Origin of the sequence: Nocardia sp. NPDC050710 (assembly GCF_040654375.1) — a bacterium.
GTDB lineage: Bacteria > Actinomycetota > Actinomycetes > Mycobacteriales > Mycobacteriaceae > Nocardia.
Genome location: NZ_JBFAHV010000001.1, coordinates 114,625 through 229,967, shown reverse-complemented (window position 1 = coordinate 229,967; position 115,343 = coordinate 114,625). Strand labels below are relative to the sequence as shown.

The 115,343-nt window shown below is 67.8% G+C and carries 78 protein-coding genes and 2 pseudogenes (1 of these 80 running past the window's edge); 44 read left to right on the top strand and 36 right to left on the bottom strand.

All coding sequences use genetic code 11. The features are described from left to right. A protein-coding gene (locus tag AB0H61_RS00965) for a GDSL-type esterase/lipase family protein (protein ID WP_357297631.1) crosses the window boundary here: on the bottom strand, nucleotides 1–389 show its 5' end (the start). The gene continues 955 nt to the left of window position 1, outside the view; the window shows 389 of its 1,344 coding nt (coding positions 1–389); its start codon is at nucleotides 387–389; its stop codon lies off the left edge, out of view. Between the two features lie 243 nt (nucleotides 390–632). On the opposite strand from AB0H61_RS00965, the gene AB0H61_RS00960 reads away from it, so the two are divergent. The 6 genes from AB0H61_RS00960 to AB0H61_RS00935 all read left to right on the top strand — a co-directional run bounded on the left by AB0H61_RS00960 (nucleotide 633) and on the right by AB0H61_RS00935 (nucleotide 13,327). Beyond that, nucleotides 633–7,163, top strand: a complete 6,531-nt coding sequence (locus AB0H61_RS00960; protein WP_357297630.1) for a type I polyketide synthase — start codon at nucleotides 633–635, stop codon at nucleotides 7,161–7,163. Nucleotides 7,164–7,182: 19 nt separating this feature from the next. Continuing rightward, nucleotides 7,183–8,085, top strand: coding sequence for a hypothetical protein (locus AB0H61_RS00955; protein WP_357297629.1), 903 nt, complete (start codon nucleotides 7,183–7,185; stop codon nucleotides 8,083–8,085). A 26-nt stretch (nucleotides 8,086–8,111) separates the two neighbouring features. Further along, on the top strand, nucleotides 8,112–9,869 hold the full coding sequence (locus tag AB0H61_RS00950; protein ID WP_357297626.1) for an FAD-dependent monooxygenase: 1,758 nt from the start codon (nucleotides 8,112–8,114) through the stop codon (nucleotides 9,867–9,869). A gap of 42 nt (nucleotides 9,870–9,911) precedes the next feature. Then, a complete protein-coding gene (locus AB0H61_RS00945) occupies nucleotides 9,912–11,189 on the top strand; it encodes an NAD(P)/FAD-dependent oxidoreductase (RefSeq protein WP_357297625.1) in 1,278 nt (425 codons plus the stop codon). Between the two features lie 48 nt (nucleotides 11,190–11,237). Next, nucleotides 11,238–12,590 (top strand): cation:proton antiporter, encoded by a 1,353-nt coding sequence (locus AB0H61_RS00940; RefSeq protein WP_357297623.1) that lies wholly within the window; start codon nucleotides 11,238–11,240, stop codon nucleotides 12,588–12,590. 194 nt (nucleotides 12,591–12,784) lie between these two features. Then, a complete protein-coding gene (locus tag AB0H61_RS00935) occupies nucleotides 12,785–13,327 on the top strand; it encodes a hypothetical protein (protein ID WP_357297621.1) in 543 nt (180 codons plus the stop codon). 91 nt (nucleotides 13,328–13,418) lie between these two features. Here AB0H61_RS00935 and AB0H61_RS00930 read toward each other — a convergent pair whose 3' ends face one another. Next, nucleotides 13,419–13,619 (bottom strand): hypothetical protein, encoded by a 201-nt coding sequence (locus AB0H61_RS00930; protein WP_357297618.1) that lies wholly within the window; start codon nucleotides 13,617–13,619, stop codon nucleotides 13,419–13,421. Nucleotides 13,620–13,918: 299 nt separating this feature from the next. Then, nucleotides 13,919–14,497 carry a TetR/AcrR family transcriptional regulator gene (locus AB0H61_RS00925; RefSeq protein ID WP_357297615.1) on the bottom strand — a complete coding sequence of 193 codons (579 nt, stop codon included), beginning with the start codon at nucleotides 14,495–14,497 and terminating at the stop codon, nucleotides 13,919–13,921. A 109-nt stretch (nucleotides 14,498–14,606) separates the two neighbouring features. Here AB0H61_RS00925 and AB0H61_RS00920 point away from each other — a divergent pair, with 109 nt between their 5' ends. Continuing rightward, nucleotides 14,607–15,443, top strand: a complete 837-nt coding sequence (locus AB0H61_RS00920) for an alpha/beta hydrolase (RefSeq protein WP_357297613.1) — start codon at nucleotides 14,607–14,609, stop codon at nucleotides 15,441–15,443. 46 nt (nucleotides 15,444–15,489) lie between these two features. Then, nucleotides 15,490–15,756, top strand: a complete 267-nt coding sequence (locus tag AB0H61_RS00915; RefSeq protein ID WP_357297611.1) for a hypothetical protein — start codon at nucleotides 15,490–15,492, stop codon at nucleotides 15,754–15,756. Between the two features lie 138 nt (nucleotides 15,757–15,894). Here AB0H61_RS00915 and AB0H61_RS00910 read toward each other — a convergent pair whose 3' ends face one another. The 6 genes from AB0H61_RS00910 to AB0H61_RS00885 form a co-directional block, all read right to left on the bottom strand. Beyond that, nucleotides 15,895–17,196 (bottom strand): FAD-dependent oxidoreductase, encoded by a 1,302-nt coding sequence (locus AB0H61_RS00910; RefSeq protein ID WP_357297609.1) that lies wholly within the window; start codon nucleotides 17,194–17,196, stop codon nucleotides 15,895–15,897. Then, nucleotides 17,193–23,627 carry an SDR family NAD(P)-dependent oxidoreductase gene (locus AB0H61_RS00905; protein ID WP_357297607.1) on the bottom strand — a complete coding sequence of 2,145 codons (6,435 nt, stop codon included), beginning with the start codon at nucleotides 23,625–23,627 and terminating at the stop codon, nucleotides 17,193–17,195. The genes AB0H61_RS00910 and AB0H61_RS00905 overlap by 4 nt, the downstream gene beginning before the upstream one ends. Continuing rightward, nucleotides 23,624–29,053 carry a type I polyketide synthase gene (locus tag AB0H61_RS00900; protein ID WP_357297604.1) on the bottom strand — a complete coding sequence of 1,810 codons (5,430 nt, stop codon included), beginning with the start codon at nucleotides 29,051–29,053 and terminating at the stop codon, nucleotides 23,624–23,626. Before AB0H61_RS00900 ends, AB0H61_RS00905 begins: the two co-directional genes overlap by 4 nt. Further along, complete coding sequence (locus AB0H61_RS00895; protein WP_357297602.1) at nucleotides 29,046–31,301, bottom strand: AMP-binding protein; 2,256 nt, start codon at nucleotides 31,299–31,301, stop codon at nucleotides 29,046–29,048. The genes AB0H61_RS00900 and AB0H61_RS00895 overlap by 8 nt, the downstream gene beginning before the upstream one ends. Nucleotides 31,302–31,346: 45 nt before the next feature. After that, the gene (locus AB0H61_RS00890; RefSeq protein WP_357297600.1) at nucleotides 31,347–32,177 is read right to left on the bottom strand and encodes a menaquinone biosynthesis protein; all 831 of its coding nucleotides are present in this window, start codon (nucleotides 32,175–32,177) and stop codon (nucleotides 31,347–31,349) included. Nucleotides 32,178–32,317: 140 nt separating this feature from the next. Beyond that, nucleotides 32,318–32,956, bottom strand: a complete 639-nt coding sequence (locus AB0H61_RS00885; RefSeq protein ID WP_357297598.1) for a TetR/AcrR family transcriptional regulator — start codon at nucleotides 32,954–32,956, stop codon at nucleotides 32,318–32,320. Between the two features lie 240 nt (nucleotides 32,957–33,196). On the opposite strand from AB0H61_RS00885, the gene AB0H61_RS00880 reads away from it, so the two are divergent. The 3 genes from AB0H61_RS00880 (at nucleotide 33,197) to AB0H61_RS00870 (ending at nucleotide 37,932) form a co-directional block, all read left to right on the top strand. Then, a complete protein-coding gene (locus tag AB0H61_RS00880) occupies nucleotides 33,197–34,645 on the top strand; it encodes a DHA2 family efflux MFS transporter permease subunit (RefSeq protein ID WP_357297596.1) in 1,449 nt (482 codons plus the stop codon). Between the two features lie 555 nt (nucleotides 34,646–35,200). After that, entirely contained in the window at nucleotides 35,201–37,159 is a 1,959-nt protein-coding gene (locus tag AB0H61_RS00875; protein ID WP_357299772.1) for a LuxR C-terminal-related transcriptional regulator, read from the top strand. A gap of 17 nt (nucleotides 37,160–37,176) precedes the next feature. Beyond that, nucleotides 37,177–37,932: an alpha/beta fold hydrolase gene (locus AB0H61_RS00870; protein WP_357297594.1), complete on the top strand. Its 756-nt coding sequence runs from the start codon at nucleotides 37,177–37,179 to the stop codon at nucleotides 37,930–37,932. Here AB0H61_RS00870 and AB0H61_RS00865 read toward each other — a convergent pair. The 7 genes and pseudogenes from AB0H61_RS00865 to AB0H61_RS00835 all read right to left on the bottom strand — a co-directional run bounded on the left by AB0H61_RS00865 (nucleotide 37,876) and on the right by AB0H61_RS00835 (nucleotide 51,162). Then, nucleotides 37,876–38,139: a hypothetical protein gene (locus AB0H61_RS00865; RefSeq protein ID WP_357297592.1), complete on the bottom strand. Its 264-nt coding sequence runs from the start codon at nucleotides 38,137–38,139 to the stop codon at nucleotides 37,876–37,878. The two genes, AB0H61_RS00870 and AB0H61_RS00865, sit on opposite strands and share 57 nt — an antisense overlap. Before the next feature lie 17 nt (nucleotides 38,140–38,156). Beyond that, complete coding sequence (locus AB0H61_RS00860; RefSeq protein ID WP_357297589.1) at nucleotides 38,157–42,395, bottom strand: TIGR02680 family protein; 4,239 nt, start codon at nucleotides 42,393–42,395, stop codon at nucleotides 38,157–38,159. Nucleotides 42,396–42,398: 3 nt separating this feature from the next. Further along, nucleotides 42,399–43,772, bottom strand: coding sequence for a TIGR02678 family protein (locus AB0H61_RS00855; RefSeq protein WP_357299770.1), 1,374 nt, complete (start codon nucleotides 43,770–43,772; stop codon nucleotides 42,399–42,401). A gap of 134 nt (nucleotides 43,773–43,906) precedes the next feature. Continuing rightward, nucleotides 43,907–45,577, bottom strand: a pseudogene (locus tag AB0H61_RS00850) (TIGR02677 family protein); the annotation flags it as partial. 235 nt (nucleotides 45,578–45,812) lie between these two features. Beyond that, nucleotides 45,813–46,952: an XRE family transcriptional regulator gene (locus AB0H61_RS00845; protein WP_357297588.1), complete on the bottom strand. Its 1,140-nt coding sequence runs from the start codon at nucleotides 46,950–46,952 to the stop codon at nucleotides 45,813–45,815. Between the two features lie 605 nt (nucleotides 46,953–47,557). Next, complete coding sequence (locus AB0H61_RS00840) at nucleotides 47,558–50,176, bottom strand: AMP-binding protein (protein WP_357297585.1); 2,619 nt, start codon at nucleotides 50,174–50,176, stop codon at nucleotides 47,558–47,560. Nucleotides 50,177–50,277: 101 nt separating this feature from the next. Further along, the gene (locus AB0H61_RS00835) at nucleotides 50,278–51,162 is read right to left on the bottom strand and encodes a PAC2 family protein (RefSeq protein ID WP_357297583.1); all 885 of its coding nucleotides are present in this window, start codon (nucleotides 51,160–51,162) and stop codon (nucleotides 50,278–50,280) included. A gap of 203 nt (nucleotides 51,163–51,365) precedes the next feature. Between AB0H61_RS00835 and metH the strand changes: the two genes are divergently transcribed. The 6 genes from metH (at nucleotide 51,366) to AB0H61_RS00805 (ending at nucleotide 62,300) form a co-directional block, all read left to right on the top strand. Further along, nucleotides 51,366–54,962 carry a methionine synthase gene (gene metH, locus AB0H61_RS00830; protein ID WP_357297580.1) on the top strand — a complete coding sequence of 1,199 codons (3,597 nt, stop codon included), beginning with the start codon at nucleotides 51,366–51,368 and terminating at the stop codon, nucleotides 54,960–54,962. Nucleotides 54,963–55,483: 521 nt separating this feature from the next. Further along, nucleotides 55,484–57,235, top strand: coding sequence for a serine/threonine-protein kinase (locus AB0H61_RS00825; RefSeq protein ID WP_357297578.1), 1,752 nt, complete (start codon nucleotides 55,484–55,486; stop codon nucleotides 57,233–57,235). Between the two features lie 363 nt (nucleotides 57,236–57,598). Further along, nucleotides 57,599–58,270, top strand: coding sequence for an HAD family phosphatase (locus AB0H61_RS00820; RefSeq protein WP_357297577.1), 672 nt, complete (start codon nucleotides 57,599–57,601; stop codon nucleotides 58,268–58,270). A 280-nt stretch (nucleotides 58,271–58,550) separates the two neighbouring features. Further along, nucleotides 58,551–59,411, top strand: coding sequence for an arpA protein (locus tag AB0H61_RS00815; RefSeq protein WP_357297576.1), 861 nt, complete (start codon nucleotides 58,551–58,553; stop codon nucleotides 59,409–59,411). A 38-nt stretch (nucleotides 59,412–59,449) separates the two neighbouring features. Further along, nucleotides 59,450–60,289: a class I SAM-dependent methyltransferase gene (locus AB0H61_RS00810; RefSeq protein WP_357297574.1), complete on the top strand. Its 840-nt coding sequence runs from the start codon at nucleotides 59,450–59,452 to the stop codon at nucleotides 60,287–60,289. 196 nt (nucleotides 60,290–60,485) lie between these two features. Then, complete coding sequence (locus AB0H61_RS00805; protein ID WP_357297572.1) at nucleotides 60,486–62,300, top strand: choline/carnitine O-acyltransferase; 1,815 nt, start codon at nucleotides 60,486–60,488, stop codon at nucleotides 62,298–62,300. 71 nt (nucleotides 62,301–62,371) lie between these two features. Here AB0H61_RS00805 and AB0H61_RS00800 read toward each other — a convergent pair whose 3' ends face one another. After that, nucleotides 62,372–62,614: a hypothetical protein gene (locus tag AB0H61_RS00800; protein WP_357297570.1), complete on the bottom strand. Its 243-nt coding sequence runs from the start codon at nucleotides 62,612–62,614 to the stop codon at nucleotides 62,372–62,374. Nucleotides 62,615–62,843: 229 nt separating this feature from the next. On the opposite strand from AB0H61_RS00800, the gene AB0H61_RS00795 reads away from it, so the two are divergent. From AB0H61_RS00795 to AB0H61_RS00770, 6 genes and pseudogenes are all read left to right on the top strand, one after another. Beyond that, a complete protein-coding gene (locus AB0H61_RS00795) occupies nucleotides 62,844–63,107 on the top strand; it encodes a phosphoribosyl-ATP diphosphatase (RefSeq protein WP_357297567.1) in 264 nt (87 codons plus the stop codon). A 70-nt stretch (nucleotides 63,108–63,177) separates the two neighbouring features. Beyond that, nucleotides 63,178–64,029 (top strand): ATP phosphoribosyltransferase, encoded by an 852-nt coding sequence (hisG, locus tag AB0H61_RS00790; RefSeq protein ID WP_357297565.1) that lies wholly within the window; start codon nucleotides 63,178–63,180, stop codon nucleotides 64,027–64,029. Between the two features lie 707 nt (nucleotides 64,030–64,736). After that, entirely contained in the window at nucleotides 64,737–64,880 is a 144-nt protein-coding gene (locus AB0H61_RS00785; RefSeq protein WP_357297563.1) for a hypothetical protein, read from the top strand. Continuing rightward, entirely contained in the window at nucleotides 64,877–67,540 is a 2,664-nt protein-coding gene (locus tag AB0H61_RS00780; protein WP_357297560.1) for a hypothetical protein, read from the top strand. Before AB0H61_RS00785 ends, AB0H61_RS00780 begins: the two co-directional genes overlap by 4 nt. Nucleotides 67,541–68,433: 893 nt before the next feature. Further along, the gene (locus tag AB0H61_RS00775; RefSeq protein WP_357297557.1) at nucleotides 68,434–68,784 is read left to right on the top strand and encodes a hypothetical protein; all 351 of its coding nucleotides are present in this window, start codon (nucleotides 68,434–68,436) and stop codon (nucleotides 68,782–68,784) included. A gap of 198 nt (nucleotides 68,785–68,982) precedes the next feature. Beyond that, nucleotides 68,983–69,768, top strand: a pseudogene (locus AB0H61_RS00770) (putative sulfate exporter family transporter); the annotation flags it as partial. A 91-nt stretch (nucleotides 69,769–69,859) separates the two neighbouring features. Here the strand turns inward: AB0H61_RS00770 and AB0H61_RS00765 are convergent. After that, nucleotides 69,860–70,771, bottom strand: a complete 912-nt coding sequence (locus AB0H61_RS00765) for a RecB family exonuclease (protein ID WP_357297555.1) — start codon at nucleotides 70,769–70,771, stop codon at nucleotides 69,860–69,862. A gap of 158 nt (nucleotides 70,772–70,929) precedes the next feature. Between AB0H61_RS00765 and AB0H61_RS00760 the strand changes: the two genes are divergently transcribed. Then, nucleotides 70,930–71,763 carry a tRNA (adenine-N1)-methyltransferase gene (locus AB0H61_RS00760; protein ID WP_357297552.1) on the top strand — a complete coding sequence of 278 codons (834 nt, stop codon included), beginning with the start codon at nucleotides 70,930–70,932 and terminating at the stop codon, nucleotides 71,761–71,763. Between the two features lie 54 nt (nucleotides 71,764–71,817). Here the strand turns inward: AB0H61_RS00760 and AB0H61_RS00755 are convergent, their stop codons facing one another. Beyond that, nucleotides 71,818–72,336, bottom strand: a complete 519-nt coding sequence (locus tag AB0H61_RS00755; protein WP_357297550.1) for a hypothetical protein — start codon at nucleotides 72,334–72,336, stop codon at nucleotides 71,818–71,820. 179 nt (nucleotides 72,337–72,515) lie between these two features. Between AB0H61_RS00755 and arc the strand changes: the two genes are divergently transcribed. The 4 genes from arc (at nucleotide 72,516) to AB0H61_RS00735 (ending at nucleotide 77,918) form a co-directional block, all read left to right on the top strand. After that, nucleotides 72,516–74,276 (top strand): proteasome ATPase, encoded by a 1,761-nt coding sequence (gene arc / locus AB0H61_RS00750; protein WP_357297547.1) that lies wholly within the window; start codon nucleotides 72,516–72,518, stop codon nucleotides 74,274–74,276. Between the two features lie 428 nt (nucleotides 74,277–74,704). Next, entirely contained in the window at nucleotides 74,705–75,340 is a 636-nt protein-coding gene (locus AB0H61_RS00745) for a TetR/AcrR family transcriptional regulator (protein ID WP_357297545.1), read from the top strand. Continuing rightward, a complete protein-coding gene (locus AB0H61_RS00740) occupies nucleotides 75,337–76,857 on the top strand; it encodes a glycosyltransferase family 39 protein (RefSeq protein ID WP_357297543.1) in 1,521 nt (506 codons plus the stop codon). Before AB0H61_RS00745 ends, AB0H61_RS00740 begins: the two co-directional genes overlap by 4 nt. 173 nt (nucleotides 76,858–77,030) lie before the next feature. Beyond that, on the top strand, nucleotides 77,031–77,918 hold the full coding sequence (locus AB0H61_RS00735) for a bile acid:sodium symporter family protein (protein ID WP_357297541.1): 888 nt from the start codon (nucleotides 77,031–77,033) through the stop codon (nucleotides 77,916–77,918). 94 nt (nucleotides 77,919–78,012) lie between these two features. Here the strand turns inward: AB0H61_RS00735 and AB0H61_RS00730 are convergent, their stop codons facing one another. Next, a complete protein-coding gene (locus tag AB0H61_RS00730) occupies nucleotides 78,013–79,419 on the bottom strand; it encodes a hypothetical protein (protein WP_357297540.1) in 1,407 nt (468 codons plus the stop codon). Nucleotides 79,420–80,032: 613 nt separating this feature from the next. Between AB0H61_RS00730 and AB0H61_RS00725 the strand changes: the two genes are divergently transcribed. Continuing rightward, nucleotides 80,033–80,194, top strand: coding sequence for a hypothetical protein (locus AB0H61_RS00725; protein WP_357297538.1), 162 nt, complete (start codon nucleotides 80,033–80,035; stop codon nucleotides 80,192–80,194). Nucleotides 80,195–80,292: 98 nt separating this feature from the next. Here AB0H61_RS00725 and AB0H61_RS00720 read toward each other — a convergent pair whose 3' ends face one another. The 4 genes from AB0H61_RS00720 to AB0H61_RS00705 form a co-directional block, all read right to left on the bottom strand. Next, nucleotides 80,293–81,030, bottom strand: a complete 738-nt coding sequence (locus AB0H61_RS00720; protein WP_357297536.1) for a serine/threonine protein phosphatase — start codon at nucleotides 81,028–81,030, stop codon at nucleotides 80,293–80,295. A gap of 225 nt (nucleotides 81,031–81,255) precedes the next feature. After that, nucleotides 81,256–81,990, bottom strand: a complete 735-nt coding sequence (locus AB0H61_RS00715; RefSeq protein ID WP_357297533.1) for a peptidylprolyl isomerase — start codon at nucleotides 81,988–81,990, stop codon at nucleotides 81,256–81,258. A gap of 351 nt (nucleotides 81,991–82,341) precedes the next feature. Continuing rightward, nucleotides 82,342–83,961 (bottom strand): FAD-dependent monooxygenase, encoded by a 1,620-nt coding sequence (locus AB0H61_RS00710; protein WP_357297530.1) that lies wholly within the window; start codon nucleotides 83,959–83,961, stop codon nucleotides 82,342–82,344. 310 nt (nucleotides 83,962–84,271) lie between these two features. Beyond that, complete coding sequence (locus tag AB0H61_RS00705; RefSeq protein WP_357297528.1) at nucleotides 84,272–85,723, bottom strand: aminotransferase class I/II-fold pyridoxal phosphate-dependent enzyme; 1,452 nt, start codon at nucleotides 85,721–85,723, stop codon at nucleotides 84,272–84,274. Between the two features lie 121 nt (nucleotides 85,724–85,844). On the opposite strand from AB0H61_RS00705, the gene AB0H61_RS00700 reads away from it, so the two are divergent. The 11 genes from AB0H61_RS00700 (at nucleotide 85,845) to AB0H61_RS00650 (ending at nucleotide 95,751) form a co-directional block, all read left to right on the top strand. Continuing rightward, nucleotides 85,845–86,684, top strand: a complete 840-nt coding sequence (locus AB0H61_RS00700) for a nitrilase-related carbon-nitrogen hydrolase (protein WP_357297525.1) — start codon at nucleotides 85,845–85,847, stop codon at nucleotides 86,682–86,684. Continuing rightward, nucleotides 86,681–88,159, top strand: coding sequence for a dihydropyrimidinase (gene hydA / locus AB0H61_RS00695; protein ID WP_357297522.1), 1,479 nt, complete (start codon nucleotides 86,681–86,683; stop codon nucleotides 88,157–88,159). The genes AB0H61_RS00700 and hydA overlap by 4 nt, the downstream gene beginning before the upstream one ends. A 30-nt stretch (nucleotides 88,160–88,189) precedes the next feature. Continuing rightward, nucleotides 88,190–89,227 (top strand): TIGR03842 family LLM class F420-dependent oxidoreductase, encoded by a 1,038-nt coding sequence (locus tag AB0H61_RS00690; RefSeq protein ID WP_357297520.1) that lies wholly within the window; start codon nucleotides 88,190–88,192, stop codon nucleotides 89,225–89,227. After that, nucleotides 89,224–89,400 (top strand): hypothetical protein, encoded by a 177-nt coding sequence (locus AB0H61_RS00685; RefSeq protein WP_357297517.1) that lies wholly within the window; start codon nucleotides 89,224–89,226, stop codon nucleotides 89,398–89,400. The genes AB0H61_RS00690 and AB0H61_RS00685 overlap by 4 nt, the downstream gene beginning before the upstream one ends. After that, on the top strand, nucleotides 89,393–90,274 hold the full coding sequence (locus AB0H61_RS00680) for an ABC transporter permease subunit (RefSeq protein WP_357297514.1): 882 nt from the start codon (nucleotides 89,393–89,395) through the stop codon (nucleotides 90,272–90,274). Before AB0H61_RS00685 ends, AB0H61_RS00680 begins: the two co-directional genes overlap by 8 nt. Before the next feature lie 166 nt (nucleotides 90,275–90,440). Beyond that, nucleotides 90,441–91,322, top strand: a complete 882-nt coding sequence (locus tag AB0H61_RS00675; RefSeq protein ID WP_357297511.1) for an ABC transporter ATP-binding protein — start codon at nucleotides 90,441–90,443, stop codon at nucleotides 91,320–91,322. Next, complete coding sequence (locus tag AB0H61_RS00670) at nucleotides 91,319–92,095, top strand: ABC transporter permease subunit (RefSeq protein ID WP_357297509.1); 777 nt, start codon at nucleotides 91,319–91,321, stop codon at nucleotides 92,093–92,095. The genes AB0H61_RS00675 and AB0H61_RS00670 overlap by 4 nt, the downstream gene beginning before the upstream one ends. Next, nucleotides 92,092–93,234, top strand: coding sequence for an ABC transporter substrate-binding protein (locus AB0H61_RS00665; RefSeq protein ID WP_357297505.1), 1,143 nt, complete (start codon nucleotides 92,092–92,094; stop codon nucleotides 93,232–93,234). Before AB0H61_RS00670 ends, AB0H61_RS00665 begins: the two co-directional genes overlap by 4 nt. Then, complete coding sequence (locus tag AB0H61_RS00660; protein ID WP_357297503.1) at nucleotides 93,235–94,554, top strand: aspartate aminotransferase family protein; 1,320 nt, start codon at nucleotides 93,235–93,237, stop codon at nucleotides 94,552–94,554. A 65-nt stretch (nucleotides 94,555–94,619) separates the two neighbouring features. Next, the gene (locus tag AB0H61_RS00655) at nucleotides 94,620–94,988 is read left to right on the top strand and encodes an arsenate reductase family protein (protein ID WP_357297501.1); all 369 of its coding nucleotides are present in this window, start codon (nucleotides 94,620–94,622) and stop codon (nucleotides 94,986–94,988) included. A gap of 82 nt (nucleotides 94,989–95,070) precedes the next feature. Further along, on the top strand, nucleotides 95,071–95,751 hold the full coding sequence (locus AB0H61_RS00650) for a TIGR00266 family protein (protein WP_357297500.1): 681 nt from the start codon (nucleotides 95,071–95,073) through the stop codon (nucleotides 95,749–95,751). A 225-nt stretch (nucleotides 95,752–95,976) separates the two neighbouring features. Here the strand turns inward: AB0H61_RS00650 and AB0H61_RS00645 are convergent, their stop codons facing one another. Beyond that, entirely contained in the window at nucleotides 95,977–96,486 is a 510-nt protein-coding gene (locus AB0H61_RS00645) for an NUDIX domain-containing protein (RefSeq protein WP_357299768.1), read from the bottom strand. Between the two features lie 123 nt (nucleotides 96,487–96,609). Next, entirely contained in the window at nucleotides 96,610–97,209 is a 600-nt protein-coding gene (locus tag AB0H61_RS00640) for a helix-turn-helix domain-containing protein (RefSeq protein ID WP_357297497.1), read from the bottom strand. An 83-nt stretch (nucleotides 97,210–97,292) separates the two neighbouring features. Between AB0H61_RS00640 and AB0H61_RS00635 the strand changes: the two genes are divergently transcribed. Next, on the top strand, nucleotides 97,293–98,501 hold the full coding sequence (locus tag AB0H61_RS00635) for an alpha/beta hydrolase (RefSeq protein WP_357297495.1): 1,209 nt from the start codon (nucleotides 97,293–97,295) through the stop codon (nucleotides 98,499–98,501). Between the two features lie 41 nt (nucleotides 98,502–98,542). Here the strand turns inward: AB0H61_RS00635 and AB0H61_RS00630 are convergent, their stop codons facing one another. From AB0H61_RS00630 to AB0H61_RS00610, 5 genes are all read right to left on the bottom strand, one after another. Further along, complete coding sequence (locus AB0H61_RS00630) at nucleotides 98,543–99,199, bottom strand: class I SAM-dependent methyltransferase (protein ID WP_357297493.1); 657 nt, start codon at nucleotides 99,197–99,199, stop codon at nucleotides 98,543–98,545. 71 nt (nucleotides 99,200–99,270) lie between these two features. Continuing rightward, nucleotides 99,271–99,594 carry a hypothetical protein gene (locus tag AB0H61_RS00625; RefSeq protein ID WP_357297491.1) on the bottom strand — a complete coding sequence of 108 codons (324 nt, stop codon included), beginning with the start codon at nucleotides 99,592–99,594 and terminating at the stop codon, nucleotides 99,271–99,273. Between the two features lie 17 nt (nucleotides 99,595–99,611). After that, nucleotides 99,612–101,780 (bottom strand): hypothetical protein, encoded by a 2,169-nt coding sequence (locus AB0H61_RS00620; protein ID WP_357297489.1) that lies wholly within the window; start codon nucleotides 101,778–101,780, stop codon nucleotides 99,612–99,614. A 759-nt stretch (nucleotides 101,781–102,539) separates the two neighbouring features. After that, a complete protein-coding gene (locus AB0H61_RS00615) occupies nucleotides 102,540–104,624 on the bottom strand; it encodes a hypothetical protein (protein ID WP_357297487.1) in 2,085 nt (694 codons plus the stop codon). 714 nt (nucleotides 104,625–105,338) lie between these two features. Continuing rightward, nucleotides 105,339–106,661, bottom strand: coding sequence for a hypothetical protein (locus tag AB0H61_RS00610; RefSeq protein WP_357297484.1), 1,323 nt, complete (start codon nucleotides 106,659–106,661; stop codon nucleotides 105,339–105,341). Between the two features lie 254 nt (nucleotides 106,662–106,915). On the opposite strand from AB0H61_RS00610, the gene purN reads away from it, so the two are divergent. The 3 genes from purN (at nucleotide 106,916) to AB0H61_RS00595 (ending at nucleotide 110,051) form a co-directional block, all read left to right on the top strand. Continuing rightward, entirely contained in the window at nucleotides 106,916–107,518 is a 603-nt protein-coding gene (gene purN, locus AB0H61_RS00605) for a phosphoribosylglycinamide formyltransferase (protein WP_357297482.1), read from the top strand. A gap of 209 nt (nucleotides 107,519–107,727) precedes the next feature. Beyond that, on the top strand, nucleotides 107,728–108,144 hold the full coding sequence (locus AB0H61_RS00600; RefSeq protein ID WP_357297481.1) for a hypothetical protein: 417 nt from the start codon (nucleotides 107,728–107,730) through the stop codon (nucleotides 108,142–108,144). 92 nt (nucleotides 108,145–108,236) lie between these two features. Next, nucleotides 108,237–110,051 (top strand): ATP-binding cassette domain-containing protein, encoded by a 1,815-nt coding sequence (locus AB0H61_RS00595; RefSeq protein ID WP_357297479.1) that lies wholly within the window; start codon nucleotides 108,237–108,239, stop codon nucleotides 110,049–110,051. Nucleotides 110,052–110,143: 92 nt separating this feature from the next. Here the strand turns inward: AB0H61_RS00595 and AB0H61_RS00590 are convergent, their stop codons facing one another. The 5 genes from AB0H61_RS00590 to AB0H61_RS00570 all read right to left on the bottom strand — a co-directional run bounded on the left by AB0H61_RS00590 (nucleotide 110,144) and on the right by AB0H61_RS00570 (nucleotide 114,799). Continuing rightward, nucleotides 110,144–111,736 (bottom strand): HD domain-containing phosphohydrolase, encoded by a 1,593-nt coding sequence (locus AB0H61_RS00590; protein ID WP_357297477.1) that lies wholly within the window; start codon nucleotides 111,734–111,736, stop codon nucleotides 110,144–110,146. Between the two features lie 234 nt (nucleotides 111,737–111,970). Further along, nucleotides 111,971–113,005 (bottom strand): membrane protein insertase YidC, encoded by a 1,035-nt coding sequence (yidC, locus tag AB0H61_RS00585; RefSeq protein ID WP_357297474.1) that lies wholly within the window; start codon nucleotides 113,003–113,005, stop codon nucleotides 111,971–111,973. A 140-nt stretch (nucleotides 113,006–113,145) separates the two neighbouring features. Then, nucleotides 113,146–113,445, bottom strand: coding sequence for a DUF6412 domain-containing protein (locus AB0H61_RS00580; protein ID WP_357297472.1), 300 nt, complete (start codon nucleotides 113,443–113,445; stop codon nucleotides 113,146–113,148). Nucleotides 113,446–113,501: 56 nt separating this feature from the next. Continuing rightward, nucleotides 113,502–114,335: a helix-turn-helix domain-containing protein gene (locus AB0H61_RS00575; protein ID WP_357297469.1), complete on the bottom strand. Its 834-nt coding sequence runs from the start codon at nucleotides 114,333–114,335 to the stop codon at nucleotides 113,502–113,504. A gap of 161 nt (nucleotides 114,336–114,496) precedes the next feature. Next, nucleotides 114,497–114,799, bottom strand: a complete 303-nt coding sequence (locus tag AB0H61_RS00570) for a hypothetical protein (RefSeq protein WP_357297466.1) — start codon at nucleotides 114,797–114,799, stop codon at nucleotides 114,497–114,499. Nucleotides 114,800–115,343 lie beyond the last annotated feature (544 nt).

Below are 115,343 nucleotides of genomic sequence, written 5' to 3'. Positions count from 1 at the left end.
TTCCTGATCGTGTCCGGCTGGATCGCCGGTCCGTCCTGCTGCTTGGCCACGGTAACCGAGGCGAAGGTGAACGGCAGCGGGCTTTGCCGGGCGGACAGGTGCAGCCGCAGTGTCGAACCGCCCAGATGCGGTGTCAGCACAATCCGGTAGGTCTGGTTGTACACCGCCGCGGTGGGGGTGAACGCGAGGTCCCCGAGCGGTAAGGAATCCGAGGGCGCCATCAGCCAACTGCCCACCCAGCGCGATGCGCCGCACCCCGAATCCGGCGGTGCGGCAATTGTGGTCGCCGACCCCGCCACCATTCCCGCGGCCACCGCGATCGCGGACAGTGCGATACGCGATTTGTGTATCGACGTCCGCAGGCCACGTGAATTGAACCAGTACTTCATCTTTGGCACCTAACTGCTGATGAATGCTCGCGACGGAGCTCCGAAAATCGCGAATGATGCTGTGGGGGAGTATAAGCCGGTCTGCGCGGAACTGTCCGTACCCATTGTCGGGATAGGGGCCAGCTAGGGGTTACCGCCGATCGGGCCCACTGGTGACCATGGAAGCCGGTCAACGGTAACGGTTTTCGTCGCTGCGAGGCAGCACGGCGATTTGCCGATCCAGCGCTAGTTCGGGAGACGTGCATGGCGACTGAGGAAGAACTCCGCAGCTATCTGAAGCGGGCGGCGATAGATCTGCATCGGACGCGTCAGCGTCTGCAGGAGGTCGAGGCCAAGGCTTCGGAGCCGATCGCGATAGTCGGCATGGCATGCCGCTACCCAGGCGGCGTGCGCTCGGCGGAGGATCTGTGGGCGATGGTGGCCGAGGGGCGGGATGCCATTACGGAGTTCCCGGAAGACCGCGGCTGGGATGTCGAGAATCTGTACAACCCGGATCCGGATCACGAGGGTACCTCGTACTCCCGATCGGGCGGATTCCTCGAGGGCGCAGCGGATTTCGATGCCGCCTTCTTCGGGATCAGCCCCAAGGAGGCGCTGGCCATGGAACCCCAGCAGCGTCAGCTGCTCGAGGTTTCCTGGGAGGCGCTGGAGCGGGCGGGCATCGACCCGACGACGCTGCGCGGCACCCAGACCGGTGTCTTCGCGGGCATCATCGAGGTGATGTACGGCCCGACCATCGCCGAGGATCGTAGCGGTCTGGCGGGCCTACTGATGACGGGCCGCACTTCCAGCGTCGCGTCCGGCCGGGTGGCCTACGCGCTCGGGCTGGAGGGTCCCGCCGTCTCGATCGATACCGCCTGTTCGTCCTCGCTGGTGGCGATGCACGATGCCGCACGCGCGCTGCGTCTCGGCGAGTGCTCGCTGGCCCTGGCCGGTGGTGTGACGGTGATGCCGACGCCCGAGGCGTTCATCGCCTTCTCCCGCCAGCGCGTCATCTCCCCGGACGGCCGGGCCAAGCCCTTCTCCGCCGCCGCCAATGGCACCACCTGGGCCGAGGGCGTGGGAATGCTGGTGCTGGAAAGGCTTTCGGACGCCAAGCGGAACGGCCACCGCGTGCTGGCCACGCTGCGCGGTTCCGCGGTGAACCAGGACGGTGCGTCCAACGGACTGACCGCCCCCAATGGTCCCTCCCAACGCCGGGTGATCGAACAGGCGCTGAACAATGCGCGGGTCACCGCCGATCAGGTCGATGTGGTGGAGGCGCACGGTACCGGAACCTCGCTCGGCGACCCGATCGAGGCGCAGGCGCTGCTCGCGACCTACGGCCGCGGGCGTGAGGTGCCGCTGTGGCTGGGTTCGGTGAAGTCGAATATGGGTCATACCAGCGCCGCCGCCGGCGTGGCGGGCGTCATCAAGATGGTGATGGCGATGCAGCACGAGCTGGTGCCGCCGACCCTGCACGTGGATGAGCCGTCGCCGCACGTGGATTGGACCACGGGTGCGGTGCGGCTGGCGACCGAGGCGCAGCCGTGGCCGCGTAACGGCAGGCCGCGCCGGGCCGGGGTCTCCGCATTCGGCATCAGCGGAACGAATGCGCACGTGATCCTCGAGCAGGCCGACGACAGCGATGCGCCCGCCGATGAGTCGGGCGAGGAAATGCCCACGGAGACAATGCCTTCGGTTGTTCCGTCGGTCGTTCCGTGGGTGCTGTCGGGCACCAGCGAGGCGGCGGTGACCGAACAGGCGCAACGGCTGGTGGACTTCCTGCGCGAATATCCGGAGGCCGGGGCCACCGATGTGAGTCACACCCTGGCCGTCGGCCGGGCGCGGTTCTCCCACCGCGCGGTGCTACTCGGCGCCGATCGGGATGAGCTGCTGACCGCGCTCGATGTGCTGGCCGCGGACCGCACCTCGCCCACCGTTATTCGGGGCAGTGCCGTTCCCGGCGTCAAGACGGCGGTGCTGTTCCCGGGACAGGGCGCGCAGCGGACCGGCATGGGCCGTGAGCTGTACGCGCGGTACCCGGCATTCGCGACCGCGTTCGACGAGGTGTGCGCCGAGCTGGACCGGCATTTCGGCGCCTCGATCCGTGATGTCGTTTTCGCCGAACCGGATTCGCCGCAGGCCGCGCAGCTGGGGCAGACCGCCTACACCCAGGCCTCGCTGTTCGCGATCGAGGTTGCCCTCTACCGGTTGGCCGAATCCTATGGTGTGCGGGCGGATCTGCTGATGGGTCACTCCATCGGCGAGCTGACCGCCGCCTACTTGGCCGGGGTCTGGTCGCTCGCCGATGCGGCGAAACTCGTTGCCGCGCGCGGCCTGCTGATGCAGGCGCTGCCGGAGGGCGGCGCGATGCTCTCGGTACCCGCGGGTGAGGACGAGGTGCTCCCGCTGCTCGAGGGCAGAGCGGGCCGGATCGCGATCGCCGCGATCAACGGTCCGGCGACTGTGGTGGTCTCCGGTGACGAGGATGCGGTGGACGAGGTAGCGGCCGAATTGGCCGCGCGCGGGCACGCCACCAAGCGGCTGCGGGTCAGCCATGCCTTCCACTCGCCGCGGATGGACCCGATCCTGGCCGACTTCGAGGGTGTGTGCGCGGGCCTGACCTACCACCCGCCGACCATCCCGATCGTGTCGAATCTGACCGGCGAGCTGGCCGATCCGGCGCAGCTGTGCACGCCTGGCTACTGGGTGCGTCATGTGCGCGAACCGGTCCGGTATCTGGCGGGAGTTCGGGCGGCGCGCAAACATGGCGCGAGCGTATTCCTGGAGGCTGGTCCCGGTACCACGCTGACCGCACTCACCCGGGACAGCATCGCCGAGGACGACCTCGACACCGTCACCGCCGCACCCGCGTTGCACCCGAAACTCGAAGAGCCCCTGGCCTTCCTGACCGCATTGGCGACCGTGCACGCGGCGGGTACCCCGGTCGATTGGAGCGCGGCCCTGGCCGGGGTCGCGGTGACGCCGGTGGATCTGCCCACCTACGCCTTCCAGCGCAGGCGGTTCTGGTTGGACAAGCCCGAGGGCCTGGGCAATCTCGGTGCCGTCGGCCTGCGCAGCGCGGGGCACCCGTTGCTCGGCGCGACGATCGCGCTGGCCGAGGGGGACGGGATCTTGCTGACCGGCCGGTTGGCGCTGTCCTCGCACCCCTGGCTGGCCGATCACGTGGTCGGTGACAGCGTGCTGGTGCCGGGTACCGCGCTGGTCGAACTGGCGGTGCACGCCGGGGAGGTGGCGGACTGCCCGCGGGTCGCGGAGCTGGTGTTGCAGGCTCCGCTGGTATTGCCCGCCCAGGGCGGGGTGACGGTGCAATTGGTGGTCGGCGGACCGAGTGGTGAGACCGCGGACCGTTCGTTCGCCATCTACTCGCGCCCGCTCGGCGGCGAGGAACTCGACGAGTCCGTCACGTGGACCTGCCACGCCACCGGTGTGCTCACCGCCGCTACCGATTCCGGATCCGACGAGCAGTTCGCGGCTTGGCCGCCGCAGGGTGCGGTCGCCGTCGACGTGAGCGATGCCTACGAGCAGTTGGCCGAGGCCGGATACGGCTACGGCCCGACCTTCCGCGGTCTGACCGCGCTGTGGCGGCGTGATGCGGATCTGTTCGCCGAGGTGGAATTGCCGGAACAGGCCAGGGCCGCGGCGGCGGAATTCGGGGTGCATCCGGCGCTGCTGGATGCCGCGTTGCACGCGATGGCGGTGGACGCGGGCACCGGCGGTGACACCTCACAGGTCAAACTGCCCTTCGCCTGGGAGGGCGTATCGGTCTTCGCCGTGGGCGCCACGGCATTGCGCGTTCGGCTGACACCGGCGGGGCCGGACCGGCTCGCGGTGACGGTGGCCGACGGCACCGGGTCGCTGGTGGCCAGGGTGGACGCGCTGTCGCTGCGCGCGATCAGCATGGACCAGCTCGGTGCGGCGGCCAAGTCCGCGGGCGCGGAGGGGCTGTATGCGCTGAACTGGGTGGCCCAGCCGCGCGTCGAGGACGGCGGATCCTGGGAGGCTCTGGATTACGGTGTGGGGCAGGCGGATTCGCTGGAACGCTACCGGGCCGCCGGTGGCGCGGAAGCGATCGTGCTGCGCAGCTTCGGTGCGTCCGAGGCCGATGCCACGGCGGCGAGCGCCCGGCTGACCAGCGTGCTCACCACCATCGGTGAGCTGTGGGCCGATGAACGCACCGCGGCCGCGACGACCGTGGTGGTCACCAGCGGCGCGGTCGCGCTGGACGGCGGCGAGGACGTGTCGGATCTCGCGTCGGCACCGCTGTGGGGCCTGCTGCGCAGCGCCCAGGCGGAGAATCCGGAACGGCTCGTCGTGGTCGATGTGGACGATCCGGCCGAGTACCGGGCCGCGGTGGTCGCGGCGCTGGTCTCGGAGACCGAACCGCAGGTCGTGGTGCGACGCGGGGTGGCGCATGTGCCGCGGCTCGGGCGCGCCGGCGTCGATTCGGTCGGTTCGGCCGAGTCGATCGGGGTCAAGCCGTGGCGGCTGGGCTCGCTCGGCAAGGGCACGCTCAACGGCGACAACATCGTGCTGCACGATGATCCGGAGCCGGGCCCGCTGGAGCCGGGGCAGGTGCGGGTGCAACTGCGCGCCTCCGGCATGAACTTCCGCGATGTGCTGATCGTGCTCGGCATGTACCCCGATCCGAGCGCGCCGATCGGCGGCGAGGGCGCGGGCGTCGTGGTCGACGTGGCTTCGGACGTCACCGATTTCGCACCCGGCGACCGGGTGATGGGTCTGTTCGCCGGCATCGGTTCGACGGTGGTCTCCGATCAGTCCATGGTGGTGCCGATGCCGACGGGCTGGACCTTCGCCCAGGCCGCCGCGGTGCCCGCGGTCTTCGCCACCGCGTACTACTCGCTGGTCGACCTGGCCGGGGTGCGGGAGGGCGAGTCGCTGCTGTTGCACGCGGCCACCGGTGGTGTCGGTATGGCGACCGCGCAGTTGGCCCGCCACTTCGGCCTGGAGGTCTACGCGACGGCGAGCCTGCCGAAGTGGGACACGCTGCGGCAGATGGGTTTCGACGATAAGCACATCGCCAACTCGCGCACCCTCGACTTCGAGGAGCAGTTCAGGGCCGCCACCGACGGCCGCGGCGTGGACGTCGTACTCGATTCGCTCGCAGGCGATTTCGTGGACGCGTCGCTGCGACTGCTACCGCGCGGCGGCCGGTTCATCGAAATGGGCCAGACCGACATCCGCGACCCGGAGAAGGTGGCTGCCGACCATCCCGGCGTCATGTACCGCGGCTTCGTGCTGATGGAGGCGGGTCCGCAACGTCTGCACGAGATCCTGGTCGAACTGCTGGCGCTGTTCGAGTCGGGGGTGCTGGAACCGCTGCCGGTGACGCCGTGGGATCTGCGGCGCGCGCCGGAGGCCTTCCGCTACCTCAGCCAGGCCCGGCACGTCGGCAAGAACGTACTGACCATCCCCGATCCGATCGATCCGGCCGGGACGGTGCTGATCACCGGTGGCACCGGTGTACTCGGCGCGGCTGCCGCACGGCATCTGGTGACCGCACACGGCGCCCGAAACCTGTTGCTGCTCAGCCGGAGCGGCCGCACGGCAGCGGGCGCCGAGGAACTCGCCGCGGAATTGGCCGGACTCGGCGCCGAGGTGGAGATCGCCGCCTGCGACGCCGCGGATGCCACGGCGCTGGCCGCCGTGCTCGCCGCGATTCCGGCCGCCCATCCGCTGACGGCGGTGGTGCATGCCGCGGGCGTCATCGACGACGCGGTCTTCACCGAACTCACCCCGGAGCGGATCGAGAAGGTCTTCCGCGCCAAGGCGACCGCGGCCTGGAATCTGCATCGGGCCACCGCGGAGCTGGAGTTGTCGGCATTCGTCCTGTACTCCTCGGTGGCCGGCGTGCTCGGTGGCCCCGGGCAGGCGAATTACGCGGCCGCCAACGTATTCCTGGACGCGCTGGCCGCGCACCGCCAGCGCCTCGGCCTGGCGGCGACCTCCATCGCCTGGGGCATCTGGGAACAGGCGAGCGGGATCACCGGCCACCTGGACGAGCAGGACTTCGCCAGGATGCGCCGCGACGGCCTGCAGCCGATAGGCACCGAGGACGGCCTCGCGATGCTGGACGCCGCGCTGGTCTACGGTCAATCGCTCACGGTGGCGGCGCGTTTGGATGTGGCCACCATCCGGGCGGCGGGTGCGCAGGCCGCCGATGCGCTGCCACCCGCGTTGCGCGGGTTGCTGCGCGGCACCCGGCGGGCCGCGGAATCCGAAGGCGCCGGCGAATCCGGCAAGTTAGCGACGAGTCTGGCCGGATTGGCGCAAGCCGATCAGGACACCTTGGTGCTCAATGTGATTCGGGCACACGCCGCGGCGGTGCTCGGGCACGATTCCCCGGATGCGATCGGCGCCGAGGCGGCATTCACCGATCTCGGATTCGATTCGCTCGGCGCGGTGGAGTTCCGCAACCGGCTCAAGGGGGCGACGGGGCTGAAGCTGACCACCACCGTGGTCTTCGACTATCCGACGCCGCTGGCGCTGGCCCGCCATATCCGTGACGAGATCGTGCCCGCCGAGGACACCGCGGGCCTGATCCGGTCCCGCATCCAGTCGCTGGCGGAGGTCTGCGATAACGCCGATCTCGATCGAAACGACCTGGCCGACATCACCACTCGCCTCGACGAACTCTTGCGGCAGTTGCGCGGCGGTGAGATCGACGAGGTGCTGGACACCCTCGACGCCGCCGGGGACGACGAACTGTTCGAGTTCATCGACCAGCCCATGCCGCCCACTCACCGCTGAGACCGAACGGGAGATCGACATGACACAGCTCAGGGGCTCCTCGCGGGTCCGCCACGCAATCAAAAGGGGCGCGGTCGCCGTCGCCGCCGTGGCCGCGGTCGCCGTACCGCCGGTCGCCACCGCCGACCCCGCGGTCCAACCGCCCGCCGTGGCGCCGGTGACCGGTCGGCAGTGCGGCGCCGATGAGCGGGCCGCACTGCTCGCCGCCGACCAGCAGCGGGTGCTGGATCGGCTCGGGCCCTTGCGAGTTCTGAACGGTCCCGCCGACGTCGTCGCGCTGGCGATGCTCGGCGGCTGGGGCCCGGATTCGCACGGCTGGGTGCAGTACGAGAACGTCGGCGTCGGCCTGCTCGACCTGCCGCGTTCGCTCGACATCATCGCGCGCTCGCTGGACGGGATCACCGCGGGCACCGTCATCCGCGACGCCGTCACCAGCGGGCAGCCGACCGGGCTGTTCTACCGGTCGCTCAACCCGAATCCCAATTTCACCAACCCCTACACGCCGACCTTCCCGTATGAGCTCGTCGGCTGGTTCTACGGCGCGGTGTACACCCCGGGCATCACCCCGATCGAGAACGGCCTGTGCCTGTACCCGACCGACTGGGCGTTCCACGAACGGGGTGTGCACGCTTTCCCGAACTTCGACATGATTCATCAACCGCCGGAAGAGGAGTGGCTCGGCCAGAATCCGGGCAGCATTCCACTGGCCTTGCCGAAACCGGCGGGATTGGTCCATCCGCGGGCCTGGGACGCGCATATCTGGTTGACACCCGGCGGCGATACGCCGATCACCGGCTCGCTGAACACCGCGCAGTACGTCCCCGGCCACGACGGCGGCATCCCGAGTTCCTTCCCATACCCGGACGGGCCGACCTCCGTCGGACCCCGCCTGCCCGAACACCAGGACGGGCACGGGCACTGACCCGGTCCGGCGACGGAGGTGAAGATATGGCGGAAATGAATGTGACGGTATTGATCGTCGGGGCGGGCGGCTGTGGCCTGTCGGCGTCGATCTTCCTGTCCAACCTCGGTGTCGACCATCTGCTGATCGAACAGCGGCCCGATACCGCGCGACTTCCCAAGGCGCACTATCTGAATCAGCGCACCATGGAAGTCTTCCGGCAGCACGGGATCGCCGATCTGTTCGAGGCGGTCGGCGCGCCGCTGGAGAAGTTCGGCAAGGTGTGCTGGCAGACTTCGCTGGCGGGCAAGGGGCCCTTCGACGGGCGCGTCCTCTACGAAATGGACGCCTTCGGCGGCGGGGAACTGCACGACCGCTACGCGAACGCCAGCCCGGTGGCGGCGACCAATCTGCCCCAGATCCGATCGGAACCGTTGCTGCGCAAGGCCGCCGAGGATCGCGCGCCGGGCAGGCTGCGCTACGGGGTCGAGCTGATGGACTGGACCGAGGATGCCGACGGCATCCTCGCCACGGTGCGCGATACCGCGGGGGAGACCTCGACGGTGCGGGCCCGCTACCTGATCGCCGCGGACGGCGGGCGCACCATCGGCCCAAAACTCAAGATGCGGATGGAGGGCTGGCCGAAGTTCCATCAGGTCACCACGGTGCATTTCTCGGCGGACCTGTCGCGCTGGCAGCGCGATGGCGCGCTGCTCACCTATTTCATCAACCCCACCAGGCCCGAGCTGTCCGGCGCCACGCTGGTCGAGATGGGTCCCACCTGGGGCCGCTTCTCGGAGGAGTGGGGCCTGCATTTCACCACGACCGAGGATGATCCGGCGCGCCACGACCGCGAGGCCGTGCTCGCCCGGATCCGCGACACCCTGCAGACCCCGGACCTGCGGATCCGCCTGCACAAGGTCAGCAACTGGAATGTCGACGCGGTGATCGCGCAGCAGTACCGGGTCGGCCGGGTCTTCCTGGCCGGAGATGCCGCGCACAAGCTGCCGCCCGCGGCGGGTCTCGGGCTCAATACCGCCATCCAGGACGCGCACAATCTGGCGTGGAAGATCGCCGCGGTCGAATCCGGCGAGGCGGGCCCGGAACTGCTGGACAGCTACGAACCCGAGCGCAGGCCGGTCGGCAGGCGGAATCTGGATTGGGCGGTGGGCATCATCGCCAATTCCGAGCTCGTCTCGGAGAATGCCCTGGGTCTGAGCCCGCAGGTGCCCCGGTGGATGCGGCCGACACTGCTGAACACCTACTTCGAGGATTCGCCGCGCGGGGCGACGGCGCGTGCGCGGGCGGCGGAGGTGTTCCGAACCCACCGAATCGACTGTCAGGCCCACGATTTGGAGCTCGGTCTGGTCTATCCCGACGGTGCGCTGGTGCCGGACGGCACCCCCGCGCCCCCGGTGGAACCGATGGGTGACGTCTACGTTCCGACCACCCGACCCGGACATCGGCTGCCGCACGCCTGGGTCGGCGGCGCCGGGGCGCGTCGCTCCACCCTGGATCTGGTCGGCGTCGGCACGTTCACGCTGATCGCGGGTCCGGGCGGCGTCGGCTGGGCGGAGGCCGCCGCCGCGGTCGCCGCCGAACTCGATCTGCGAATCCACATCGTGCGGATCGGCGCCGGCGCGGAATGGGCCGATCCGGGCGAGTGGGCCGCTGCCCGCGAAATCGCCGACGACGGGGCGATTCTGGTCCGACCCGATCAGCACGTGGCCTGGCGCAGCACGGGCGCGGTCGCGGACCCGACCGCGGAACTGTCCCGTGCGCTACATCGAATCCTCAGCCGCTGAGCGGTTTTTCCCGATAACCGGATCGACCAAGGAGTAACCACAATGGAGAGTCCCGACTACGACGCGATCGTCATCGGTGGCGGCCCGGCGGGCTGCGGCTATGCGCTGACCTTGGCGCGGCGCGGATACCAGGTGCTGCTGTTGGAGAAGGTCGCCTTCCCCCGCTTCCACATCGGGGAGTCGTTCCTGCCCTACACGACCGAGATCCTCGAGCAGATGGGTCTGCTGGATGCGGTCATGGCCAAGCCGTACGCCTTCAAGCCCGGCGTCGAGCTCACCGGCATCGGCGGTGCCGTGCGGCGCATCGACTTCGGCGAGATCGGTGACGGCAGGCGGCCGTGGGCCATCCAGGTGGAGCGGGCCGAATTCGACAAGACGCTGCTCGACGCCGCCACGGTGGAGCCCGGGGTCACCGTCCTCGAAGAAGCTGTCGTCACCGACGTCGATATCGTCGACGGCCGCGCCGAGGGTGTGTCCTACACCCACAACGACGAAAACCACCACGTCAGTGCGCGATACATCGTGGATGCGTCCGGGCGGGCCGGCGTGCTCGTCAAGAAGCTGAATCTGCGGGTCTCCGACAGCAGGCTCAAGATGGCCGCGGTCTTCAAGCACTTCGGCAACCTCGACGAGAGCATGAATCCGGGCGTCGAGGGTGACACCCAGCTCGGCGTGCACGAGGACGGGTGGCTGTGGGGGATCCCGCTGAAGTCCGATGTGATCAGCATCGGTGCGGTGGCGCGGATGTCGATCCTGCAGTCCGATCGGCCGGAGAAGGTCTTCGACGAGCACCTGGCGCGGATCCCGCGGATCGTGGATCGGCTGCGCGGCACCACGGTGGTGCGTGAGCTGAAGGGCGAGCGCAACTTCGAATACCACACCGACACGCTGGCCGGGCCCGGCTATTTCGTGATCGGTGACGCGGGCAGCTTCACCGACCCGGTGTTCTCCGGCGGCGTGCTGCTGGCGCTGGCCACCGCACGCAAGGCGGCCGAGATGACGGCCGACACGCTGGACGGACTCAAGAAGGAGACCGAGGCCATCGACCTCTACAGCGCCTTCTTCAAGACAGGATACGAGACCTACTACCGCCTGATCTGCGCCGTCTACGACGACCGGCAGCCGGTGATGGGCCAGGTCATCCTGGACATGTCCGCGGATCTGGACCCGAAATACCATGTGCGCCTGGTCAGCGGCGACTTCTGGACGGGCGACAACCCGCTGGTCAACCGGCTGCGAGCGGAGAAGAACTGGAACCTCTTCGCGCCGTTCGACCTGCTGGAGGAATGCCCCATCTATCCCCCGTCGCCCGCAGCGTAGCGGCATGAAATACCGAGCGGCGTAGCCGTTTCAACAGGAGGTGGCGTCGTGCCGTCTTATCTCGACCTGTCCATGCGCTTTTTTGTGCAGATGCTGGTGATCCTGGCCGTATACCGGCTGCTGTGGCTGGTTTTCAAACGGTTGGGGCAGGTACAGGTCGTCGCCATCATGGTGGCCGGATTCGTGCTCGGCCCTTCGGTTTTGGGTGCCGTATGGCCGAGCGCGCAGCACTGGTTGTTTCCCTCCACCGTGCAGGTGAACGGTGGCACGGTGCCACACCCCTCGCTCGCCGTGATCTATGTGGTGGGCCAGTTGGGCATAGTCCTCTACATGTTCCTGGTCGGATCCTCGTTCAAGGTCGACATCCTCACCGAACATGTGCGAGTGGCGGGTTCGACGGCCGTGACCGGTGTCGGGGTGCCGATCCTGCTCGGTGGCGGCCTCGGCGTGCTATTGGTCTCGCAGGGCGACTATTTCACCGATAAGGTAGCGACCTGGCAAGGCGCGCTGTTCCTGGCGGCCGCGCTGTCGGTCACCGCATTTCCCGTGCTGGCCTGGATCATTCACGATTCGGGCTTGCAGAACACCAGGGTCGGCACCATGGCGCTGTCGTTGGCCGCCTTCGACGACGCTTGCGCCTGGCTGCTGCTGGCGACAGTGGTGGCGAGTGCGAAGGGCGACATGAGCGGATCGCTGATCGCATTCGGCGGTGGTCTGGGATTCGTGCTGTTCATGATCATCGTCGGACGACGGCTATTGCGTCCGTTGAACACCTGGACCTCCGGGGAACGCGTGGGCGGCATCCCGGTGCTGCCGCTCGTCGTCGTGCTGCTCGTGCTGCTCACCTCCGCGTGGCTCACCGACTGGGCCGGGATCCATTCGGTGCTCGGCGCATTCGTCGTCGGTCTGGTGATGCCGCGCGGTGAGTTGCTGGATGCCATGCGGGAACGGATCGAGCCGATCGTCTCCTACCTGCTGCTGCCCGCATTCTTCATCTTCGCCGGGCTCAACACCCATCTCGATCTGGTGTTCCAGCCGTCGGTCATGGTGATGCTGCTGGTGATCCTGGTTGTCTCCTACGTGGGCAAGTTCGGTGCGGTGGGCCTGGCCGCGCGGTGGCAAGGAATGAGCTGGCGGGAGGCGGGATCGCTGGGAGCACTGGCGAACGCGCGCGGCCTGATGGAGCTGATCCTGCTGAATGTGGGTCTCACCTCGGGCCTGATCACCCCGGCGCTCTACACGGTCCTGGCCATCATGACGATGGTGACCACCATGGCCGCCACCCCGGTCTTCGGGCTCATGGAACGCAGCGCCTGGAAGAACGGGTTGGTGTTCGGCGCGAGCGGTGAGGCGCCCCCGGCGAATGAGCCGAATTCCGAAGCGGTTCCGGTGCGGCCGTAGCCGAGTAGACGATCTACCCGTGGCAGCCGTACCGCCGCGGCTCCACGGGCAGATCGGCTGTCTCGCAACCCTTTCGCGCGATGTGAGGGAAAACCGACCGCGGGGATCGGTGGCTGAGTGAGAATGGAATGGCCGAGATCCGGCTTCAGGGGAAGTGTCGGGGCGGGATACCCCGACGGAATGTGGGGAAAGCAATGAGAGCCAACAAGTTCGCCGCCACTGCTCTACTCGCCATCGGCGCCACCGGCATCGCGGCTGGTGCCGTCCAAGCCCAGCCGGTGCCCGACGCCGGCATTCAAGGGGTCGAGCACGGCATCGGCTATGTCGTCGCGCCGACCGCCGACCGCACCGCGGTGACCGCCACCGTGGCGTCCGGGCGGTTCACATTGAGCCCCGACGCCCGCTCGGTCGCGCTCACCGACTCCGCGGGCAATGTCGTATTCACTCTTCCGCTGGGTATGCAGGCCGCGGGCAACACGATCGGGCTCAGCCCGCTGATCGGGAATTACGGCCGAACCCTCACGCTCGCACCGCAATCCGACACCGCGCGGAGCGCACAGGCGATCGATGAGGCCTCCGACACCATTGCGCGCAAGCAGTACAACGCCGGAATCGGCGCCCTCATCGGCGCGGGTATCGGCGCCGTGATCGGTTTCTTCCTCGGCGGCGTCGGCGCCCTCGTCACCATCCCGATCGGCGCCGGAATCGGAGCCCTGATCGGTTACTCCACACCGTAATTCACCAATCGAACGTTCCTTTGCGCCGCCGATGACTTCGCATCGGCGGCGTGTCCGCTCGGGTTCCGAGCCATCGGCGGGCCGGACAGCTTCACCATTGCTCGTCGAGCACGGCGAGGGTCGCACGGAAGCGGCGGGCATCGCGGCCACCCAACTGGTGGGCGACCACCTCCAGAATTTCGCGGGCCAGGTGGAAATCCGGACAGCATTCCCATGCGGCGCAGGTGTACACCCACAGCCGACGTCCGCGCATCCGGACGAATCTGCGCCAGTAGTACAGAGCCTCCTGCACACGGCCGGGCGGAAAGCGAGTGCGCTCCAGGCGACGTATTACCCCGTGACCATGGGGTGAGAGATCGGGTATTCGCGAAAATCGTTCGGACTTGTCACTTCTGAGCTTGCTCCGAGTCAGCGTGTCCGCGCGGAGCTGGGCGGGCCGCTTACGCGGCATTGCCCTTTCGAAGTTCGGAGCCTTCTCGCAGTTCGGGCATGCCGCAATCATTCCATTCCCGCGCGTGCCCGTCCAGCACTTCAGTTGCCGTACGCCCCTCGCTGCGCGGCTCACGGGGATCCGGTGAGCCCGACCCAGACCTACCCCGTCGTGAGGACGTCTCGGATTGTCTGTCGCACAGCGGGCAAGGTGGTTTCGGGGTCGTCGAGGTAGCTGCCGATCAGGATGCCGTCGCGCAGGAACACCAGCTGGCGGGCAGCGGTGGTAGGGGAGGGGTGGTCGAGGGTGGTGAGGACGGTATGGAGGGCCGTACGGAACCAGGTTCGGTGGGTGGTGACGAACTGGCGGACGGGGTGCGCGGGGTCCGGGTATTCGGCGGCGGCATTGATGAACGGGCAGCCGCGGAAGCCCGGGCCGCAGGAGTGGGCGACCATGCCGGTGAAGAAGTGCTCGATGGCCGCGTCGGGTGAGCGGTCAGCGGTGCTGGCGCCGAATACCTTGTGCAACACCAGATCCTCGTGTTCGAGATAGGCGAGCACCAGGTCGTCCTTGGACGGGAAGTGGCGGTAGAAGGTGGCCTTGGTGACCCCTGCTTCGGCGATGAGCCGATCCACGCCGATGGCCTGGATACCGTCGGCATAGAAGAGCCGCACGGCAGCGGCGACGAGCCTGTCCCGCGGTGATCGATCGGGCTCGGCGGCCGCGTCGGAAACTCCCATGTCACGCAGCATAAACGGCACGGTCGTTGACACGTGCGGACCGGTCTGGGTACCGTGCGGTGAACCGGTAGAACGACCGGTCTTTCTATTCGAATGGGGGATTCGACTCATGCCCAAAACCCTTATCCGCCGGTATCTTTCCGCTGCCTGCGCCGCACTCGCCGGCAGCGTTGTGTTCACCGCAAGCGCCTGTGCCGCCGATCCGGAACCGCCCGCTCCGCCGGATTCCAGCGCTAAGCCGACCGTGGTCCTGGTGCACGGTGCCTTCGCCGATGCCAGCAGTTGGAATGGGGTGATCGCCGCCCTTCAGCGCGAGGGGTATCCCACGATCGCACCGGCCGACCCACTGCGTGACGTGGCCGGAGATGCCGCATATATCGCGAGCGTGGTTCGCTCGATTCCGGGCCCGGTTCTCTTGGTCGGCCATTCCTATGGCGGAGCGATCATCACCAACGCGGCCCGGGACGCCGCGAATGCGCGGGGTCTGGTCTACCTCGCCGCCTTCGCCCCGGACACCGGTGAAAGCGCACTGGGAATCAGCCAGCGCTTCCCCGAAACGTTGATCGGAAAGTCATTGAGCCCGCGCATATTCCCGCTTCCCGATGGTGCGGCAGGTACCGATCTCTACGTCGATCCCGCGCGGTTCCGGGAGGTCTTCGCCCAAGACGTTCCGGCCGACCGCGCGGCCACCATGGCCGCGACCCAGCGGCCGATCACCGAAACGGCGTTCGGCGGTCCTTCCGGGGACCCCGCGTGGAAGTCGCTGCCGTCCTGGTATCTGGTTTCCACCGAAGACCACGCGATCCACCCCGACGCGCAGCGCTTCATGGCACAGCGTCTCGGCGCCAAGGAAATTCGCGAGGTGAACAGCTCACACGCGGTCGCGGTCTCCAACCCCGATATCGCGGCGGACCTGATCCGCACGGCCGCTCGATCGATCGCCTGATCGGTCGGGCCCGCGGCTCGGTCGGTGCGGTTACGGCATATCGGCGATGGCGAAATTCACGATTCTCGTCAGCATCGGAGAACTGGCCCGCACCGCGGCGACCAGCTCGCAGGAGGCCCGGCGCGAGCAGATGCGATCCCTGGTCGGTTCATCCGGCTGGCCGCACGGCGGATTGCTGATCACCAGCGTCGACGCCGAATCCGGGGAATCAAGGGTCTGGACCGCCGCCGACGGAATTCCCGCTTATCTGGCGGTGGCGGCCAGCACCGCTGTTCCCGGACAGTGGTACCCGAAACCTCCACGCGCACTGTGACAATCAGCCGTGACCCCGACACCGTCGCGGTATTCGGTCCGAACCTCGAGGACGCGGCCGGTGGAAAACCTGTTTCGATGCCGGGCTCCGGCAAGCAGGTGAAGTCGCCGACACCGTCGGTGCCGCCTGGTCCGACATTCAGCGGTCGGGGACGTAGGCACCTTGTCTGCGGAGCTCGTCCTGGACGATTTTCGGGTCGGGTACCTCACGATGTTCGGTGTAGAGGGCGGCGCCGATGCCCGCGGCCTGGCCGGTGGCGAAGGCGGTGCCCATGACGCGGAGGGAGGCCCCGGCGAGGCGGTCGCCGTCCAGGGTGCGGCCCGCGGCGAAGAGGTTGGGGGTGTCGATGCTGCACAGGGTGCGCCAGGGGATGTCGTAATGGCCGTTGTCGGCAATGAATTGCCATTGGGGGGTGATGCCGGGGCCCGGGTGATACTCGACCGGCCACGCTCCGAGACCGATGACGTCCTCGCAGTGGGCGCCGGTGAGAGCCTCCACACCCGAGAGTTGGTAGCGGCCGATGATGTGGCGGGACTCCCGGGTGCCGATTTCCGGCCCGGTGGTGACGATGTAGGCGTCGGCGCAGCCGGGGATGGTCCGCAATGCGAGCAGATAATCGCGGGCGCGTGTACGCGAATCAGCTTGGGCCCTGGTCATTTGGGCGGCATCGCGGGCGTCGTAACCGGCGTCGACGACATAGGTGATGACGTCGCCGGAGATCGGGAGGCGGGCGACGAGGCCGCGTTCGGCGAGCAGGGGCGCGCCCTGCTGTTTGGCGGTGACGATGGCGGCGGCGAGGGTATCCCTGGTGACTTCCGCATGCGGGGAGATTCCGCCGAACCGGACGCCGAGGGTGCCGTTCTGGATCTGGCCGTCATTGCCGTAGCGCACGGCGGCGCCGGCGAAGGTCGCGAGGTCGGCTTCGCCGGTGGCGTCGACGAAGGCGCGGGCGCGAATCTCGTGCAGGCCTTGATGATCGGCGACGCGCAGTGATTCGATGACGCCATCCGGGCGGTACGCGCCGACCAGTTGGCTGTCGAGCCGGACCGCGACGCCCGCGTCGAGGCAGACCTCGTCCAAGACGTGTTTGACCGCCTCGGGATCGAAAACCACTGCCACCGAGGTGAATCGGATCGGTTCGGTGACCGCGCCGAGGGCACGTAGCCGCGCGAGAACGTCCTCGGCGACCCCGTAGACGACCTGGCGCGGCGGGTCCTCACGGGTGTATATCCCGCAATAGGTCAGCACATTGCGGAGGGTGGCGGCTCCGCCGAGGCAGGGACCCCGCTCGATCAGGAGGGTTTCGGCGCCCGCCCGGCGGGCGCCGACGGCAGCGGCGACACCCGCCGAACCTCCGCCGACGACTACGACGTCGTACTGCGAAGTGCTGGTCACGGCCGCGATGTCGCCGGTGTGCGGCCGGTTTCCGTTGCCCGTCATGCGGGCAGTCCGTCTGATCGGCGGTCGATGAGGTCGAATATCTCGTCGTCCCCGGCGATTTCGATGAGATCGACGGTGGTGTCGGAACGGTGGTCGTTACCGTCCAGGCGATGCAGCGCGGCGGTGAGGCGTGCGCGCAGTTCGTCGCGTTCGGTGCGGGACGGGCCCGCCGCGAGCACGGCGTCGAGTGCGCGTTCCATGCCGGTCACGAGTTCGGCGGCGCTCTGTTCGGGCGGGCTCAGTGTGTCCCGCAGGTGATCGGCGAGTGCGGCCGGGGTCGGGTAGTCGAAGATCACGGTGGGGGACAGGGTGACTCCGGTAGATCGTTTCAGATGGTTGCGCAGTTCCACGATGGTGAGCGAGTCGAAACCCATATCGGCGAAGCGTTTGTCGTGGTCGAAGGCGCCGTCGCCGGTGTCGAGTACCGCGGCGACGTGTTGGGCGAGCAGATCGAGCAGCAGCCGTCGCTGCTCGGTGGCGGTCTGACCGGTGAGCGTGGTGGTCAGGGTCGCGGGCTCGGCCCCGGTGCCCGCGGCGGCGGTGCGCCGGGCACGGACCAGCGCGCGCATCAGGGCGGGCGGGTCAGCGGCCCCCGCCGCGGCGAGATCGATGCGTACCGGTACCAGGTACGGGGCGCTCGTGGCGAGCGCGCTGTCGAACATGGCCAGGGCCCGTTCCGGTTCCAGGGCAAGGAATCCACTGCGGTTCATGCGGGCGGTGTCGCGGGCGCTGAGTTTGCCGCTGACCGCGCTGGCCGGAGCCCACAGGCCCCAGGCCAGCGCGGTGGCGGGCAATGCGTGTGCCCGGCGATGCTGGGCGAGCGCGTCCAGGAACGCGTTGGCCGCCGCGTAATTCGCCTGTCCGGGGGTGCCGAGGGTGCCCGCCGCGGAGGAAAACAACACGAACGCGGCGAGATCCAGATCCGCGGTGAGTTCGTGCAGATGCCAGGCGGCGTCCACCTTCGCGGGGAGGACCCGCTCGAGGTGGCCGGTGGTCTGTGCCTCGAAGACGGCGTCGTCCGCGATGCCCGCCGCGTGCATGACCGCGGTGAGCGGGTGTTCGGGATCGATACCGCCCAGCAGTCCGGTCAGCGCGTCCCGGTCGGCGGTATCGCAGGATTCGATCCGCACCTGCGCGCCGAGTTCGGTGAGCTCGCCTGCCAACTCGAGGGCCCCGGGTGCGTCCGGACCCTGTCTGCTCGTGAGCAGGAGGTGACGGACGCCGTGCTCGGTGACGAGGTGCCGGGCCAGCAGGCCACCGATCATGCCGGAACCGCCGGTGATCAGGACCGTGCCGTCGAGCGCGGGTGGGACGGTCAGCACCACCTTGCCGATATGGCGGGCCTGGCTCACATATCGGAGCGCGGGTACCGCTTCGCGCACATCCCAGGTCGTCACCGGCGGTGGGATGAGGACACCGTCGGCGAAGAGCCGCACCAGTTCGGTGAGCATCTCCCGGATTCGTTCCGGATCCAGATCGGTCAGGAGGAAGCCGTCGTAGGTGACACCCGGATAGCGCGCGGCGATCTCGCCCGGATCGCGCACATCGGTCAGCCCCATCTCCACGAACCGGCCACCCCTGGGCAGCAGGCGCAGTGAGGCGTCCACGAAATCACCTGCGAGCGAGTCCAATACGACATCCATGCCACGACCGTCGGTGGCCAGCGCGAACTCCGATTCGAACTCCAGTGTGCGGGAGTTCGCGATGTGGACCTCGTCCAACCCGAATTCCCGCAGCACCGGCCATTTCGCCGGGCTGGCCGTCGCGTAGATTTCGGCGCCCCAGTGCCGAGCCAATTGCAATGCGGCGGTGCCGACACCGCCCGTGGCGGCGTGGATCAGCACCGATTCACCGGACCGCAGACCGACCAGATCGGCGAGCGCGTAGTAGGCGGTGAGGAACACCACGGGGACCGCGGCGGCCTGCGCGAAGGACCAGCCGATCGGGATGGGGGCGACCAGTCGGTGATCGGTCACCACGGTCGAGCCGATGCCGTCGAACAGACCCATCACCCGGTCACCCGGCGCGAAGTCGTCGACCCCTGGCCCTACCTCGAGTACGACGCCCGCACCTTCGCCGCCGAGGACGGCGTCCGGGTTGGGGTACATGCCGAGACCGATGAGCACATCGCGGAAGTTCACGCCCGCCGCGCGCATGCGCACGCGAATCTCGCCGGGCCGCAACGTGATCGGTGCGGGGCCGTCCTGTAGAGCGATGGTATCCAAGGTGCCCTTGTCCCGTACGACCAGACGCCAGGTGGCGCCACGGAGCGGATCGGGTGCCGCGGTAGGTATTTCGGTTCGAACCAGCCGAGGCGCGTGGAACTGTCCGTCGCGCAGCGCGAGCTGCGGTTCGTCGATTTCCAGTGCGCGGATCACGCTGTCGGACAAGATATCCGGAGCATTATCGATGGCCTTCGGGTCGAGATCGAGTAGGACGAGCCGCCCCGGGTTCTCGGCCTGGGCACTGCGCAGGAGTCCCCATACCGCCGCTCCCACCGGATCCGGTGCCTGTGTGGCCGCGTCCACCGTGACGGCGCCCCGCGTGAGCACCACGATCGGAGCGGTGGATGCGCCGCCGAGCAGACGTTGAGTACCGCGCAGGACGCGGTCGAGCTCCGCGCGCACCACGGCGGGCAGAGCGTCGATCTCCGTGGAATCGTCGGTAGCGGCGGACCCGGGAAAGAATGCTCCAGCGGCGGGGAGGACGACCACGTCGGGCGTGTCCGAGCCGTCCACCCCGTCCCACCCGATCAGCGGCACGGGATTCGGCGCGCTGTCGGGCACCGGCACCCCGATCCAGTGCACCGCGTAGAGCGGCTCGGATCGATGGGCCACCGGTCCGAGGGTCCCCTCCGGAAGATCGCGCAACTCCAGCGCCTCGACGGCGGCGACCGGCGCACCTGTCGGGTCGGTGATTGTCAGGGCCGGTCGTCCGCCTGCCGCATCGGTGATCCGCACCCGCAATTCGGTGGCGCCGATCGCGGACAGCGAGACACCGTGCCATGCGAAAGGCAGTCGCGGTGGGCTGGAGGCCGCGGCGTCGGCCGCCATCGCGTGCAACGCCGCATCGAATAGCGCCGGATGGACACGGTAACCGGTGACGTCGAGATCCTCGGGTAGCCGGACCCGGGCGAGCAGGTCGGTGCCATGCCGCCAGACCTCGCGCAGGCCGCGGAAGGCGGGACCGTAGTGGAAGCCGAGTTCGTCCAACTGCCGGTAGATTTCATCGGCGTCGAGCGGTGTGGCGCCCGCGGGCGGCCACAACTGCGACGGTTCGGCGTCGACCGGCCGCCCGGGGCCCAAGGTTCCGGTGGCGTGCCTGGTCCACGGCCCGTGTTCCGGTCGCGAATGGATGGCTATCGAGCAGCCGCCGTCCGGATCGCGCGCACCGAGGGTGACCCGGACATCCACCGCATCGTCGACCAGCACCAGCGGCGCGGTCAGGGTGAGCTCCTCGATACGCTCGCAGCCGAGTTCCTCACCCGCTCGCAATGCGAACTCGATGAAAACCGTCGCGGGCACCAGTACCCGGTCGCCGATCGCGTGGTCGGCCAGCCAGGAGTGGGCGTGCCGGGACAGCCGCCCGGTGAGCAGGGTGGCGCCGTCCTCGGCCGATTCGATCACCGCACCCAGCAGCGGATGGTCCGCGTCGCGCAGACCCGCGCCCCGGACATCGCTGCGCTCGGCCGAGGCATCCAGCCAGAAGCGTTGCCGGGCGAACGGATATGTCGGCAGGTCGATCTGCTGGGTGTCGGTGAATATCGACGCCCAGTTCACCGCCGAACCCGCGGCGAAGGCCGTACTCGCGGCGGCGAGCACCGCCTCCGGCTCGTCCCGCTTCGGCCGCAGTGCCGGGACGACGGTGACCGCGTCGTCGTCGAGACCGTCGGTGGCCAATGCCGTCAGCGTGGCGCCCGGACCGGCCTCGAGGAATACGCTGACCCGCCCCTCGGTGCGCAGCCACCGCACGCCGTCGGCGAACCGCACCGGTTCGGCCACATGCCGCACCCAGTAGTCGGGAGAGCGCAATTCGTCGGGGTCGGCGAGGCGGCCGGAGAGATTGGACACGATCGCAATGGTCGGCCGCTGATAGCGCAATCCCCGGCAGACGGCGGCGAATTCGTCGAGCATCGGCCGCATGAGCGGGGAGTGGAAGGCATGGCTCACCCGCAACCGTCGCGCGGCGTAGCCACGGGCGAGGGCGGCATCGGCGATCTCGTCGATATCGGCCTCGGCGCCGGAGACCACCACCGCGGCCGGACCGTTCACCGCCGCGATGGCGACCCGTCCGTTACGCCCCGCGAGCAGCGCGGCGACGGCATTCTCGTCCGCGCTGACCGCGACCATCGCGCCACCGGGCGGTAGCGCCTGCATGAGCTTGCCGCGCGCCGCGACCAAGGTGGTCGCGTCGGCCAGTGACCACACCCCGGCCAGATATGCGGCCGTGACTTCGCCGATGGAATGGCCGATCAGGAAATCCGGTGCCATACCCCAGGATTCGAGCAGCCGATAGACGGCCACCTCGAGCGCGAACAGTGCGGCCTGGGTCCACGCGGTCCGGTCGAGCAGCGTCGATTCCGGGGAACCGGGTTCGGCGAAGGCGATCTCGCGCAATGGCCGTTCGAGTCGGCGGTCCAGCTGCGCGCAGACTTCGTCGAAGGCGGCGGCGAAGGCCGGGTAGGTCCGGTACAGGGTGGCGCCGACACCCGCGTACTGGGCGCCCTGCCCGGGAAAGAGGAAAGCGGTCCTGGTGCGCGCACCGGCGACACCGCGACAGACACCCGACGCGGAGCCGTTATCGGCGAGCACCTTCAGCTGTGCCAGCAGTTCGTCCCGATCGCGGCCGAAAACCACGGCCCGATGCGCGAATCGAGCGCGCGACGTGGCGAGCGTACCGCCGACATCCACCGCCGAATCCGTCTCCCGCGTGGTGAGATGCTCCGCCAGGCGCGCGGCCTGCTCGGTCAGCGCCGCATCGGTGGTGGCCGAGAGCACCCACGGAATGATCGGCGGTGCAGTTGATTTCCGTACCTGCGGCGCGGGGGCCTCGGGCAGTTCCAGGATGATGTGCGCATTCGTCCCGCTGATGCCGAACGAGGATACGGCGGCCCGGCGCGGTCCACCGGTGCGCGGCCACGGCTGTGCCTCGGTCACCAGCCGAATCGGACCCGCGGACCAATCCACATGCGGCGAGGGTTCCTCGGCGTACAGCGTCGGCGGCACCAGCCCGTGCTCCATGGCGAGTACGGTCTTGATCACACCGGCCACCCCGGCCGCCGCCTGGGTATGCCCCACATTGGATTTCACCGAACCGAGCCACAGCGGGCGCTCGCGCCCCTGGCCGTAGGTGTCGAGCAGCGCCTGGATCTCCACCGGATCACCGAGCCGGGTTCCGGTGCCGTGCCCCTCGACCACGTCGATATCGCCGGGCCGCAGACCCGCGGCCGCCAGCGCCTGCCGGATCACCCGCTGCTGGGCCGGACCGTTCGGCGCGGTCAATCCGTTCGACGCGCCGTCCTGATTCACCGCCGACCCGCGCAGCACCGCCAGCACCCGCCGTCCGAGTCGGCGTGCCTCCGAAAGCCGTTGCACCACAAGTACGCCGACGCCCTCGGACCAGCCGGTGCCGTCGGCGCCCGCGCCGAACGCCTTGCAGCGGCCGTCCGGGGCCAGCCCACCCTGTCGCGCGAACTCCGCGAAGACCTTCGGCGTCGACATCACCGTGACGCCACCGACCAGCGCCAGCGAACATTCACCCTGACGCAGTGCCTGTGCGGCCAAATGCAATGCCACCAGCGAGGAGGAGCACGCGGTGTCGATTGTGACGGCGGGCCCTTGCAATCCGAGCGCGTAGGCGACCCGGCCGGAGACCACACTGGCCAAGCTGCCGGTGCGCAGGTGCCCCTCCACCCGCTTCGGCACCGTGGGCAGCCGATCGGCGTAATCGTGGTACATCACGCCCGCGTAGACGGCGGTGTCGGTGCCGCGCAGCGTAACCGGGTCGATATTGGCCCGCTCCAGTGCCTCCCAGGACGCCTCGAGTAGCACCCGCTGCTGCGGATCCATCGCGAGCGCCTCGCGCGGCGAGATGCCGAAGAACTCCGGGTCGAATTCCAGTGCGCCGCGCAGGAATCCGCCGCGACGCGGATAGTCCCCCTGGTGGGCGCGATCGTCGGGGTCCCAGCCGCGGTCCGCAGGGAAATCGGAGATGCCCTCGCCGCCCGCGGCGAGGAACTCCCACCACTGCTCGGGGTTCTCGACGCCACCGGGGAATCGGCAGCTCATGCCGACGATCGCCACCGGTTCATCGAGCCGGGCGGTGAGCCGGGCGTTCTCCTCGCGCAACCGTTTCCGGTCCTGGCGCAGCTGTTCCTGTTCGAGCAGCGAGCGCCGCAGCGCCTCGACGAGCTCGTCGTTCGGGTTCGTCACGCCTGCCCCTGGTCGCCGTTTTTCCAGAAGTCGTGTCCGTCGGTCCAGAATTCGGTGTCGTCCTCACGCCCGCCACCGCTGGCCATCCGGATCAGTTCGTCCGCGCTCATGGACCGGATGGCATCGGAACCCGATGCCGCGGCGCCATTTCCGTTCGCCCCCGGTGCGGCCGTACCGACCAGCACGTCGGTGGCCTCCGGGTCCTGTGCCAGCCGCAGCAGCGCATCGAGCACTCCGCTGTCGCGCAGGCGGTGGATCGGGATGGCGGCCACCGCCGCCCGTGCGGCCGCGGCTTCGGTTTCCGAGGCGCTGTTCGCCAGCAACTGCGCGTGCAGGTGGGCGGCGAGCGCACCGGGTGTCGGATGGTCGAAGACGAGGGTCGCGGGCAGACGCAGATCGGTTGCGGCGGTGAGTTTGCCGCGCAATTCCATACCGGTCAGCGAATCGAAGCCGAGCTCACGGAAGGTGCGGTCGGTATCGAGCGTTTCTTCGGTGTGACCGAGGACGGAGGCGACCTGGGTGTTGACCAGATCGTGCACCAGTTCGCGCCGACCGGCCGCGTCGAGCGTGGCGAAACGAGCCAGCAACGACGAGGTTTCGTTCCCGGTGTCCGACACTTCGGTGGCGCGGGCGCGGGCCGGACGGCTGAGCCCGCGCAGCGGGGCGGGGGAGTCGGTGGCGCTGAGCCGGGACCGGTCCAGCGACACCAGGCTCAGCAGCGCGGCATCGGTGGCGCAGGCCGCGTCGAACAGGGCGAGCCCCGCGTCCGCGCTCAGCGGAAGGATTCCGCTGCGCGCGATGCGAGCGTGATCGGCCGCGTCCAGGTGTCCGCTGACGCCTGTCGCGGGCTCCCACATACCCCAGGCCAATGCGACCGCCGGGCGTCCCTGGGCGCGACGCAGCTGTGCCAGCGCATCCAGCGTCGCGTTGGCCGCCGCGTAATTCGCCTGTCCCGCCGCGCCGAAAACCCCGGCGACCGAGGAGAACAGCACGAACGCCGTGAGATCCAGCTCCGCGGTCAGCTCGTGCAGATTCCACGCGCCGTCCAGCTTGGGCCGCAGCACCCGTTCGAACTGTTCCTCGGTCAGCTTTTCCACCAGTCCGTCGTCCACCACACCCGCGGCATGGATCACCGCGGTGAGCGGATGCTCGGCCGGAACCGTTGTCAGGGCGAGGGCCAGCGCGTCCCGATCGGCGATATCGCAGGCCGCGGTGGTGACCCGCGCACCGAGTTCGGTGAGTTCGGCTGTCTCGATCGGTCCTCGGCTCAGCAGCAGCAGATGCCGGACCCCGTGCTGGGTGACCAGATGCCGGGCCAGTAGCCCGGCCAGGACTCCACCCGCACCGGTGATGAGCACCGTCCCGTTCGGATCCCACTGCGGTGGGTTCGGATTCGGCTCGGCAGGCACCAGTCGCGGCACGCTCGCGGTGCCGGCCCGCACCGCGACCTGGGGTTCGCCCGGCGGCAGCACACCGTGCGGGCTGCCGTCGGTATCCAGCAGCAGCAGACGGCCGGGGTGCTCGGCCTGGGCGGAACGCACCAGGCCCCAGACCGCGGCGGCCGCCGGATCGATGCCTGGGTCGGCGGCGGTGACGGCGAGTGCGCGCCGGGTCCGCACCATGAGGGTGCCCGCATCCTCGTCGGCGAGCCACTCCCGTATCCGATTCACTGTCGCGGCCAGTGCGGTCCGTACGCCGGCCGGGGTCGGCTCGACCACCGGCACGTCGAATCGGATGGGGTCGGCCGCGAACCGGTCGGCCGGACGGTGTTCGGCGGCGGGTCGCAGCCAGTCGAGCCGATACATACCGTCCGGACCGCCGCCGGCGGCCCGCAGTGCCGCGGCCTCGACCGGGCGCAGGATCAGCGACGATACGGTCAGCACCGGTCGCCCCGCGGTATCCACCAGACTGATGGCGGCCTCGTCGGGGCCGGTCGGAGTCAGCTGCGCGCGGACCGGACCCAGCGCCGGGCCGTACAGGGTGACGCCCCGCCAGGCGAACGGCAGCCGCGCCGGGCCGGAACCCAACGGCGCCAACGGGTGCAGCGCGGCATCGAGCAGCGCGGGGTGGACGCCGAATCCGGAGGCGTCGACGCCCTGCGGCAGCGCCACCTCGACGAAGAACTCGTCGTCGCGATGCGCGAGGGCCCGCATGCCGCGGAAGGCGGGTCCGTAGCCGTAGCCCGCCGCGTCGAGCAGTCGATAGCGTTCGTCGACGTCCACCCCGGTGGCATCCGAAGGCGCCACGCCCGCGGGCACGGCGGCCGAATCGTCGGCGGGCACCTCGGTGACGACGGCCTCCGCGTGCCGTGTCCACGCCGCGGTGTCGTGGCCGTCGACGCGGGAGTGGATGACGAGCGCTCGGGCCCCGTTCGCGTCGGCCGGTTCGAGCATCACCTGTAGCGTCACCGCGCTATCGGCCGGGAGGACCAGCGGTGCCAGCAGGGTCAGCTCGGCCAGGTGGCGCAACCCCGCGTGCGCACCCGCCGCCAGCGCGAGTTCCAGGAACGCGGTACCGGGCAGCAGCGTGGTGCCGTGCACCACGTGGTCGGAGGCCCACCCGCCGGTGTGACGGGATAGCCTGCCGGAGAACAGGATTGCCCCGTCGGCGGTCTCCAGCGCGGTATCGAACAGCGGATGTCCGGTGTGGCCGGTGCTCGGCGCGGTGGCGGCGGCGGTACCCGCGTCGAGCCAGTAGCGGCGGCGTTGGAAGGCATAGGTCGGCAGCGGGACGTGTCGCGCGGCCGGTGCCGGATACCAGTCGATGGGCGTGCCCGCCGTATGCGCGGTCGCCAGGGCGGCGACCACCGCGGTCGGCTCGTCCAGGCGCTTCGGCAGCGCCGTCGCGGTGGTGACGTTATCGCTGTCGGACAGCGCCTCGCGGGTCAGCGCGGTGAGCGTGCTGCCCGGTCCGAGCTCGAGGAAGACCCCGACCCCGTGCCGGTCGTGCAGCGCGCGGACCCCGGCGTGGAACCGCACCGTCTCCCGCACATGGCGCACCCAGTACTCCGGCGTGCGGAGTTGGTCCGGATCCGCCAGTTCCCCGGTCAGATTCGACACGATCGGCAGCGTCGGAGCGTGATATTCCAGACCCGCGCACACCTCGGCGAAATCGGAGAGCATCGGCGTCATCAGCGGCGAATGGAACGCGTGCCCGACGCGGAGTCGAATGGTTTTGCGCCCGAGCCGATCCAAGGTGGCGGCGAGTTCGGTCACCGCGGCGTCGGCGCCCGAGACCACCACCGCGGCAGCCCCGTTCACCGCGGCGACCGCCGCGACCTGCTCGCGGCCGACCAGCAGCGGCGTCACCTTGTGCTCGGCCGCCGCGACCGCGATCATCGCACCCTGTCCCGGCAGGGCGCCCATGAGCTGTCCCCGGGCCGCGACCAGGGTTGCCGCATCGGCCAGACTCCACACCCCGGCCAGATAGGCCGCGGTGATCTCACCGAGCGAATGACCGATGAGGAAATCGGGCCGCAGCCCGAAGGATTCGGCAAGCCGGTACAGCGCGACCTCGACCGCGAACAGCGCGGCCTGGGTATAGGCGGTGTGCTCGAGCAATTCCGCGTTCGCTGTGCCCGCCTCGGCGAAGATCACCTCGGCCAGCGGCGGCCCGTCGAGCCGGACGTCGAGTTCAGCGCAGACCTCGTCGAAGGCGCCGGCGTACACCGGGTACGCGGCGTGCAGTTCCCGGCCCATCGCCAGCCGTTGTGCGCCCTGACCGGGGAACAGCACCGCGGTGCGGGTGTCCGCCGCCCGCGCATGGCCGCGCACGGCGGTGCCCGATGCCTCGCCCTCGGCGAGAAGATCAAGCGCGGCAAGCAGTTCGAAACGATCCCGCCCGAATACCACGGCGCGGTGCGGGAACAGCGCCCTGGTCGACGCCAGCGCCGCGCCGACCGGTATCGGCGCGAGATCCGGTGTCGCGCGGACATGCCGGGCCAGCGCCGTGGCCTGCGCGGTGAGCGCGGCGTCGGTCCGGGCCGACAGAGTCCAAGCCGTCACGGGGAACGCCGGCGGCGGCGTATCACGCTCGGGTCCGGGCATATCCGGCGCCTGCTCCAGGATGACGTGCGCATTGGTGCCGCTGATGCCGAACGACGAGACACCCGCGCGGCGCGGGCGGCCGGTGGCGGGCCACTCGTGGGACTCGGTGGCGACCCGGACCGCGCCCGAGGACCAATCCACGTGCGGCGTCGGCGCGTCGACATGCACGGTCGGCGGCACCGTCGCGTGCCGCAGCGCCATCACGGCCTTGATGACGCCCGCGACGCCCGCCGCGCCCTGGGTATGGCCGAGATTGGATTTCACCGAACCGAGCCACACCGGATCGCCGGTGCGGCCCGCGAACACCTCGAGCAGCGCGCGTGCCTCGATCGGGTCGCCGAGAGTGGTTCCGGTGCCGTGGCCGTCGACCATATCGATCTCGTCCGGATGCAGTCCGGCGGTGGCGAGCGCATGGCGGATCACCCGCTGCTGCGCCGCCCCGTCCGGCACGGTGAGCCCGGCCGACGCGCCGTCGGAGTTGACCGCCGACCCGCGCAGCAGCGCGAGCACCCGGTGGCCGTGGCGTTGGGCCTGCGAAAGCCGTTCCAGTACAAGCACTCCGACACCCTCGGAGAACCCGGTCCCGTCCGCGGCGGCCGCGTAGGACTTACAGCGACCGTCCGTGGCCAGTCCGCGCTGCCTGCTGAATTCGATGAACGAGGCGGGCGTCGACATCACCGTCACCCCGCCCGCCACGGCCAGCCCGCAGTCGCCGGCGCGCAGGCCCTGCACCGCCTGGTGCAGGGCGACCAGGGAAGACGAGCAGGCGGTATCCACGGTGAGCACCGGACCCGTGAAGCCGAAGCTGTAGGCGATCCGGCCGGAGAGCACCCCGGCCGCACTGCCGGTGCCTAGGTGCGCCTCCAACTCGCCGGGCACGCTGCGCAGCCGGGCCGCGTAGTCGTGGTACATGGCGCCGACGAAGACGCCGGAATCGCTGTCGCGCAGGGTGTTCGGGTCGATACCCGCATCCTCGAAGGCTGCCCAGGTCACCTCGAGGAGCAGGCGCTGCTGCGGATCCATGGCCAGCGCCTCGCGCGGTGAGACACCGAAGAAGTCCGCGTCGAAATCGAAGGCGTCACGCAGGAATCCGCCCGATTCGGCGGTAATCGTGCCAGGGGCATCGGGATCGGTGTCGAGCAGCGTCTCCGGATGCCAGCCGCGGTCGTCGGGGAATCCGGAGACGACGTCACCGCCCGCGGCGACGAGGTCCCAGAGTTGTTGCGGCGACGCGATACCGCCGGGAAAGCGGCAGCCGATGCCGACGATGGCGATGGGCTCGGTGCGCGCGGATTCGAGCTCGCGCAATTGCGCGCGGGTGTCGAGCAGCGCCGCGGTGGCCCGCTTGAGGTAGCTGCGGAACTTGGTCTCATCAGTCACGGGTGTACTCCTGCCAGGCCGGAGCGGTGCGGACGCGGGCCGGATCCAATTCCGCGTCGAGCAGTTCGAACAGTTCGTCATCGGTGGTGCTGTCGACCGAGTGCGGTACGACCGGTGCGGTATCGGCACCCTCCGCGGCCAGCCGGTTGAGCGAGCCGCGCAGGCGCGCCTGCAGTTCGGCGCGGGTGGCACCCTGCGGGGGGTCGGCGACCAGCGCCCGCTCCAGTTCGGCGAGCCGGTCCAGCGCCAGGGCCTCGACCGGTTCGGTGAGCACCCGGGTGCGCAGGTGATGCACCAGGGCGCCGACGGTCGCGTGATCGAAGAGCATGGTGCTGGGCAGATTTCGGCGCAGCGCCGCGCCGAGCTGTTTGGCCAGCTCGACCGCTGCCAGTGAGCCGAGACCGAGATCGCTGAGCCGGTCGTCGGGATTGAGCACGGCGGGCGCGCCCCGGATGGTCCGGGCGATGGCCGTGGACACCATCTCGAAGACAATGCGGTGCTGGGCATCCGGCGCGAGTGTGGGCAGTTCGCGTAACCAGTCGGGGATCGGCTCCGCCTGCACCGTGGATTCGGTGGGCGGGACATATGCGGTCCGCTCGATGATCGGGGCGGCCACGGTGTTCACGGTGGCCGGATCCGTTGCGGCGGTATCGGATCGGAAGTAGTCCTCGGCGCCCGCGGCGAGTGCGCCGCGGATGCCGACCTTGTCGATCTTGCCCATGGCGTTGCGGGGAATCCGGTCGGCGAGCACCACCTGTGTCGGCAGCTTGTAGCGGGCCAGTTCGGTATCGGCGAAGCGACGAACCTCGGCCAGACTCGGCGTGACGCCGGGCCGGCAACTCAGCACCGCCACCACGCTTTCCCCCTCGTGCGGATCGGGCACCCCGACCACGGCCACGTCGGCGACGCCGGGGAAGCGCGCGAGCACCTGCTCGACTTCGGCGGAGTACACGTTATCGCCGCCCACGATGATCATGTCCTTGCGCCGGTCGACCAGATACAGGCAACCGTCCCGATCGAGGTGGCCGATATCGCCGGTGTGGAACCAGCCGTCGGCGTCGAATGCGGCCGCGGTGGCATCGGGGTTGTTCCAATATCCGTCGGTCATGGTCGGCGCCCGCAGGCACACCTCGCCGCGCTCGCCGGGCTGGAGCAGATGGCGCCCGGTGGCCGGATCGATCAGCCGGATCTCGGTGAACGGCAACGGCAATCCGGCCGACCCGGGATTCTCGCCGGTCCGCTCGGCGGGCAGACAGGAGGCGAACAGCGTCTCGGTCAGGCCGTAGGCCTGCTGGAGCGCGATGCCCCGGTCCAGATACTGGCTGATCAACTGCGCGGTGGCTGGTGCGCCCGCCACCACCGCGGTGCGCAGCGCGGACAGATCCGCGCCGGGGAAGTCGGCCAGTCCGGCCACCGCGGCATACATGGCGGGCACCGCGAACACCGTGCTGATCCGGTAGCCGACCAGATCGGCCAGCATCTGCTCGGCCGTGAAACCACGGCGCAGCACCACCGTGCCGCCGCGCAGCAGGGTGCGCAGTACGAAACAGCCGAAGGGCGCGGTGTGGAACAGCGGCGCGACGACCAGCGTGACATCGCTCGGCGCCGCGGGGGCGACCAGATCCATATTGACGCAGTTCCACCACAGATTGCCGTGTGTGAGGGCCACGCCCTTCGGGCGGCCGGTGGTGCCGGAGGTGTAGGCCAGCATGGCGAGCCGGTCCTCGTCGGCGCGCACCGCGGGCGGGCCGAGGCGATCACCTTCGGGCAGCGCGGGCAATGTCGACCAGGGCGCGTCCGGCTCGTCCACGGTGACCGCGGGATCGCCGTGCACCAGTAGTAGGCCGGGAGTCGCCGCGGCGCCCGCGACCGCCTGCTCGGTGACCTCGCGGTGCCCGGGTTCCACGATCAGCGTGTGCGGTGCGCAATCATCGAGGATGACTGCGATTTCCGGCGCGGTGAGCCGGGAATTCACCGGGACGAACACCGCGCCGAGGCGGGCGGTGGCCAAATAGGTGGCCAGAAAGGTGACGCTGTTGCCGCCCAGGTATCCGATCCGGTCACCCGGCCCGGCCCCTCGGCTCACCAGCACCTGCGCCAGTTGCCGGGCGTGATCGGCGAGTACGAGGTAGCTGTACGTGCCGCCCTCGTATACCACGGCGATCCGTTTGCCCGAGTGTCTGGCGAGCGCGTCGATGCGTGCCGCCGGGTTCAGATCCGCGGTCCGCGGTGGTCCGGTCGGTGACATGGCTTCCTCCCAATACCTCTGTGGTGCGGCGTATGTCGATGTGGATCAGGCGGTGTCGAGCAGCCTGGTGCGCACATCGGGCGGAAATCCCGCCCGTGCCCCGCCGACGCGGGCCGCGAATTCGGCGATTCCCGCCTGCTGACGGACGCCTAGGCTGAAGTCGAGAGCCGTTGTGTAGTAATGGCGCAACGTCTCGGTGTCGAAGCCGGCCCACTGGGCGATGCGGGCGCACAGCTGGTCCATCTCACTGGTAGCCAGATCGCGGGCGGCGAGCAGGTCCGCGTGTACCTGGCGCACGATCTCGGGTTCGCGTTCCACGAATTCGCGTCGGGCCGCCAATACCGCGAAGACGAACGGGAAACCCGTCCACTCCCGCCACATCTGGCCGAGATCGTGCACGGTCAGGCCGAGCGACGGTGCGTCGAAGACCGCGACCCGCAGCGCCGCATCGCCGATGAGCACCGCGGCGGGCGCGGTGGCCAGCATGGCCTTCGGCTCCGGACCGCTGACGAAGTAGCGCGGCTCGACCCCGACGAAATCCGAAAGCAGTAGCTGCGCAAGGCGAACGGAGGTGCGGCTGTGCGAGCTGAGGCCGATCGGCGCGCCGTCGAGTTCCTCCAGCGGTACCCGGCTGACGAGCAGACAGGACATCACCGGGCCGTCGCAGCCGATCGCGATATCGGGCAGCATGACCAGTTCGTCGGCGTGGCCGAGGAATTCCATCAGGCTGATCGGGCCGATATCGATCTGACCGGAAGTCAGTGCGTCACTGAGATTTTCGGGGGTGTCCCGGACCAGATCCAGATCGATCAGGCTGCCGGTGCGGGCCAACCCCCACAGGATCGGCAGATAGTTCAGGAACTCGATATGGCCCACCCGGGGCCTGCGCCGCCTCGACGGCCCGCGAGGTGACGGTCGGACGACCGGGGGGTGACCGGAGACTGAGCGCATAGGCTCACTGTCGAGCAGACCCCGGCACTGCGGAAACCCCTACGAGTCCCCTAGGGGAGCCGAAATCACTGCGCCGAGGCGGGAATTCGGCTGGAATCAGTGGCGTGCTCACGCAACAGACGCAGCATCGCGACCCGGGCCCGGTCGAAGACGGTGGCATCGCCGAGCAGCGCCATATCCGCGGTGGCGCTGCGCTCGATGGCCGCCAGCTCGAACGCCAGCTGCGCGGGATCGGTCTCGGCGGTGATCTCGCCGAGCTGCTGCGCCTCGATGATCGTCTGCCGATGGAACTCGTGCCACTGCTGCCAGACCGAGACGATCGCGTCGTGTACGCGGCCGGGGCGGGAGTCGAATTCCGAACCCACGGACAGGAAGAAGCAGCCGCCGCCGGAGTGGAGGTCCTTACTGGTGTGCTCCAGCCATGCGGTGCACAGCGTCCACAGTCTGCCGATGCCCGAGGGCATGCGCAGTGCGGGTCCGATCACCTCGGCGATGAAGGAGGTCTTCGCCTCCTCGACGGCGGCCAGCTGGAGTTCCTCTTTGGAACCGAAGAGGCCGAAGACGCCGCTCTTGCTGGCGCCGAGTGAGGTCGCGAGCCGGCCGATGGTGAGGCGGTCGAGTCCCTCCACCGCCCCGACTTCGACGGCTTCGCGCAGAATCGCTCGGCGGGTGTCCCGGGCTCGGCCCTGGCGGGGTTCGGTCATCGCCTGCGCTCCTTCGCGATCAATTGTGACACTTACTATGTTAGCCGTACGACCGTTCGTAGAGCTGCACAGCCCCGGGAAACGGGTATGGCGGCGTCGTCTGGCGGAGGTCGGTTCCACTCGCCTTGACCAATGCGAACGTTCGTGCGTTAATTGGTCCGCACGAACGTTCGGTTAATCCCAGAGTGAGGGGTCTACGATGCGCGATTCCGTGGTCCGTGGCGAAGAGAGGGGTGGGCAATGAGCGACAGCGTCACGACAGCAGCACCGACCGGTGTAGAACCGAAGCGGGTACTGCTCGTCACCGCGGTGGCCACGTTCGTGGCGTTCCTCGATATGTCGGTGGTGAACGTCGCGTTCCCCGATATGGCCACCAGCTTCGAAGAGACGAATCTGGCGACGTTGTCCTGGGTCGTCAGCGGGTACGGCCTGTTCTTCGCGGCCGTGCTGACACCCGTCGGGCGCTATGCCGACGTATTCGGCCGCCGGACGGTATTCCTGTGGTCGCTGCTCGGGTTCACCATCGCTTCGGCGCTGTGCACCTTCGCGCCGACCGTCGAATTCCTGATCGGGGCGCGAGCGCTACAGGGCATCGCGGCGGGCGGCATGATCCCGGCGGCCCTCGGCCTGGTGCTCGGCGCCTTCCCCGCGGAGCGCCGGATCGGCGCGGTGGCGGCCTGGGCCGCGGCGAGTTCGGCGGCGGCGGCCTTCGGTCCGGCGCTGGGTGGTTTCCTGGTCTGGGCCTGGGACTGGCGCGCGGTCTTCCTGATCAACGTGCCGATCGGCCTGCTCGCCTTCGCGCTGGGACGGTCCTGGCTGCCCGAGATCAAGCTCCCGGTCCGGCAGCGGCCCGATCCGGTGGGCGCGGTGCTGGTCGCGGTCGGCGTCGGCGGGATCGTCGTCGGTCTGACGCAGGGTAATGAATGGGGTTGGACCAGCGTGGGCTTCCTCGGCTCGACGATCGGCGGCATTGTGCTGCTGGCCGTGGGCATCGGACGCTCGGTCCGGCATCCGGTGCCGACCTTCGAGGTGGGTCTGTGGAAGGACCGTAAATTCGCCTCGGCCAGCGCGGTGTCGTTCTTCTTCAGCCTGGTCATGTTCGCGTGGCTGCTGGCCTGCCCGCTGTACACGATCGTGGTGTGGGACTACTCCATCTGGCTCGCCGGCCTGGTGAACTCGCCCGGTGCGTTCACCGCGGCCATCGGCGCGGCGATTGTCGGCAAGTCCAAGAACCCGGATATCCAGCGGATCGCCACCATCGTGGGTGTCGCGATCTTCTCGCTCTCGGCGATCTTGTTCGCGGTCCTGCTCGGGGAGGAATCCCGGTTCTGGGCGGTCTGGCTGCCGGTCGGCCTGCTCAGTGGGTTCTCCATCGGTCTGGTCATGACTGCCGTGGCCAGTGCCGCCGCGACGTCGGTGCCGCCGGAGAAGTTCGCTTCCGGTTACGGCATGAGCCTCACAGCTCGGCAGATGGGTGGTGCGCTTGGTATCGCGGCCTTCGCCGCGGTCACCGGGACGGTGACGACGGGCTGGGTCGACGGACTGCACGCGGTCTTCTGGTTCAGCGCGATCGCCGCGATTCCCGCCGCGCTGACCGCGTTGCTGATGACCTCGCCCGCCTCGTCCACCCCGGCCGGTGCGCCGACCGCGTCACCGGTGTCCGCCCCGGCGGCCGCCGAAGGGGTCTGACGAGCAACGCCGCGGCAATAACAGAATATCTTCTGGGGCGCTCGTCGAATAATTCCTGGACGGCCCGGGGGAATATGAGGAATAGGGGAGTATCGATTCGTCGATACTCCCCTCCGGCGTGTCCGGATTTCGGCTGTCTGCGCACTCTGGCTAATTGTCGAATGCTTGCCGGTCAATTGTGTTGTGCACCACATATATTGGTGTACGTGTCGGGTTGCTGCGGTCGGTGCCACGGTTATGATGGCGAGAGGTGGGACGACGATGTCCGGGGCTGCCATTTCCTGCCCGGGCGCGGCATGCGGTGTTGCGCTGGATTAAACGAGGTGCGCTGTGAGTGCCGTAGAAAAGTGGTCGCAAGCTGCGGCGGAAGTATCGGAATATTTCCGCGATACGGATATTGCAAGTACAGATGAAATTGCTCCGAAAACAATAACTATCGGTCGGTTTCATTCGAATGGTAATAACTCTGAATCTCCCGCTTGGACTGTTCGGTCTGCGCTGGCGTTTCTGAGCCGGGACGGTGCCGACCGACTACGCATCGCGCAGTTGCTGGCTGTGGTGGACCAGCCCACCGCGAGCCGGATTCTGGCCGAGGTGCTCGATATCAACCCGAAGCGGGTTCGGGCGGTTATTCAGGAATTCACCGAGGCGGGCCTGGTGGCCTACGCGCGCTTCCAACGGCGTGATGTTCGCGAGGCGGTGGTGCGGGAGACGCCATTGATGGTTCGCACCAGCATGCACCACCGGGTCGCGGGTGTGCTGCACGCGGGCGGCGCGCCCGCGATGCGGGTCGCCGACCATCTGGTGTCCGCCGGCGCGGCGCGCTTCTCGTGGTCGGTGTCGCTGCTCCGGGCAGCGGCGGGAGATGCGATCGCCGACGATCAGATCACTAGGGCGGTCGACTACCTCGAGCTCGGCTCCCGCCTCGCCGACGACGACGAGCGCGCCATCATCCTGACGACACTGGCGGTGGTGCGATGGCGGCTGAGCCCGTCGACATCGGGCCGCAGCTTCGGCCGGCTGATCGCGGCGTTGCGCGGCGGGCTGATCCCGACGCAGTGCGTGCCGATGGTGGCCAGATATCTGCTGTGGCACGGGCGCGCCGAAGAGGCCGCGGCGGCACTGGACCAACTCGACGCGGCCGCGGACCGTGGTGAACCGACCGGTCCGGCGCGGCTCGCGGCCATGAACGAATGGCTGGCGTGTAACTACCCGGGCGTGCTCGAGGGCCGCGCCGCCCCGGAGGTGGACCGCACGATCGTGCGCCCTGCGGCGCCCGCGGGCCGGACCGAGCCGGATGTCGAAGCGGCACGGTTGCTCACCGACGTCCTCACCAACGGGGCCAGCGCCGGTGCGGTCGCCTCCGCGCAGCGGATGCTGCGTGGCCACCGGCTCGACGACGGGACCTTCGGCGCGTTGCTGATCGCCCTGGACTGCCTGACCTACAGCGACGAACTGGAGATCGCGGCGTCCTGGTGCGAGGCGCTGGTGCTGGAGGCGGCCGCGCGGCGAGCGCCGACCTGGCAGTCCATCTTCGCGATCTGGCGGTCGGCGATGTCGGTTCGGGAGGGCAATCTGCATGCCGCCATCGATCGTGCATCCGGGGCGCTGGGGCGCATCAACAGCGAAAACCTGGGCACCTATACCGGATTGGCGGTAGCCACCCTCGTCGCCGCGACCACCGCGGCGGGCAGACATCGCGAGGCCGCCGCATATCTGGATCAGGCGCTGCCCGACAGCGTGCTCGAGTCCCGGATCGGTCTGCAGTTCCTGCACGCGCGAGGCCACTACCACCTGTCTGTCGGCGCGTACGACCAGGCATTGGACGATTTCTCCACCTGCGGCGAACGGATGCGGCGATGGAATATGGATATCCCGGGACTGGTGGCCTGGCGCAATGATCTCGCCGAGCTCTACCTGCGCGCTGGGGAGCCGCGCACGGCACGGCGCTGGGCAAGCGCGCACCTCGATCGGATCGGTGGCATCGACCGGCATCGCACCGCCGGGGTGTCGGTGCGGCTGATCGCGGCGGCCAGCCCGACGCTCGATCGGGTCGGTCTGCTGCGCCAATCGGTGTCCATCGCCAATGCGAGCGGTAACCAGCTGGAATTGGCCACGACGCTCGCCGCGCTGTCGGACGCGTATCACGCAGTGGGGGAACGTGATCGGGCGCGTGCGGCGAATCGGCGGGCGGCCAGGCTCGCGGAGCAGTGCGGCGCCGAACCGCTGCGCATCCGTTTGGCGGGCGCGCGCGGCGAGACGGCGCCCGCGCTCATCCCGAATGACCAACCGCTGCGGGCGCTCGATTCGCTGAGTCCGGCCGAGCTCAAGGTCGCCGGACTCGCCGCGGCGGGTCGGCGCAATCGGGATATCGCGAAGGAACTGCATATCACAACCAGCACCGTCGAACAGCATCTGACCCGCGTCTACCGGAAGCTGCGGATCGCCCGGCGGGCGGATCTGGTCGTCGTGCTGGCCGCCGGGGATCGCGCCTCGGTGCGGGAGGTGCGGTGAGCGAGCGAGGAACGGGCATGAGCGACAGGTGGATTCGGCGCGCGGTGCCACGCGCCGACCCTGCGGCACGGGTGATCTGCTTCCCGCACGCGGGCGGATCGGCCGACTACTTCACGCCGCTGGCGCGGGCGCTGCCGCCCGAGATCGAACTGCTGGCGGTACAGAATCCGGGCAGGCAGGAGCGCTATCGGGAGCCGCGCCTCGAGACGATCGCCGAGCTCGCGGCAGCGGCGCTGCCGAGCGTGACGCCGTGGCTGGATCGGCCGACGATCCTGTTCGGGCACAGCATGGGCGCGGTCCAGGTGTTCGAGCTCGCGCGGCGACTCACCGACGCCGCCGGGATCGTGCTGTTCGTCTCGGCGCGCCGGGCACCTTCCCGGGTCCGGGTCGAGACCGTGCACCAGCGGACGGATCGGGCCATTGTGGCCGAGATGAGGGCGCTCGGCGGCACCGATCTTCGGGTTTTCGACGATGAGGAGACCGCCGCGCTGTACCTGCCGGTGATCCGCAGTGACTATCGGGCGGTCGAAACATACCGGTGCGCGGCCGAGGTGACAGTGCACTATCCGATTACGGCACTGGTCGGCGACCGGGATCCGCGTGTCTCACTCGCCGATATCGAGGCGTGGCGCACGCATACCACCGCGGAGTTCGCGACCTGCGTACTGCGTGGCGGGCACTTCTACCTGGCCGACCAGATTCCCGCCGTCGCGGAATTACTTGCGGCGCAGTTGATCGAGGGCGAGTCCGAGCGGCTCGATCGCGGGGCGTGACCGGTTCCACCCGTCGGTGAGCGGTGTCGCGACGGCCGCGCGAGAAGGTACGGCGATCCCGCGGCCGACTCCGCGGCCGCGACGCGCCGACGCCGTGCCGTACAGCATGAAGTCGTACCACTCGAGGGTGGTGCCGACCAGGGTGGCCGCGGCCACCCTGCGATGTGCGGGCGGGGTGGCGGAGCGGGGTGGAGCCGTCGAGATCACTACTGTCCGTTTCGCATTCAGCCGACTGGGGCGGGAGCGCCCGGCATATTGTCAAGCGTGAGGCCGCCCTCGATGGTGTTCGGTACCCGGCGCCGGTTGGGGGAGCCGAGCGCGGTGGTGAGATCGGTGCCGTCGTGTTCGGCCAGCAGGTCGCCGCTGTCCCACACCAGCAGCGTTGCGCTGACAGTGTTTTCGGCGGCGGAGTGGGCCAGGTCGTAGTGCGCGCAGCCGGGCACATGGCTGTAGGTGATCCACAGGTCGTAGCCGGTCATGAACAGGTCCAGATCGAATTGCACACTCAGGCCGAGCAATTCGCTGCGTCCGTTGTCGTCGACACCGGCGAAGGCCTCGTCCAGCGCCAGCAGCCGGGGCGCCTGCGGATCGGCGGAGTCGAGCATGACGTGCGCGGCGGCGAAGAGCGGCAGGTGCAGCGAGACCGACTGCTCGCCACCGGACAGCGCGCTGTGCCGGGCCACGGTGAGCTTGTCCTCGCTGCCGTCGGCGGAGATGAGGGTGAACGAGAAGACTCGCCAGGTGCGGTAATCTAAGGTGGCGCCCAGGATTTCGGGGTAGGAGCGCTCCGGGTGCGCGGCGCGGGCGGTGCGGATCTCGGCGGCGAAGTGCGAGCGGATGGCCGCCAGATCCTCCGCGCCGAGCGCGGACGCGTCGCGGTCGAGCAGCTTGCACATGGCGCGTGCGGCATCGGAGAGGGTATCGGCGAGCACCCAGTGCACGCCGATGGTGTTGCCCGAGGACATGCGGCGCTGTTTCATCTCCGCGCCCATCCTGGTGATGAGATCGCGTGCGTCGCTGGTGCGTTCGTAGATCTGCTGCGCCAGGCCGGTGAGCAGCGCGTCCTCCAGGATGCGGCGTTCGGCGTCGGTGAGCAGTAGTTCCTGGTCGTGGCGGGCCTGGTCGATTCGGCCCGCGAAATCGGCCAGCGCGGAGACGCCGTGCTCGTCCTGCACCTGCACCACCGTGAGTCCGTCGGCGGCATCCCATTGCAACCGGTAGTCGCGTCCGGAGGTGGCCAGCGCGGCATCGAATTCCTGCAATGCCGCGGTGACCGCACTGCGGGTGGACTTGCGCGCGGCCTCGCCCGCGCGTACCGAAGCCGTTGCGGCGGCGAGGTTGTCGAACAGCGTCGCGACCTCCTCGGGCAGCACCTGCGGTTCGGCCTCGGGGCCCGCCTGGGAGATCCGGTACAGCAGTTGCTCCGGCGTCGACCAGGCCGCGTCGCTGCTCGGCCAGCGGCTGTCATCGGGGGCGCCGAGCAACCGGAGTAGGTCCGGCTGAGCATACGGGGCAAGGGTTTTCACGTCGGCGAGCACTTCGGTGAGTGCGGTGCCGAGCGACTCGTGTGCGGTCCGGTAAGCCGCCTCCGCATCACCGACCGCCTCGATCGCCTCGTTGGCCGCCTTGCGCGCGGCCTTCTGTTCGGCCCTGGTCGCCTCGATCCGCTCCCGCGCGGCCTCCAGCTCCCGGTCGATATCCGCGGCGCCCGCGCCGAGCGCCTCCCGCAGGGTCTCCAGCTTGCGCAACTGCTCCTGATAGCCGGCCTGGGCGGCCTCGGCCTCCTCGGCGAAGGCCTCGGCCAGGTCGCGAGCCTCGTCGTGTCGGTCGGCGCCCTCCCGTTCCCGTTCCCGTTCCCGTTCATGGTCGGTACGCAGGCGCAGCAGTCCGGTGCCGGTGTTCTCGAAGTGGCGGATGGCGGCGGCCAGCGCGTCGATCTCGCGCGACTCGCGCGGGGTCCGATGCTCGGTCGCGGCGGCACGCAGCTTCTTCTCCACCGCGGCGACCTCGGCCACCGCCTGATCCAGATCACGTTCGGCCTGGGTGGCGGCCTCCGAGCGGGAACGCATCATGCCCGCGGTCTCCGAGACCGCGCGCAACGCGCCGGTGATCGCCGACGGACGCGGCAGCGCCTTGGCGGCCGCGGCGATGCGCGCGAGTTCGGTGCTCGCCGCCGCCGCGTCGGCCTCGGCCTGTTCCCCGGCGGCGGTCGCGGTCTCCAATGCGGCCGCCAGTTCGGCCAAACGGAGTTCGCGGCGGCGGGCACGGGCGGTCGCGCCGATGAATTCCGCATCGGGCTTGTGGTGGCGGCCGACCTGGATGCCCTGCCGGAAACCCCCCGCGGTGCTGACCGCGACATCGGATCCGGCCCAGTCGCCCCGCTCGGGTCCGGCGGCGTTCTCGTCCTCGTGCACCGCGATGGAGGCCAGCACATCCGCGACGGTCTGCCGCGCCACCGCGAGCGAATCGGAATCCTCTTCCACCACAAGCATATCGGCCAGGGTGCGGCCGGTCGGGCGCAGCCGTGGCGGCAATGGGACGAGGAACTGATCGGAGCGATACCCCGAGGGCGCCTCGGATTCCGCGCAGACCCACGCGTCGAGCAACCCCGCCGATTGCAGCGCGGCCTCGATACCCGCCGCCGCGCGCGGATCGATATCGTCGGCGAAGCGCACCAGCTGCCAGAGCGGGGCGCCGGGGCGATCGTCGCGGGTGTCGGTGCGCGCGGCGAATGCCGGTGGCGCGTCATCGCGTTGGGCCGCGACCCGGTCCCGCTCGTCGTTCAGTTCGGCCAATTGGTCGGCGATCGAACTCGCTCGGGCCCTCGCCTCCTGTTTGCGGTTGCGCACCTCATCGAGCAGTGGCTCGGCACGCTCGGCCAGCACCTCCGCCACCCCGGCGGTGTCCTCCGAACCGGCGCTGCCCAGTGCGGCGTCGAGGGCGTCCAACAGGCCCTTCGCGATGGGGGAGTAGATGTCTCGGTGCTCGTTCCACCAGGTGCGCAGCTTCGCGGCCGCCTCGGCGCGCGCCACCGTGACGGCCGCCTCCGCGGCGGCGACCTCGGCGGCCGCCGCCGCGCGTAGCCCGACCGCGCGCTCGGCGAGTCGTTCGGCCCTGGTGCGTTCGGCCGCGGCGGAATCCATGAGTCCCAATGCCTTCCGGACCGCGCGCACATCGGCATCGCGCTCCTCGGCCCTGGCCCGGACGGCGGCGGTGAGGCTATCAGCGCGAGCGTCGCCGGACGGAGCGGTCCAGTCGATACCCGCCTCCTCGGCGGCGGCCCGCAGTTCGTCCTCGCCGCGGGCCAGCGCGTCGGCCGCGTTCTGCACCGCACTGCGGGCCCGTTCGGCCTCCTGTGCTCGCTGATCGAGGGTCTGCCTGGCCTTGAGGGCCTTGTCCCGGTGCACACTCGCGGAGGTCTCCAGCCTGCGCACCGCGTCGGCGAGATCGTCGAGCTGCTGTTTGCCCTCGTAGGCGCTGGAGCGCTGCAGGGTTTCCCGATCGGTCAGTGCCTGCTCGTACGCGCGGTCGGCGTCGTCGGCGCGGGCCTCGGCGGCGGTGCGTTCGGTCTCCCGGCGCTCCCGCAGCGCGGTGGCGGCGAACAACGCGGTGCTCGCGTGGGTCACCGCGTCGAGCCGGGTGCGCACCTGGTCGATATCGGTCTTCGCTTGCACCGCAAGGTATTTGCGGTAGACGGCAACGAAGGTGCGGGTCGCGCTGTCGGCGTGCACCAGACCCTCCAGGGTTCGGCCGACCTCCTCCATATCGCTGAAGGAACGGGCCGCGTCCAGGATCAGCTGTTCGTCGAGCGGGCGCAGGCCGTCGGTCAGCGCCTGCGAAAGTCCGCGCGGATCCAAATTTTTCGCCAGTTGCGGGCGGCGCAGGGTAAGGATCAGGTTGATCAGCTGGTCGTAGCGCTGGACGCCGAGCCCGAACATACGCGCATCGATAGCGGCTCGGTACTCGACGGGGCGGTCCACGATGGCGTCCGTGCCGATCTGCTCGGCCAGCTGCTTACGGGTGAACGGCCGATCGTCCGGGCCGATGAGCGAAAAGTCCACGCCCACCCGGCCGTCCGCGACGAAATACCAGCGGGTGACCTTGTCCGAGGATCGGGTCGCGCGCATGCCGATGCCTACGGTGACCGTCTCGGGGTCGTCCCAGCGGCCGCGGGCGAACTCCATCCACACGTACGAGTAGGCCGATTCCTGCTTGCGGTACAACAGGTTCGACTTCATCGTGCGTTCCTCGCCCGCGAACGGGTTGAGCCTGCGCGGCTCGATCCGCCCGTCCAGCACGAACGGGAACAGCACTTCCAGCGCTTTGGTCTTGCCGGATCCGTTGGGGCCGCGCAATACCAACCTGCCGTCGGCGAAGCAGAACTCCTGGTCCCGGTAATCCCACAGGTTGACGATCCCGGCGCGGGTCGGGACGAACCGCACTCCGCCATGAATGAGCGACACGGACTAGATCCCTTCGGTATCGGAGGCGGTGACGAACAGTTCCGCGGCCCGCTTCGTGCGCACGGTGACCACCGCGCCGCGATAGCGGGCCAATGCGGGCAGGATCAGCAGCCCGTCCTCGACCACCTGGATCAGGCGCAGCCGTTGCAACAGCGCGACCACCTCGGCGGTGAGACCGGGCACATCGGCCTGCCATTGCGCGGCGAAGGTGACACCGTATCGGTCGGTCAGCGCCCGCACGGTGTCGCCCACCCAGGCGGCCCCGACGAAGGGGTAGGTCACCGGCGCGGCGGGCTCGTCGTCCGGGGTGTCCGGCGGGGTGCCGAGCGGATCGCCGAGCGGCAGATCGGCCAGCGGCACGAAGACGGTGGATTCCGGGATGGCGTCATCGAGCTGTTCGACCAAGGCCAGCGCCGGATCCGGTGCGGCCGGACGCTCCGGCAACGGATTGTCGATGTCGAGCACCCGGTCGGCGATCTCGCCGATCAGCAGCAATGCGACCTGAGCGAGGGTGCCGGTGCCGGGGAAGCGGGTATCGGAGAGCCGCCCAGAGGTATCGATGAGCGCTACACCCTCCGCGCGCCGCTCGGCGCCGAGCCCGGTGAACAGCTCCACATCCGCGATGATGCGGTCCTGTGCGAGCAGTGAACGTTCCTCCGCCACCAGGTCTTCGGCGTACACCACGGGGCGTTCCACCAGGTTGCGGCGCACCCGGCGCGCGATATCCGCGGCCATCGGGTGGCCCGCCGCATGGGCCTCCTCGGCCAGCAGGCCGTGCACGCTGTGCAGGTGCTGCAATGCGCGCGGCGGCCGGAACAGTGCGAACACCACCGGCCGGTCGATGTCGTAGAGCGCCTCACCCACCTCGGGATCCGATGCCCAGCCGCCCGCATCGCCATCGGCGAGGGTGAGCGCGCCGCGGGCGGCGAGCCAGCCGACGGCGTCGACGAAGGCATCGCGATCGGCCGCACGATCCGGTGCGAGTTCGAGACCCTCGATCCGTCCCGTATACGCCGCGACCTGATCGGCCAGCTCTGACAACGTGATCTGATCGCCCGCCCGTCCCAGCGCGGCCAGCGCCAATGCCAGGTAGGCGTAGCGCCTGCGGTCGAAGACCCGATCGTTGACCGTGCGCGCCGGTTTGCCGGGATCCAGCCGATCGATGATCGGGAATACCCGGGCCGTGGTTTCGGTGACTTCGAGGCGGTAACCGAACAGTTCGGCCAGGTCCTCGCGCAATTCGGTGGCCCAGCGCCGAATCAACGGCAGCGCGATACGGTCCGGGTAGGTCCGGGTGACCAGATGATTGGCCAGGATCACCCGGGCCGCGCGCTGATAGTTGTCCAGCGCCAGTGAATCGATGCGTCGTGCGTGAATCATCCACGGCCCCCAGGTGATTCGGAAGTCTCGGCTCCCGGCCGGTCTCGGTGTTCCGGTCGCGGTTTCGCGTCGGACCTGCGCGATTTCGCGCTCGGCGCGCCATTGCCCGCCGAGGTACGCACGCGGCTCGCGCGCACGTCGAGCTTGCGGTTGTCGAGGTGCAGCAGGCCGCGTGCGGTGCGTACCACCGTGGCGCCGGGATGTGGGGAGACGGTCAGGGTGACCCCGCTCTCCGAACCTGTCGTCCCTGCTACCCGGCCGCTCACCGGGACCCATGCCGTCGATGCCGCGTCGAGCAGGCGCAGCAGCACCTCGGTTTCCCGTTCGTCCAGTTCGCGGTCGTAGATATCCGAGGCGGCAAGGGATTTCGCCGCCTCGGCGCGGGCGCGCTGGGCGTCGAGCTGGGATTCGCGCAGGCGGCGGATGCTCGCCTCATTGCGTTGGATGCGTGCGGGGGCGCCGGCCGATGGCGGGCGGCCGGTTTCGGCGAGGGTTCGGGAGATCTCCAGGGGCGGAGCCTCCCACCAGGATCGGATCGCCGGAATGACATCGGCGTCCGGATGCTCCATGGCCAGGTGGCGCGGACGCCCGAGTCCGAAGACCGCGTCGAAGAGGGCGTGCGCGCTATCGGCCGTCGGTGCGGCGGTGAACCATCCGGCCAGGTGCCGCAGCGCCGACTCCCGGCTGACCCCGCCGCGGCGGGTCTCGGTGACCCGGCGCAGCAGTGATAGCACGGCGGCGATCGCGCTCATGGTGGCCTCCCGCAGGCGATCGGCCTCCGTCGACTCGCTCTCGCCCGGCTTGGTCGACTCCGGCGTCACGAACCAGGTGCGCAGCCCGTGCCACCGGGCCCGCCAATCCGCCTGCCGCTGGGCTGGACTCAGCAGCACCCGCTCGTCGCAGCTCGCGGCGCGTTCGATGAGTTCGTCGACCCCCGTCGTCTCGATTTCGGCGATGGCGGCGGCGAGCCGTGGCGCGAACCGAGCCAGATCCATGCTGAATTCCCGCATATGCGCGAGCAAGGCGTCCTTGTGTGCCAGGAACGACGCCGGGGTGATCTCGGTGGTGCGGACCAGATCACCGAGCGACAGATAGAAATGCGCGGCCCGCGCCGCCATATCCGTCAACGCCGCATCCAGGCGGCGCAACGTTCGATAGACGCGTGGAGCATCGCCGACCCGGTTCGCCTCCGCGAGCGTCTGGAGATCCGCCAGGAGTTCCGGCAGCACCAGGCGGGATAGCGCGGCCTCGTCCAGCCGTGCATCGAGCACACCCGCCACCGCCCGATAGGCCTGAAAACCGCCCTGCGAGAACTGGTAGACGTAATGCCGATTCCGGTACTCGGCCAACGTCGCCGCCCGCGTCCCGTCGTAGCTGCGCTCCAGCACACCCCACTGATGCAGCTGCTCCAGCAGCGGCCCGATCTCGGCGGCGGTGAGCGGTGTGGCCTCGGTGCGAGCGCTACCGGTGCCCGTTGATCCGCCGCCATCGGCTGATCCGCTGTTAGCTGGTCGGCTGCCGTTGATCGATCCGCTCCGTTGAGCCGATCGGCTGCCGTCGGCAAGATCACCATCGTCGGCCGGATCCGCGGCCACGGCATCGCCGCCGCCGACCTGTCCGAGAGGGCTGCCCGCGGGGTCGGGCGCCGCGGGTCCGGCCGAGCCGCCATTGCGCCGAATCCACTCCGCGACGTCATCGGCGTGCAGCAACACCACGTACGCGGCCCGCGCACTGTCGAACGCCCGCAGCACCCACATGTACTCGGCCCGCTTCTCGGCCGTAGCGAACGAAAACAGCCGCAGCCGCTCATCCCAGCGGGCGGTATCGGCACCCATCGGGCCATCAGCGGAGTCGGTCACCGGGAACAGGGTAGTAGCGGGCCGATCGCCGCCCGCAGGAACAACCCCCGTTCGGCGCGCCCGCGTCCGGTTTGCCGCATGTTCGCTACACCTCGTATCGGTGGCTGGGTGAACTCATGCGACGGCTATCCGCCCTGTTCACTGCCATTGACGGTCTGGAATCACGCTGTGCTCGTTGCTATTCCACGGACAGCGCGCGCAACTGGTCCAGGTACATGAGGGTCCGCGGGTCACCGGGATAGCGTTCGATGATTTCGCGTGCGGCTTCCCCGGCGATCCACATCAGTGACGGAAGCGAGCGCCGTCTGCCGTCGAAGGCGCGCATCCCCTCGTCCACCGCCAGTTCGAGGTCGCGGTTGCGCACCGCGACCACGGCCAGGGTCAGATGGGCCTCGGAAACCCGCATGGGGTTGCGGACGCTGCCGTCGGCGCGGGTCGAGGTGCGGATCACCTCGCGGGCATAGGATTCGGCGAGGAGGTCTTCGCCCGCGACCCGGCAGCAGTCCATCGCGTAGAAATCGAACTTCTGCGGATCGACCACGAAATGGTTGTCCAGATTCGCCGGATGATCGAGTCGCTCCAGGATCGCTCGGCCGGTGCCGAGCGCGTTGTCGACCTCGCCGCGATCGCCGATCCGAGCCCACGCCTTGGCCCGCTGCGCGGCCAGTTGCACACCGACCCCCAAATTTTGGCTGTCCTCTTGCGCGGCTTCCGCCGCCTCGATAGCACCCCGGTAGTTACCTTGCGTGAGTGCGAACCAGGCTGCCATCTCCGCGGCCCAGCCGGTGATCTCCGAATGATCGGCTTCCTGGCCGAGCGAATAGGCCGCGCGCCGGGTCGCTTCGGCGGATGTGCGTCTGCCCAGGTCGTAATCCACACATCCGACGAGCAATGCGACCCATCCGGCGAGCACCAGGATTTCCCGGTGCTGGGACAGTGTCAGCCTGCCGTCCAGCAGCGAGGTGATGCGGCGCAACCAGGCCGTTCCCTCGCCGTGCAGATCGTGCGGATCGGCACAGGGGTATTCACAGCACAGCCGCTCGGCCGTGATCCGGATGGCGTCCAGGGTCGCCGCCGAGACATCGGACATCCGTAGTCTGCCAATGAACTCGAGTGTGTCCATGCCGGTAGCGGAGAGCAGCTCATCATCCCTGTTCGGACGGGCTTTGGGGAAGAAGGCCGCGGTCACCGTATCGAATGCGGCGGCGATGATGGGAGCGTAGAAATCGTCCGGACGCGACTCGCCCGATTCCCAACGGCGCCAGTTGCGTAGCAATGTGCTGTCGGTGGGTAGATTGTGTGCGGACTTCGCGCGCATCACGCGAACGGCGTCGGCTTGTGACCACCCCCTCGCGTCGCGTTCGGAACGCATCCGGACTGCCCAGACGGGTCGATCGTCTCCACCGGCCACGTCTGTAGTATCGCACCAGTTAACGAACGGTGGCCCGAATAGGGCATCTAGATGTCACTGGGTTGACACCTGCATTTGCAGTTTTGCATCCGACATCCTGGAAATGGAGCGGACAGGTTGCCAACCCCGATGTGGGAAGCCGATTCGCAGTACCGGAAGCGGCTCGGCCGCTATGCTCAACGGTTTCTGCGACAACGGTTTACCGCGATGCCCGGCAATGCTCGACCGTTTGCTCCATCTTCCGCAGTACCCCGCACGGGGTGATCCAGACAAGAGAACAGCGACCCAATCCAACGGAGGTTCGGGTGGAAGCGTTGATCTATGGATACTTGCGCGACGATTTGGCCGATGGCCACAGCGAGGAGCTCGAGGATGCGATGAGCACCCTCGCTCGCTCCGAAGGGCTCTGCTTCGCCGCAACATTCCATGAATCGACTTCGGGTGACGGCACGGCATTCGCCGAGCTGACACAGGAGCTCAAGCGCGCGGACGCGCACCACGTGGTGGTTCCGTCACTCGATCACTTTGCCGGCCAGACGATTCCGCGAGACATACTGATCGCGAAATTGGCTCAGGACGCGGCGGCCCAGGTCTGGACCGTCGAGAGCGCCGCACTGCCGAGCGAGACGGTAGCGACCGGCACGGAGTGAACGCAGCGACGGCACCGGCCGTCGTCGCACAACCGCCACCGTCCGGGTCGCGATCACACCGGCCCCGATGGCTGCCAGCAACGCCGCGACATGGTGTTGCCCGAATGACGGATACACCTGCCAGTGCAGTAGGTAGATGAACAGGGAGCTGTCGGCCACCAGTGCAGCGACACCGGCGACCAAGGCGGGCACCCGCACCGCGGGCAGCCAGATCAGTAGCAGCACACCGGCCATGACGAGGCGTTCCCGATCGGGCACCCCGAAGTAGCCGGGTACCGTCGCCAGTAGCACCGCGCTCACCAGCAGGCGTCGCCAGACAGTCGTCGCCTTCGCCGCGGCCCACCCCAGTGCGAAGAACAGACAGGCCAGGGGCGAGAACGGGATATCCCTATCCGGGTAGAGGCCGAACGACTGGTAGCGGAAGATCAGGGTGATCGCCACCAAACCCATGGCGAACCAGAAAGGTTCGCGCCGCTGCAGCGCATCCACGAACGGCACCCGCATGAGCAGCGCCGCCGCGAGCATGAAGTACACCAGCACCTCGATGAACCACAGATGCCCCGCGGTGTCGCTATCCCGCGGTCCCAGAATCTTGTTGAGCAGCAGCACATTCTGCCAGCTGTAGTAATCGGTGAACAGCAGCGTGAGCGCCACCCAGGCCGCGGTCGGCACCGCGATGAGCGCCACGGTGCGCAGGGCGTGCCGGAAGCGTTCGGCGCGCGGCGCCGCGGTCACGGCGAAGCGGGCGAAGTTGAACCCGGCCACCGCCAGCAGTATGTGCGCCGCGCCCCACAGCGCGAACAGTCCGATATGCGAGCCCGCTATCAATACGATTCCGGCCGCCCGCAGTGCGGTGCCGGTGTCGAGCGCGCGCCCGAAGGTGGGTTTGCGGTGCGGGGTTCGCTCGAGTTCCGCGACGGTGCGATGCGGCCAGTCGGAGGGCAGGGTGCCCAACGCGCGTTCCAGCCGGGCCGAAGTGGTGACATAACTCAGCGAATTGCCGCCGAGATCGATGAAGGTACTGTCCGGTCGGACCCGGTCGGGGTGGACGCCGAGGGTATCGGCGTAGAGCGCGCGGATATCGCGCAGCGGCGCCGTGGGCGTGGGCGGGCGCAGCGCGCGGATGGCCGGATAGTCGGGTTTACCGTTGGCCAGTCGCGGAATGGTGTCGACGGGGCAGATGCGCAAGGCGCTGCCCGGCAGTCCGGACAGCCGGGCCGCCGTCGTGGCGAGATCGGGGTCCGGGCGTTCGGCGGCGATCACCACCCGGTCCGCGGACTCGGCGCAGCAGGCGGTGAATCCGGCAGCCGTCAAACCGGATTCGAGGTGCTGCAGGTCGATGCGCAGACCGAACACCTTGGCGAACCGGCTGCGTCGCCCGACCACTTGATACAGACCATCCGGGGTGCGGCGCGCCAGATCGCCGGTACGCAGCGGCCCGACGGTCCGGCCGAGTGTGAGATCGGCGGATGTGGTGGCATAGCCCATCATCACATTCGGTCCGTGATAGACGAGTTCGGCCGCGTCGGCGCCGTCGACCGGTTCGAGGGTGAACTCCCCGCCGGGAATCGGCACACCGATGCATTCCGGATGTTCGCTCGCCAGTTCCGGTGGCAGGTAGGCCATCCGCGCGGTCGCCTCGGTCTGGCCGTACATCACGAAGAAACGCCAGCCGTCCCGCGCGCCGCGCCGGGCGTATTCGCGCACCCGCTCGGGTGCCAGCTTGCCGCCCGCCTGGGTGACGTAGCGCAGATCGGGTAGCCGCATGGCATCGAAGCCGACCTGGTCGAGCAGATCGATGGTGTAGGGGACGGCCGCGAACGAGGTGGCGCGATGCTCGCGGAACTCGTCCCAGAATCGCTCGTCGAGTACCGACCGCTCGGTGAGCAGCAGACTCGCACCGCGCAGCAGATAGCTGTGCAGCACCGAAAGCCCATAGCAATAGAACATCGGCAATGTGGTCGCGGCGCGGTCATCGGAGCCGATATCCAGGTATTCGGCGATGGCCCGCGCATTCGACAGCAGGTTCGCGCGCGAAAGCCGAACCAATTTGGGCGAACCCGTCGATCCCGATGTGCTCAGCAGTAGCGCGAGCTCGGGATGCAGCTCGTGCGCGGCGGTTTCGTGCCGGATGACGGCACGTCCGCTGTCGACGACGACATCCGGATCGTAGGTCGCCAGCAATTCCCCGGTGATCTCCGCGCCGAGCAGCACGGCGCACTCCGCGCTGAGCGCGCCCAAATACGTGACCAGCGAGTCGAGATCGTTGCGGCCGGTCAGCGCGACGAGCAGGCGCCGGCCGGGGAGTTGTTCGGTCGCGTACTCCTCGACGAGCGCCGCCAGCTGCGCATAGGTGACGTGCCGCAATTCTTCCCGCGCCCCTTCCGGCGTCGTGACGTGCGTCACGGGAGCGGGGGAGTGGAGGACGGCCGTCCGGTCGCCGAAGCTACGCAGGTGCGCGACGATCGGGTGAATGGCCACTCCAAAAGTCTATGCGGTTAGCCTTTCCTCACATATAGGTGGCCCCTCCGCGAACTTCTGGTGAACTACCTCGGCGACGGAACCGCCGGTGTCCGAAGGGATTACAGCCCGAAACTGCCGGGACCGCGCCTGCGCAGGTACTTTTCGAATTCGGCCGCGATGGCATCGCCGTCGATCTTGGCCATCGCGTCGTTCAGATCGACCGCGGCGTCGCCGCGCTCCTCGAGCGAGCGCACGTACTCGCTGATTTCGTCATCGCCCACGGTCATCTCGTTGACCGCGGTCTCCCAGTCTTCGGCCTGCTTGGGCAGCTCACCCAGCGGCACCTCGATATCGAGGACGTCCTCCACCCGGTGCAACAGCGCGATGGTCGCCTTCGGATTCGGTGGCTGCGACACATAGTGCGGGACCGCGGCCCAGAACGATACCGCGGGCACCCCGGCCTTCACGCACTGGTCCTGGAGCACGCCGGTGATGCCGGTCGGCCCCTCGTACCGGGTCTGTTCCAGACTGAACCGCTCGGCCGCTTCCTTGTTATATGCGGAACCGGTGACCGGCACCGGGCGGGTATGCGGGGTGTCGGCGAGTAGCGCACCCAGGATCACCACGGTCTGCACGCCGAGTTGCTCGATGAACTCGAGCAGATCCGCGCAGAAGCTACGCCAGCGCATATTCGGTTCGATACCGCGCAGCAGCACAACGTCGCGGTCGCTGCCGGGCGGCGAACAGACCGACAGCATGGTGGAAGGCCATTGGATTTCCCTGGTCACGCCGTCGACCTGGCGCACCGTGGGCCGGTTGACCTGGTAGTCGTAGTAGTCCTCGGAATCGAGTTCGGCTAACGGCTCGGCGTCCCAGATCAGTTCCAGATGCTCGACGGCGCCACTGGCGGCGTCACCCGCGTCGTTCCAGCCCTCGAAGGCTGCGACCAGCACCGGATCCCGCAACGTCGGCAGTTCCGAATCGGGAGTTTCACTGGGGTTCACCCGGTCAGCCTAATGTCTGTGAAGCATCGGCGCGTCCGCGACGCGATGCGATTTCCGGGACCTTCCACGCAAAAATTTCCGGTGCGAAGCATTCGCCGTGCTACAGACTCCCCTCGGTGGGGAGTGTGGCGCGGCACACGCCGAGGTCACATGCGCGGATACTGTTGCATGGATTGTCGGGGCCGCCCTCTACGCTTGTACACATGTCTGTGTCCAATTCCGCCGCGTTCGATACCACGCTTCTCGACACGCTTTCCCGGCGTGTCGTCATCGGCGACGGTGCGATGGGCACGATGCTGCAGGCTGCCGACCTGACCCTGGACGATTTCCGCGGGTTGGAGGGCTGTAACGAGATTCTCAACGACACCCGCCCTGACGTGCTGCGCAGCATTCATCGCGCCTATTTCGAGGCGGGCGCGGACGCGGTCGAGACCAACACCTTCGGCTGCAATCTGCCGAATCTGGCCGACTACGACATCGCCGACCGGATCCGCGATCTCTCCGAGCGTGGAACCCGGCTGGCCCGTGAGGTCGCCGATGAGATGGGGCCCGGCTCCGACGGCACACCCCGATACGTGCTGGGGTCGATGGGCCCGGGCACCAAGCTGCCCACCCTCGGTCACGCGCCCTACACCGCGCTGCGTGACGCCTACGCCGAGGCGGCGCTGGGCATGCTGGACGGCGGCGCCGACGCCATCCTGATCGAGACCTGCCAGGACCTGCTCCAAGTGAAGGCCGCCGTCACCGGCAGCAGGCGCGCCATGGCGAAGCTCGGCCGCCGGATTCCGATCATCACCCACGTCACCGTGGAGACCACGGGCACCATGCTGGTGGGCAGTGAGATCGGTGCGGCGCTGACCGCGCTGGAACCGCTCGGCATCGATATGATCGGCCTCAACTGCGCGACCGGCCCGGACGAGATGAGCGAGCATCTGCGCCATCTGTCGCGGCATGCGCGGGTGCCGGTGTCGGTAATGCCGAACGCCGGTCTGCCGGTGCTCGGCGCCAACGGCGCGGAGTACCCGCTGACGCCGGAGGAACTGGCGATCGCATTGCGCGGCTTCGTCTCCGAGTTCGGGCTGGCACTGGTCGGCGGCTGCTGCGGCACCACACCCGAGCACATCAGGCAGGTCACCGAGGCGGTGCGCGAGGTCGAGCCGACGCTGCCCGCGATCGGGGAGCGCCGCCATCCGGAACACGAGCCGAGCGTGTCCAGCATGTACACCGCGGTGCCGTTCGAGCAGGACGCCTCGGTCCTGATGATCGGCGAGCGCACGAATGCCAACGGCTCCAAGGCCTTCCGTGAGGCCATGCTGGCCGAGGACTGGCAGAAGTGCCTGGATATCGCCAAGGATCAGACCCGCGACGGCGCGCATATGCTCGACCTGTGCGTCGACTACGTCGGCCGCGACGGCACCAAGGATATGGAGGCGCTGGCGAGCCGGTTGGCGACCGCGTCCACCCTGCCGATCATGCTCGACTCCACCGAGACCCCGGTGCTGCGGGCCGGTCTGGAACATCTGGGCGGGCGCTGTGCGGTCAACTCGGTGAACTACGAGGACGGCGACGGCCCGGAGTCCCGATTCCAGCAGACCATGCAACTGGTCGCCGAACACGGCGCCGCGGTGGTCGCGCTGACCATCGATGAAGAGGGCCAGGCCCGCACCGCCGAGAAGAAGGTGGGGATCGCGGAGCGGCTCATCGCCGATATCACCGGCAATTGGGGTCTGCTGGAGAGCGACATCATCATCGACACGCTGACCTTCACCCTGGGTACCGGCCAGGAGGAGTCGCGGCGCGATGGTATCGAAACCATCGAGGCCATCCGGCTGCTGAAGAGCAGGCACCCTCTGGTTCAGACCACGCTCGGCCTGTCGAATATCTCCTTCGGCCTGAACCCGGCCGCGCGCCAGGTGCTGAATTCGGTGTTCATGCACGAATGTGTGCAGGCCGGACTGGATTCCGCGATCGTGCACGCCTCGAAGATCCTGCCGATGAGCCGGATTCCGGATGAGCAGCGCGAGACCGCGCTGGATCTGGTCTACGACCGGCGCACCGAGGATTACGACCCGCTGCAGAAGCTGATGGCGCTGTTCGAGGGCGTATCGACCTCCTCCTCCAAGGCCTCGCGCGCCGAGGAACTGGCCGCCCTGCCGCTATTCGAGCGGCTGGAGCGCCGGATCGTCGACGGCGAGAAGGCCGGTATGGACGTCGATCTCGACGCCGCCATGAAAGAGGTTCCGCCGCTCCAGATCATCAACGAGACGCTGCTGTCGGGCATGAAGACGGTCGGCGAACTGTTCGGCTCCGGCCAGATGCAGTTGCCGTTCGTGCTGCAATCCGCCGAGGTGATGAAGTCGGCGGTCGCGTACCTGGAGCCGCATATGGAGGCGACCGACGACAGTGGCAAGGGCCGCATCGTGCTGGCCACCGTCAAGGGCGATGTGCACGATATCGGCAAGAACCTGGTCGACATCATCCTGTCCAACAACGGCTACGAGGTGGTCAACCTCGGCATCAAACAGCCGATCGCGACCATCCTGGACGCTGCCGTGGACAAGAAGGCCGATGTGATCGGCATGTCCGGGCTCCTGGTGAAGTCGACCGTGGTGATGAAGGAGAACCTGGAGGAGCTCAACGCCAAGGGCGTGGCCGACCAGTTCCCGGTGCTGCTCGGCGGCGCCGCGCTGACCCGCGCCTATGTCGAGAACGATCTCACCGAGGTCTACGAGGGTGATGTGCACTATGCGCGGGACGCCTTCGAGGGGCTGCGGCTGATGGACGAGATCATGACGGTCAAGCGCGGCGGCGGCATCGACCCGAACAGCCCGGAGGCGATCGCGGAGCGCGAGAAGGCCGCCGAGCGCAAGGCCAGGCATGAGCGGTCCAAGCGCATCGCGGAGAAGCGCAAGGCGGCCGAGGTGCCGGTGGTGGTTCCCGAACGCTCCGATGTGGCCGCCGATCTGCCGGTGCCCGCGCCGCCGTTCTGGGGCACCCGGGTGGTGAAAGGCCTGGCGTTACAGGAGTACTCGGGTCTGCTCGACGAGCGTGCGCTGTTCCTCGGGCAATGGGGGCTGCGCGGCCAGCGCGGCGGCGAAGGACCCAGCTACGAAGAACTGGTGGAGTCCGAGGGCAGGCCGCGGCTGCGGCACTGGCTGGATCGGCTCTCCACCGAGGGCGTGCTACAGCATGCGGCGGTGGTGTACGGGTACTTCCCCGCGGTGTCCGAGGGCGATGACGTCATCGTGCTGACCGAACCCGATCCGAATGCGCCGCAACGCTACCGGTTCACCTTCCCGCGCCAGCAGCGCGATCGGTTCCTGTGCATCGCCGACTTCATCCGCGCGCGAGCGCGGGCCGAGGAGACCGGACAGGTCGACGTGTTGCCGTTCCAGCTCGTCACCATGGGTCAGCCGATCGCGGACTTCGCCAACGAGCTCTTCGCGGCCGACAACTACCGCGACTACCTCGAGGTACACGGCATCGGCGTGCAGCTGACCGAGGCGCTGGCGGAGTACTGGCATCGGCGGGTGCGCGAAGAACTGGTGCTCGAGGGTCATTCGGTCGCCGAATCCGATCCGGCCGACGTACAGGACTACTTCAAGCTCGGCTATCGCGGCGCCCGCTACTCCTTCGGTTACGGCGCCTGCCCGGATCTGGAGGATCGCGCGAAGCTGGTGGATCTGCTGGAGGCCAACCGGATCGGCGTGGTGCTCTCGGAGGAACTACAGCTGCATCCGGAGCAGTCCACCGACGCGTTCGTGCTGCTGCATCCCGAGGCCAAGTACTTCAACGCCTGACGACGCGCTGATGCGCCCGCCCGCCGCCCGGTATGTCCGGACATCGGGCGGGTTTGTCGCGCCTCGAGAGCGGGGGCGCGGTTTCGGTACATCCGATGTGACCTCGCGGTGAACGTCATCCGATCGGCCGGGGCGCTGTGATAGTACTCACCAGGGGGTGTGCGTCGGGGTCCGGTTGGGTCGATACCCGCCGTGACCTGGTATCAAGCACGTAATGTCGTGGTGCCGAATGGATGGCGGGGAGTTATCCGGTACCGCGCGGTACGGCGAGTTTGCCTGGTGACGGTAACTATTCGACCGGCCGGTCTCGTAGTCGGATCGGATGCGGCTGGATGTCTGTCGGTCGGGTATGCCATTGTCGACTGCGTTGCAACTGCATCCGGAGCAGTCGGCGGATGCGAACGCCAGAGCTGTGATGGGTGCAAAGCACTTCGGCGCGTAAGATTTTCGAAGGCCACCGAATTTCCTTTGCGCGCGGTTGTGCTGGATGGCTCGGCGTGAAGTAGGAGGGGCACAACCACATGACGGCGGACCGGTTGATCGCTGGACGGTATCGGCTCACCGATCCGATCGGCAGTGGCGCGATGGGTGTGGTCTGGCGTGGTACCGACGTCCGGCTGCGACGGACGGTCGCCGTCAAACAGTTGTTATTGGCGCCCAACCTATCCCGCTCGCAGGCGCTGGAAGCCAAATTGCGCGCCATGCGCGAGGGCCGGATCGCGGCCCGGCTGCACCACCCGAACGCCATCACCGTCTTCGATGTCGCCGAGGAGGACGGTCAGCCCTGGCTGGTCATGGAGTACATGGACGCGCCGAGTCTGGCGGTCAAACTCTCCGATAAGGGCACGCTGGCCCCGACCGAGGTCGCGCGCATCGGGGCGCAGGCCGCCGGCGCGCTGGCCGCGGCGCACGAGGCGGGCATCATGCATCGCGATGTCAAACCCGCCAACCTGCTCGTCGCCGCGGACGGCACCGTGAAGATCACCGATTTCGGCATCTCCCGCGCCGTCGGCGACGTCACGGTGACCGCGACCGGATTTCTCGCGGGCACCCCCGCCTACCTGGCGCCGGAGGTGGCGCGCGGAGAGGATCCGGAGGCCGCCTCGGATGTCTTCGCGCTGGGCTCCACCCTGTATGCGGCGGTCGAGGGCACACCGCCCTTCGGCGAGGGTGACAACCCACTCGCGGTGTTGCACGCCGTGGCCAGGGCGGAGGTGCCGCAGCCGCGGCACGCGGGTGCGCTCGGTCCGGTGCTGATGCGGCTGCTCGCCGCCACCATCGACGCGCGCCCGACCATGCGGGAAGCGCAGAAGGCCCTGGAAGACGTCGCGGCGGGCCGGGTTCCGGCGCTGGCGTCGGCCCCGCTGATGACCAAGGTGCTACCCGCGCCGGGCGGCGATGCGGGGGCGACCACCGTACTGGCCACACCGGGTACCGGGGTGCCGATCGGAAATTATTCGGACGCGACCGAATTCGTGCCCACCACGGCGGCGGCCACCGGGTCACCCACCCCGCCGCCGCCCGGCCGGCCCGGTGGCACGCTGCCCGGTGGCACCGGTGCGGGTGGGCCGAATAAACAAGTAATCGGCTTGGTCGCCGCCGCCGTGGTGGCGGCGCTGGTCGTCATCACCGTGGTCCTGGCGGCACAGAGCCGCGACGAGGGTGGGCAGACCGCGGCGCCCCCGGCCGTGACAGATTCCGCCACCGGGGCACCGCCGACGTCCTCGGAGACGGACACCGGTCCGGTCCAGCAGGAGCCCCAGGCACCCGTGGCCGTGTCGTCCACCGCCTCCGCGCCGAGCACCGCAGCGCCGAGTACCACCGCGCCGAGCACCTCGGCACCGAACAGCACAGTGACGAGCACTGCCGCGTCGTCCAGCACCGCGTCGTCCAGCGCCACCTCGTCCGTGCCTGGCTCGACCACTCGCCCGCCCACGACGACGGTCACCACCACGCCGTTCGGTCCGCCCACCGCCGAGCGGGTCACGAGCTTCATCCAGGGGTATTACGGCATGCTGCCGGGCAATGTCTCCGGCGCCTGGTCTCAGCTCGCGCCGTCCTACCAGGCCCAGACCGGCGGATACAACGCCTATGCGTCCTTCTGGTCCTCGATTCGCTCGGTCCGGGTCAACTCCATCACGCCGAGTGGCAACGATGCGGCGACGGCCTCGCTCACCTATGTCAAGACCGACGGCACGACGACCACGGAGAACCGCTGGTTCCAAGTCGCAGCCGACGGTAGCCGCCTGCTCATCACCGCCTCCAGCGCATAGGGCAGCGCGCGGTTTATCGGTGCCCCCGGATTGCCGAGTCGGTCCGGGTCGCGCCGACGGTGCCCGGGCCGATCCGGCAGACGGACCGGCGTCGAAGGGTGGGCCGAGTGCGGCGATATGCCGGGTGAGCTTCGCGCCAGGCCGGGCGTGCGACCGGGCCGGTGCGCACGCCGATCGAAATCGGGTGATGGTGCCCACAATCGGCGGCAGCGGGCCGGGATGCGTTGGCCGGGCGAAACGCCGGGCCGTTACCCTGGTCAGCGGTCGATCGCCGCTGGTACCGGCGGATTCGCGGTCGCACCCGAGGCCGGGCCGTCGCTCGCCCGCCTGATCCGTCATCGGCCGCCGAGGAGAAACCCCGACGTGACAGCGCGACTCACCGCGGTTCTGTGGGATATGGACGGGACGCTGCTCGATTCGGAGAAGCTGTGGGATATCGGCGTCCGGGAGTTGGCGATCGAATTGGGCGGGGTGATGACCGAGGAGATCAGGCACGCCCTGATCGGAGCCTCCGGGCCGAATGCCAGACGCATCCTGTTCGACGGCCTCGGGATCGCCGCGACGCCGGAGGCATTGACGGCCGCGGGTGAGTTCTTGGAACGCAGGGTGTCCGAGCTGATGACCGGACCCATTCCATGGCGGCCGGGTGCGAAGGACGCGCTGTCGTTCGTGCGCGGCGAGGGGCTGTCCTCGGCCTTGGTGACGAATACCGTGCGGTCGCTCACCGAATTCGGGCTGGACACACTGGGTCGCGACTTCTTCGATGTGTCGGTCTGCGGCGACGAGGTCACCGAGGGCAAGCCGGAGCCCGATCCCTATCTTCGCGCGGCGGAACTGCTCGGCGTCGATCCGCGCGATTGCGTGGCGATCGAGGATTCACCCACTGGCGCCATGGCGGCACAGGCGGCGGGCTGCGGCGTGATCGTGATTCCGTGTGAGATACCGGTTCCGGATGCGCCGGGCCGGGTATTCCGGGACTCGCTCGTCGGACTGACGCGGGCTGATCTGGAGAGTGCGCTCCACGCCAGGGGGTAGCGGCCGACCGGGTCGGCGATCGCGCGACGGCGGTTGTCGGTGTGTACGGCAATCGCTTTCCCACTCGGACTGGACGGTCCTCTTCGACGGTGTGCCGATGTACGCGGTGCGCGTCGACCGGGCGCCTGCCCGCTCGCGTCGTTCGGCAATTCCGGATACGGCATACCCAGAGTTACTGTGCCGCAACGCAAATGCGTGCTGATGATAGGTGTGACTGTAGTCACGGGCAATCTTTCCGAATCCCCGGGCGTGTCGGCGTGCGCTGCACCAAAATGACGCCATGACAGCGATGGGGGTTCTGGACGAGATCGTCGACACCATCCGGTATCCGCTCGCGGAACCGGAGGCGCCGCAGCGGCGCGCGGCGGTGGCGCGGGCACAAGCCGACTTGGACGACACGGGCTGCACGGTGCTGCGTGAGTTCATCCGGCCCGAGCTGATCGAGATGCTGCGGTCACAGGGCGAGGCGATGGCACCGGACGCCTACTACCGAGTCGAGCGGGTCAACGCCTACAACATTCCGCTCGATACCGAACTGCCACAGGATCATCCAGGTCGCATCGTGCTGGAGCGCGGCAATGCCTTCGTACCGCGTGACCGGATCCCCGCCGACGCGCTGATCCACCGGCTCTACACCAGCGCGGAGTTCCAGCGCTTCGTCGCGGACTGCTTCGGGCTCGCGGAGTTGCACGAGTTCGCCGACCCGCTGGCGGGGCTGTGCCTGAATGTGGTCGCCCCGGGGATGTCGCACCCATGGCACTTCGACACCAATGAATTCACCGTCAGCATGCTGACCCAACCCGCCGCCGAGGGTGGAATCTTCGAGTACTGTCCCAATATTCGCTCGCCGCATGCCGAGAACATCGATGACGTTCGGGACGTGCTGACCGGTGCGGAGGAGCGGCTCATCCGCCGGCTCGACCTGCGTCCCGGTGATCTGCAACTGTTCCGCGGCCGCTTCTCGCTGCATCGGGTGTCGCCGGTAACCGGTGGTGTCCAACGACATTCGGCGATCTTCGCCTACACCGACCGCCCCGGTGTCATCGGCACCGTGGAACGCACCCGACAACTGTTCGGCCGCGTGCTGCCCGACCACCTAGCCGCGGCCGATGTCGTCCGCGGTGACCGGCTGCTCGACTGAGCCACATCTCCGCGCTCGACCCGAGAGGAACGAAAAGCGTGCCAGTGCCGTTACATACGACCGGGAAAGCCTCCTTCGACGACATCTACGACCGCCCCGATCCTCGCGACTACTACGCCCGTATGTCCGAATTGGACTATCGCATACCGGAATTGGCGAAACCCTTCTTCGAACAGCAGATTCGCGAATATCGTGCCTCGGCCCGGGTGGACGCGCCGACCGTACTCGACATCGGATGCTCCTACGGCGTCAACGCGGCCCTGCTCCGTCTCGACACCACCATTACCGACCTGACCGCACACTATCGGGGCGCGGCCGAAGCCGACCTCGACACCCTCATCGACCGGGACCGCGCCCGGCTCGCCGCCGCCGACCGGTGTCCCGATGTCCGTTTCCTCGGTATGGACGCTGCCCGTCCCGCGCTCGCCTACGCGCACGCCGCCGGATTCCTGCACGAGACCGTGCACGCCGACCTCGAGGCCGCCGATCCCACCGACGAACAGCGCGACCTGCTGGCCTGCGCCGATATCGTGATCTCCACCGGCTGTATCGGCTACGTCACCGAGAAGACCCTCGTCCGCATCGCGACCGCGCATCCGCGGCGCAGGCCGTGGATGGCCCATTTCGTGCTGCGCATGTTCGATTTCGCGCCGATCGAGGCAGAGTTGGCCGCGCTGGGGTATCGCACCGAGCGGGTGCCCGGTATGTTCGAACAGCGCCGTTTCGCCTCCGCCGACGAGCAGAAACAGGTACTCAACACGTTGGCCGAGAAGGGAATCGATACCGCGGATCACGAGGCCGCGGGATGGCTGTACGCGAACCTCTATTTGTCTCGCCCGCTGCCCAAGCAACGACCCGAGGCCGACGGCACGGCCTGAGCGAACCCACCGCGCCCGCCCGTCGGCACCGGGTACGGACACGCCGTGCCCGTACCCCTTCCCAAACTTCGGCCCGAGGCCGAGGATCTGTTGTGAATCGACGCACCGCCCGCTCTCCGGAGACGCGGGCGGTGCGTCCGATTTCGCCGCAGTCTCTCCAGAACCGTCCACACCTACGCACCCCGAGGAATCCGACTTGAGTGACCGCACCTTCGCCGCCGAGGACCACCTGCCCCGGGTCCCGCTGCCCGCACTGGAGGAGAGCGCCGATCGCTTCCTGCAGTGGTGCACCCCGCTGCTGACCGACGACGAACTCGCCACCACCCGGGCGGCGGTCGATGATCTGCTGCGCGCGGACGGCCCGGGCCGCACCCTGCACGCGGCCCTACAGGAATACGACGCCACCCCCGGTGTCGGCAGCTGGCTGGACCTGTTCTGGCCGTCCCGCTATCTGGGCAGGCGGGACCGCATCGCGCTGAACGCCAACTTCTTCTTCCTCTTCCGCGACGACACCCCGCTGGCCGCCTCCACCGGCGCGAACCAGTCGGAGCGGGCCGCCGCCATCATCTCCGCCGCCGTCGACTACAAGCTGGCGCTGGACGAGGAGGCGATCCCGCCGGTCACCCAGCGCGGTCAGCAGCTGTCGATGTGGCAGAACAAGTACCTGTTCTCCGAAACCCGGATCCCGGGGGAGCAGCAGGACAGCGTGCGGGTGCCCTACAGCGACGAATGGCCCGGCCCGTCGCAGGCCCGCCATATCGTGGTGTTCTTCCGCGGCAATATGTTCCGGATGGACGTGATCGGTCCGGAGGGCGCACCCTACGCGCTCGACGACCTCGTCGAGGGGCTGCGCGCGGTACAGCAGAGGGGCGCGCATCCGGCCCGCACCGATACCGCCGTCGGACATCTCACCACCAAGGCCCGCGCCGAATGGGCGACCAGCAGAACGACATTGCGTGCCGAACCGGCGAATGTCACGGCCCTGGACACACTCGAGACCGCGCTGTTCTGCGTATGCCTGGAGGACTTCACTCCGCGCGACAGCCTGCACGCCTGCGACCAGTTGTTGCACGGCGACAGCGCGAACCGCTGGTTCGACAAGGCGGTGTCGTTCATCGTCTTCGGCGACGGCCAGGCGGGCATCAATGTCGAACACTGCGGTCTGGACGGCACGACCATCCTGTCGTTCGTCGACGTGCTGCTCGAAACACCTGCGGCCGAACACGCCATCCGCTCCGGTGCGCAGCCGCAGGGCAAACCCGCCGTCGAGCCGATCGAATTCGTCCTCGATGACGCGCTGCGTTCGGATATTGCCGCCGCCGGCGCCGACTTCGCCCGCTACGCCGCCGAAAACGCCACCACCACGGTCTCTTTCGAAGGGTTCGGCACCACCCGCGCCAAGCAGCTCGGTATCTCACCGGATGCGTTCGCGCAGTTGAGCTATCAGCTGGCGCATCGCCGCAGCAAGGGATTCACCGGCGCGACCTACGAATCCATCGCCACCCGCCAGTACCGCAACGGCCGCACCGAGGCCATGCGGGTGGTCACCCCGGAGATGATCGCCTTCGTCGACGCCATGCAGGATCCGGCGGTGGCCGCCGAGGCCAGGCTCGTGGCCGCCCGCACCGCGGCGAGCGCGCACGTCGAGCGGGCCAAGCAGTGCCAGGCGGGCGACGCTCCCGAACAGCATCTGTGGGAACTGCAGTGGATTCAGCGCCGGCGCGGAGCCGAGCTCGGCGTCACCGATCCGATCGCGCTCTACGACAGCCCCGGCTGGCTGATCATGCGCGACGACTACCTGAGCACCAGCTCCGCCCCATCCGTCAATATCCAGTACTTCGGTTTCGGCTCCACCAGCCCCACCTGCATCGGCGTCGCCTACGTCCTGCTCCCGGACCGCTGGAACCTCTACCTCGCCACCCCGGAACCGGTCGCCGACCAGATGTACGCCTTCGCCGACCATCTGCGCACCGCCGTCGCCGACCTGGAGGCCCTGCTTTCCGGTAACTGACGCGCCTCGCGGCGCGGGCGCACCCACGTGATCATCCGTGGGTGCGCCGCGAAACAGCGTGTCCCGCCGGGCTATCGGTCGTCGGGGTCGCGCATAGCCAACACCTCGGCGAGGACGCGGCCCGATCGGGCGGCCGACCGGCGTCGCGCCCGGACCTGGGCGGCGGTGCGCGGACGGAACTTCGGTTCCCGGCCGCACCCGCAGGGCTCGAAACCGTGGTACGTCAGCCCGGCGTCGAACACGGCGGCCACCGCCGACCATCCCGAATCGTCGCGTCGGCGCGGCGCCGCGAAGTCGTGACCGGCGTAGATCATGGGGGTACGGCACCGGGGACACCGAGGTGCGACGCCCCGCGAGCGTTTACCAGTGTGTCGGCAGGGCACGCAGACGAAATGCACGCGGGGATTGATTTCGCCGTAGGTACACACGCCCACACCATAGGACCCGACGGCCGCGCCTGTTCAGTGATTTTTTCCGGGGCTCGGCGCCGATCGACGCGGGCGGGGTGATGCGGTGTGCGGGGGTCTGAAAGAATGACCCTTCGTGAAGAACTTCGAATCCCTGTTCGCCGAGCTGCAGGACCGTGCCGTCACCCGCCCCGAGGGGTCCGGCACCGTGGCCGCATTGGACGCCGGCGTACATGCCCAGGGTAAGAAGGTGCTCGAGGAGGCGGGCGAGGTGTGGCTGGCCGCCGAGCACGAGAGCGACGAATCGCTCGCCGAGGAGATCTCGCAGCTGCTCTACTGGGTCCAGGTGCTGATGGTCGGCCGGGGACTGAAGCTCGAAGACGTGTACCGACATCTGTGACGGCCGCAGTCACGCCGCCGCGGCGAGCCACCGTTCAGGACACTGTCACCCCCGAAAGGACACTCTTCCCATGCTGCGCGTCGCAGTCCCCAATAAAGGCGCTCTCTCCGAATCCGCGACCTCGATCCTGGCCGAAGCCGGTTACCGTAAGCGCACCGATTCGCGCGATCTGACCGTGCTCGACCCGGCCAATCAGGTGGAGTTCTTCTTCCTGCGGCCCAAGGACATCGCCATCTACGTCGGCTCCGGTGAGCTCGACCTCGGCATCACGGGTCGCGATCTGGCGCTGGATTCCGGAGCCCCCGTCCGGGAGCGGCTCGCCCTCGGATTCGGCCGCTCCACCTTCCGCTATGCCGCCCCGGCCGGGCGCGAATGGAAGGTCGAGGACCTCTACGACAAGCGCATCGCCACCTCGTACCCGAACCTCGTGCTCACCGATCTGCGGCAGCGCGGCATCGAGGCAGAGGTGATCCGTCTGGACGGCGCCGTCGAGATCTCCATTCAGCTCGGGGTCGCCGACGCCATCGCCGATGTGGTCGGCTCCGGCCGCACCCTGCGCCAGCACAATCTGGTCGCCTTCGGCGAAACCCTCTGCGATTCGGAAGGCGTGCTCATCGAGCGCGACGGCTCCGACCAGCAGGACCGGGCACGCAATCAGCTCATCGCCCGCGTCCAGGGTGTCGTCTTCGCCCAGCAGTACTTGATGCTGGACTACGACTGCCCCAAGGCGCTGCTCGAGCAGGCCGTCCGGATCACCCCCGGACTGGAATCGCCGACCGTCTCCCCGCTCGCCGACGCGGACTGGGTCGCGGTCCGCGCCCTGGTCCCGCGCAAGCAGGGTAACGACGTCATGGACCAGCTCGCCGAACTCGGCGCCAAGGCTATCCTCGCCACCGACATCCGCTCCTGCCGCGCGTTCTGAGGTAGTTCGGCCCGGCCGCGGGAGGAACGTGGCCGGGCTCGGGATGAAGCGGGACCGGGCAGGGCGCCCAAATGTTTGCCAGAAGATCGCCCTCTAACCTTGTCTGCGCTGCGCACGGCATCCGGAGATGGGCCCGGCCGTGGCGGCCATTCGGGCTTCTCGATGGGACTCGACCGGTAGTCGAGCTTGCCCCCGGGGTCGGTAGGGCGTTCGGATATCGGACGATCGGGTCCCGGCGGCCGCGGCGAGATGGTGGCGGACTCTTGTCCGAAATGAGCAGATCAAACTGTCCAAATGGACATTTCGGTGGCGTCCGGCGGTTGTCCACGGTCCGTGGTGTGGCGTCCAACTCACTGCTCGTCGGTGTGGACGGACGTGATGTCTGTTTGGACGCGAGTTCGGTTGCAAGCCGGTTGTTTTGGTTCCAGCAAAGGTGGCCGAGGAGGCCGTGTGGTGGAACAATGATCGATGCCCTGCGGTACAGCCGGGGTCGCGCATCAGTAGCTGCACCAGGGATCGTCGGCGTGATGGGGAGCTGTGAAGGCTCCCCGGCTGTACCCGCGACGGCTGTAAGAGTTCGTCAGGCACGCGAAGTTCGCCCCGGTTGAAGTGCGGGTCAGGAGGAGACCCGCGGAAGTCGATGAGATCGGCGGGCGGTTCGCGGTCCGAGGAGCTCCGTGCGTCATCTGTTGCCGAAGGAGTCGACCTTGTCCAGCCGTGCGTTCGTCCCGACCGTATTCCCGAGACGTGTCCGGACCTCGGAGTGCCTGTGCACCATCCGCGGCGAGCAGCCGGGCCTCGACCTACGCATGCCGTGGTGGGTGGACGACGATGTCGCCGCGCTCGGGTGAGCGCCACCGCACCGGGGCCTGCTACCCCGCATCCGGCAGCTGAGCTGGGCATGATCCTCGATCTCGACACCGCGCCCATCGATGAGTTGGACGGTGAATTCCGCACCCTGATGAAGCGGGCGTATCAGGCATCCGGGCTCACATCGCGCCAGATCGAGGCGGCCAGCAATAAGGGGTTGTCGAAATCGACGGCGCACAACTACGCCGGACTCGGACGGCGTCAGGGACTTCCGGGCTCCCGGAGGCTGTGCGAGGCGTACTTCACCGCGTGCGGATTCGCGCCCGAACATGTCCAGTTGATCGTGGACCGGTGGCATGGCATCAAGCAGCGCCAGAAGCGCGAAGCGGTACGACGCAAAGACAACTCGCCGCCGCCCGAGCCGGAGCCCGATCCAGCACCGGTTGCGGGGTCCGGGGCCGCTCCGGCGCCGGATGCCGCTCCGGCTCCGGAATCACCCCGACCGGTCGCCGAATCGTCACCCGCACCGGCGCGGGATTCGGCGCCGTCGGTTCTGGGTCGGCGGTTACGTTGGCGGTGCGGGCTGGCTACCACGATGGTGTCGGCGGTGATGATCGCACTGATGCTGGGGCTGCTGGTCGCGCCCGAGAGCGCGCAGGCCCTCGGGTCCGCGCTGGCGGACGTGCCGGTTGTCGCCTACGCGATCAGCGGGATCGCGCTGATCGGCGCCGGGGTCCCGGTCCTGCGGCGAGTGGCGGCCCGGCCGTGTCCACATCGGACACGTAAGCGGTTGCGCGCGTGGCCGATTCTGTCGGCGATGCCGGTGGTGTGGGTGGTCGCCTCGGTGGTGAGCACGTCGAGTGGGATGCCGATCGCTCTGGGTTCGGTCATCGCGATCGCGCTGCTGCTCTTCACCGTGTTATGGTTCGCGACCGTCGATCTGAGCGCATTCGGGCAGCTGGTCACCCGCTATCGCGGCTTGGTCGTGGTGTGCCTGCTGCTGTGTGTGGGCATCGGGGTGCTGGCCGGAGCCGTACTGGTGGTCACCGAAATCGCCCACCACGAGATTCCCGCACCCGGCGCGGCCTGTGTCGGGATGCTGGTATTCGCCACCGTGCTGCATCTGTTGTGCGTCGCCGGGGAGTCGTTGCTCGATCCGCCTCCGTTCACACAGGACGCGGTGGACGCGTCGCAGTCGAGGGCGGATGCGTCGCTTTCGTCGGTGGCTGCTGTGTCGTCGGCGGGGCGTGGGTCGGGTTCGTCGGTGGCTGCCGTGCTGTCGGCGGGGGGTGCGCCGCATTCGTCGGTGGACGCATTGCAGTCGAGGGCGGATGCGTCGCTGTCGTCGGTGGCTGCCGTGCTGTTGGAGAGGCGTAGGTCGCAGTCGTCGGTGGACACGGTGTCGTCGGAGGGACGTATGCCGGTCATTGCGCTGCCATCGAAGGGGACGGCGTGGTGGGCGCCGACGCCGGACGTGTCGTGGATGGGCGAAGGCCTGCGGCCGGTGGTGGGGCCGAGTACGCGTCCGCGGCATCGCAAGCGGAGCAGGCTGTCGTGGCGGGCGCGGGCCATCGCCGTAATGTTCGGCGCGCTGATTCGTATGCGCTGGTGGAAACGGGGCGCCGCGGCCGAATACGGGCAGCTGCGGATAGCGGCGGCGCAGGCGGTCACGCTCCTCGAACTGCCGGAGATCGAACTCTGCCCGCCGAGACCGGACGCCGCGACCACCGGGAAGTCGTTGACGACCGACGTGCTCAGCACGGTGTCGTCGCCCTTGGTCCCACTCGGTGCTCCGGGACGGATCGCGCTCGTGTGGGCCGAAGCATGGCTCGGCCGCCCTTACGGCGTGCGGCCGCCGCGCAGTTTCGTCGGGGGCCTGCTGGTGCGCGAGGCGTACCGCGAGGCCGAGATCGAGCTGCCGCCAACCGGTTTCGAACAGGCTCACCTCGGTGCACCGGTGGCCTTCGACGATTTGGAGCTCGGCGATATCGTCGTGCTGTACGGGGGTGGCGACAGCGGTCTCTACGCGGGTTCGGGCCGGATCGTGACGGTCGGCTTGGCCGAAGGCGTGTACTACAAGGCGATCTCGCCCGCGATGGTCTACACCGCGCGCCGTATCACCTCGGCATCCGCCACGGCACGTGGTCCGTGGGCCCCGACGCCGCGGCCGCTCGGCGTCGCACGGCTGAACCCTCGCTCTCACGAGACTTCGGCGTCGAAGCGGGTTTCTCGTCCGCGTTCGGCGTCGAAATCGAAGGCGCGCACATGGTTTCCGGCCGGGCTGTGCCGTCGGCATGCGGCTGGGCGACGGAGCGTTTTCCGCGGGGGATGGTCGATATTTCGGATACCGAGGGCCGGTAGCGCGAACGCGCGGCGGCGTACCGGGGACCGATCCGCGGCGCCCCCCTCGGCGGATGCGGACCGGTCCCGGGTCGGTCGTGACGACGGGGAGCGACAGGTCGACCTCCGGGAATTCATGTCCAGATACCCACCGCTGCGGGGCAATACATCGGATCGCGGTATGAGCCGGGACGTCGATGCCTCGGCGTTGATCGTCCCGATGCCGAGGGTGCTCGACAGTGAGCTTCGGTGGGATCGGCATCGTTCCGATTCTCCGAGTCCGATGCTGCGCTCGGTCATTCCCGGCCGCCGAGGCGCGCTTCCGGAGTGGTCGGTGCGGCGCTACCGGCGGGTGGACTGAGCGGTAGGCGCCTGCCGCGCGCTCGCGGCCCGCGGGCTCGCTCCGAATTCGCACGATATGTCTTTCGCGGACCGGTGCGCGGAAAACCGGTCGTCGAATCGGACTGCGGCCGCACATTTCGATTCCGGTCGGAATATTCGGTGTGCGATCGATATATGTGGATCCTGCGAATTCGACGGGTGGCCGCATGATGTGCGGTTATTACAGTTGCGGTATTCGATTATCGAACCAGAATGCTGAGAGGTGGACCGCCCGCTTGCCGACGAGGGGTCCACCAATTCACCCCGTTTCTCGGTCACATTCCGTTGGTGAGTCCTGGGGGAGGGCGAACGGCGGCATCGGCCGAACCGCCGCCCGGGGACAGTCAACCACGAACTCCGGTGGACCAACAACCCCGACGCGAACCCGTGTTTCCAGGTCCTGCATTGTCCAATCGGCGCCCACACCTTGCATAACACCTGATAGGCGCATTGTGCGGAGGGCGGTCAGGGACTGTTTCGGAGTTTCCGCCACCGCGGGCTCGGTCCAGAGTCGGACGACGTGGACTCCGATTCCGAGTCGGTTGGACGCCATTCGAATCGCGCGCCGCAACGAGCCGGGAGTTATTCGATGGGCGCAGCGTTCGGAACGAGACCTGCCGGAAGTCGGCTTCGGTTTGCGGCGAATATTGTCTAAGATCGACGCGTCTTCTTCACTCCGGTGCGGAAGGGTGTGTGAGTTGCCGCTCGACATCCGACTGGAAGATGTTCGTGAACAAAGCACGCCATACGGCGTCGGTCGCATTCCGGTAATTGCGTGAGTCCGTATTCGGTCGGGATAGTTCGCCGAATACGGGCCCTCCACCATGATCAGCGCGTCGCGGCGCGCGTCGAATACGAGGAGCCCTACCCCCGATGATGCACCCCCATTCCCCCGTCGATCCCGCCGCGCACAGCGCGCCGCGGCACTCTCGGCGCGGCGACGGGTTCGCCGTTTCCGTCGAATCGGGCGACCGGGATCCGGCCGATTCGCCCGGCCGCGCCGCAAGGGCCAACTGCCAGAAGGCCTCCGGCGGTGTGGTCGTGGCATCGGTACTCGTCCAGGCGGTGGCGCAGGTCCACGTGGTGGACAGTGCCGCGCAGTGGGCGGCGATCGCGGGCGCGGGGATTTACTCACTCGACGTGGGATGGAAAGCGGTCCGCGCGGTCTGGCGGCGCTACGGTCCCGATGTCGTGCTCATCCGGTTCAACAAGTTCGGGCGATGACCGGATGCGCGACATCGCGCCGATTTGCCCTGGAGCACATTCGCGTGGAACGAGGACTGGCTGGCGGCGATCGTGGGACTGGTGCTCATCGCACTGGTCCTGATCGGCGCGATCCCGGATGGGCTGGTGCCGTGATGCCGGAGCAGACGCCGATCGGCGGGGAACCCGAGGTGGACAAGGACAACGAGCCGGACGGCGTTGGCGCGACCCGGACGGCTACCGAAGCGGGCGGCGCGGCCGAGATCGAGGATCAGGCCCCGATCACCTCCGGTGTACGCCATCGCTATCGGTCTCACCGGCTCGGCGATCCTGTCGAAATTGAGTCTGCGGGAACGTCTTTCGGCCGGATTCCGCACCGAATTCTTCATCAAGCCCGGTGTGGTGCTGCTCGGCGCTTCGATCAATCTGAAGATCCTGGTGACCGCGGCCGGGTCGTCCATCCTGCAGGCGCTGCTATTGATCACCGTGGTCTTCGGCTTCACCTGGTGGTTCGGCGGACTGCTCGGACTGGACGACAAGTTGCGTGCCCTGCTTTCCTCGGCCGTATCGATCTGTGGCGTCAGCGCGGCGATCGCGGCCGCGGGCGCGGTGCAGGCCCGCCGCGAACAGATCGCCTACGCGGCCTCGCTGGTGATCATCTTCGCGCTGCCGTCGATCTTCGTTCTGCCCTGGCTGGCCGATGTGCTCGGCCTGTCCGACGCCGTCGCGGGTGCCTGGATCGGCGGCAATATCGACACCACCGCGGCGGTCGCCGCCTCCGGCGCTATCGCGGGGGAGAAGGCGCTGCAGATCGCCACCATCGTGAAGACCACTCAGAACGCGCTGATCGGCATTGTCGCGATCGCGTTGACGGCGTACTTCACGCTGCGGGTCGAGCGGATCGAGGGTGCGGCCCGTCCTTCGGCCCGCCGATTCCGGGAACGGTTCCCGAAGTTCGTGATCGGCTTCGTCGCCGCGTCGGTCATCGGCACGCTGTATCTGCAGTCGGTGGACAAGAAGACCGGCGCCGCGCATATGTGATGGTTCGCGAAGGCCGTTCGGTTCGTCGACCGGCTTGTCCGCGCCGCCGCCGGTGTCAGTCGGCCACCGCTTCGGCGAGGGCATCGTCCGCCGATTCGGTGACACCGTCAGTCGGCCATCCCGGGTAAGGCGGTGGGGTGCCGCCGAATTCGGGGCACAGCGGCTTGTAATCGCAGTAGTTGCACAGCCAACTGGTGTTCGGCTGGAAGTCGCCGGTGCGCCCCGCGTCGACGATTGCCTCCCAGAGTGCGGACAGGGTGCGTTCGAAGCGGAGCAACTCCTCCTCGTCGGGCGCGTAGGTGAGGATTTGTTCGTCGGCCAAGTAGATCAGTCGCAGCTGAGCGGGCAGGATGCCGCGGGTGCGCAGCACGACGAGTGCGTAGAACTTCAGCTGGAACAGTGCCTTCGTCTCGTTCGACAGGCCGGGCGCCCGCCCGGTCTTGTAGTCGACGACCCGCAGCTGGCCGGTCGGCGCGATATCGATGCGGTCTACGAACCCGCGCAGCAGTACGCCATCGCCCAGTTCGACCTCGACCCTGGCCTCACGGGATTCGGGATCGAACCGGGTCGGATCCTCCAGCCGGTAGTAGCTCTCGACCAACGTCCTCACCTCGGCGAGGAACCTGTCGAGTCCGTTGTCGGCGACCAATTCGGCGATCTCGGGCCGGTCCGCGAGCACCCGTTCCCACGCGGGTTCGACGAGCGCGACCGCGCGCTGCGGCAACCGATCGACCGCGGGCAGCCCGTAGAGATCCTCCAACACCGCGTGCACCACCGTGCCGCGCACGGCGTGCCGGGACGGCTGTTCCGGAATCCGATCGATCGCACGCAGCCGGTATTTCAACGGACACTGCTTGAAATCTATTGCCCGCGAGGGCGACAGCGCGGGTCGCCGCCGTGCCGGGGCCGCCGCCTCCCCTGGCGTCTTCTCGGCGTCGGCAGGGGGCGTGGACACGGGCACTGGCATACCTGGCAGGCTATCCGGCGGTACCGACACCCGCGGCGCGAATATCGGGTCCCGGAGGCGACAGCGTGCGTGAACACGCCGGGCTCCGTGCGCGTCGCCGGTGAACACAGGTACCCGATGCGAACGACAGCACTTTCATGCCAGCGGAACGGAGATTCATGACGGCCAGACGGACCGGGCCATTCACCATCGGTGACCGGGTGCAGCTGACCGATGCCAAGGGGCGCCTGTACACGGTGGTCTTGGAGCCGGGTAAGGAGTTCCACACCCATCGCGGCGGTATCAAGCACGACAGCTTGATCGGAGCCGATGAGGGCAGCGTGGTGAACTCCACGAACGGCACGCCGTACCTGGCGCTGCGCCCACTGCTGATCGACTATGTGCTGTCGATGCCGCGCGGTGCCGCGGTGATTTACCCGAAGGATGCCGCCCAGATCGTCCACGAAGGCGATATGTTCCCCGGCGCGCGGGTGCTGGAGGCGGGTGCGGGCTCCGGCGCGCTGACTTGTTCGCTGCTGCGCGCGGTCGGCCCCGGGGGCGAGGTGATCTCCTACGAGATTCGTGACGATCATGCCGAACATGCCGTCCGCAATGTGGAGACCTTCTTTGGCGAACGTCCAGCTAACTGGTCGCTGACGGTCGGCGACGTGGCGAACTACGAGGGTGAGCCGGTTGATCGGGCCGTGCTGGACATGCTCGCTCCCTGGGACGCGCTGCCCGCGGTATCGAAGGCGCTGGTGCCCGGCGGCGTGCTGATCGTCTATGTGGCGACGGTGACCCAGCTGTCGAAGGTGGTCGAGGCGCTGCGCGAGCAGGAGTGCTGGACCGAACCCCGTTCGTGGGAGTCGATGGTGCGCGGCTGGCATGTGGTCGGTCTCGCGGTGCGCCCCGAGCACCGGATGCAGGGCCACACGGCCTTCCTGGTGAGCGCCCGCAAGCTGGCCGAGGGCACTGTTACCCCGAAGCCGCAGCGGCGTCCCTCGAAGGGCTGAGCGGCCTGCTCCGGCGGCGGCCACCCGGATCCCGGGCGGCCGCTCGCCGCGGCATTACGGCGTGCAGGGCGCCTGGGCGAAGCCCAGCATGGTGCAGGCGCTGGCGTCGGAGAGCTTCCACTTGCCGTCGACGTGCTGCCAGGTCAGCGGCATGGCCGGGGCGGCCCCGTGCGGTGAGGTGATGACGACCTGGGCGGTCGCGGTATTGCCGTCGACCTTCACGTCGCTGACGGCGAAGGTCAGCGTGCCGTAGCCGGCCAAGGCCTTGGTCATGGTGTCGATATTGGCCGCACGCTTGTCGCCGTCCACGACCACCGCGACCTTCTCCGGGGTCGGCTTGGCCGGATCGGCCAGCACCACCAGCGTGGCCTGCAGTTCTTCGGCGGATGGGGTGGCGCCCGCGGCGCCGTCGCCGTGACTCGCCGCGCTGGTGGTTACGGCGGCGCTCGTGGTGGTACTTGCCTTGGCATCGGACTTATCGTCCGAGCCGCAGCCGGTGAGCCCGACGGTAACGGCGATGGCCGCCGCGGCGGTGGCCACCGAAACGCGCAGAGTTCTGGCGGGAAGGAGCATTGCTAGCAACCTTTCGGCTCGATCGGCGAGGGGCCTCGCCTGGTTCGGGTTAGGGCAGGCTAACATGGTTATCCGGCCGCCGATCGCAGCGCAGATGTGATCACGACGAAACCATGTCGGAAAGCGAGAACCGTTCACGCCCGGTAGCGTTGATAGACCGGGACTGGGAGGAGCAGCACATGAGCCCCATCGAGAATTCGGATTCGGCGGCCTGGAGAGAGCTCGAGGCGGTACGCGCCGAGGCGGCTGCACTCCGAAGGCAACTCGCCGATTCGCCGGATCGCGCACGGGAATTGGAAGCCCGCATCGATTCGCTGACCATTCGCAATACGAAGCTGATGGACACCCTCAAGGAGGCGCGCCAGCAACTGGTGGCGCTGCGCGAGGAGGTCGATCGGCTGGGTCAGCCACCGAGTGGATACGGCATTCTGATCGGTGTGTACGACGATCAGACGGTCGACGTGTTCACTTCGGGTCGCAAGATGCGTTTGACGTGCTCGCCGAATATCGACACCGCGGTGTTGGAGTACGGCCAGACCGTCCGTCTGAACGAGGCGCTCACGGTGGTCGAGGCCGGTATCTACGACGCGGTCGGCGAGATCGGCACGTTGCGCGAGATCCTCGACGACGGCCGTCGCGCGCTGGTCGTCGGCCATGCCGACGAGGAGCGGGTGGTCTGGCTCGCCGGGCCGCTGGCCAAGGTCGCCGAATTCGATGATCTGGACGATCCCGATTCGCCCATTCGCAAACTGCGCCCGGGTGATTCGCTGCTGGTCGATTCCAAGGCGGGCTTCGCCTTCGAGCGCATCCCCAAGGCCGAGGTCGAAGACCTCGTCCTCGAGGAAGTGCCCGACGTCGACTACGAGGACATCGGTGGCCTGTCCCGGCAGATCGAGCAGATCCGCGACGCGGTGGAACTGCCCTTCCTGCACAAGGATCTGTTCCGCGAGTACGCGCTGCGCCCGCCCAAGGGCGTGCTGCTCTACGGTCCGCCCGGTTGCGGTAAGACATTGATCGCCAAGGCGGTGGCCAACTCCCTGGCCAAGAAGATCGCCGAGGCGCGCGGTGAGGATGCCAAGGAAGCGAAGTCGTTCTTCCTGAACATCAAGGGGCCCGAGCTGCTGAACAAGTTCGTCGGCGAGACCGAGCGTCACATTCGGATCATCTTCCAGCGGGCTCGCGAGAAGGCGTCCGAGGGCACTCCGGTGATCGTGTTCTTCGACGAGATGGACTCGATCTTCCGCACCCGCGGTTCGGGTGTCTCCTCTGATGTGGAGACAACCGTTGTGCCGCAGCTGCTTTCGGAGATCGACGGTGTCGAGGGTCTGGAGAACGTCATCGTCATCGGCGCCTCCAACCGCGAGGATATGATCGACCCCGCGATCCTGCGGCCCGGACGTCTCGACGTGAAGATCAAGATCGAGCGGCCGGACGCGGAGTCGGCTCAGGACATCTTCTCGAAGTACCTGACCGAGACGCTGCCGCTGCACGCGGACGATCTGACCGAGTTCGGTGGTGATAAGGGCGCCTGCATCCGCGCGATGATCGAGCGGGTCGTCGACCGGATGTACGCCGAGAGCGAGGACAACCGCTTCCTGGAGGTCACGTACGCAAATGGTGACAAGGAAGTCCTGTACTTCAAGGACTTCAACTCCGGCGCCATGATCCAGAACATCGTGGACCGCTCCAAGAAGTACGCCATCAAGGCGGTGCTCGACACCGGCAATCCGGGTCTGCGCATCCAGCATCTCTACGATTCGATCGTGGACGAGTTCTCCGAGAACGAGGACCTGCCCAACACCACGAATCCCGATGACTGGGCTCGCATCTCGGGTAAGAAGGGTGAGCGGATCGTGTACATCCGCACGCTGGTCACCGGCAAGAACGCCTCGGCCAGCCGCGCCATCGACACCGAGTCGAATACGGGTCAGTACCTGTAAGTGGTGCCTCGAGGGCCGCGTCTTCCATCGAAGGCGCGGCCCTCGTCGTATCCATTCATTGTGATGTATAACACTGGACGGCTGACCGTCACATAACCGCAGATTAGAACCTGTTCCAGTTTCCTTGCGATCCGCTCAGCGGGATTCGGTCATGAAAACGCCGTTCCGCGGGATCTGAATCAGGCAAGCTTCACATTGCTCGACGTGCCGTCCGAGGGTGCGTCGTTTTCTAGATGAGGAGCAACCCATGTCCGGATCTGCATCGGATTTCTTTGCCGACGTGCTGTTCAAGCTCATTCAGCAGCTGCTGGGGTCGGGCAGCGCCCAGTAATCCGTCGCTGACGAGCCGAAGGGCCGCGTTTCCACCGGAAACGCGGCCCTTTGTCATATCCGGGGAGTGTGCTGGCCGCTCGTGCTGAAATCTGACCATGCGGCCAGAAAATAGTCCGGGTGGCCAGCGTAGGTCATTCATCGAAGAGGCGCGTCGCAGGCAGATCATCGCCGCGGCGGTCGAGGTGATCTCGGAGGCCGGGTACGGGAGTGCCTCGCTGGCCCGGATCGCCCAGCATGCGGGCATCTCCAAGGGCGTCATCTCCTACCACTTCGCGGGCAAGGACGAGCTGATGACGCAGCTGGTCATCCAGCTGTACATCTCGGCCGGGGAGTACATCGCGCCGCGGGTCGGGTCGGTGCGGGGGGCGCGCAAGCAACTACACGCCTATATCGACTCGAATCTGGGGTTCATCGCCGCGAATACGAAGTACGTGGCCGCGCTCACCGATGTGGTGCTGAATCTGCGGGATGCGGACGGCAGGCCGCGCTTCGCGTCCGCGGACGGCGAACGGGACATCATCGTGCCGCTGGTCGACATCCTCACCGCCGGACAGGCGGCGGGGGAGTTCACCCCCGAATTCGATCCGGTGGCGATGGCCAAGTCGATTCGCGATGCCATCGACGGCGCTGCGGGGCGCGCCATCCGGGAACCGGACTTCGACATGGTCGCCTACTCGGCGCATGTGTGCAGGTTGTTCGAAGTGACTACGCGGAAGGTGGAACGGGAATGACCGGCGTGCTGAATGCCGAAGTGCGGCAGGTGGATACCCGGGACGAGCCGCCGCTCGCGACCGCGGGAGTCGGGGTGATCGTCGCGCTCGCGGCGGTGGCCTTGTTCGCCTCGATCGGACGGTACGGATTCTTCGGTGACGAACTGTATTTCGTTTCCGCCGGGCGCAGGCTCGCCTTCGGCTATGCCGATCAGGGACCGCTGGTGCCCGCCATCGCGCGGCTGACGGATCTGTTGGCGCGGGATTCGCTGGTGGCCCTGCGGGTACCCGGGGTACTGGCCACGCTGGCGGCGATTGTGCTGAGCGCGTTGATCGCTCGTGAACTGGGCGGGTCGCGCACCGCGCAGGTGCTGACCGCCGCCGCCTACGCGACCTCACCATTCCTGCTGGTGCAGGGAACGCAATGGGCCACCAACACCATCGATACCGCACTATGGGTGCTGATCAGCTGGCTGGTGATCCGGTGGGTGCGCACCCGGCGGGATGTCCTGCTGCTCTGGGCCGCACTGGCCACCGCGCTGGATATGCAGGTGAAGTGGCTGATCCCGTTCTTCTGGATCGCGGTAGTGGCCGGCGTACTGATCTTCGGCCCGCGGGAGTTGTTGCGGCGCCCGGTGTTGTGGTGCGGTGGGGTGGCGGTTGTCGTGTCGACCGTGCCCATGCTGATCTGGCAGGTTACGCACGGCTGGCCGCAGTTGGAGATGGGCGCGACCATCGCGGAGGAGCAGAATCACATCGGCGGCCGGTACACCTGGCTGCCGCTGGCACTGGCGGCGGCGGGACTTGCGGGCGGAGTGCTGCTGATCTCCGGGATCTGGGGGCTGTTCCGGTCGGAGACCTTGCGGCCCTATCGCTTTCTGGGTGTGGCGCCGCTGGTGCTGACGGTCGCCTTCGTGGTGACCAACGGCAGGCCGTACTACGCCGCCGGAATCTACGGCGCGCTCATCGCGGCGGGTGCGGTCTATTGGACCCGGGATACGGTGCGGTGGAGGCGGATCGCCACCATCCCGCTACTCGCAATCTCGGCCCTGGTGGTGGCGTCGAGTCTGCCGTGGCAGCCGGAGTCGTCCCGCGAACCCGTCGAGACGCAGGCCCAGGCGGGGCTGAAGATCTCGCTGTACGGCAAATTCGGGTGGGGCGAACTGCGCGACTCGACCGCCGACGCCTATCGGCGGCTTCCATCCGGCGTACGGGAGCGTGCGGTGATCATCACCGACTCCTATTGGCAGGCAAGCGCTCTCGATGTAGCCGGGAAGCGGTACGGGCTGCCTGCCGTGTACAGCCCCAACCGCGGATTCGGATATTTCGGGACCCCGCCCGATTCCGCGACGACTGCGCTGTGGGTCGGTGGGGAGGAATCCGATCTTCGTTCGTATTTCGGCAGCGTGGTGCCGGTCGAACGGGTCGATGTTCGCCTCGGGTATCCGGGCGTTACGCGGGGAGTCACGATCTGGCAGTGCGATGATCCGCGGGCGGCGTGGTCACGGGCATGGCCCGGGATGCTGCGGTTGAACTGAGCGGGCACGGACGGGCGCTCGGGCTCGAGTCGGGTCGAATCCATCGCCGTATCGAGTACGGCGCGGGGATCGCCTTCCCAGGCGCGGCTGCGGCGGCCGACGCCGAAGCGATAGCCTCGACACTTCGGTGTCGTGTGTTGTCGGGCGTGTGGCTCGGCTGAGAGGAGATCCGCATGGGTTCAACGATTTTCGCGGTGTTTCTGCCGATCGCGCTGGCCCTGGTGATGTTCGGACTCGGATTGACGCTGACCGTCGGCGATTTCGCCAGGGTGCTGCGTTATCCGAGGGCGGCGGTGATCGCACTGGTCTGCCAGATGGTGCTGCTGCCCGCGGTGTGTTTCGGCCTCGTCCTGCTGTTCCGATTGGAAGGTGCGCTCGCGGTCGGCATGTTGCTGCTCGCGGCCTCGCCCGGCGGTCCGTCGGCGAACCTGTTCAGTCACCTGGCTGGCGGCAACGTCGCGTTGAATATCACACTGACAGCGATCAATTCGGTGCTGGCGGTGTTCACCATGCCGGTGGTCGTCGCGCTGGCGTTCAGCCGCTTCCTCGACGATTCGGAATCGATCGGATTACGTCCCGATAAGTTCGCCCAGGTCTTCGCCATCGTGCTGATCCCCGTCGCGATCGGGATGTGGGTGCACGCCCGGTACACCGCGTGGTCCGACCGGATGCGCGGCAATGTCAAGATTCTGTCGATCGTCGTCCTGGCACTGGTGGTCACCGCGGCGGTCGCCAAGAACTTCGACACCCTCACCGAGAATATCGGCAAGCTCGCCTCGATCTGCCTGCTGTTCGCCGTAATCAGTCTGACCGTAGGCTATTTCGCCCCCCGCCTGTTCCGCGTCGACGCCGACCAGGCCATCGCCTCGGCCATGGAAATCGGAATCCACAACGGCGCGATCGCCATTGCCGTCGCGGCCTCGGTGCTGCACAGTGATGCGATGGCGGTGCCGGGAGCGGTATACGGGGTGCTCATGAATATTCCGGCCGCGATCGCCGCCTACCTCCTGGCGCGCTATGTTCGCCAGGATCGGCGTGAACCGGTACCCGTGGCGGGCTAGCCGTTCGCCGTTCGCGCGGGGAGGGGCTCTCGAATCTCCCGGAGGGGATGTGACCGGGCCGCACCGCTCGGTTTGTGGCGAGGCGGGCCGCCGGTTACGGATCGTTCAGGCGCCACAACTGGAAGCGGTTATCCGAGAGTTTCGGTGCGATTCCGGGGTGCGGTCGCGGCCCGATGCGTCCGCGCGCCGCCGGTCCGCCTTCGGTTTGTCCCAACATCCGACGCCATGCGGCGGAGGCGGTCGGACCACCCCAGCCCCGGCCGATCTGGGCGTCGACAATGGTGCACCAGCCATCGGTTCGCACGCGTGTGTAGTAGACGTGGTTGTCGTTGAGGAACACGATGTACTCGCCGGGTCGCGCGTTCATTTCCGCCAAGGACGACACCGTGTTGAGTCGCCCGGTGGCGCGGGTGATGTAATCCATCGCCCGGCCCGCTGTCGCGACGAGCGGATTGGAGCCACGCCCGGATCGGACCGGGCGGGTCGAACCATGGGCCGCCTCGATATCGCCGGGACCCTCCCCGAAACCGCGACGTCCCACATTGTTGACTACGGCGGCGGTAATCGCGACGCACTGCTGTGCGAACGCACCGCGTGGGTTGTATGCGAGATTGCGCGGTTGCCGACGCGGTCCGGCGGCACCCACATGCGGTCCTCGCCCACCGCGGAGCAACGTGCCCGCGCGGGCCATGCCACGACCGATGATTTCGCGGCACACCAGGGCGACGAGCTGTCGTGCCACGGCCTGCGCGGCGATATCGATCTCGTCGGCTGTCGCCCGTGCACGTGATCCGATGATCACGCTCTCCACTGTCTGCGTACCTTCCCGCGCCAGGAAATAGGCCATCGTGAGGGGTCCGCCCGCGACGAGGGCCGCCGCGCGCCCTGCCACCTCATTGACGACGAAGTTGATCGCAGCCTCGGTCGGATCGGCGAGGAATGCCGTGATGTTCGCGCGCACCTGCCATTCGGCGTGCCGAGGAACCAGGTCCGTGATCCTGCGCAGATTGTCGTCGCGGTGCCCGCGAGGGCCGCGACGGATCATCGCGGGTGACACGATCGCCGCGACGCCGTGCCGGTCATCGAGAGCGGCGTTGGCATCGGTCAGCAAGGGGATCTCGTCGGCCAGCACGGACCGGACACCGATATCGCCGGTGGCCACGTGAGTACCGCTATTGGCGAGGTAGAGAAGAAGATTGGTCGATGAGGTCGACGCGCCACCCTGAATCGTGAATGTTCCGAAGAAATAAGTGCCGGGTGCAACCGTGACCGCCGATACCTGGTGATCGAAGTCATCGGAGGCGATGTGACCGGAACGGTCCAGCACATACAGGCCATGGGCGACGTACCAGATATCGCGCGTCAGACTGAGCAGCGAGGTGTCGCGGTCGGCGTGCGCGACCGCGCCGCGCCAACTCCGATCACCGCGATTGGCCCTGTTCAACCGACTCGTCACGGCATCGACGGCGTGACCGACCGTGGTCGTGGACAAGGTATTCAAGCCATCGTGCACCTCTGGACCGCCACCCCGGTCCCCCGAAGTTCGTTCGGCGGGTGTCGGTGCGGCGGGTAGGGCCGCAGTGCCGACTACGGCGCTCGGTGTATCGCGCTGAACCGTGAGCATCGCACTCACCGCGCGATTGCCGGCGTTTCGTTGCAGGGCCAGCACGGGGTGCAACGTGGCAGGGGCACCGGCCCCGATGCGGGTCGGCCGGGACTGCGATGGATGAAGAGGGACCCGTCCACGGTGCGACACCCTCCCATGGTCGACCCGTCGCGCGCCGAGAGCAATGGCTGTCCGGGCAACGTTCGATGATTCTGCCGATCATGTTCTGCCCGAGTCACGGTGTGCGGCCGAAGCGGTGGGGAGAATCGGAGCATGCCGATGACTACGCCGGATCTCATTGCCGCCGAATACTTCACGGGCAGAGCTCAACCCACGATTGCGGTCGACGGTGAATTGGTGCTGCGTCCATGGTCGCCGCACGACGCGCCCGCCGTCTTCGCGGCGTTTCAGGATCCGGCTATTCAGCGGTGGCATGTGCGCACTGCCGCCGATGTCGGGGAGGTTCGCCGGGTGGATCGAAGAGTGGGCGTGGGCGTGGAGCCTTGGCGTGCATGCCAATTGGGCGGTGGTCGAGGCGGGCAGCGGTGAACTCGCCGGGCGCGTAAGCCTGAAGGATATCGCGTTGCCCGCGGGACGGGCCGGGGCGGCGTACTGGACCGTGCCCCGGCTCGCGGCCGGGCTGTCGCACCGCGCGCGATCGCCGCTCTGACCCGGTGGGCGCTGGACGAGATCGGCTTTCACCGTATCGAATTGACCCAGCGACAATGCCGTCCGCCGCCGAGCCATGGGGATGGGTCGAGCCGTGTACTAGCGGCGGTCGATCACGAAGGCGGTGGTGTTGTCCCGGCTGCCGGTGCGCAGGGCCAGGTCGGCCAGGGCGTCGGCGGTATCTCTCGGCGACTTGTCCGCGGCCAGTAGGTCTTTGACGGCGACGATGTCGACGAGCTTGTGGACGCCGTCGGTGCTGAGCAGCATCCGCCCATTACTCGAGCCGGTGTTGGCGCGACCGATCTGCTCCGGGCGCACGGTGCGCACCGTGGTGGTGATGATGTGGTCGGTGCGCGGCTCGGGCTCCAGGCCACGCAGTCGCAGATATTCGGCGAGGGTGTGATCGGTGGTGATCTGGTGCAGTGTCCGGCCGTTCCAGCGGTAGGCGCGGCAATCGCCCACCCAGGCGATGTCACCGGGGCCATTGGCGCATTCGGTCGTCGGCAGTACCGCGATGACAAGTGCGCTGTCGGCCTTGGGTTCCGGGAACTGGCGTAGTAATTCTTGTTGTGCGGCAAGTATTCCCGCAGCAGCGCCGCTGTGCGCACCCACCCGGGCGGCGATGGCCGCCGCGGTGCGCGCCGCCCGGGCCGCGAGCAAATGGTCGCCGACCCCATCGGCCACCACGAATGCGGTGCGTCCCGTCCGGTAGTCGGTGTGGGAGGCCGTCGCATCGGCATTGATCGCGCGCAGCCCGCGCTTACTCACCGAATCACCGGCGACATCGGTGAGTCGAACGAGCTCACGACGGGCGGTGGTTTTCATGGCGATGCTCAAGGGCGTGACCTCCTGGGATCAAACGCTGCCGGCGGTGTCAACCGGCCCACTACTAGTTGACCGTATCAAGCCGTGCGCCGTGCCAGAGTTGGCTGAGGGCTTGCTGAGAACTCGGCTCTTGACGGCTGTTCAAGAGCCTCGGGCAGAGAACCGGCGCCGTGTTCGACGGAGGGCGCCGGAGCACAGCCGGGCGGCGGCAGACGCCGCCGCCCGGCGGTCCGTAGATCAGTTGCGAGCGGTGGTCACCGCGTTGAGGACGACGTCGTTACTCGGCGCGCCGTCTCCGGATCCGTCGCGTACACCCGCCGCGGCGATGCCGGTGAGGATATTCAGTCCGTCGACGACCCGGCCGAACGGCGTGTAGTTCGGCGGCAGTTGGGTGTCCTGGTAGACCAGGAAGAACTGGCTGCCGTTGGTATTGGGACCGGCATTGGCCATGGCCAGGGTGCCCGCGGGATATGTCGCGCCGGGGAGGTTCTCATCGGGGAAGCGGTAGCCGGGGCCGCCGGTCCCGGCCGCGGTCGGATCACCGCACTGCAGGACGTAGATGCCCTGCGTGGTGAGGCGATGGCATCGGGTGTGGTCGAAGTACTGCTCGGCCGCGAGGAAGACGAAGGAGTTCACCGTCCGCGGCGCCCGGGCCGCGTCGAGTGCCACCGTGATGGTGCCGCAGTTGGTGTCGAGCGTGGCTGTGTAACCGGCGGCTTGATCGATCGAGAGGCCGGGTTCGGCCGGCCACTGCTTTCCGTTCGGCTGACCCGCCGCGGGCGTCGCGCAGCTCACCGGACTCTGTCGCACGCTCCACGTCTGCGCGGAAACCCCGCCTGCGGCATATACGGCCAGGGCCGCACCGGCAACCAGTACACCCAGCCCCGGTAGCACCCGTCGCAACACGCCCGCACGACGGCGCTGCCCGCGATACTTCCGGCCGACGGCCTGCACCCGTGCTCCGCTGCTCACAGTGGGGATCTCCTTCGTTGGGTTCGGGCACCGATCGGTGCCCGCCCGCATCCTGCCATCAATCCCGTCCCGTTCGTCGCGGAACCTCCCGGTTCGTACGGAACGGGTTCGCAGGCGGGCTCGGCCCCGGGCTGCCGCTCGTCGCCCCAACGGTCGGGTCGTGATCGGCGCGAGGGCGTCATGCCGATCCTCCGGCAGCGCGCGTCCTCGCCCAGCCGCCGGGTCTGCGGTGCGAATGCCGGGTGGCGGCTCGGTTGGTTTCGGCGCGCTCGGGTTCCGCGTCGGCGAGGAATGTCGCAGGTCAGCGCCGAATGCCGCGAGTGTGGTGCGCTACCGCGTCGGGGTGCGACGTCATCGGAAGGTGGCGCTCAGGTACTTCGACAGGTCGCCCGGCGAGGCCGCGTGACGGGTGTAGCCAAGGTATCCGTCGGGCCGGAGGACATACACGGATCCGCCCGTGGCGCGATACGCGCGGGCGAAGGCGGTATCGCGGTCGCGGATCACCGGCAGAATCGTCGGGTCCACCGCGGCCGCGGGCGATGCCACGAGGTAGACGTCCATCTGTCCGTGCGCCCCGCGGCGCGCGGCCTCGGCGAGGCTTTCCAGCGACGCGACGGTATCGGCGCCGGTGTTGTCGTCGGCGTAGAGGAGCGTCGTGTGATTCGTTCGGCCGAGTATCGAGAACAGGTGGGTCGGAAAGGTGACCGCATCGCGCGTCAATCCGGCCGCATCCGGCGCACGGGTACCGGCCCGTGGGCCCGGCGAGCTCTCAGCGGAGTTCGCGACGATGGGGCTGGCGCCGTAGTCGATCAGCAGCTGGGCCTCGCGCCGGAGAACGAAGTCCGGATCCGACTCCCCGGCGCCGATGCCTTCCCTGGCGCTACGCACGGTTCGTCCGACCACCTCTTCGCCGACCGGCCGCCGTTCGGCGTCATAGCTCGCGGTCAGTCCGGGCGCGGCGTCACCGCTGATCGCCAGCGCGAGTTTCCACGCGAGATTATGCGCGTCCTGGATACCGGTGTTCATCCCTTGCGCACCCGTGGGCGGATGAATATGCGCGGCATCTCCGGCGACGAAGACCCGGCCACGGCAATAGGAGTCGACGATCCGGTGGCTGATCCTGAACACCGACGACCAGCGCAGGTCCGAGGCGTTGACGGGTTCGGGCGCCAAGCGGTCGAGCACCGCCTGGATATGCCGCAGCTCCGGCTTGCGGTCACCCTCGAAACCGTGCTCGACCTTATCCGCGCTGGTTGTTCCCGCGAGCGCGAGTTCCTCGGGAACCAGCATCGACACCCGATATCGGTGGTGCCCCGGTAGCGGTATACAGACCAGCAGGTCGTCGGTCGCGCCATCAGTTCGGTGCATCGATCGGATGCTGTAGCCGCGTGGCAGCGACCAATCGAGGCGGACGTCGCCGAGCATGTACTGTTCGGCGAACGCCGCGCCCTCGTAGGTGAGGCCGAGTGTCTTGCGGACGACGCTGTGTGCCCCGTCGCAGCCCACCAGATACTGCGCGCGGACATTGTGTTCACCGTCGGCGTCGTTGAGCACGGCGGTCACCCCGGCGTCGTCCTGCGCGAAGGTGGTGAGTTTCGTACCGCGCTCGATCCGGGTGCCTGTCGAGGTCAGGCGCTGTCGCAGAATGCGCTCGGTCTCGTACTGGGGGAGCCCGAGGAATCCGTAGGGCACGTCGGCGGGCACCGTCAGTTCCGTCCTGGCCACCTCGGCGCCATTGACGTACACGATCTGACCGCGCATCTGTATCGCGGCGTCGAGCACCTCGCGAAGCACGCCCATACCCTCGAATACTTCCAGCGTCCGAGGTTGGATTCCCACAGCCTTCGCGTACTGCGGCGGCTCCGCCAGCGCGTCGACGATCCGGCACCGCACACCGCGTCGAGCCAGCTCGACCGCCGCGGTCAGTCCGACCGGACCGGCGCCCGCGATGAGTACGTCTGTGTCGACCATGCGATACCGCCTCGGCGAGAGTGTTCACACAGTGATTCGGCGAGCCTACCTCCGCTACAGGTCGGCAAATAGGTGGATGTCATCGGTACCGCACTCGGAACCTTGCAGTCAGCTCCCAACGGGGTGGTGAACTCGTGCGGTGATATTGCCGCGAGGCGGCATCCTCGACAAGGCAGGTACAGCTAGCCCGCTGGTCGGGGGCCCGGCCGAGTTGCTGCTCGCGGTGGCCGAGGGCTTGGCGAACTCCTGGCGATCGTGTGAACGCTCGCGAATCCGGCCGCCAGGGAGAACCGACAGGCGCTGGAAGCGATCAGAGGCGGCGAATGCGGCGGTAGGTGGGGGTGGCCGTGGTGGCGGCGGCGAGTTCGGTTGCCAGCCAGTCGAGGTCGGAGTCGGCGACGGCGGAGATGGTGAGGCGGAGATGATCGGAAGGAGGGTTGTCGGCTACCTCGAAGGGGCCGCCGGGGGCGGCTTTGATGCCCGCGGCGGCCAGGGAGATCATGGCGGCGTTTTCGTCGGTCACCGGGAGCCAGAGATTGATGCCGTCGGCGCGGGCGATGGGGATACCACGGGTGGCGAGTGCGCGGCGCAGCTCGGCCGATCGTCTTCGGTATTCGGCGCGGGCGGCGGTGACGGTATGGGCCGCGGAAGGGTCGTCGAGCATGGTCAGCAGGACGCGCTGGAGCAGGCGGCTGGTCCAGCCCGCGCCCAGCATGCGGCGTTCGACGACGGGGTCGAGGAGGTCGGCGGGACCGCCCGCCACGGCCACGCGCAGGTCCGCCCCGTGCGATTTGGAATAGGAGCGGACGTGGACGGTGCGGCGCGGAAGCCGGGCGCCGAGGGAACGCGGTGGGGCGGTGGCGATTCCGGCGGAATGGTCGTCTTCGAGGATGAGGACGTCGGTGTCGCGGAGGATGTCGGTGAGTTCGCGGATGCGACGTGCGGTCAGTGACACACCGGTGGGGTTCTGGGCGCGGGGTTGCAGGATGAGGGCGGTGACGCCGGAATCGGTGACAGCGTGCGCCAATTCGTGGGGAAGGATGCCGGATTCATCGAGATGGACCGGAACCGGGCGGGCGCCGATGCGGGCGAGTAGATCGAGAAACGGTGGGAAACAGGGATCTTCGACGGCGACCGCGTCACCGAGGCGGATGTGGGTGGTGAGCAGCCGGTCGACGGCATCGAGGGCGCCGTCGAGCACGGCGAGGCGTTCGGCGCGGAACGGCCAATCGGCGCGTACCTTGCCGGCCAGTTCGGGCAGCATCGCCTCGCCGAGGTAATCGGCGGCGAGATCGCCGGCGTCGGCGGCGGTGATGGTCCGCAAGGCGGCCGTCAGATCGGGGAGCAGGGCGGGATCGGGGGTGCCGCGGGACAGATCGACCCGGAAGGCGCTATCCGAGGGCGGGTGCAGCCGCTGGTAGCGCCCCGCGGCCGGTCGGGACGCCGAGAGCTCGCCGACGAAGGTTCCGGCACGGCCGCGAGCCACGATGGCGCCGGTCGCGGCGAGCGCCCGCCAGGCCTGGTTCACGGTGGCCGGTGAGACGCGCAGTTCCCGAGCCACCTCGCGCACCGTGGGTAGTCGTGACCCGGGTTCCCAAGCGCCGGAACGGATTCGGCGACTGATGGCGGCGGCGATACCTGCCGGGGTGCGGTCGTCGAGATGCGCGGCGAATTCGGCCAGCGACATGGGCGGCGGCACGGACGCGGCCCGCGGCACCCGCTCGGCGGGTGCGTGCGCGGTACTGGCCCGTTCGATGGTCACCCCGTAATTCTGCGACGGCCCGGGGGCGGCAACCATCGTCGCCCCCAGGTTTTACGGCCAAGAAACTGTTTCCGCGCAGATGTAACACATTGGACGTGGTTCAGGGTGCACGATAACAATCATGGCAACCGTTCGAGCCGCGCTCGTCCAGACGAACTGGACCGGCGACAAAGAGTCGATGATCAAGGCGCACGAGGACTACGCGCGGCAGGCCGCCGCGCAGGGAGCGAAGGTGATTTGCTTCCAGGAGTTGTTCTACGGGCCGTACTTCTGCCAGTTGCAGGACGCGAAGTTCTACGACTACGCGGAATCGGTGCCGGGGCCGACGACGGAGCGATTCGCCGCGCTGGCAAAGGAACTCGGCATGGTGATGATTCTGCCGGTCTACGAGCAGGAGCAGCCGGGACTGCTGTACAACACCGCGGCGGTGATCGACGCCGACGGCAGCTACCTCGGAAAGTACCGCAAGCACCACATCCCGCATGTGAACGGCTTCTGGGAGAAGTTCTACTTCCGGCCCGGCAACCTCGGCTGGCCGGTCTTCGACACCGCGGTCGGCAGGGTCGGCGTCTATATCTGCTACGACCGGCACTTCCCGGAGGGCTGGCGGGCGCTGGGTCTGGCGGGCGCCGAGATCGTCTTCAATCCCTCGGCCACCTCGCGCGGTCTGTCCGGCTACCTGTGGAAGCTCGAACAGCCCGCCTCCGCGGTCGCCAACGAGTACTACATCGGGGCCATCAACCGGGTCGGGATCGAGTCCGAGTTCGGCGAGGACGACTTCTACGGCACCAGCTACTTCGTCGACCCGGAGGGCAAGTTCGTGGGCGATGTCGCCTCCGACGCCGATCCGGAATTGGTGGTTCGCGACCTCGATATGGACCTGATCAAGGTGGTGCGCGACCGATGGGCCTTCTATCGTGACCGCCGCCCCGACGCCTACGGACCGATGGTGGCGCCATGAACAACACAGCATCGCAGGGCGATTCGGTGGGGGGCGGCCGTCGGGCGACGGGTGGGCCCATCACCTTCATCCACGGCGGCACGGTGGTCTCGGCCACCGGCTCGCAACTGCTCGACGTACTGATCGACGGCGAAACCATTGTCGCCGTCCTGCAACCGGGTTCGGTCGCGCTCGGCGCCGATCTCGCCCAATCCGCTGACACCGTCATCGACGCCACCGGCAAATATGTGATTCCCGGTGGGGTGGACGGACATACGCATATGCAGCTGCCCTTCGGTGGTACCGAAGCGTCGGACACTTTCGAGACGGGCACCCGCGCGGCCGCCTGGGGCGGCACCACCACGATCGTGGATTTCGCGGTGCAGAAGCCGGGGGAGCGGGTCCAGGACTCGCTGGGCCTCTGGCACCAGAAGGCCGCCGGGCAGTGCGCCGTCGATTACGGATTTCACCAGATCATCGGCGATGTCAACGACGAATCGCTCAAGGGTATGAGTGAACTGGTGGCCGAAGGCGTCACCAGTTTCAAGCTGTTCATGGCCTACCCGGGCGTCTTCTACTCCACCGACGGCCAGATCCTGCGCGCTATGCAATCCGCCGGTGACCTGGGTGCGCTGCTGATGATGCACGCGGAGAACGGCATTGCCATCGATGTGCTCGTCGAGCAGGCCATCGCCCGCGGTGACACGGCCCCGTACTTCCACGGCGTCACCCGGCCATGGCAGATGGAGGAGGAGGCCACCCACCGCGCGATCATGTTGGCGCAGTTGACCGGTGCGCCGCTGTACGTGGTGCACGTCTCGGCCAAACAGGCGCTGGAGCAGATCGCCACCGCGCGGGGCAACGGCCAGAACGTCTTCGGCGAAACCTGCCCGCAGTATCTGTACCTGTCGCTCGAAGAACATTTGGGCGCACCGGGTTTCGACGGCGCCAAGTGGGTGTGCTCGACGCCGCTGCGGTCCCGGGCCGAGGGGCACCAGGACGAGCTGTGGCGCTATCTGCGCACCGGCGATGTCAGCGCCGTCAGCACCGATCACTGTCCCTTCTGCATGAAGGATCAGAAGGAGCTGGGAATCGACGACTTCAGCAAGATTCCCAACGGTATCGGCGGCGTCGAACACCGGATGGATCTGATGTTCCAAGGTGTGCGCAACGGCCTGATCTCGCTGGAGCGCTGGGTCGAGGTCTGCTGCACCACCCCGGCCCGGATGTTCGGTATGTACCCGCGTAAGGGCGTGATCAGCCCGGGCGCCGATGCGGACATCGTCATCTACGACCCCAACGGGCACACCAGCATCGGCTACGGCAAGACCCATCACATGAATATGGACCACTCGGCCTGGGAGGGTTTCGAGATCGACGGTCACGTCGACACCGTGCTCTCCCGTGGCCTCGTGATCATCGACGACGGACAGTACCTGGGCCGCACCGGCCACGGTCGGTTCATCAAACGCGCACTGTCGCAGAACCTGATCTGACGTCGTCACTGATCGAAGGGAGAGTGCCACATGGATATCGGTGTGGTGCTGCAATGCACACCTCCCGCTTCGCGGGTGGTCGAACTGGCCAGACAGGCCGAGACACATGGCTTCTCGCATGTGTGGACCTTCGACTCGCACCTGCTGTGGCAGGAGCCCTACGTCATATACAGCCAGATTCTCGCCGCCACCCGCAAGGTAATGGTGGGACCGATGGTCACGAATCCGGCCACCCGGGATTGGACGGTGACCGCGTCCACCTTCGCGACGCTCAACGATATGTTCGGCAACCGCACCGTCTGCGGCATCGGCCGCGGCGATTCGGCCGTGCGCACCCTGGGAGGGAAGCCGGCGAATCTGGCGACGCTGCGCGAGGCCGTCGACGTCATCCGGGAGCTCGGCAACGGCCGCAGCGCGCGGATCGGCGATACCGTAGTGCGTTTCCCCTGGGCCGGGGATTCCGAGCTGGAGGTCTGGGTGGCGGGCTACGGTCCGCGCGCTCTCGATCTGACCGGCGAGGTGGCCGATGGATTCATCTTGCAACTGGCCGACCCCGATATCACCGCGTGGACTATCGCCCGCGTGCGCGCCGCCGCCGAACGTGCGGGCCGCGATCCGGATGCGGTGAAAATCTGTGTCGCCGCCCCGGCATATGTCACCGACGGATCGGAATCAGGTCTGGCCCATGCCCGGGAACAGTGCCGCTGGTTCGGTGGGATGGTCGGCAACCACGTCGCCGATATCGTCGCGCGATACGGCACCGGTGGGGACGTCCCCGCCGCTCTCACCGCCTATATCGCGGGCCGTCAGGGCTACGACTACAACGAACACGGTCGCGCGGGCAGTACGCATGCCGAGTTCGTCCCCGATGAGATCGTGGACCGCTTCTGCCTGCTCGGCACCCCCGACGATCAGCTCGCCCGATTGCGCGAGCTGGAGAAACTCGGCGTCGACCAGTTCGCCGTCTACCTCCAGCACGATGCCAAGACCGCCACATTGGAGGCCTACGGCGAGTCGGTGCTGCCGCGATTGGCCCATCCCGTCACGGCGACGGAGGAGGCCCGATGAGTGCCGTCACCGCGGGTGCTGTCGCCGGGGCGGGTGCGGCGATCGCCTGGTGGCTGCTGCGGCAGGCCGCCGAGCGTGATGCCGAGCGGGAGCGCGGGCGGCGGGGTGACCCGATTCCGGTACGGGTGCGTGCGCGTCGGGGCCCGTCCGGGAACCGGGGGATAGATGAGTAGCGCGCGAGTCAGAGCGATCCGCGTCGGCTACGCGGTCGGCGCGCTGCTGCTGGTCGTCGCGATCTGGGAACTTGTGAAGGCACTGGTCCCGGCGCAGGGGGTGAGCATCGGCGAGCAGCGGATCCTTCCGCGCACCACCGATGCCGCGCTGCCGCACGTGTGGAAGGTATTCACCGTGCTGGGGGAGCGTGACGGTAAGGGCACCGTCGGCGAAACACTGTTGCGCACGGCTGGATTCACCTTCGGGCTGGCGCTACTCGCCCTGCTGATCGGGACCGTCGTCGGGGTGGCGCTGGCGGTGCTGATGCAGCGGTTCGCCTTCGTGGAGCGCGGCTTGCTGCCCTATATCGTTGTCTCGCAGACGGTTCCGCTGATCGCGCTGGCCCCTCTCGTGGCCGGCTGGGGTGGCAAGATCGTGATCGCGGGTGAGCCGTGGCGGCCGTGGATGAGTATTGCGGTCATCGCCTCGTACCTCGCGTTCTTCCCGGTCGCGGTCGGCATGCTGCGGGGACTGCACGCACCGTCGAAGGCGTCGGTCGAACTGTTGCACAGCTATTCGGCCGGTTGGTGGGACACCCTGGTGCATCTGCGCTTCCCCGCGGCCGTGCCGCACTTCTTGCCCGCCCTGCGGCTGGCCGCCGCCGCTTCGGTGATCGGCGCGGTCGTCGCCGAGATCTCCACCGGCACCGCGGGCGGTATCGGCCGCCAGATCATCGTCTTCTCGCAGCAGGCCACCGGCGATTCGGCGCGTTTGTACGCGGCGGTCGGGGCGGCCGCATTGCTCGGCATCGCGGTCACCGGTGTTGTCGCGCTGGCGGAGTTGGTCCTGCGCCGCTACAGCCGCCCCGCGGGCACATCGGGTGGCGCTCGGTGACCGCTTCGTCCGGCGCGCGGCGTGGGCTACCGCGCCCCGCATTCGTGTCCCGCCGTCCCCCCGGGATCGGCAGTTCGTCAGGAGGTACCCGTTGATCGCGCAGGAACGACCCGCCGCGCCGACCGCAGCCGAATCACCAGGCACCGCAACGGATACGGATGAAGATGTGACGCCGCAACCGGAGCCCGATGCGCCCTCGACCGTCGAGGTGGGGAAGCGGACCGCCGCGGGCGTCGCCTCCGAATCGGTTTCGGCGGTCGATCTCGCCCACGTCGGCAAGATCTTCGCGGCGGGTGCGGTGACCGCCCTGTCCGAGGTCTCGCTCACCGTCGCCGCGGGCGAATTCGTCTCCCTCATCGGCCCTTCCGGCTGTGGCAAGTCGACCCTGTTGCGCATTGTCGCCGATCTGGAGCAGCCATCGAGCGGGTCGGTGACCGTGCACGGCAAGACGGCCAGGCAGGCGCGGATCGACCAGGACTACGGCATCGCGTTTCAGCAGGCGGGCCTACTGGACTGGCGCACGGTGCAGGCGAATGTGGAGCTGCCGCTGGAGTTGCACAAGGTCCCGAAGGCCGACCGCCGAGCCCGGAGTGCGGAATTGCTGGAGATGGCCGGGCTCACCGACTTCGCCAAGCGCTACCCGTCCGAACTGTCCGGCGGTATGCAGCAGCGGGTGGCGATCGCCCGGGCGCTGGCCCGCAAACCCTCGCTGCTGTTGATGGACGAGCCGTTCGGCGCACTCGACGAAATGACGAGGGAACGGATGCAGGGCGAATTGCTGCGCATCGCCGGGGAGACCGGCGCCGCGGTGGTTTTCGTGACGCACTCCATTCCGGAGGCGGTTTTCCTCTCGGATCGGGTGGTGGTCATGTCGCCGCGCCCAGGGCGGATCACCGATATCGTGCCCACCGGTGGCTGGGGCCGCGATACCGCGCCCGATGACGATGTGCGTTCCAGCGCGGCGTTTTTCGACTCGGTCGCGGCGGTGCGCGAGGCGCTGCGTGGCGGTCACGATATCGAGGCGACCGCCGGACGGGACATGCGATGAAGGCGCTGCCGCTGAAATCCGTACTGCCCCCGGTGGTGTTCGGGGTGGGCGGGCTGGTGCTGTGGCAGGTGCTGACCGTCGCGGCGGGGGTTCCGTCGTTCCTGCTGCCCGCGCCCACCGATATCGCGAGTCAGTTCGCCGAGAACTTCGATCGCATTGTCGACGCCGCCATCGCCACCGGCACCAATGCCCTGATCGGGCTGCTGCTCGGCGCGGTATTCGGCATCGGCGCGGCCATGGTGGCCGTACGCTTCCACGTGGTGGACGGGCTGCTCACCCCGCTGGCCGCGGCCGCCGCGGCCGTCCCGATCGTCGCACTCGCGCCGCTGCTGAATTCGATGTACTCGACCACTACCGACACCCCGCGCCGAATGGTCGTGACTATCGTCGTCTTCTTCCCGATGTTCGTCAGCACCGCCAAGGGCCTGCGCCAGGTTCCGCAGGTGCAGCAGGATCTGATGACCTCCTATGCCGCGGGCGGCTGGCAGGTCACCCGTGCCGTCCGGCTGCCCGCCGCGCTGCCGTACCTGTTCACTGGCCTGCGCATCGCCGCACCGGGCGCCGTCATCGCGGCCGTAATCGCCGAGTACTTCGGCGGCCTGCAGAACGGTCTCGGCAGCCGGATCACCTCCGCGGCCGCCAATACCGCCTATCCCCGAGCGTGGGCGTATGTCGTGGGCGCGATGATCGTCGGCTTGCTCTTCCTCTCCGCTGTCCTGCTCCTCGAACTACTCACCCGCCGACCCCGCACCACACTATGGAGTACGAAATGACGAATCCGACCAGGAGATTGCGTGCTTGGCTGGCGCTGGTAGCGGTGGCCGCGGCCGCGCTGACCGGCTGTAGCACCACCGATGACACCTCGACCACCACCCCCGACGGACTGACCAAGGTCCGCCTGCAACTCCAATGGTTCAAACAGGGCCAGTTCGCCGGTTACCTCGCCGCGGTGGACCAGGGCTTCTACAAGGACCAGGGTTTGTCCGTCGAAATCCTCGACGGCGGCACGGATATCGTGCCGCAGACGGTGCTCGCGCAGGGGCAGGCCGATTACGCGATCGCGTGGGTGCCGAAGGCCCTTGCCTCGCGTGAGGCCGGCGCGGGCATTACCGAGGTGGCGCAGGTCTTCCAGCGTTCGGGTACCAAACAGGTCTCCTTCAAGTCCGACAACATCACCGATCCGGCCGCGCTGCGCGGCAAGACCGTCGGAAACTGGGGCTACGGCAATGAATTCGAGCTCTTCGCGGGAATGACCAAGGCGGGTATCGACCCGGCCAAGGATGTGAAGCTGGTGCAGCAGCAGTTCGATATGAACGCCTTCCTCGCCAAGGATATCGCCGCCGCCCAGGCCATGTCCTACAACGAGTATGCCCAGCTGCTGGAGACCAAGAACCCCGCCACCGGAAAGCTGTACACCGCTGAGGATTTCAACACCATCGACTGGAACGACCAGGGGGTGGCGATGCTGCAGGACGCGATCTGGGCCAATAGCGAGAAGTTGAAAGACCCCGCGTACCAGGATCGGACCGTGCGCTTCATCGCCGCTTCGCTGCGTGGTTGGGCATTCTGCCGCGACAATGTCGACAAGTGCCGTGACATCACCGTCGCCGCGGGCAGCACACTCGGCGCCACCCACCAGCAGTGGCAGATCAACGAGGTGAACAAGCTGATCTGGCCCTCGCCCGCGGGTATCGGGATGGTCGATCAGGCTGCGTGGGATCGCACCGTGAAGATCGCCGCGGAGACCAAGAACCAGGAGGGCGCGACCGTCCTGGCAAAGGATCCGGGCGCGGGGGCCTTCACCAATGAATACGTCACCAGGGCATTGGAATTGCTGAAATCCGACGGTGTCGATGTGACCGGTGCGGGCTTCGCGCCGATCCAGGTGACCTTGACCGAAGGTGGGAAATAGGTGACCGCTGACGATCACGTCTTCTACCCCTGGAGCGCACAGGGCGGTCCGAATCCGGTGGCGGTGACCGGGGCGTCGGGGTCCTGGTTCTGGGATGAGACCGGCAAGCGCTATCTGGATTTCTCCTCCCAGCTGGTGAATGTCAATATCGGCCACCAGCATCCGGATCTGGTCGCGGCGATCGTCGCGCAGGCGGAGGAATTGGCCACCATCTCACCGACCGTGGGCAATCGGGTGCGCAGCGAACTGGCCCGGCTCATCGTGGAGCGCGCACCCGGCGACCTGAACCGGGTGCTGTTCACCACCGGCGGCGCGGAGGCGGTCGAACATGCGGTGCGATTGGCCCGCAGCTTCACCGGCCGCACCAAGATGCTCGCCGCCTACCGCTCGTATCACGGCGGTACCGGCGTGGCGATCGGACTGACCGGAGAACCGCGGCGCTGGGCCGCGGAGCCGACCAATGTCGACGTGGTCCGCTTCTTCGGGCCCTACCCGTACCGATCGCCCTGGGACACAAACACTCCCGAGGAGGAGACGGCGGCCGCGCTGAGCCATTTGCGTCAGGTGATCGAATTGGAGGGGCCGCGCAATATCGCGGGTCTCATCCTGGAGACCGTGGTCGGCACCAATGGCGTGCTGGTGCCGCCGCCCGGCTATCTCGCGGGCGTCCGCGCCCTGTGCGACGAGTTCGGCATCATCTACATCGCCGACGAGGTGATGGTCGGCTTCGGCCGAGTCGGGGAGTGGTTCGCGGTGCGGGCATACGGGGTCGAACCCGACCTCATCACCTTCGCCAAGGGCGTGAACTCCGGCTATGTGCCGCTCGGCGGGGTGCTGATCGCCGAGCGCATCGCCCGGCGTTATGACGAGACGGTCTATCCCGGCGGGCTCACCTACGCCGGACATCCGCTCGCCTGTGCCGCGGGGGTGGCCTCCATCGGCATCTTCGAACGCGAGGGCATCCTCGATCATGTCCGCTCGGTCGGCGCCGACGTCCTCGGAAAGGGTCTGCGGGAGCTGGCGGCGCGCCACCCCAGCGTCGGCGAGGTGCGCGGCCTCGGCTACTTCTGGGCCTTGGAGTTGGTCCGTGACCCGCGCACCCGCCAGCCCCTGATCCCGTTCGCGGCCGCGGGCGCGGCTGCCGAACCCATGGCCAGGGTGACCGCCGCGGCCAAGGACCGCGGCCTGTGGCCGTTCAACGCGGGCAACCGCTTCCAGATCGCCCCACCCCTGACCACCTCCGCCGACGACATACGCACCGGCCTCGAGATCGTCGACGCGGTATTGGAGGTGGCCGACGAATACGTCGAGGCGGTATGACCTCGGTCGATCGACTCCCGTGGTCGGAGGTCCGGCCCGATTTCATGCACCTCTAGGCTGGAGCCATGGCAACTGGGCAGACCGAGATCTGGCACAACCCGCGGTGCACCAAGAGCCGCAATGCGACGGCCCACCTCGACGAGAGCGGGGTCGACTACACGGTGCGGCGTTACCTGGACGATCCGCCGACCGTCGACGAACTGCGCGCGGTGCTGCGGCGGCTGGGCGCCGAACCGTGGGATATCACCCGCACCGGCGAGCAGATCGCCAAGGATCTGGGCATGTCGGACTGGGGCCGCACCGCCGCCGACCGCGACCGCTGGCTCGCGGCCCTCGCCGAACATCCGAAGCTGATCCAGCGACCGATCGTGCTCACTGCGGACGGCGGTGCGGTGGTTGCCCGTAGCGAGGACGCATTGCGCTCGCTGGACTGAGACACCCGGAGCGTATCCCCTTGGCGGACCGGAAATCCGGTGGGGCGTCCGCCGATATCGGCACGCGGTAGGGTGCGGGGGTATGAAGGTACAACTGCGCCACAGCCCCGCGTCGACCATCGCGCGATGCTTCCTCGCGGGTGGCGAGCCGATGAGGGTCGAGAGCGGTGCCATGGTGGCCCACTCGGCCGGAATTACGTTGCAGGCCAAGGCCGAAGGCGGCATCCTGGCCGGATTGAAGCGATCGGTGCTCGCCGGGGAATCGTTCTTCGTCTCGACGTTCACGGCACCGCCGCAGGGCGGATGGGTGGATGTGGCGCCCGCCTTGCCGGGCGACATGCTGAACCTTCAGATCACCCAGGACCGGCCGTACTTCATCAGCCGCGGCGGCTGGATCGCGAATTCGCATGGCGTGCAGGTGGAGGGCAAGTGGGGTGGCTTCGCCAACCTGTTCGGCGGCGAGGGCGGCTTCGGTCTGCGCGCGCACGGCGAGGGTGAGATCGTGGTGGGTGTTTTCGGCGCGATCGACGTCATCGATCTGCAGCCCGGCGAGCCGATCACCATCGATACCGGGCATGTGGTCGCATATGACCTCGCCATGAATTTCACCATCCGGCGCGCGGTGTCGGGGCGGTCGATCCAATCGCTGAAATCCGGTGAGGGTTTCGTCTTCGATTTCGTCGGTCCCGGACGGGTGCTGCTGCAGACACGCAATCCCGGTGCGTTCGCCGTGTGGGCCGGATCGGTCGCCTCCTCCGGCTAGCCCCGGTGTTTCGACAAGCTGGCTCGGGCGAGTATTGCGCGGCGAGTATTGCATTTCGAGTTGGTCATCCTGCGTTAATCTGCCGGAAATCACGGTCGTCGATGCTGTGGGCTCCCCACCGGTTTCCGACATCGAGGATTTGTATCCATGGAGCTTCTCGCCGTTCTCGCCAACATCCTGCAGACCATGATCACGGCGGGCGCCGGGAGCGCGTAACCGTCCGCATCAGGCGATGAGATCGTCGACCAGCACTCGGGTGTCCGGAACGAACGGCCAGTCCGGGTCGGCGAGATGGGCGCGCAGTTCGGCGTCGGTCCACCACCAGCCGTCGGCGATCTCCTCCGGTTGATGCCGGATGGGGCCGTCGTAGCGCAGCTCGTAGGCGAACAGGTGGCAGCGCATCGGCCTACCCTCCCACTCGCCGTCCCAGGAGGCGCTGGCCATCGGCAGCGGCAGGATGTCGTCGGAGGACAGCACGATGCCGAGCTCTTCGGCCAGTTCGCGGACGGCGGTCTGTTCGGGATCCTCGCCAGGGCCGACGACCCCACCGGCCAGGCAATCGTGCATTCCCGCGAAGACCATCTTGGTATCCGTGCGCCGGTGTACGTAGATCCGCTCACCGTCGGTGGAGCGAACCAGGACGCCCGCGCTGGCGTGCCAGATCCCGTCGCGATAGACGGTCGCCCGGTCCTCTACGCCGGTGACGCGGCCGAGCCGGTCGTAGACGGCGATCATTTCGGAGCGCTGTTTCGGCGGCTGTTCCGGCACTGTGCGAGGGTAGCGCGGGAACAGCGCGCCAACCCCGAAGAGGACCGCGCCATGGTGCTTCCCCTCGCATGGCGCATTTCGCCGAGCGCGCTATCGGAGGCCGAGGGAACGGGTGAGGTGGGTGGTCCACCAGCGGAGCTGAGGGTCGGGTGTGGTGGCGGCCCGGCCGGTGAGGCCGGCGCTGCGGCGGAACTCCGGACCGTACAGCGGTTCGATGGCGAGGGCCTGGTGAAGAGCCGCGACGGCGAGCCGAGTGTCATCGACCGGGATGTCGGCGGCATCGGGTCGCAGGGCGTGGAGGGCGTCGACGACCGGGTCGAGCATCCCCGATCCCTCGTCCCGCCACCCGGCGGCGTGGAGCGCCACGGCCAGCTCGCCATAGCCCCGTCGGTAGAGGACCGCCAAGGCGTCGATCAGCTCACCGAGATCGGCGCCACGTTCGAGCCAGGAAGCCAGCACCGCCTCCACTCCGTCCCGGATCTTCCGACCGCCGTGGCGCAGCAGGGCTTCCAGGAGGCCGTCGCGGTTACCGAAGTGGTGGTTGACCCCCGCATCGGTCATGCCGACGCGGGTGGCGATGGCCCGGACTTGGACGGCGGCTACACCGCCCTCGGCCAACAGCCTCTCGGCGGCATCCAGGATCAGGCGTCGCGCCTCGTCGGGAGGTCGGCGCACCCGCGACCGTGTCATATCGGCAACCTTACCTTGACAGGTCAAAGTAGTGAATCTACGGTCTTACCTTGACGCTACAAAGTAGTGGAGGTGCCACCGACATGATCGACCTCACCATCCCGCGGGCGCGGCGCATCGCTCGCCCCGATGCGGTCCTCCGAGGGGAGGAGCTCGGCGTCGGGCCGACCGTCCTCCTACTCCACGCCGGCGGTGAGCGACGTCAGGTGTGGAGGCCGGTCGTCGACCCCCTCGTCGCCGCCGGGTTCCGTTGCGTGGCCTTCGATCAGCGCGGTCATGGTGACAGCGACGGCTCGCCGCAGGCGCTCGCGTCCTACGCGGACGACGTTGCCGCCATGCTCCATTCCGAGCCATCGGGATGCGTAGTCGTCGGCGCCTCACTGGGCGGTCTCGCCGCCCTCGCCGCTCTGGGTGATCCGGCGGTGCGGACGAGGGTGGCGGGCCTCGTACTGGTGGACGTCGTACCCGACCTCGAACCTCACCGGGTCCGCCGTTTCCTCGCCGCCCTCGGCATGCCCGACGACTACACCGAGATCGCCGAAGACATCCTCGCCCAGGTTCCACGACTGCGGCAGGCCACCGCGGAGCTCGACCTGCCCGTCCTGCTCGTCCGTGGCGGTAGCGGGTCGCCCGTCACCGGCGACGACGTCGACCGGTTGCTGAGTCTGGCTCCACACGCCACGGTGACCCGCATCTCCGGTGCGGGGCACCTCGTCGCCCGGGACCAACCGGTGGCGTTGGCCGAGACCATCGTGGCCGTCACCACCGAGTGGCCCGCGCTGGCGCTCCTCCGCGATCTCGGCGCGGGGCAGGTCGACCACCCCGGCGGAAACCTCCTCGACCACGTCCATCGAGTGCACGAGCTGGTGGCGAACTGGGGTGGCGGCCGAAGCGTCCGTCTCGCCGCCCTCTGCCACGCCACCTACGGCACCGACGGCTTCCCCCACGCACTGCTGCCGCTCGACCGGCGAGCCCGCCTGCGGGCGGCGATCGGCGACGAGGCCGAAACCCTCGTCTACCGCTACGACTCCTGCGACCGGAGCGAAACCTACGCCCGCCTCGGCGCAACGCCGCTCCCGCTCACCGACCGCTTCACCGGCGAGGTCATCGCTCTGGCCGCCACCGACCTCACCGACTTCGCTCTCCTCACCATCGCCAACGAACTCGACGTTGCCCGCACCGCTCCACTCACCGCCGAAGCGCGTCGCGAAATCCGAGCCCTCGTCGTCGCACTGGCTGCCTACATCCCCGACGTCGCCGCTCGAGCCCTCGCCGACCCGGCCCTCCTCTGACGCCTCGAAACGGAGTCGTTTCTCCCGGGACCCGGCCGTGCTCAGACGCGCCGGATACGCGCCAGCCACGCTGCCATATCGACCAGGCCGTGTGTGGGCAGGCCATAGCGGGCCGCATCCTCGGCCACTACCTCGGTGACTCGGCCGCGATATAGAGACGGGCTCAGGTCCTCGAGTTCCCAGCCGTCCGCGGTGAACGAGTCGCGGATGATCGAATCGCTGATACGAGGGCCGAATCCCGGCTCGGCGTCCGAGAGCGCCAGGATGTGCACGCGACCGCCCGGCTTGCAGATCCGGTGCAGTCCCCGGACATACGCCGCCCGCACGTCGGATTCGGTGCCGAAGACATGGAACAGGGCGCTGTCGACGACGGTGTCGAATTCGCCGAGCCGGTCGCCCCGATCGGCGAAGGCAAGGGCATCGGCCACCTCGAACCGGGCGCCGGGGACACCTTTGTCCTCGGCATTGCGCCGGGCATAGGCGACCGCGCTGGGGGACAGGTCGACTCCCAGCACGTCGTAGCCGAGTCTCGTCAGCGCAATCGTGTGTTCACCCGCGCCCGTGCCGGGATCGAGCACCCGGCCGCGGATCCATCCCGCCCGTTCCAGAGCGACGATCGCCGGTTGCGGTTCCCCGATCACCCAGGGCGCCGTGTCATTGTCGTAGACGATGTTCCAAAACTCCGGAGCCTGTGTCATGGTCTCAGCCTCCACCCTCAACCCCGGTTGAGGTCAAGGCCGACGGGGTTCCACGGCACCGGCTGCCGGCTTCAGAACAAGGGGGCCGTCGGAGCGGGGCCCAGCTCGAGGCGTTTGCTTGTCGGATCGAGTCGGCACCGCAGCCGAATACCGGCCCCCGCTGTGAGGTCGACCTGATACGAGGCCGATTCACCGCCGCGCGACAACACCTCGACCGAGACTGATCCGGTTGTTCGGACGGGCACGTCGATAACATCGGCCAGACCGACCGAGTAGTTGGTCGTGAGGCCGGCTCCATGCCAGACCTCACGACCGTCCACCAGAACCCGCAGGTCGTCGTCCTTGAATCCTTCGCCGATCTCGAGTTTCAGACCATCGGATTCTGTGGGTAGCACCGGAGCGTCACCTCAATTCACTTCTTCAGTCCGTCGACGATGTGCGCCGGCAAATGCTTCGAACGGGCGAGCTTGACCGCATCCTCGCGTGTCCGGTTCGCGGCAGCGGTATCGCCCTCGCTGCGATAGCTCGTGGCGAGCCGCGACATCACATCCAGAACCGTGAGGTCGTCGATGCCCTTGTCGCCCTTGGACGCACTGATGACCGCCGACAGATGCTTCTCCGCGCGCTCCATGTCGCGGGGCCGTACATCGACGGACCCGTCGGGTGCGACCCGCGTGAACTCCCGTGCCGCGTTGATGCCGAGCGCAAAGTCGGCGTAGACGACGTTGGGATTCTTGGGGTGTTTTTCGAGGAGCGTTTCCAGGGCCGTTGTCCCGGCGGCGAGGTACTCGGAGTCGGTGCCCTTCAGAGTGAGCACCATGCCCACATCGTTGGTGAGCAGGAGTTCGGCGACATCGTCCTCCTCGCGAGTTCGGGGTGCACCGACCCGGACGGTCAGTCGCGGCGAGACCACCTCGCTACCGTCCGGCGTCGTGTATACCGCCTGCAGGTGATAGGTGCCCGGATCCTCGAATATTTGCCCGACCACGGCGTCATAGCCGATGTAGGCGCTCACCGCCGCATTGTCGCCAGAGTGCAAGGGCACCAGTTCCGGCTCTGCGCACGCCATCACAGGTGGCCGGTGTACGAAACGATCGCCGCGGGGACGATCGATCAGCACTGTGACAACCCCGAACTTCGGGTGCAGTTGTTCGGAGGTGTGGACGTACTGATCGGACTGGGACGTGAGGCGGATTTCCACGACCACGGGCGTCCCCAGCACCGGATGGGAGGGCGCCGCTGTGATATCGAGCCGCAAACTCGTGGATGTGGGCTCGACGGTCGCCCAATGCTGGTTCTCCATGGCAGCGCCGGTGCCGAATGGGTTGCCGCCCATGATGACATCATTTCGGAAGCCGTGCCGAATATGCGCCAGTTCGAGCCTGTCGAACTGGAACGGGAAGGCTCCCCAGAACGCGGCTTCGCCCCCGGGGGCGGACCCTCCCGGCTCATAGAATTGCGGGTAATTCATCCACGACAGAGCGCCCTTCCGATTCGGGAGCGGGGGACTCATGCTGTCCTTGTGGAAGGAGTGGAAAAGGTTGAAACAATGCCCGAGCTCATGGACGTTGACGTAGAGCTGTTCACGTAGATTCTGCGCGCTCGGTGCCGAGATCGCCTGGTAGAAACTGGCGCACCCTTGCCGTTGTGGGCCTTGCTGGTCGAACATGATTCCGCGAAGGCCGGTGCCGAATGAATGCCTCATCGCGTGCAACAACCACACCCTGAACTGAGGGACGTCACGGAACCGTGAAAAATGTGTCTCCATTGCGTGGTGCAGGCTTGCATTGTTCCAGATGTGGTTCGCCGGTGTCGCGATGATGTTGTCGCGGCCGGTCCCGAGGATTTGGACACCGGCCTCCAGGTAGGCGCCCGCGGCGGTGAGTACCCGAGCCGGTCCACCACTGGGTAGCGAACCGGTGTTGTAGCTCGTGAACGAAGGCACTCCGGACTCGACGTCCTGTTCCAGCGCCACCGTTCGGAACGCGGACGATTCGTGGCCGCAGATAAATGTCGCTCCGATTGCTCCGCTGGGGGTTGTCCAACGGAGAGTCGCTGGGGCCAACGGCTGGAGTATCGTGGTTCGGGGAATGGTGACTGTGGCCACCGTGAATGTCGTGGACCACGTATGGCGAGCGGTGCCCCTGATGACGATCTCTGTCGGAGTGGACGACATGGTGGTGGCATCGACGGTCCAGGAACCGAAGTACGAGGTCACGCCGCCGGAAATGGTGTAGTAGTCACCGCTCAACTTGCCGAGCGGTGTATTGCCGTCCACATCGACTCGCAGTTCGAGCTGGAACCCGGCGATCGACGATCGATATCGACCGCTGACCTTTTGAACGAGAAGGCCGGCTCGTTGCTCGGCACGCCTCGCGGCTTCGTCACGTTCGAGTACCGTGGGCGGCTCGTGCTCGGTCACCGGTTCGAGGACACCGACCCCGGTGCCGGCCGGGTCGATCGCAGACGACAGCCCTGCCTCGACAGCCCATTTCGACCGTGCGGCGTCGAGTTTCGCCGAATCTATGTCGAGCGCATTCTCTTCTGCGGGTACGGCATTCGGGTCGATCACAGAAGTCATGTCTGTCGCTCCTTGCATGCTCAGAGGGTTGTTGACAGCTCGCAGGCTTCGTGCGCGCATCGTCGCTCGCCGGTGAAGTCCGGTGCGGGTGGCTATCAGGAAGACCGGCGATTCAACCGCTCGGGAACCGGCCGAGCAAAGCCCTACCGCTGGTGATCACGCTCCTCCGGTTCGCGACTCAACTCGGTTGGTTGACACGATGCGGATAACGTTTCCGGGTGGCGCGGCTTTCATATCCGAGTGGGCTGGGCACTTGTCGCAGCTGCCGGTTTCACTGACCTGTTCGCAAATATCGGACAGGCACGGAGGTGGCCACGTTCTCTTGGATATCGCAGTTTGAGCTAGCGGCTCGATGTTACCTGGCTATTGCCCCGGGCGTCGAGGCTCCGTTTATCTCTGAATCGGATCAGGTGAAACGAGAACTCGCAGACAATTCCATGTCATGTGGTTGCCTCGGCGCGCGATCATCGGCCACTGGTTGGTGGTCCGCAACGGCTACCACGACGAACGGTAGGTACTGACTGCCGCTGGTGCGGGGGCTCGGGTCGACGACAAGCGCGCATCGACCCGAAACCGTTGAGCGTAAACGGTTTTCTCGACGATTCGGCCAGAGCGTGCCGCTCGCCACTGGTCGGCGAGGTGCTACCGATCGACCGATCATTCGGGGCCGGGCCGTCGACAACCGGGAAGTGGTGTCCAGCAAAGATATTCAGATCGTCGGGCAGCCACTTCTCGAACGCTCCACGAGGACGCAGGTTGTCAGGCCGGCGTCACGCACATCGAGCGGAGCTTGGAGTCGCTCGCCCACTGCTGGTCGTACACCTCGGAAATGCGCTCCCGCACGTGTGCCCAGTACACCAGCTGCCCTCGGGTATCGGGCTCGAAGACGGCGGACCAGCGGCGACCCTCCTTGATCCGGACCAGGGTGATATGTCGGATCCTCCATCCGCGGTTCCACTGCCGGCCGTACTCGCCGGCGATATCCTCGAGGGTCCAACCCGTGACCCATTCCTGGTGCGTCGAGCGCTTCCTCAGCACTGTGGAGTGTCGGATCGTGCCGCTGGCATCCACGTGTGAGGACAGGCAGGTCATCCGGTACCCCCTGGGCGACCAGATATTCCATTCTCGGGCCAGTTCGACCTGGGTGACGCCGAGTAGCGCCCGCGAATCGCCGGTCCCCGGCTCGTAGATGACGTTGTAGCGCGGGCCGTGATCGAGGTGCTGGTAGCCCTGCACCACGACCGGCACCATGCCCCTGGTCGCGCGCTGCGCCACGTCGGCAGGCACGTGCTGCTCCTGCCAGCCCCAGAGAATCTCTTGGGCCTGTTCGCCCGGATCCCAGATGCCGTCGTAGACCACCGCCCCGTTATGGGTGTAGGCCTGTTGATGGACCAGCGCGAAACCCTCCCGGCGCATCCGCGTGTGCTCGGCTCGATGGGCGGTCAGGTCGTGGTGCCACGTGACTCGCTGACCGGCCGTGCTCGGGCTCCATACCGCGCAGACCCGCAGATCCGGGGTGGCGCTATCGCCGAGTTGAGCGGCTACCAGCGGTCGGCGCCCACCGTCGATGAGTTGCCGGCGCATCACCTTGACCTGACCAGCGGTGAAGCGCATCGCGTCCGGGGTCTCGCGCAGGTAGTACCCCATGGGATTGTCCCGGAGCGGAGCCAGGTGCAGGGTGCCCAGGACGTCGGTTGCGGTGATCGGGACGCTTGTGATCGGTCCCAGCTCGTTGGGTCCGTGGCCGGCAGCCTCGTTGGCCAGCGCGAGGATGGCGGCGCCGGGATCGGCCGGGGTGTCCAGGACGCCGGAGCCGACGTCGGCGTCATAGGTGCCGTGAGCCTTGGTGACAGACGAGTTGGCCGGCAGCTCCTGGTTGAGCCAGGTGCCGATCGCGCGCTGCCACAGCCTCAAGCGCTCAGTGGCCGGGCGGCTGTCCACATCGCCGGGCAGGAAATCCAGGTCGTGGAACGGCTCCCGGTGGGTGTGCCAGAGGCTGAGGTAGTGACCGACCTCGTGCACCGCGCGGGAGGCGTCGTCGCGGGCATGGGTGACGCTGCTGAGAAAACCCTCGTGCAACGCAACATATGTGTGCGGGCCACCGGAGAAGCTGCCGGCCCGGTCGTCGACGTAGTTCCAGCGGAGGAACTTACCCGAGCCGTCGCGTACCTTTTCGAACCGGTTGCCTCGGCTGAACAGCCACAGCATCTGATTCGGCCGTTCCGCGGCCACCGCGTTGCGATGATCTATCGACGCAAGAGCCGCTGCGTCGATCAGCTTCTGGCCTTCGGCCTGACCAATCTGCCCCGATGTCATCCGCCGGACCACGGAGGCCGATAGCAGGACGTCCTGCCGCAGCTTGGAGTCGGTCCGAATCTCCACGTCGTGCTTGGGGAAGAAGACGTACCGGTAACCGGTCCCAGCCAGATCCCGATTGGCCGCTGTCACCAGCGCGCCGACCGCGGCTTGGATCTGAGCGAGCGTCCATGCCGGGGTGGCGCCTTGATCGACCGCATAGATGGCACGAACCCGCAGTTCCAGCCGCGGTTGGGGCTCGGCCACCGGGGGTGCGGCACCGTCGGTGCCCCCGGTCGTACTGTCGATCGGTGCCGAGGGATCTGGATGCTCCGTGCCGGTCGAGCCGGACACGCCCGCCAGCGAATCGATGGCCGACCGTCCCGATTCTGCCTCGCCCGCCGGTTCGACCTGCGCACCGACCTCGGTGCCCAGCCCACCGGCCGCCTGGTATCGCAGGGCCGCGTTGTCATCAGGCTGTTTCGGCTGGGGGTCGGCCAGACAAGCCCCGCCGGTGCTGAAAACGGCGCGAAATGATGTTTGCTTCATGACAGTCCTTCGGTTTCGTCGCATCCTGGGTGAAAGTTGTTGTGCAGCCCCGGCGATGAACGACACGGCCGTTCGATTCATCGACATTGCTGTACTCAGCTCCGGGGCTCACGATGCGACGTGCCATGACAATCAAATGCGTATTCGTTGGTGCTTTGTTCACTCATCCTTTTTCGCGGGGCCGGAGTTTGTCGTGAGTGGTCGACTACTTGTTTTACGAAGTCGGCGACGCTGGTTCTTGTCGCGGATATCTGGACGATCGTGCTCGGCCGATGATGAAGGCCCAGTCCAAGTTGTCGAGCATTCTGGTGGGCCTGACGTACGGCATACGACTGCGCACCGCTGGCTTCCGGCGCCGGTCGAGCGACCTACGCTAGCCAACCCTGCTGTCGGTAAGAGCTTCTGGACATGTCGGCTTCGTCGGGGCCGCGCGTAACAACGGGGGGATCATCCGATGACTACGCGGGGGTACCGAACAACCGTCCAATTCACCAGACCCATTGCACGTCTGTCCTTTTCCCCCGCCACCAACGCGGCACCGGGCAATCCCGGCGCGAGCGAGGCGGTTACGGGCAACGGGGGCGGAGCAGGCACCGGCCGGACTGCCGCAGACCAGTAGGCGGCCGGGTCCGGAGTTCGGTGCCCGGTGTGCGGGCGCCGGACACCAGACCGGTGACGACTGGCATCAATAGCGCGAGCCTGGTATGAGGCGTATCAGCTTGTGCCGTCGGCATATTCGGCGATCTGCTCCATCACCACCTGAAATTCCGCCGAGACGTGCAGCTCGAGCTCGTCGCCGGACTCGCGGACTACAGCGGCGAGTTCGATGATGCCGTTATGCCACCAGTAGACCGACGGGCTTACGGGGGAGGGCCGTTCGGCGTAAGTCACCATCGCCATTCTCGCCAGCGTACCCACGGAGATAAAGGCGTCCGCGCCGTCGAGCGGGTGGATAAAGACCGTGCCCTCGCACGGAACCACGAATGCCGCACCCCATTGTCCGACCACCGGATAGTCGCCGAGCCAGCGCACATGTGCGCTGGCATAGTCGGCCGAGCCATAGAGACCGAGAATCCGCCCGCCGTCTTCGGCTTCGAGATCTTCGACCGTGAGAAGTCCGTCGTCGTATGTATTGCGCTCCGCCAGCTCGAACAGGTCCTGTTCCTGAATCCGCCAGTGGGACAAGCGGTCATACGTGACTGCGACCACCGTATGGACCTGATCGATCACCACCCGCTGCGCGAGTCCGGGAGCAAGGGTTCGTGCCACGGCCGGGATACCGACGTCCTCCATATCCTCCGGGTACATCCGCGCCCGCAGCAGTGGCCGTATCCGTTCGAAGTCGTCCATGTCGAGCGGGTCCGTCGCCGTGATGTCCAGTTCGGCGAACATCGTGCTCAGATGATCCGCTACCAAGGCGGGCCACTGGTCCTGCGGCTCCGCGGCCACCTTGCGGCGCAGATTGTCCAACGGCAACACCCAGTCGGATACGCCGTTTCCGGACAACATCACACTGTCGGCGTCGATCGTGCAGGAGTAGCCGTGGTCCCGCACGATCGCCACGACCAATATGAGTAGTGGATCAGAGGAATCGGCGGTGTGTGCGGCCGCCCCGGTCTCGACGCGAGACCACAGCTGCGTGAACTGGCTGCCATCGCGGACGCGCACCGCCTTGATGATGTACCGCAGCGGAGCAAGCTGCGCGGACTCTCCCTCGAGCGCGACACACGGCATGCCTGCCAGTTTCTCTTGCCCCCAGACCCACTCGCCGCCGTGGGTCCGCAACAACGTCTCGCCGAGGTACCCGACGGCCGCCGTGACGACGGGCAAGGCTGCCGGTTTTTTCATGCCTGGCAGGTCCGGCAGCGCCGCGAGGACGAACTCTTCGAATACGGTCAATGATTCCGGCGAGTAATCAGGGACGAAACCCGCCGAATATGAGCGGAACACATCCATCACCTTCGGCTCCAGCTGCTGCTTCCACGCCGCCACCCGCTCGTCATCGGACTCGGCCGAAACGTCGATCCAGAAGCTCACATCATCACCTCACTAGACAGGGCCACACGAGAACCCGTGAGCCGCACCGCTTTTTGTACCCCATGGCTCGAGGTCGGCAAACGTCGAGCTTGCCACGGCTGGCATTCGCGACAGCCTGCGCGCATGGCCACCGTCGCATGGCAACGGGGCGCGGTGGGATATACGGTGATGGACCGAAAGACCAGCGTCACAATTGAACAGTGCCTGGCAGCTCATGAAACCGAGTGGTCGGACAGTGTGCGAGACTACCGGCCATGGCCGAGCTCCGGGTTGCTGTCCTGGCGTCGCACACCGGGACGAATTTGCGCGCTCTGCACGCCGCGTCGCTCGCACCCGACACCGACTTCCGGATCGTGCTCGTGATCAGCAACAACTCCGGCTCCGGCGCGCTGGCCTTCGCGCGCGAACAGCGGATCCCCGCGCTGCACCTGTCCGGGCGCACCCATTCGAATCCCGCCAACCTCGATGAGGCCATGCGCGGCGTGTTGATGGAATACGGGACGGAACTGGTGGTGACGGCCGGCTATATGAAGCACGTCGGGCCGCGGACCCGTAAGGAATTCGCGGGCCGGATCATCAACGTCCACCCGGCGCTACTGCCGCGGCACGGCGGGCACGGGATGTACGGGCAGCGGGTGCACAGAGCTGTCCTGGAATCGGGCGACACCGTCAGCGGGCCTACCGTGCACCTGGTCGACGAGGACTACGACACGGGCAAAACCCTCGCGCAAACAGAGGTTCCGGTGCTGACCGACGACACCGTCGAGACCCTCGGAGCCCGTGTCCTCGCCGCTGAGCACCTGCTGCTGCCGACCGTGGTCCAGCAGATCGCGACAGGACACCAGGCCAACCTGTAGGACCGCGGCGCGATCCGGTCCATCGGGTGTACGTCCAATCTTCGGAGCTCCGAATCCGGTGGTGTCGGAGGTCCTGGCTGTGCGATTGTTCGACAGTGCAGCCCGATGGCAGAAACCCGCTTCGCCACTTCGACCAGGGTCGATCGGTTACGTCGTTCGCGCTCCGAATTCTGATCGTCTGCCCGAAGTGTGGGGGCCGGGCGGTGAATATGCGCAGGCCCGACCTCCCCGCGCCGCGGTACTGGAATCAGTACTTCCACGAGCCTCGGAGGTTGGTTTGCGCCCGCTGCGAGGCCGCTGAGGATTGGACGCTCGAGCTGCGTGGAGCCAAACGATACGGAGGTCTGGAAGATCCCCACTTCGGGCAGCCGCTGTGGTTGCGGACACGCTGCGCCGGACATGTCCTGTGGGCCTACAACGAGGAGCACATCGACGAACTGACCGCGTATGTCAGTGCGGTACTGCGTGAACGTGGCATCAGCCGTTCCAACAACTCGATGGCCTCCCGTCTGCCGTTATGGATGAAGCGATCGGACAACCGCGCGGATGTGCTGGCTGGTCTCGCGAGACTTCGGATGCTCGCTACCCGTTCGTCGCCTGCCGATCGATCGGATGCCGCCTACTGAGGTGACAGCCGGGACTGACCTGGCCACCGCCTGGCCTCGCTGCCCGGTGCGGCGATCGCTTCCTGGTGGGCGCGATTTGAGGCAAACGCCTCATGCGACCACGGAGGCGACGGACCGATGATCAGGGCATGACAAAGCGAGTTCAGGAACCACGGAGATCACCGGTCATGACCGAATGGACATTCGAACCACCGACCGTCGAGCACTTCGGTACACACTCTTCAGATCACGCACCCGGAGTGCCGGGCGGCGGGCGAGTCGATGCAGTCAACGTAACTCGGCATGTCGGGGCGCGGCAGATTCTCCAGGAGCTGTCGTTGTCGGTCGAACCAGGCGAGCTGGTCGCCATTGCCGGCGGCAGTGGAGCCGGAAAGAGCACATTGCTGGAGATCCTGGCGGGACTGCAACCACCGTCTACCGGGGAGGTTCGGCATGACGGCGTCGTTCGCGGGGCCCGAGGCAGCGCCGATTCCCGGATCGGCTACGTGCCGCAGGAGGACATCATCCACCTCGAGATGCCCCTGCGCCGCACGCTGCGGTACGCGGCGCGGCTGCGGCTGCCCGCAGGCACATCGGCGGCCGAGGCGGATCGGGTAGTCGAAGAGACCATGCGTGACCTCGACCTGGCTGATCGGGCCGAGGTGCCGGTCCGTGCGCTCTCCGGCGGCCAGCGCAAGCGGGCCAGTATCGCTGTGGAGCTACTGACCCGTCCGCACCTTTTCTTCCTCGATGAACCCACCTCCGGACTCGATCCGTCGACCGCGGCCGACGTGATGCGCCTGCTGCGCCGACTCAGCCAGCGCGGGGTCACAGTCGTCCTCACGACGCATGAGCCGGCCGGCATCGACCGGTGTGACCGGGTGGTATTCCTGGCGCGCGACGGCCACCTGGCCTTCACCGGCAGCCCGACCGAGGCTCGGCGCTACTTCGGAGTGGAGAATCTCGCCGAGGTATACGACCGGCTGGCTCGTGAGCACACCCCGCAGATCTGGGCGGAGCGATTCGCGGACAGCGGTGGGAAGTCGAAAACCCGTCCTGGCTCGGCTCTCCTGCCCATCCCCGCCACGCGTTCGGACGCCCAGCGCACAGGCATGGTCCGGCAATGGTGGCTACTTACCCGACGCAATGTCGATGTTCTCCTTCGCAACCGGCTGACCCTGGCGGTCCTACTCGGCTCACCGGTGCTGGTCACCGCGATGATGGCGACGCTGTTCAAGCGAGGCGCCTTCGATCCGCATAACCAAGCCGACCTCGGCCCGGCCCAGATCGTGTTCTGGATCGCATTCGCAGGCTTCTTCTTCGGCCTTACGTACGGCCTGCTCCAGATCGTCGGGGAGATGGCCGTCTTCCGGCGGGAGCGGCTGGCCGGGCTCAGCGTGGGCGCCTACGTGGCATCCAAGATGACAGCGCTGCTCCCGTTGCTGGCTGGAGTGAGCGCGGTGCTCCTCGGTGTGCTGCGGGCGCTCGGTCGGCTCCCGGCCGTTGGATGGGACGTATCGGCCTTCCTGTTTGTGACGATTGTGATCGAGGCGACCTCGGCACTGGCCCTCGGATTGCTCGCCTCGGCCTCGGTCTCCAACGCGGCGCAGGCCGCCCTCGCCTTGCCGATGCTCTGCTTCCCTCAGGTTCTGTTCGGTGGCGCCATAGTCCCCGTTGACGAGATGGCCCTCCCGGGACGCCTGATGAGTCTCGGCCTATCCAACCGCCACGCATTCGAAGCGCTGGGTCGCGACCTGGATCTCGAGCGGTACACCGCCACGCTGCCGGCCATGTCCGCCTACGGCGATACCTTCCACGGAGGCACCGGCGCCAGTCTCCTCGCGCTCGCCTCGTTTGCCATCGGCCTCATGCTGGCCACGGTATGGGTCTTGGACCGGCGGTCCCGGCCCGGCGCATCCCGGCGATGAAGGCCCCGCGCAGTCGGTCCCGACAGAGGTCTGAACCACCGGGCAGCATCATTGGTGGTTGCCGAGCTGAAGTACCCGGCGCAGCGGATGCTTCAATTTCCCACGGGCGCATTGACCGGGAGGCTCGCCAGGCCCCGGTCGATCGCGGCGAGACTGGCCTGCGTGCGGTTATTGACGCCGAGCTTGGCGTAGACACGTTCGACGTGGTTGCGGGCCGTTTTCTCGGCGATGAACAGTTCGGCGGCGATTTCTCTATTCGATCGGCCCTGCGCGACGAGTCGCAGGATCTCGACCTCGCGGTCGGTCAGCCCGGCCGGCCAGGGCGTCCGCCGCGAGCCCCGCGGACCGGCCACCGCAAGCACGGCCGCAGCCGACTCGGCGTCGAAGCGTCCGGCGCGCGCCTCCTTTCGTAACTGATCGGCAGCGCCGCGAGGATCGAGCGGCGGCCGGTCGGGACGCGGCTCGAGCAGTCGCTGATAAGCCTCCGCCGTGGCAAGCAGCCGGTCCTGCGGGGTCAACTCCGCGCCGGCGATCCCCCGGGGAAAGCCGGACCCGTCGATCCGTTCCCGGTGCTTCATCGCGAGGGGCACCACCGACTCCAAGCCGTTGACTCGACTCAGTATCCGGCCGGTCAGATCCGGATACATCCGTACCCGTTCCCATTCAGCCGTAGTGAGCGGCCCCTTCTTCTCCCAGATCCGGTTGGACACTCCCATTTTGCCAAGGGCGTGCACCAAGCCGGCGCGGTAGAGATGCGTGACGTCCGACGGCGACATGCCCAGGTGTCTGGCTGCCCCGGCCACCAGATTCGCGACGCCACGCGAATGCCCCAGAGTGAACGGAATTTTGAGATCGACGAAATCAGCCATGGCCTCGAGCAACTCGTCGCTCTCCTCGGCCGTCAGGGTTCGGTCACGATCCGGTGCTTGCGCCAACGCTGTGGTCCAGACGTCGATTTCGAGCAACCCGTCCACGATCGCCGCCGCGTCGCGATCGAACACCGCCGCCACGGCTGGGCTGAACTGACTGCCGCGCCGAGAACGGAGAACATCCTTCGCGTGCTCGAGCCCACCCGTCCGCAGGTGCACCTCGACGACGTCCGCGACATGAGCGATGTGGATCTCGATCGGGATATCGTCTCCGCGGGAACCGTTGGGCAAACCCCGGCCGTCCCAGCGTTCGAAGACGTAGCCCAGCGCCTTTCCGACCTGCTCGTCCAAGCCCATCCGATCGGAGAGAACCCCGGCGGAACTGCAATGCGACTGGATCAGTGTGGCGACCTGGCTGCGAGCCGTGACCAGAAAGGCAGTGGCACGGATGCCGCGCTCCCAGCCCGGCAGTCCGCGTCCGACATGACTCATCATCAGCCGCAGGTACGGCAGGCCGGTCGTGTCCACCGTGTAGGTGTCGGCCCGGAAGGCGATGTCGTCGCCGAAGAGCGCCGAGAGTTCGTGGGAGTCGGCGTGACAACCGATCCACCCGACCAGATTGGCGTAGTACACGGTCGCACGCTGTTGCAGGTCGAGCTTCATCCGCTCGGCGATCCGTGTCGCGATCAAGGACGACCGAAGCATGTGTTCCATCGGCTGACCCAAACCGAGGTCGATCGCAAGCGATATCGCGGCGAGCAGTTCGGCTCTGCTCAGACCCTTTCCCGAGCCGGGTAGCGTCCCGTGCGGGTGCATCTTCCCATTGTCCACCCGAACAACGGCCATCTCTGCGCGACAGACGAGACCACCGTGTATCCGCGCCGCACACACACCGTGACCAGCGCGACGATCAGCGCACACGCGTCCGCCAGTGCCATCGCCCGGAGCTTTCAGTGATCGCCCCCATGCGGACAGCAACTCCACTGCGACTGTGAGCGGATGGATGGTCGCTGCCTGCTCCAGAAGTGCGGAGAAGGTCGCTGAGCGTGGTCAGCGTCGAGACGCCCGGGTGGTGCGTCGCCGCGCGGATTTCGTAGCGGATCGGGTGGGGTGTGTTGCCGAACGGGCGCTCGGCCGAGGTGAATTCGGGTTCGGGGTCGGATGCGGACCGGCCGTCGGCGGGGTGGTTGTCGCCTCGGGCTTGGCGGCGAACTTTGCCGGTTTCGCGCCGGGACGGGGTGCGGTGGCGGTTCGCGCTTCGGCCGCTCGGCGTTCGAGTGCGGCTGATTCGGTGTCCAATCGGCGGTAGACCAGGTGTTGCTGGGCGAGGGTCCACGCATTGTTCGAGACCCAGTAGAGCAGGATCGCGATCGGCAGCAGGGCGCCGCCGAGGAGTGCGCCAGCCGGAAAGACCCACAGCATGAGGGTGTTCATGAAGGGCAATTGCTGGGCGGTCGGGTCCTGGCGGGCGATCGAGGCGCGCGCGGTGAAATGGGTGGCGACCGCGGCGATCACCATCAGGATGATGGCGACAGTGGCGACCGCCACGATCGGGGTGCCCGCGAGGGTCGCGGACAGGGGTGCGCCGAAGAGTTCGGCTTCGAGGAACGACTGCACATCGGTGGCGCCGAAGATGTAGTTGGGGGTGGCGGCGTTCTGTTCCGCCGACATAGGTGTCGGGGTGGCCTGGAACGGCAGATGTCCCAGCGCGCCGGTGCGGTCGAAGGAGCGCAGTACGTGGAACAGGCCGAGGAAGATCAGGCCCTGGCCGAGCGCGGGGAGGCAGCCCGCCAGCAGGCTGACGCCGTGTTCCTTGTGCAGCTTCTGGATCTCCAGTGTCTGGCGTTGCCGATCACCCTCGTATTTCTTCTTGATCGCGGCCATCTGTGGTTGCAGACGCTTCATGGCGGCCTGGTTGCGGGCTTGCCGGAGGAATGGGAGAAACAGCACCGCGCGGAAAGTGGCGACGAGGAAGACCACGGCGAGCACCCAGGCCGTACCGCTGTCGGCGCCGAGCACCGAGGCAAAGGCGGTGTGCCACAACCAGAGCACGGCGGAAACGGGGTAGTAGACGAAATCGAGCAAGAGGGGACACCTGACTGGTGGACGTGCGTGCGCGCACGTGAGCGAGCCGTCCGACGACACGGTGAGCCCGGAGCCGAGCGGTCGTCAGCGGAATGGTCGGCGCAGGTGCCGACGACTCCCGCGGCTATCGCGGGCAGCCGTCAGCGCGCGGCCATCCCGGGGGCGCGAGGGCGGGGCCGTCCGGCAGTATCGGGGTTGCTCTGCCGCAGGTAGGAGCCACGCCTGCGGCGCTGCGCCGACGACGGCGGGCCCGCGGTGGCGACCGCCACCGGCTGTAGGCGAGCGGCGTGCAGCGACACCAGTGCGAAGATCGCCGAGGCCGCGACCGCGCCCAGGACGGCCAGCGAACCGGACTCACTGCTTGGGGCGGCCAGCAGGGCGAGCGCGGGCACGACGAATGCGAAAACCGCAAACGCCGTCAGTTGAGCCCGCGTGAACATTCCCCGAGCCTACTGGTTGCGTCCGCCGCCGACCACGTGATCCACGCCAACCGCGCTCAGGACCCGTTCCCGTTGGTCCAGGCTCCGTCGCCGAGATCCCAATGTTCGGTGCGGTTGAGTGCCGCCGGGAACATCCCGAAGGTGCGACGGCAGGTGCGGGTCAGGTGCGCGCTGTCGTCGAAGCCGGCCGCATCCGCCGCGGTGGCGAGATCGTCCCCGGAGCGCACCCGGATGATGGCGACCCGCAGCCGCAACCAGAGTATGTAGGGACGCAACGGAATTCCGACTTCGGCGGCGAACAGGTGCGAGAGCCGAGTCGGCGAAAGCCCGACGCGCCGAGCCACATCCGCGCCGCGGATGGATCGGTCGTGCACGAGCGTCGGCAGCACCCGCAGCGCCTCGGTCACCGCATTGTGCCGCGCGGTATTCGGCGGCGTGCCGCGATCGCGTCGCAGATCCGCCACGATCGCGGCGACCTGATCGGCGAGCGCGGGCCGGGTGAAGTCGACCGGCAGCGCGCCGTCGGTCCAGCCGCCGGTATGCGCGCGACGGTCGGCGGCGGCGCCCGCGACCGTTTCCGGATCGAGGTAGAGCGCGGCGCCCTGGGCGGCGCCGGTATCGATGCGGTGCGGCGCATCGGCGGGCACGATGACCTGGGTGCCGCGATGGCGCACGCCGCTGGCGTCCATCACGATCAGCGGTGTGCTCGCCGCCAGAATCTGCACCGCGTGATGCGCGTGCAGATCGGTCTGCGTGATCGTGCCGCCGAAGGCCAGAATTCCAGGCCGCAACAACGCGGTTGCCCGGCGCCGCGGTTCGTCGGGCGTGCGCGCGCCGCCCGGTGTTCGGGGTGTTGCGGGTACCCCATCGGTGACCAGAGCCTTCTCCATCGGACGCTCCCGGCAGGTGACGCGAATCCAGGTTCGGATCCACCGCCGAGACTATCCGGGCGGCACCGCCGCGGTGAGGGTTTCGGTCACCTGAGCCAGGAATTCGCCGACGATCTTTCGGGCGGTGGGGGTATCCGGAAACCGGGTGCGCGGTAAAGCCCCTAATCGGTATGCGTGAACCAGGGTTGCACATCGTTGAGCGTGAGTCCGGTCTGAACCGCACGACAAAGCGGCGGCCGGGTCCGGGTGGTGTCACAGCGCGAGCCGTCGGGCAGGTGGCGATAGCCGGTGTAGGAGACGCTGAACAGATTCTGGCGGGAGCGGCGCAGTTGCGGGCCCATCGCGGCGAGCACCCGGCAGGCGGGTATATGCGCCAACCGATGCCCGCGGATGGCCGCGTCGGCGGACCATGCCGGTGCCGGTGACGTCGACGCGGGCCGGTACCCGGCCGGGGCGCTGACCACCAACCAACCGAAGGTGTTGTGGTGGTGTGGTTCTCGTCGGGTGTTCCGGGAACACCGGACTCGTCGCGGTGTGGCCGCCGAGTCGGGCAGCACCGAGCGGCTGCGAGCCGACCACCTGGCTGGCCGCGGCACGGCTCGCACCCATCGCCCGCCCGGATGGATCGACTGGTTCGAGGTCGGTGAAGTGGGATCGGGTTGCGGGCGGGGTTCGCAGCGGCGGTTCAGTCCTGGTGCGAGTCCGAGATCCCAGGGGCAGTCTGCCCACCCGGTGCGCGCTGTCGGTGAGCGGCCTGGTCATCCGACCCGGTTCTGCGGAACCGGCTGCGGTGGTGGCACGTTCGGTGGTGGTGAAATGGATGTAGTTGCCCGCTGGAGGCAATACCGGCTCCTGCCCTGCGGTGGAAGGCCGTGCTGTGGCGTCCAACGCGCCGTCGACGCGGAAGCGCCGAGCCAGTACCGCCGATCCCGTATTCGGCTGTTTTCCAAGGCATTCCGAAGATGTCGCTCATAGTTGGGGGAGACCGCGCGGCCGATCCGTCCACTG

Coding starts and splice junctions, on each gene's coding strand:
- AB0H61_RS00960 (WP_357297630.1), top strand. CDS start 633: ATGGCGACTGAGGAAGAACTCCGCAGCTATCTGAAGCGGGCGGCGATA.
- AB0H61_RS00955 (WP_357297629.1), top strand. CDS start 7,183: ATGACACAGCTCAGGGGCTCCTCGCGGGTCCGCCACGCAATCAAAAGG.
- AB0H61_RS00950 (WP_357297626.1), top strand. CDS start 8,112: ATGGCGGAAATGAATGTGACGGTATTGATCGTCGGGGCGGGCGGCTGT.
- AB0H61_RS00945 (WP_357297625.1), top strand. CDS start 9,912: ATGGAGAGTCCCGACTACGACGCGATCGTCATCGGTGGCGGCCCGGCG.
- AB0H61_RS00935 (WP_357297621.1), top strand. CDS start 12,785: ATGAGAGCCAACAAGTTCGCCGCCACTGCTCTACTCGCCATCGGCGCC.
- AB0H61_RS00925 (WP_357297615.1), bottom strand. CDS start 14,497: ATGGGAGTTTCCGACGCGGCCGCCGAGCCCGATCGATCACCGCGGGAC.
- AB0H61_RS00920 (WP_357297613.1), top strand. CDS start 14,607: ATGCCCAAAACCCTTATCCGCCGGTATCTTTCCGCTGCCTGCGCCGCA.
- AB0H61_RS00915 (WP_357297611.1), top strand. CDS start 15,490: ATGGCGAAATTCACGATTCTCGTCAGCATCGGAGAACTGGCCCGCACC.
- AB0H61_RS00910 (WP_357297609.1), bottom strand. CDS start 17,196: ATGACGGGCAACGGAAACCGGCCGCACACCGGCGACATCGCGGCCGTG.
- AB0H61_RS00895 (WP_357297602.1), bottom strand. CDS start 31,301: ATGTCACCGACCGGACCACCGCGGACCGCGGATCTGAACCCGGCGGCA.
- AB0H61_RS00885 (WP_357297598.1), bottom strand. CDS start 32,956: ATGACCGAACCCCGCCAGGGCCGAGCCCGGGACACCCGCCGAGCGATT.
- AB0H61_RS00880 (WP_357297596.1), top strand. CDS start 33,197: ATGAGCGACAGCGTCACGACAGCAGCACCGACCGGTGTAGAACCGAAG.
- AB0H61_RS00870 (WP_357297594.1), top strand. CDS start 37,177: ATGAGCGACAGGTGGATTCGGCGCGCGGTGCCACGCGCCGACCCTGCG.
- AB0H61_RS00845 (WP_357297588.1), bottom strand. CDS start 46,952: ATGCGCGCGAAGTCCGCACACAATCTACCCACCGACAGCACATTGCTA.
- metH (WP_357297580.1), top strand. CDS start 51,366: ATGTCTGTGTCCAATTCCGCCGCGTTCGATACCACGCTTCTCGACACG.
- AB0H61_RS00825 (WP_357297578.1), top strand. CDS start 55,484: ATGACGGCGGACCGGTTGATCGCTGGACGGTATCGGCTCACCGATCCG.
- AB0H61_RS00815 (WP_357297576.1), top strand. CDS start 58,551: ATGACAGCGATGGGGGTTCTGGACGAGATCGTCGACACCATCCGGTAT.
- AB0H61_RS00800 (WP_357297570.1), bottom strand. CDS start 62,614: ATGATCTACGCCGGTCACGACTTCGCGGCGCCGCGCCGACGCGACGAT.
- hisG (WP_357297565.1), top strand. CDS start 63,178: ATGCTGCGCGTCGCAGTCCCCAATAAAGGCGCTCTCTCCGAATCCGCG.
- AB0H61_RS00775 (WP_357297557.1), top strand. CDS start 68,434: ATGATGCACCCCCATTCCCCCGTCGATCCCGCCGCGCACAGCGCGCCG.
- AB0H61_RS00765 (WP_357297555.1), bottom strand. CDS start 70,771: ATGCCAGTGCCCGTGTCCACGCCCCCTGCCGACGCCGAGAAGACGCCA.
- AB0H61_RS00760 (WP_357297552.1), top strand. CDS start 70,930: ATGACGGCCAGACGGACCGGGCCATTCACCATCGGTGACCGGGTGCAG.
- AB0H61_RS00755 (WP_357297550.1), bottom strand. CDS start 72,336: ATGCTCCTTCCCGCCAGAACTCTGCGCGTTTCGGTGGCCACCGCCGCG.
- arc (WP_357297547.1), top strand. CDS start 72,516: ATGAGCCCCATCGAGAATTCGGATTCGGCGGCCTGGAGAGAGCTCGAG.
- AB0H61_RS00745 (WP_357297545.1), top strand. CDS start 74,705: ATGCGGCCAGAAAATAGTCCGGGTGGCCAGCGTAGGTCATTCATCGAA.
- AB0H61_RS00740 (WP_357297543.1), top strand. CDS start 75,337: ATGACCGGCGTGCTGAATGCCGAAGTGCGGCAGGTGGATACCCGGGAC.
- AB0H61_RS00735 (WP_357297541.1), top strand. CDS start 77,031: ATGGGTTCAACGATTTTCGCGGTGTTTCTGCCGATCGCGCTGGCCCTG.
- AB0H61_RS00710 (WP_357297530.1), bottom strand. CDS start 83,961: ATGGTCGACACAGACGTACTCATCGCGGGCGCCGGTCCGGTCGGACTG.
- AB0H61_RS00700 (WP_357297525.1), top strand. CDS start 85,845: ATGGCAACCGTTCGAGCCGCGCTCGTCCAGACGAACTGGACCGGCGAC.
- hydA (WP_357297522.1), top strand. CDS start 86,681: ATGAACAACACAGCATCGCAGGGCGATTCGGTGGGGGGCGGCCGTCGG.
- AB0H61_RS00690 (WP_357297520.1), top strand. CDS start 88,190: ATGGATATCGGTGTGGTGCTGCAATGCACACCTCCCGCTTCGCGGGTG.
- AB0H61_RS00685 (WP_357297517.1), top strand. CDS start 89,224: ATGAGTGCCGTCACCGCGGGTGCTGTCGCCGGGGCGGGTGCGGCGATC.
- AB0H61_RS00680 (WP_357297514.1), top strand. CDS start 89,393: ATGAGTAGCGCGCGAGTCAGAGCGATCCGCGTCGGCTACGCGGTCGGC.
- AB0H61_RS00670 (WP_357297509.1), top strand. CDS start 91,319: ATGAAGGCGCTGCCGCTGAAATCCGTACTGCCCCCGGTGGTGTTCGGG.
- AB0H61_RS00665 (WP_357297505.1), top strand. CDS start 92,092: ATGACGAATCCGACCAGGAGATTGCGTGCTTGGCTGGCGCTGGTAGCG.
- AB0H61_RS00655 (WP_357297501.1), top strand. CDS start 94,620: ATGGCAACTGGGCAGACCGAGATCTGGCACAACCCGCGGTGCACCAAG.
- AB0H61_RS00650 (WP_357297500.1), top strand. CDS start 95,071: ATGAAGGTACAACTGCGCCACAGCCCCGCGTCGACCATCGCGCGATGC.
- AB0H61_RS00645 (WP_357299768.1), bottom strand. CDS start 96,486: ATGATCGCCGTCTACGACCGGCTCGGCCGCGTCACCGGCGTAGAGGAC.
- AB0H61_RS00640 (WP_357297497.1), bottom strand. CDS start 97,209: ATGACACGGTCGCGGGTGCGCCGACCTCCCGACGAGGCGCGACGCCTG.
- AB0H61_RS00635 (WP_357297495.1), top strand. CDS start 97,293: ATGATCGACCTCACCATCCCGCGGGCGCGGCGCATCGCTCGCCCCGAT.
- AB0H61_RS00630 (WP_357297493.1), bottom strand. CDS start 99,199: ATGACACAGGCTCCGGAGTTTTGGAACATCGTCTACGACAATGACACG.
- AB0H61_RS00620 (WP_357297489.1), bottom strand. CDS start 101,780: ATGACTTCTGTGATCGACCCGAATGCCGTACCCGCAGAAGAGAATGCG.
- AB0H61_RS00615 (WP_357297487.1), bottom strand. CDS start 104,624: ATGAAGCAAACATCATTTCGCGCCGTTTTCAGCACCGGCGGGGCTTGT.
- purN (WP_357297482.1), top strand. CDS start 106,916: ATGGCCGAGCTCCGGGTTGCTGTCCTGGCGTCGCACACCGGGACGAAT.
- AB0H61_RS00600 (WP_357297481.1), top strand. CDS start 107,728: ATGCGCAGGCCCGACCTCCCCGCGCCGCGGTACTGGAATCAGTACTTC.
- AB0H61_RS00595 (WP_357297479.1), top strand. CDS start 108,237: ATGCGACCACGGAGGCGACGGACCGATGATCAGGGCATGACAAAGCGA.
- AB0H61_RS00590 (WP_357297477.1), bottom strand. CDS start 111,736: ATGCACCCGCACGGGACGCTACCCGGCTCGGGAAAGGGTCTGAGCAGA.
- AB0H61_RS00580 (WP_357297472.1), bottom strand. CDS start 113,445: ATGTTCACGCGGGCTCAACTGACGGCGTTTGCGGTTTTCGCATTCGTC.
- AB0H61_RS00575 (WP_357297469.1), bottom strand. CDS start 114,335: ATGGAGAAGGCTCTGGTCACCGATGGGGTACCCGCAACACCCCGAACA.